This window comes from Ralstonia sp. SET104 (genome assembly GCF_003851545.1).
GTDB lineage: Bacteria > Pseudomonadota > Gammaproteobacteria > Burkholderiales > Burkholderiaceae > Ralstonia.
In genome coordinates this window covers 55,758-168,537 of the sequence record NZ_BHVX01000003.1, presented here as the reverse complement: position 1 = coordinate 168,537, position 112,780 = coordinate 55,758, and the positions used below count along the sequence as shown (strand labels likewise).

Here is a 112,780-nt window from a genome sequence, read left to right as displayed (position 1 = left end):
AGACGATTCGCCCATGCCGGGATGGCGTCCCGGTAGAACCCCTCCACATCCTTCGCGCGAATCTCGAGGCCCAGGTGCTGGGCCGCTTCAGTTAGCGCGACCAGCGGCTGGTTGCGATTGATGGCGCGCGCGCCGGTCTGTTTGCTGAGTTTTTCACCGTCGGCGTTGACCACCACGGGCACATGCAGGTAGCGCAGGGTAGGCAGCCCCAGCAATTGCTGCAGATAGATCTGGCGCGGCGTCGAGTCGAGCAGATCCGCCCCGCGCACGACGTCCGTGATGCCTTGCGTGGCATCGTCCACCACCACCGCAATCTGATACGCCCACATGCCGTCGGCGCGCTTGAGCACGAAGTCGCCCACGGCTTCGGCCAGATTCTGGCATTGCGTGCCTTGCCAGCGGTCATGGAAGCAAACCGTGGCGGCATCGGCGTCCGGCACACGCACGCGCCATGCGCGCGGCGGGCGGCCGTGCAGACCGTTGCGGCACGTACCGGGGTAGATCAAGGTCTGGTGGCGCAGGTTGCCGTTGGCATCGAGGCTGGTGATGGAGTCGGCGACCTCGCGGCGCGTGCAGCCACAAGGGTAGAGGCTGCCGATGGCCTGCAATTGCTCCAGTGCCTGCTCAAAGCGCGGCAGGTGCGTGCTTTGCCACTGCGGCGCTTCGTCGGGCACCAGCCCGAGCGTCTCCAGCGTGGCGAGGATGTCGCGATCCGCACCTGGCACGTTGCGCTGGAAATCAATGTCTTCGATGCGCACCAGCCACGTGCCGCCGTGCACACGTGCATCCAGCCAACTCGCCAGCGCGGTGACCAGTGAGCCGATGTGCAGCGGCCCCGTGGGCGAGGGGGCGAAGCGCCCACGGTACGGGCCATGCACGGGCGTGTCAGAAGTATTGGGAAAATCGAGACTGGCTTGGGACAACGTAACGCTCCAGGCGCGGGGATCGGGATCGATGCCGCTATTCTGAAGGATCGACGCAGCTACTGCATCATCAGCGCCTGCGCGAGGCGCGGGTCTTCCAGCTTGTCGACCCACCACTGCAGCGCCTTGCCGCGCATGTTGTTGCGCCAGGCCACCTGGAACGTGCCGGCGCGCTTGTCTTCGGTGGTTTCCTTGGCGATCAGCACGCCGGAATCCAGATAGGGCCGTGCCAGTGGCACCGGCAGCCAGCCGCAGCCGAGGCCGCGAATCTGTGCCTGCACCTTGTCGGCCATCGACGGCACCACCAGCGTGTCTTGGCCGGCCATGATGCCGATAGTGCGCGCCGGCAGATTGCGCGATGTATCCCCCACCGCAACGATGCGGTGGCGCGTGATGGCAGCGGCCGGCAACGGCTCTTCCATTTGCGCGAGCGGGTGATGTGCCGCGATCGCAAACACAAAAGGAATGCTCCCCACCGTACGCGTCTGGATGCCCTGCACCTGCATCGCCTGCGCTGGCCCGATCAGCAGATCAGCGCGGCCAGAGAGCAGCGCGTCCCACGTTCCGGCCAGCACTTCGCGGCAGAAGCGCAGACGTGTGGCGGTGTTTTCAGCATAGAAATCCTGGATGACCGGCATGAGTGCGCGAAAGTGCACGAGATCGTCCACCACGATGGTCAACGTGGCTTCCCAGCCAGTGGCGAGGCGTTTGACACGGCGGGCCAGTTCGTCGGCGGCCTGCAGCAGGTGCCGGCCTTCGTCCAGTAGCGCGCGGCCGGCGGGCGTAAGCTCCGCACGGTGGCGGCGGCGGTCAAACAGCAGCACATCGAGATCGTCTTCCAGCTTGCGCACCACATACGTGAGCGCCGACGGCACTTTGCCCAACTCGTGGGCGGCAGCGGCAAAGCTGCCCTTGCGTTCGATCGCGTCCAGCACTTCCAGAGATTCCAGTGATAGCGCCATGTTCAGAATTTTTGATGTATTGAATCAAAGCCGTACCGCGCAACTATAGCAAATCTGCGTAACATTCACACATTAATGCAGTGATTTGGATGGGAGATTCATCAAAATGATTGAAATTCGCCTCTCTCAAGACCGCGGTTACGCAGACCACGGCTGGCTCAAGTCGTATCACAGCTTCTCGTTCGCCGATTACATGGATTCGGAACATGTTCAATTCGGGCCGTTGCGTGTCATCAATGAAGACCGCGTCGCCGCTGGTATGGGTTTTGGCACCCACGGCCACCGCGACATGGAAATCATCAGCTATGTGCTAGACGGCGAACTGGCGCATAAAGACAGCATGGGCAACGGCAGTGTGCTGCGCCCCGGCGACGTGCAACGCATGACGGCTGGGACAGGCGTGCGTCACTCCGAGTTCAACCACGCGCAGGACCAGACCACGCACTTTCTGCAGATTTGGGTGCTGCCAGCGCAGTTGAATCTCACGCCCGGCTACGAAGAGCGTCACTTTGACGAGGCTGCCAAGCGAGGCAAGCTCGCCCTGATTGCCAGCAACGATGGCCGTAACGATTCGGTCCAAGTGCATCAGGACATGGCCTTGTACGCCGGCAAGTTCGATGGCGCGGAAACTGCGACGCATTCCATCGCCGAAGGCCGCCGCGCTTATGTACACGTGGTGCGCGGCAAGGTGAGCGTCAACGGTCGCACGCTGGCTGGCGGCGATGCTGCCAAGCTCACCCACGAAGCGGCGCTCACGCTTTCGGGCGGCGAAGACAGCGAAGTGCTGGTATTCGATCTGCCGTAATGTTCGCGGCGCACGCTGGGTGCGCCGTTTTTCTTGTCCGTTTTTTCCCCATCGTTACCCCAACCCCAAGAGGATTCCCATGGCACGAGTTGCAGTTGTCTATCACAGCGGTTATGGCCACACCAAGAAGCAGGCCGAGGCCGTGTTTGCGGGCGTGCAGAACGCTGGCGCTGAGGCGCACTTGATCTCGGTCACTGACGTCAACGATGCCACGTGGGAGCTGCTGGCCAGCGTCGACACGATCGTCTTCGGCGCGCCGACCTACATGGGCGGCGTTTCGGGCGACTTCAAGAAATTTGCCGATGCCTCGTCCAAAGCGTGGTTCACCGGCGCGTGGAAGGACAAGATTGCTGCTGGTTTCACGAATTCGGCATCGATGAACGGCGACAAGTACGCGTCGATCCAGTATCTGTGGACGCTGTCGCAGCAGCACGGAATGATCTGGGTCGGCACGGGCATGATGCCGGCCAACAGCAAAGCGGCCACGCGCAATGACGTGAACTACCTGGCTGGTTTTGGTGGCGCGCTGGCGCAATCGCCCTCGGATGCCAGCGCTGAAGAAGGCCCGCTGCCTGGTGATTTGGAAACGGCCAAACTGTTCGGCGAACGCATTGTTGCAATCACCAACCAGTTCGTGCGCGGCCGTCAGTAAAACAGATCGCTGAAAGAAAAACGCCGGAATGTCCGGCGTTTTTTTGTTGGCGTGCTACGGCAGGTCAAAACCGCGTGCCGGCCCCGCAGAACACGCCCCGGTTCGATCCGCCCGCGCAACTCGTTGAGCAGCCGCCCAATACCGCAAGGCCGAGCAGGCCGACAAGGATGGCGGCGGCAAGACGCTTCATGCGGCTGCGCGGGTCTGGTTGCTCGCGCAGTGCGGGCAGCGCTGGCCTGGGATGTAATCCGCCGATTGCTGCTCTTGCGGCGTGACGACGGCCCGGCAAGCAAAACATTGCTTCGGGCCGGCCGGTAACAGTTCGGGATTGAGCGCGGTGCGGTGGTCGAAGACGAAGCAATCGCCGTCGTAGTGGTCGCCGCCGACTTCTTCGAAGTATTTGAGGATGCCGCCTTCGAGCTGATATACCCGCTCAACGCCGATCTCCTGCATGTGGATCGCCGCTTTCTCGCAGCGGATGCCGCCAGTGCAAAACGACACGACGGTCTTGCCGGCAAAGTCGTCCTTGTGCGCGGCAATGGCGGGCGGGAATTCGGTGAACTTCTTGAGGTTGTATTCGACGACGTTCTTGAATGTGCCGACCGCTACTTCGTAGTCATTGCGCGTATCGAGCATCACCACCGGGCGGCCCTCGTCGTCGTGGCCCTGATCTAGCCAGCGCTTGAGATCCGGCGGAGCGACCGACGGCGCGCGGCCGTCTTCGGGGCGGATCAGCGGATGGCGCATGGTGATGATTTCTTTCTTCAGGCGCACCAGCAGGCGACGGAACGGCTGCTTGTCGGAGATGCTCTCCTTGGGGGCCAGATCAGCAAAGCGCGTATCGCTGCGCAGCCACGCGACGATGCCGTCAATGGCCTCGCGCGAGCCGGCCAGGAAGATGTTGATGCCCTCAGGCGCCAGCAGCACGGTACCCTTTAGCTCGCGCGCCTGGCACTCGGCCAGCAGGGCGGGGCGCAAGGTCTCGCGGTCATCGAGGGTGACGAATTTGTAAGCTGAAATATTGACGATTTGCATGTGCTGCGGCGCCGTGTGCGGGTGCGTTTTCTGGCGCTTTGGGTAACCTGTTGATTCGTAAGCCGAAATTATAGCCGCCCACGCTGCCGTGCGGGGTTGCTGATGGTCAATCGGGCAAGCCCGGAATGCTTTGCGCAAGGTGTCACCCGGTACAATGCGCGGATGAATTCGCCGCGCTTCGTCCACCTTCGTCTCCACTCCGAATATTCCGTCGTCGATGGCAACGTCCGTCTGGACGATGCCGTCAAGGCCGCCGCCAAAGATGGCATGGGCGCTCTGGCGCTCACCGACCTCGCCAATGCCTTCGGGCTGGTGCGTTTCTACAAGGAAGCGCGCGGCAAGGGCGTCAAGCCTATCGTCGGCGCCGACGTGTGGATCACCAATCACGACGAGCGCGACAAACCGTCACGCCTGCTGTTGCTGGTGCGTGACAAGCAGGGTTACCTGAATCTGTGCCAGTTGCTCGCGCGTGCCTGGCTCTCCAACCAGCATCGTGGCCGCGCAGAGATTGCCCCCGAATGGTTCGATGAGCCCGGCGTGGAAAACGCGCCGTTGGCCACGGGCCTGCTGGCGCTGTCCGGCGCCATGGGCGGCGATATCGGCATGGCGCTGGCCAACGGCAACGATGCGCTGGCGCGCAAGTTGGCGACAAATTGGTCGCGCGTGTTCCCGAATGCGTTCTACATCGAGCTGCAGCGCGCTGGTCATGCAGGCACGGAAGCCTACGTTCAGCAAGCCGTGAAGCTGGCCGCGGCGATGCACCTGCCGGTGGTCGCCACGCACCCGGTGCAGTTCATGACGCCGGACGACTTCACCGCGCACGAAGCGCGCACGTGCATCTCAGAGGGTGAGTTGCTCGCCAATCCGCGTCGCACGAAGCGTTTCACGACGGACCAGTACTTCAAGACGCAGGACGAGATGTGCGCGCTGTTTGCCGACATCCCGTCGGCGCTGGCCAACGCGGTGCAGATCGCGCAACGCTGCAACCTCAAGCTGGAACTGGGCAAGCCCAAGCTGCCGCTGTTCCCGACGCCCGACGGCATGTCGCTGGACGATTACCTCGTTCAGCTCGCCAAGGAAGGGTTGGAAAAGCGCATGGAGGTGCTGTTCCCCGATGAGGCCGTGCGTGAATCCAAGCGCGCTGAGTACTACGCCCGCCTGGAGTTCGAGACAGGCACCATCATCAAGATGGGCTTTCCGGGTTACTTCCTGATCGTGGCGGACTTCATCAACTGGGCCAAGAACAACGGTGTGCCAGTGGGACCAGGCCGGGGTTCGGGCGCGGGTTCGCTGGTGGCGTATGCGCTGGGGATTACCGATCTGGACCCGCTCAAATACAACCTGCTGTTCGAGCGCTTCCTGAACCCGGAACGCGTGTCGATGCCTGACTTCGACATCGACTTCTGCCAGCACGGCCGCGACCGCGTCATCCAGTACGTGAAAGAGAAGTACGGCAAGGATGCCGTCTCGCAGATCGCCACCTTCGGCACCATGGCCGCCAAGGCCGCGGTGCGCGATGTGGGCCGTGTGCTGGACCTCGGCTACAACTTCGTTGATGGCGTGGCCAAACTGATTCCGTTCAAGCCGGGCAAGCTCGTCACGCTGGAAGAGGCCAAGAAGGAAGAACCGCTGCTGGCCGAGCGCGAAGCCAACGAGGAAGAGGTCAAGCAGCTTCTGGAACTCGCGCAGCGCGTGGAAGGCATGACGCGGAACGTCGGCATGCACGCCGGCGGCGTGCTGATCGCGCCGGGCAAGCTGACCGATTTCTGCCCGCTCTACACACAGGGTGGAGAAGACGCCGGCGTCGTCAGCCAGTACGACAAGGACGACGTGGAGGCCGTCGGCTTGGTCAAGTTCGACTTCTTGGGCCTGACCACGCTCACGATCCTCGACTGGGCCGAGCGCTACATCCGCATGCTCGATCCGTCCAAGGCGGACTGGAACTGCAGCCACATCCCGCTGACGGACAAGAAGGCGTTCGACATCCTCAAGACGGCCAACACGGTGGCTGTGTTCCAGCTGGAAAGCCGCGGCATGCAGGGCATGCTGAAAGACGCCAAGCCTGACCGCTTCGAGGACATCATCGCTCTGGTGGCACTCTACCGCCCGGGCCCGATGGACCTGATTCCCAGCTTCTGCGCGCGTAAGCACGGCCGCGAGAAGGTGGAGTATCCCGACCCGCGCGTCGAGCCGGTGCTCAAGGAGACCTACGGCATCATGGTCTACCAGGAGCAGGTGATGCAGATGGCGCAGATCGTGGGCGGGTACTCGCTCGGCGGCGCCGACTTGCTGCGCCGCGCGATGGGCAAAAAGAAGGCCGAAGAGATGGCCGAGCACCGCGAGCTGTTCCGCAGCGGTGCGGCCAAGGACGGGCTCTCCACCGAAAAGGCCGACGAGATTTTCGACCTGATGGAGAAGTTCGCAGGCTACGGCTTCAACAAGTCGCATGCGGCCGCATATGCACTGCTGGCGTACTACACCGCGTGGCTCAAGGCGCATCACCCGGCCGAATTCATGGCAGCCAACATGTCGCTCGCCATGGACGACACCGACAAGGTGAAGATCCTCTACGACGATGCCCGGGGAAAGAATGGCCTCGTCGTGTTGCCGCCCGACATCAACGCGAGCCAGTACCGCTTTGCTCCGACCGACGCCAAGACCATCCGCTACGGCCTGGGTGGCGTGAAGGGCAGCGGGCAGGGCGCCATCGAAGACATCCTGCGCGCGCGCGAAGACGGCCCGTTCAAGGATCTGTTCGACTTCTGCGAACGCGTTGACCGGCGCCAGGTCAACCGCCGCACGATTGAAGCGCTGGTGCGAGCCGGAGCCTTCGACAGCCTCCATGACAACCGTGCACAGTTGCTCGCCTCGATCGGCCTGGCGATGGAAGCCGCCGAGCAGAAGGCCGCGGCTGCCAATCAGGTCTCGCTGTTCGACCTGATGAGCGGCGACGATGCCGAGCAGCACGGCCCCGAGCTCGTCGACGAGCCGGCCTGGACCACCAAGCGCAAGCTGCAGGAAGAAAAGCAGGCGCTGGGCTTCTACCTGTCGGGCCATCTTTTCGATGAATGCCGAGACGAGGTGCGCCGCTTTGCGCGCACGACGTTGGCCGACCTGGCCCGCGAGGTGACGGACAAAGGCAATGGTGGCGGTGGTTATGGCAACCGTGATGCGCGCAACAAGACCGTGGCCGGCGTGATCGTCGGCCAGCGTACACAGATGACTCAGCGCGGCAAGATGCTGATCGTCATGCTCGACGATGGCTCCGCCAGTGAAGCTACCGAAGTGACGGTCTTCAACGAAGTGTTTGAAGCCAACCGCGCGCTGTTCAAAGAAGACGAGGTACTGATCGTGCAGGGCAGCGCCCGCCACGACATGTTTACCGGTGGCGTGCGCGTGACGGCTGAGTCTGTCATGGACATGACACAGGCGCGCGGCAAGTTCGCGCGGGCGATCCGTCTATCGATGAACGGCGACTCAACGGCAGCCAAGCTGCGCGATCTGCTGACGCCGCATGTGGCGGCGGATGGCAACGGCGTTTCGGTTCGCATCAGCTATGTTTGCGAGCAGGCCCGCTGTGAAGCCGTGCTCGGCGACGCCTGGCGCATCGTTCCGAGCGAAGCGGCAATCACCGCGCTGCGTCAGGCGCTGGACGCCGAGAACGTGGCGACGGTCTACGAGTAGTTCGAAGATGGCGCAGGGCGCGCCATCGCCGGGCGCGGGCCCGGCACGACTGCAGTCTCAATACGACTATTACTAGAGCATCCATGAACGTCGGAATCTCGTGCAACGCGCTGGGCTACAGCGGCGGCAGCGAGCGCTATGCGATGGACCTGGTGCGCGGCCTGCATGAGCGCGCCATCCGTCCTGTGTTCTTCGCCAAGATGGTGGACAAAGCGCTTCCCGAATACCGCCAGGTCAAGGCCATTGCATTGCCCACGCGCAAACTGATGGGCAAGCTGAACGATCACGTTTTCGGCTGGCTGGTACGCCACCTGGCCAAGCACGAGCAGATCGACCTGATGATTGGCTGCAACCGCACGGGAGCGTCGGACATTGCCATCTGCGGTGGCACACATGTCGGTTACCTCAAGAGCTTCCCAAAGCCGGCCGGTTTCTGGGACCGCCAGCAGATCGCACTGGAGCGCCGTGACTACGTGCGCTCGCACGTGATCGTCGCGCATTCGAAATTGATGGCGCAGGAGGTGCTCGACTATTACGACATCCCCGAAGCCAAGGTGAAGACGGTCTACCCGCCGGTGAGCGAGGCGAAGTTTTCGCTGGTGGATGAGGCGCAGCGCCAGCGTCTGCGCGATGAGCTGGGCTTTGCCACGGATCGCGTCACGTTCGTGTTTCCGTCGTCGAGCCACAAGCGCAAGGGCTATCCGCTGCTGGAGGCGTTTTTTTCCAAGACGGATTTGCCGGTGCAACTGGTGGTGATCGGGCGGCCGGTATCGTCGTCCTCGCCCAACATCCGCTACCTGGGCTATCGCAAGGATGTCGAGAATGTCTATCGTGCAGCGGATTACACGATTCTCGCGTCGCACTATGAGCCCTTTGGCTTGATCGGGGTGGAGTCCGTGCTGTGCGGTACGCCCGCCGTGCTGGCCGGCAATATCGCCTGCACCGAGGTGATCTCGGATGCGGGCGCACCCACCTTCGACCTGAATGATCCGGCCACGCTGGCACGCACGATCGAGATGGCAGTGGCCCGTGCGCAGGCTGGTCAGGCGCGCCTGGCGAACCCGCACGAACACCTGCGCTACGACCCGAGTATCGCCGCGCACATCGACGCCTTGTTGGCGCTTGCACCCAGCGCGGGGACATTGCGATGAGTGGTTTGATGCAACGTGGCCGGGCGTTGGTGTCCAGCGCGCCGGCAGGGCTTGCCGTGCTCGGGATTGGGATTCTTCCGGCGTTCATGTTGTCGGTGAGCGGCGCAGCATTTCTGTCGTACTCACTGTTGCTGGTAGCGGGGCTTTGGGCGATGCTGGCCTCGCCCGGGGCGCTTGCGAGCAGGCTGCGCGCCATGTGGCGCGACCATCGCTGGCTGATCCTGACCATGGCCGCCCTGCCGACAGCGATGCTGATCAGCTCGCTTCTGAATCCGGCTGCGCCGCGTAACGTTCCGTTTGCCTATGGCCGTCTGTGGCTGCTTGGGTTTGTCTTGTTCGGGCTGCTGCAATTGCGGCCTGAACAGTTGCAGCGTGTTCAGTGGGGTTGCGTAGCGGGTGCGCTTGCCTCAATGGTATGGGCGTATCTGGAGCTGCGTTCCGGGCGTTCGGGAGAAGTAGGTGGGTTTGCCAACGCCATCCCGTTCGGCAATCTGTCGCTGCTGTTGGGATTGTTCTCGTTGATCTCCATTGGATGGGCGCACAACGATAGCCGGGTGCGCGTCGCGTTACGCATATTGGGTGGCGCGGCGGGACTTTACGCGTCTTATATGTCTCAGTCGCGGGGCGGCTGGGTGGCGATTCCCGTTCTGTTGTTGATTGCCGTGGCGACGCTGCGCCATGTGAGCTGGAAAAAGCGACTCACTGCATTGCTGGTGTTTTTTGCGCTGCTTGCGGCCGTCTGCGTGTCATCGAGTATTGTCCGCGCCCGCTTCGATCAGGCTGTGAGCGATATTCACGCTTACGAGGCCGGGCAACTCAATACTTCCGTTGGTATTCGCTTCCAGCTCTGGAAGGCTGCCACGCTGATGTTGACGCGCCATCCGTTGGCTGGCGTCGGCCGGGGCAAGTTCCACGATACGTTGCAGGTCATGCATGCCGAGGGCGTGATTACGCAAGAAGCCACCGCCTTCGAGCATGCCCATAACGAGTTTCTATACAATGGCGCCTCGCTTGGTGTGCTGGGCATCGCGGCGCTGCTTGCGCTGTATCTGGTGCCTGCCGCGTACTTCCTGCGCGCTGCACTGTGTGATGACCGGATCCTGCGCACTACCGGCGCGATGGGTCTCACGCTGTGTGTCGGTTTCATGCTGTTCGGGCTGACGGAGGTGATGCTCATCATCGCGCAGACGGTCGTGTTCTACAGCGTGATGGTGGCCGTGTTCACCGCGCATATTCATCGGCGCCGGCAGCAGCTTGGCGCCGTTCCTGTTCTCTGAGATCGTTTTCGCATGTCCGCATCCAACCGAGCCACGCTCGCCGTCATCATCGTCGCCAAGAATGAAGCCGCTGATATTGGCGACTGCATCCGCTCGGTGCGCGACTGGGCGAACGACGTCATCGTCTTCGATTCCGGCAGCACGGATGGCACACAGGATATCTGCCGGCAATTGGGCGCACGCGTGTTCGAGACCGATTGGCCCGGCTACGGCGAGCAATCCAACCGCGCCTTGCGCGAAGCCCGTACTGACTGGGTGCTTTCCCTGGATGCCGATGAGCGCGTCAGCCCCGAACTGCGCGCCGAGATGATTGCGGTGCTCGAATCGGGCAGCTCGCACACTGTGTATTCGATGCCGCGCAGCTCGAGCTTCTGCGGCCGTTTCATGAAGCACTCCGGTTGGTGGCCTGACCGTATCCGCCGCTTTTTCAAGCGCGAACAGGTGACGTTCTTCGATGCGCCGGTGCACTCGCATCTGGTTTTCGAGGGCACCGTGGGCGACTTCCACGCCCCGATCATCCATTACTCGATCCCAGACCTGAAGGCCGCACTCGACAAAGCGAACGATTACTCGACCGCCGGCGCGGCCGCAGCCTATGCAAAGGGCAAGCGCGCATCACTGGGCAGCGCGATCGGTCACGGGCTGTGGGCGTTCATCCGCACTTACGTCATCCAGCGCGGCTTCCTCGATGGCGCGGAGGGCTTCATGCTGGCCGTGTCGAATGCCGAGGGTACGTACTACCGCTACATCAAGCTGATGATGCTGCATCGTCATGGCAAGCGCTGAGCCGCCGCGTCGCATCGCCCTGATCGTTACGACGTATAACCGCCCCGACGCGCTCGCCCGCGTACTGGCCGGTTGTGGTGCTCAGACCGACGGTGCATTCGACGTCATCGTCGCCGACGATGGTTCGCGCGACGATACGCGCGTGGCGGTCGAAGCCGCTGCCAAGGCTGCGCCGTATCCATTGCGCCATGTCTGGCATCCTGACGACGGTTTCCGCGCGGGTGAAATCCGCAACCGCGGCGTGCTGGCCACCGACGCCGATTACCTCGTTTTTCTCGATGGCGATTGCGTACCGCGCCCGGATTTCGTCGCCCGGCACCGCGCGTTGGCTGAGCCGGGGCGCTTGCTGTCTGGTAGCCGCATCCTCCTGGATGAAGCGATGACGCGTGAAGTGGTTGCGCGGCAACTCGATATCCACCTGAAAGACCGCGCGTATTGGTTCAGTGCCTGGCGCGCCGGTCGCATCAACAAATTCCTGCCGCTATTGGTGCCGGGCTTGCCTGTGCCGCGTACGTTCAAGGACACCAGCCTGCGTGGCATCAAGAGCTGCAACCTTGGCGTGTGGCGCAGCGATTTCGAACACGTGAACGGCTTCGACCAGAGTTTCGTTGGCTGGGGCCATGAAGATGCTGATCTGGTCGTGCGACTGTACAACGCCGGCGTGCGGCGCAAACGCGGCTTTTGCGCGACTGAAGTTTTCCATCTGTGGCACCGCGAACAGTCACGCGAGCAGGAAAGCCCCAACTACCAACGCATGATGGTGCGCCGTAATACCGACTTCATCCGTGCGGAATCCGGGTTGGCGGAGTTACGCGGGCAGGGCGCCTGAGCTGGCGTCGCCGCGCTCACCAAGTCTTCTTCTGCTTGGCGATGCCGAGGAACGGCCGCACGAAAATCTGGTAAAGAAATTTGCGCACGAAGATCTGGCGCAAATGATGGCCGACCCCAAGCCGCTCATCGGCTTCACGGCTTTTGATGGCGCGATCAGCCTCCAGGTTGGAGCCGCTGTCGAAGTTCTGTACGCCAATCACATAAGGTACGACCGCGCGCATTTGTACGATGCCTTCGCGCTCAAACTTGTGCCAGTAGTCCGCGGCCAGCCACACTGGGTAAAGTTGCTTCACCATGCGCTGCGCTGCCGCGCGGGTGACGAAATAGCCGTGCGCAAGCCACTGGTAGTTGGCGAGCCTGACCGTGCTGTGGTCAGCCGTCAGTGGTTTTGCGCTGCGCTTGTAGTAGCGGTCGATGTGCGTGAGCAACGTGACCACGGGCTCGTCGGGTGACACCTGCTGTGTCAGCGCATCGAGCACCGCGGGCACGTGCGGCCCGAGTTTCGCGTCGTCTTCGAGGATGAGCGCATAGGGCAGATTCTGCTCGATCATCGCGCGGTAGACGCCCAGGTGGCTCAGCGCGCAGCCCACTTCGCCGACAGTCAGTTCGCGGCTTTGGCCGATAGCGCGGGCGTGGTCGTAGTGACGTGCAAGCGCCTCGGCTGAAAGTGCCTTGCCGTACACGCCCGGAAAGCGACTGTGCTGCAGGCCAAGCGCATCGAGCTGGCGTTCCAGCGCTGCGCGGCGCCCGGCGTCATGGTCGAGATTGATGAAAAACGTGGGAACGCGCGAACTCATTGGGAAGCGTCAGGTGATGCGCCGGCCGCGTTGGCCGGGGATTGCGCAGCAGGATGGGCCCGAGTGGTCGATTGCCGCTAAAATGCCGGGTCGCCCGTCTGTCGGATGACAGCCGCTGCAACACACTTTCTGTCGGCAGTGCCCGTCGTCATGCGATGCAGGCTGCCCACTCTTATTTGAAAACGCCGTGAGTATACAAGCAAAGTCCGACCATCCCGCGCCCGCCAAGCCGATGCTCAAGCGGTTGTGGAGCTACCTGCGCCCCGAGTTGACCGCCTTCATCCTGGCAATGGTCGCCATGGGCGTGGTGGCGGCCACGGAGGGGATCATCCCCAAGGTCGTGAAGGATCTGCTGGATCAGGGTTTCGGCGGTGAATACGCTGGCAAGCTATGGCAAGTGCCCGCCATGCTGGTGGGCATTGCCGTGGTGCGCGGCATCGCGCAGTTTGCATCGACGTACCTGCTGAGCCTCGTGTCGAACAAGGTGCTGCTGAATCTGCGGATGAAGATGTTCGAGCGTTTGCTGCAGGCACCCGCTTCGTACTATCAGCGCAATACGGCAGCGTCGATCATCAACGCGGTGATCTTTGAGGTGAACCAGGTGCTGCAGGTGCTGACCGGCGTGTTTATTACGCTGGTGCGCGACTCGATGACGGTGCTGGCGCTGCTGGTGTTCCTCTTCTATACCAACTGGCGGCTGACGCTGGTGGTGGCAGTGATCCTGCCGATCATTGGTCTGCTGATGTCGCGCATCAACCGCCGTCTGCGCTCGCTCAACCGCGAGAGCCAGAACCTGACCAACCAGGCCGCCTATGTGGTGGAAGAGGCCGTGGGCGGTTACAAGGTCGTCAAGCTGCACGGCGGCGAGGCGTATGAATCGCTGCGCTTCAACGCCATGACCAACCGCCTGCGCGGCTACGCCATGCGCGTGGCTGTGGCCGGCGGCTTGAACCAGCCCGTAACGCAGTTCCTGGCGGCGCTGGCGCTGTCGATCATCCTGGCGATCGCCATGATGCAGGCTCAGGCCAACCAGACCACGGTTGGTGGTTTTACCGGTTTTGTGATGGCGATGCTGCTGCTGATCTCGCCGCTCAAGCACCTGACTGACGTGAACCAGCCCTTGCAGCGTGGCCTGACCGCCGCCGAGTTCATCTTCGGGCTGATTGACACGCCAATCGAGCCGCAAGAGGGCGGCAAGCCGATGGACCGCGCCCGCGGCGATGTCCGTTTCGACAACGTCACCTTCCGCTATGGCGAAGATGGCCGTGCTGCGCTCGACAACGTCAACCTGCACGTCAAACCGGGTGAGGTCGTCGCGCTGGTTGGCCCATCGGGCAGCGGCAAGACCACGCTGGTGAACCTGCTGCCGCGCTTCTTTGATCCGACCTCAGGCACGATCTCGCTCGACGGCGATGCGCTGGGCGATCTATCGCTGCACGATCTGCGGCGCCAGATTGCCTTCGTGAGCCAGGACGTGGTGCTGTTCAACGACACCATCGCCGCCAACGTAGCGTATGGCGCCCGTGACGCCTCCGAGATCGACATGGCGCGCGTGCGTCGCGCGCTGGAAGCAGCCTACCTGACGGATGTGGTGGACAACCTGCCGGGGGGCATCGATACCAATGTCGGTGACAACGGTTCGAAGCTCTCGGGCGGCCAGCGCCAGCGCTTGGCAATTGCCCGCGCCATCTATAAGGATGCGCCGATCCTGATTCTCGACGAAGCCACCTCCGCGCTGGATTCGGAATCCGAGCGCCAAGTGCAAGCCGCGCTTGAACGGCTGATGGAGGGGCGCACGACGCTGGTGATCGCGCACCGCCTTTCGACCATCGAAAACGCCGACCGCATTGTCGTGCTGGAGCACGGCAAGATTGCCGAAGTCGGCACGCACCGCGAACTCATTGACCGCGATGGGTTGTATGCTGGACTGCATCGCATCCAGTTCGCCACTCAATAAGCCATTCCTCTCGGGCGGCGTGCTCAGATGCTCAACACAAGGAGACATCGTGACGATCACCACGCCGCCCATCAGCCGGTTTCCCGTTCCTGAACTGGCCGACATTCCCGAAGACATCCGCGCGCGCATTCTCGAGGTGCAGGAGAAGACCGGTTTTGTGCCGAACGTTTTCCTCGCGTTATCGCACCGGCCTGCCGAGTGCCGCGCGTTCTTCGCCTACCATGATGCGCTGATGCTGCGCGAAGGCAGCAGTCTGACCAAGGGCGAGCGCGAGATGATCGTGGTGGCGACTTCCGGCGCCAACCAATGCCTGTATTGCGTGGTCGCGCACGGTGCCATCCTGCGCATCTACGAGAAGAATCCGCTGGTGGCCGATCAGGTGGCGGTCAACTATCGCAAGGCCGACATCACCCCGCGCCAGCGCGCCATGCTCGACTTTGCGATGAAGGTCTGCACCGCCTCGCACACCGTCAATGAAGTCGATTACGACGCCCTGCGCGTGCACGGTTTCGACCATGAAGACATCTGGGATATCGCTGGCATCACGGCGTTCTTCGGCTTGTCGAACCGCATGGCGAACGTGATCTCGATGCGGCCGAACGATGAGTTCTTTCTGCTCGGCCGCTTGCCGCGCGAGAGGAAGTAACCGCTTGCTGGAGCAGGCCGGGTGCGACTACATCAGGATGATGTCGTACTGCTCCTGGCTGGCCGCAGAAGACTCCACCTGCAGCGAAATCGGCTTGCCGATGAAATCGCCCAGCATCGCCAGGTGCTGGCTTTCCTCTTCCAGGAACAAGTCGATCACCGATTGCGACGCCAGAATACGGAACTCGCGCGGATTGAACTGGCGTGATTCGCGCATGATCTCGCGCAGGATGTCGTAGCACACCGTGCGTGGCGTCTTCACCTGACCCTTGCCCTGGCACACCGGGCACTGCTCGCACAGCACGTGCGCGAGCGATTCCCGCGTACGTTTGCGCGTCATCTCCACCAGCCCCAACTGCGAGAAGCTGTTGACCGTGATGCGCGTGCGGTCGCGCGCCAGCGCCTTGCGCAGTTCGGCCAGCACCGCGTCGCGATGCTCGGCCGACTCCATGTCGATGAAGTCGATGATGATGATGCCGCCCAGGTTGCGCAGCCGCAGTTGCCGCGCGATGGTGTGTGCGGCTTCCAGGTTGGTCTTGAAGATCGTGTCGTCGAAGTTGCGCGCGCCCACGTAACCGCCGGTGTTGACGTCAATTGTCGTCATCGCCTCGGTCTGATCGATCATCAGATAGCCGCCCGATTTCAAGTCGACCCGGCGCGACAGCGCGCGCTCGACTTCCGCTTCGATGTTGTAGAGGTCGAAGATCGGGCGCTCGCCGGTGTAGTGCGTCAGGCGCTCGACCACGGCCGGCGTGTACTCCTGCGCAAATTCGACCAGCTTTTGATGGTTCTCACGCGAATCGACCTGGATGCTGCGCGTCTCGTCTGTCACGAAATCGCGCAGCACGCGCTGGGCGAGGTTCAAGTCTTGATACAGGATCGACGGCGCGGGCAACGTTGTGGCGTTGTGGCGGATGGTTGCCCAGATCTTGCGCAGATAAGCGACATCGTTGGCAAGCTCTTCGTCGGTCGATTCCTCGGCGATGGTGCGTACGATAAAGCCGCCGCGCTCGTCCGCCGGCACCATGCCCGTCACGCGTGCACGCAGTGCTTCACGCTCGGCCTCGTTACCGATCTTCTGCGAAATGCCGATGTGCGGGTCCTGCGGCAGATACACCAGCGTACGGCCGGCAATGCTGACCTGCGTGGACAGCCGCGCGCCCTTGGTGCCGATCGGGTCTTTGATGACCTGCACCATCAGCGCCTGGCCTTCGAAGAGCGTCTTCTCGATAGCGACCTGCGGCGTGGGCGGCGCGTCTTTGGCGTCGCGCGGGTGCCAGATGTCTGCCACATGCAGAAACGCTGCACGCTCCAGCCCGATATCGATAAAGGCCGATTGCATGCCCGGCAGCACGCGCACTACTTTGCCAAGGTAGATGTTGCCGACCAGTCCGCGCGTGAGCGTGCGCTCGATGTGGAGCTCCTGGACGGCGGCTTGCTGGACGATGGCCACGCGCGTTTCTTGCGGCGTGATATTGACGAGGATGTCTTCGGACATGGGGGATACCTGGAGAGCGGGTTTCAGCACCCGCCTCTGGGCTTGATCGTGCGCGCCCGAAGCGTGTCTTGAAACCGGCCCTCGCACGCTGTCCGGTGCGTGCGTCAGCGGCCGGTCAGGGGGCGCGAGTTACAGCGTGATTCACAGCATGATGCTCGCCTGTGCGAGCAGTGCGGCGGTCTCGAACAAGGGTAGGCCCATGATACCCGAATAGCTTCCCGAAATATGGGCAACAAAGGCGGCTGCGCGGCCCTGAATGCCGTACGCGCCGGCTTTGCCGAATGGCTCGCCGCTGGCGATGTAGCGGGCGATATCGTTGTCCGTCAGTACGGCAAAGCGCACGTCGGAAATGGACAACGCATGCATCGGTGTGCCGTCGGCTTTGACGACAGTAACGGCCGTCAGCACGCGATGTTCGCGGCCCGACATGCCGCGCAGCATGCGGTAGGCGTCGGCGGCGTCGGTGGGTTTGCCGAGAATCTCGCCGCCCAGACACACGGTGGTGTCAGACGTCAGGATCGGCAGGGCGGGAAGATTGCGTGCGATGCGGCGGCGCACGGCAGCCTGTGCCTTCAATGCGCAGACGCGCTGAACGTAGTCGTCGGGCGTCTCGCCGGGAAGCACGGCTTCCAGCGCTTCCGCATCTTCATCACCATCAGCCAGCAGCAACTCGAAGCGCGCGCCGATCTGGCGCAGCAACTCCTGCCGGCGCGGGCTTTGCGAGGCGAGATAAAGGTGTGGTGCGCCGGGTGCATCCATGGTCATACGCGGTGATACGGGTGGTTTTGCGTGATGCTCCACGCGCGATAGAGCTGCTCGGCCAGCAGCACGCGCACCATGCCGTGCGGCAGCGTCAGGCTTGACAGGCGGATCAGCGTGCGGGCGCGGGCCTTGAGCGCCGGATCCAGTCCATCCGCGCCGCCAATCACGAAAGCGATATCACCGCCTTCCTGTTGCCAACCCGTGAGGGATTCCGCCAGCGCGACGGTGGTGAGATCCTTGCCGCGCTCATCCAGCGCGATCATGCGGCAGCCCTTGGGCAGCGCGGCTTCAATGCGCGCGGCTTCGAGCTGCATGACGGTGGCGGCGGTGCGGCTGCCCGAGCGCTGCTCGGGCTTGATCTCGCGCAGTTCGATGCGCAGCTCCGGCGGCATGCGCTTGGCATATTCAGAGAAGCCGTCCTCAATCCAGGACGGCATCTTGTGCCCGACGGCAACGATCAACAACTGCATGGCGAAGCTGCCTGCGCGAGGTTACGCCGCGCGCTTTTTGGCCGGAGCGCGCTTGGCTGCCGTCTTGGTCGCCGTCTTGGTCGCCGTTTTCGCGGCGGTCTTCGTGGTGGGCTTGCCAGTGCCGGTGGCGCGCTTGGTGGCGGGCTTGTTGGCCGACTTCTTGGCAGCGGTCTTGGCGGGAGCCTTCCTGGCCGGTGCCGCCGCTTTGGTCGGGCGCTCACCCGCAAGCTTCGGCTTGGTCGTACGGCGCTTGGCCGGCGTCACTTCTTCGGCCTCGTCTTCCTCGTCGTCGTAACCTTCGCTGGCCTTGGGCAGGCCGCGACCGCCCGTACCGCCGAGCTGCACGCGCACCGGTTTGTCGCCCCAGATTTCTTCGAGGTTGTAGTACTGGCGCAGTTGCGGCTGCATGATGTGGACTACGGCGTCGCCGCAGTCGACCAGCACCCATTCACCCACGTCTTCGCCTTCCACGGCGATGACGTGGCCGCCGGCTTCCTTGACGGCATCACGCACGGAGGCGGCGAGCGCCTTGGTCTGGCGGTTGGACGTGCCGCTGGCGATGACCGTGCGGTCGAACAGTTCGGTCAGGTGGGTCGTGTTGAAGACCTTGATGTCTTGCGCCTTGACGTCTTCGAGCGCGTCGACGATCACGCGTTGTAGTTTGCGAATATCCATACTGAGTGAGAAGAACGTTTAAAGGGCGAGAAAAAAGGTCAGAAAAGCGCGCGAACGTGGCTGAACACCGAACACGCGGTCAAGCACTGACCGTGCCATTGGCACGGCGGTACAGCGAATGCGATTGGATCAGGTCGGCCACGCCGGCAGGCAGGTCTACGTCGCAGCGCGCGCCGGTGGCAAGCTGCTGGCGCAGGCGGGTGGAAGACAGGTCGACGGCCAGGGTCTGGTCGATCCACATATGGCCGGCGGGTGCGCATTGTACCAATGCCGTGTCGCCCCGGCGCACATCCAGCTCGCGTTGTACGGGCGCATGCAGCGCCTGCAGGTCGAAGCCGGGGCGTGTGGCCACGCACAGGTGGACGTATTCGAACAGGTCTTGCCAGCCGTGCCAGGTGTCCAGGCCGACGAGCTGGTCGGCGCCCATGAGCCACGCCATGGAGGTGTCCGGGCCATAGACGCCGCGCAATTCACGCACGGTGTCGATGGTGTAGCTGGGCCCGTGGCGGTCGACTTCCATTGAAGTCACCCGCACGCGGGCGCGGCCGCCTTGCACGGTTTTTGCCGCCAGTTCGGTCATCGCGAAACGCAGCGGCGCGGGCGTGATATCGGCGGCTTTCTGCCATGACACGCCGGTTGGAATCCACAGCAACTCATCCAGGTCGAGCCGGGCGATGCACAGTTCGGCCAGGGCGATGTGGCCGACGTGCGGCGGATCAAACGTACCGCCCAGCAGGCCGAGGCGGTAAGGGCGGTCAAGATCGGGGCGCAGGAAAGCGGGAAGCGTCATACCCAGTCGCGCGCCGGCAGGAAGTCGGTATAGAGCGCGGCTTCCGGTGATCCCGGTTCGGGCTGCCAGTCATAGCGCCAGTTGGCCACGGGCGGCATCGACATCAGGATCGATTCCGCGCGGCCGCCGCTTTGCAGGCCGAACAGCGTGCCACGGTCGAACACCAGGTTGAATTCGACATAACGGCCGCGGCGGTAGGCCTGGAAGTCGCGTTCGCTGTCACCGTAGGGCGTGGCGTGGCGTCGCTCGGCGATGGGCAGCCAGGCGGGCAGGAACGCGTCGCCAACGCCGCGCATCATCTCAAAGCTGCGCTCGAAGCCGAGTTCGGCAAAGTCATCGAAGAAGATGCCGCCGATGCCGCGCGCTTCCTTGCGGTGCTTCAGATAGAAGTAGTCGTCGCACCACTGCTTGAAGCGCGGGTACAGCTCATCGCCGTAGGGGGCGAGGGCGCTTTGGCAGGTGCGGTGGAAGTGCGTGGCGTCTTCGGTGAAGCCGTAATAGGGCGTGAGGTCCATGCCGCCCCCGAACCACCAGACGGGCTCGGCATCGGCGCGTACGGCGACGAAGCAGCGCACGTTCATGTGCACTGTCGGTACGTAAGGATTGCGCGGGTGGAAGACCAGCGACACGCCCATCGCCTCGAAGCCGCGCCCGGCCAGTTCGGGCCGGTTGGCGGTGGCGGACGGTGGCAAGGTGTCGCCCATGACGTGCGAGAAACCGACGCCGCCGCGCTCCAGTAGCGCGCCGCCTTCCAGAATGCGGGTGCGGCCGCTGCCGCGCAGGCGTTCGGTGGGCGGCTTGTCCCACGCGTCGGTGGCGAAGGTGCCGCCGTCGAGTGCGCCGACGGCGGTGGTGATGCGGTCCTGCAAAGCCAGCAGGTAGGCGCGGACGGCTTGGGTATCCATCAGATCGGGCGAGGCCGCGCGGGCGGCCGAGTCATGCGGTTGTCACCATTGTAGCGGGCGGGCCGCCGGGGCAAGTTGGGGATCACCCGGGTGACGAATACCGCGCTTGCCCCCTTTGGGGGCATGAGCGCGGCGGGGGATTCGCTTAATGGCGGATGGCGCGGTGGCCAATGTCCTTGCGGTACTGGGCGCCGTCAAACTGGATCTGTTCGATGGCGTTGTACGCGGCGCGCTGGGCGGCCTTGACGGTATCCGCCAGACCGACCACGCACAGCACGCGGCCGCCAGTGGTGGTCAGCACGCCGTCCTTGAGTGTGGTGCCGGCGTGGAAGGTGACGCTATCTTCGGTCTCCTTCGGGATGCCGGTGATGATGTCACCCTTGCGCGGCGTGTCCGGGTAGTTGTGCGCGGCCATCACAACGCCCAGCGCGGTGCGGCGGTCCCAGTCGAGCTCCATGCCGTCGAGCTTGCCGTCGATGGCGCGGTCGAGTACGTCATACAGGTCGGTCTTCATGCGTGCCATGATGGGCTGCGTTTCGGGGTCACCCATGCGGCAGTTGAATTCGAGCGTTTTCGGATTGCCTTCGGCGTCGATCATCAGGCCGGCGTACAGGAAACCGGTGTACGGGATGCCGTCGCGCTCCATGCCGCGGATGGTCGGCATGATGATCTCGCGCAGCGCGCGGGCGTGCAGCGTGGGTGTGACCACCGGCGCGGGCGAGTAGGCGCCCATGCCGCCGGTGTTGGGGCCGGCGTCGCCGTCGAGCAGGCGCTTGTGGTCCTGGCTGGTGGCCAGCGCCACGACGTGCTTGCCGTCGCACACGACGATGAAGCTGGCTTCTTCGCCAGCCAGGAATTCTTCGATGACCACGCGCGCACCGGCATCGCCCAGGCGGTTGTCGGCCAGCATCATGTCGATGGCGCCGTGTGCTTCTTCGGGCGTCATGGCCACGACCACGCCCTTGCCGGCGGCCAAGCCGTCGGCCTTGATGACGATGGGCGCGCCTTCCTGATCGATATAGGCATGCGCTTGCGCCGCGTCGCTGAAGGTCTGGTACTTGGCGGTCGGAATGCCGTGGCGATGCATGAACGCCTTGGCGAAGTCCTTCGACGATTCGAGCTGCGCAGCCGCCTTCGTCGGCCCGAAGATGCGCAGGCCCTTGGCGCGGAACAGGTCGACGATACCGGCGGCCAGCGGCGCTTCGGGCCCCACCACGGTGAAATGGATGCCTTCGCGCTCGGCAAACGCGGCCAGCACTTCCGGGTCCGTGATCGGCAGGTTCTGCAGGCGCTTGTCGAGCGCCGTGCCGCCGTTGCCCGGCGCCACGTACACCACCTGCACCTTGGGCGAACGAGCCAGCTTCCATGCCAGGGCGTGTTCCCGTCCGCCCGAACCGACCACCATCACTTTCATGCTGTACCTACCTGAAATTACAAAATCCGATTCGAAATCTGGAAAACAAAAACGGCGATCGTGAGGTCGATCGCCGTTGTGCGCGCGTCCGGAGCTTATTCTCCGATGACCGCGTTGGTGAAGACTTCCTGCACGTCGTCCAGGTTTTCCAGGACGTCGAGCAGTTTCTGCATCTTGGCCGCATCGTCGCCGGTGAACTCGACTTCGGTTTGCGGTTTCATGATGACTTCGGCCAATTCCGCCTTGAAGCCGGCGGCTTCCAGCGCAGTCTTGACCTTGGAGAAATCGTTGGGCGGGCAGATGACTTCGAGCGCGCCGTCTTCATGGGTGACAACATCGTCGGCGCCGGCTTCGAGCGCGGCGTCCATCAGCTTGTCCTCCGGCGTGCCTGGGGCAAAGATGAACTGGCCGACATGGTCGAACATGAAGGCCACCGAGCCCTGCGTGCCCATATTGCCACCGTACTTGTCGAACCCGTGGCGGACTTCGGCCACCGTGCGCGTACGGTTGTCGGTCAGGCAGTCGACGATGATGGCGGCGCCGTTGATGCCGTAGCCTTCGTAGCGGATTTCTTCGTAGTTTGCGCCTTCCAGGCCACCCACACCGCGCTGGATGGCGCGGTTGATGTTGTCTTTGGGCATGTTGGCGTCGGTGGCCTTATCCATGGCCAGGCGCAGGCGCGGGTTGGAATCGGCATCGCCGCCGCCCAGGCGGGCCGCTACGGTGATTTCCTTGATCAGTCGCGTCCAAATTTTGCCGCGCTTGGCGTCGGCAGCGGCTTTCTTATGCTTGATGTTGGCCCATTTGGAATGACCGGCCATGAAACTCTCCGAGCGAAATGCGGTGGAATCTGGCGCCCAGATGGCGGTCTGACGCCACCTGCACGCTCTATAATCGGTCGCAGATTTTAGCATGCTGGGCACGTCCGCCGCCCCGTCCATCCGGTCGAGCCGCGGGTGTGCCATCCCCCCGATTGATCCTCGTCAGAACCTCATGACCGATCCCATCCTGATTGCCAAGAACGCCAAAGCCGAACTGGTGCTGCTGCCCCAGCTCGCCAACCGGCATGGCCTGATCACCGGTGCCACCGGCACCGGCAAGACCGTCACCCTGCAGACGATTGCGCAAGGCCTGTCGAAGATCGGCGTGCCGGTCTTCCTGGCTGACGTCAAAGGTGACCTGACCGGCATCTCGCAACCCGGTCAGTCGAACGACAAACTCAAGACCCGCCTGCAGGAACGTGGTCTGGAAGAGCCGCAATGGGCCGGCTGCCCCGTCACCCTGTGGGATGTGTACGGCGAGCGCGGCCACCCCGTGCGTGCCACCGTGTCCGACATGGGCCCGCTGATGCTGTCTCGCATGCTGGAGCTGAACGATATCCAGACCGGCGTGCTGAACCTGGTCTTCAAGATTGCGGATGACGCCGGCCTCGCGCTGCTCGACATGAAGGACCTGCGCGCGATGCTGCAGCATGTGGGTGAGCACGCGTCGGACTACACGAACAAGTACGGCAATATCTCGTCGGCCAGCATTGGGGCCATCCAGCGCAACCTGATTGCGCTGGAAGAGCAGGGCGCCGACCAGTTCTTCGGCGAGCCGATGCTCGACGTCAACGACCTGATGCAGACCGTGCGTGGCCAGGGCGTGATCAACATCCTGGCGGCTGACAAGCTGCTCAATGCGCCCAAGCTGTACGCGACGTTCCTGCTGTGGATGCTCTCCGAGCTGTTCGAGCACCTGCCGGAAGTGGGCGACCTCGACAAGCCCAAGCTGGCGTTCTTCTTTGACGAGGCGCACCTGCTGTTCAACGACGCGCCGCCGTCGCTGCTTCAGAAGGTGGAGCAGGTGGTGCGACTGATCCGTTCGAAGGGCGTGGGCGTGTACTTCGTGACGCAGAACCCGTCCGACGTGCCCGACACCGTGCTCGGTCAGCTTGGCAATCGTGTGCAGCACGCGCTGCGGGCCTTTACGCCGCGTGACCAGAAGGCTGTGAAGGCCGCTGCCACCACGATGCGCGCGAACCCGGAATTCAGCATCGAAGCGGCCATCGGCGAGTTGGCCGTGGGCGAGGCGTTGATCTCTATGCTGGATGAGAGTGGCCGCCCGGAAATTACGCAGCGTGCGTTTGTCGTGCCGCCGGCGTCGCGCATCGGGCCGATCTCGGACGATGAGCGTCGTGCGCTTATTTCGAATTCGCTGGTGGCTGGTCGCTACGACACGGCAATTGACCGTGAATCGGCCTACGAAATTTTGACCGGACGTGTCGCGGGTGGTGGTGCGGCGGCCGCGCCGGCACCGGGTTCCATCGGCACGGATTTTGGCGCGTCACCGGGGGCAGCGCCTGCACCGGCACCTGCTCAGGTGCCTGCACAAGAGGGCGGCTGGCTCGGCGAGGTTGGCTCGATCCTGACCAAGGGCACTGGCCGCACTGGCCGCGGCGATTCGATTGTTGAAACGCTGGCCAAGTCGACTATGCGCACCATCGGCTCGACGGTTGGGCGCGAGATTGTGCGTGGCGTGCTGGGCAGTATCCTGGGTGGTGGCAAAAGGCGCTGAGCGTTTCCAGCGCACCAAAGACAACAGCCGGCAATGCCGGCTGTTTTTGTTTGCGCACAGAGGCGCGCGATCAGTTTTTCGTGCCAAACAGGCGGTCGCCGGCATCGCCCAGGCCGGGGATGATGTAGGCGTTCTCATCCAAGTGTGAATCGAGCGACGCCACGAACAGCTTCACGCCCGGATGCGCCTGCTGGAACACCTCCACGCCTTCCGGCGCGGCCACGAGGGCCAGGAAGAGGATGTTCTCATCCGGCACGCCACGCTTCTTCATCACGTCGACCGCGTGCACGGCTGAGTAACCCGTGGCGACCATCGGATCGCACAGGATGAAGGTACGGTCTTCCAGATCAGGCAGACGCACGAGGTATTCGACCGGGCGATGGTGCTCGTCGCGGTACACGCCGATGTGGCCGATGCGCGCTGACGGGATCAGCTCCACCAGCCCATCGCTCATGCCCACGCCCGCACGCAGCACCGGCACCACGGCCAGCTTGCGGCCGGCAATGACGGGCGCGTCCATCGGGCCCATCGGCGTGTCGATGTGGCGGGTGGTGAGCGGCAGGTTGCGCGTGATCTCGTAGCCCATGAGCAGCGTGATCTCGCGCAGCAGCTCGCGGAACGTGCGCGTGGACGTGTCTTTGTCGCGCATGTGCGTGAGCTTGTGCTGGATCAGCGGGTGATTGAGGATGAACAGGTTCGGAAAGCGCGGATCTTGTTTCATGGCGAGGAGGAACGCGGTAATGGAGCGCATTGTACGGCGCCCCCGGAGGGGGTTCCGGAATGCGTGCTCAGGAAGGTGCTGAAAACCGTAGCGAGCAGTTCGAGGCTGGTCCGAGAAGCACAGCCGTATACGTCTACGGCGAGCATCGCAGGGCCAGACTCGGGCTGCGCAGCAGCTTTGCGGCGCCTTTCTAGCGGCGGCCGCGCATCAGGATGATGTAGACGATGGCCGAAATCGCCAGCCCCACGAACCACGCATACGTGTACAGCGCCTCGAACACGCCCGGCACGCTGGCCACGAAACCGGCCTGCTTAAAGAAGCCCGGCAGGTTCGGCAGCACACCGATGATGAGCGCGACGATGGCGCGGCCGTTCCAGCCATTGCCGTAGCCGTAGGGGCCGTCCACACGGAACAGCTCGCCGGTCTTGAGCACCGTGCGGCGCACCAGGAAGTAGTCGACCATCATGATGCCGGCCACCGGGCCCAACAGCGCACCGTAGCCGACCAGCCACGTGAAGATGTAGCCCTTGGTGGTCTCCAGGATCTTCCACGGCATCATCGCCAGACCGATGCCTGCGGTGATGTAGCCACCGATGCGAAACGAGATGCGGTGCGGTGCGAGGTTTGAGAAGTCATACGCCGGCGACACCACGTTGGCGGCGATGTTCGTCATCAGCGTGGCGGTAATCAGGGCCAGCAGCGCGACGATGACCGAGGGCCCCGTCATCTTGCCGGCCAGCGTAACCGGGTCCCAGATGGCCTGGCCGTAAATGACCACCGTGGACGAGGTGACGAGCACGGCCACCAGCGCCAGCAGCCCCATCGGCAGCGGCAAGCCGATGGCCTGACCGACGAGCTGATCGCGCTGGCTGCGCGCGAAGCGGGTGAAGTCGGGAATGTTCAGCGCCAGCGTGGCCCAGTAGCCGACCATGGCCGTGAGCGACGGCCAGAAGAAGCCCCAGAACTCGCCGGCGCGCTTGCCGCCCGCGGCAAATGCCGACGGTGCCGACAGCATCGGGCCGAACCCGCCCGCATTCACATATGCCCACCAGACCAGGCCAAGCGCGGCCAGGACCAGCAGCGGCGTAGCCAGCGCTTGAAAGCGCTTGATCGATTCCAGCCCCTTGGTAATCAGCCAGATGTGCAGCGCCCAGAACAGCAGGAAACAGAACGCTTGCCCCGGGTTGATGCCCAGCCCCGGAATGTTGCTGCCCACCAGCATGTTGTCGGTGACGACATTCAGGATCGTGTAGATGGCCTGGCTGCCCAGCCACGTCTGGATACCAAACCAGCCGCATGCCACGATGGCCCGCAGGATGGCCGGCAACTGCGCGCCGCGCACACCAAACGATGCCCGCACCAACACCGGGAAAGGGATGCCGTATTTGGTGCCCGCGTGGCCTACCAACACCATCGGCACAAGCACGATGAGGTTGCCCAGGAACACCGTCAGCACGGCCTGCCACCAGTTCATGCCTTCGCTCATCAAGCCCGACGCCAGCATGTATGCCGGCACCGACACGACCATCGATACCCACAGCGCGGCGTAGTTGGCTGCTGTCCAGGTGCGGGCAGCGGGCGGGGTGGGGTTGAGGTCTTCGTTCCAGAGGGTCGGGTCGGGCACGTTGCCGACGCCGTCGGAGTAGGCGGGGGAGGTGGTTTGGCTCATGTCGATGTGGAATCCGTTGTCGTTCTAGATATTCGGAATGCAGGCGCGATTGTACGGCGGCCATGCTTGCGCCCAAGCGAAACCCATGCCACGTGCAGCGCACCCGTCGTCGGAACGTTTTGTTGAATTCCAATACAATCGACGGCGCTTTCTCATATGCCCTCCGCCTGCTCGCGTTCTGCTGTGACCACCGCATCTTCTGCGTCCTCCACCTCCATGCGCCACCCCGACACTGGTGGCTTGCTGCTCGCCTCCGTGGGCGCGGTGCTGTTTTCGGCCAAGGCCATCGTCGCCAAGCTGATGTACCGCTACCAGATTGATGCCGTGATGGTGATCACGTTGCGGATGCTGCTGGCCGCGCCGCTGTTCATGGCGATGGGCTGGTGGCAATCGCGCCGTGCGGTGCCGCTGACGCCATCAGACCGCTGGCGCATCGTCGGGCTCGGCATCATCGGTTATTACCTCTCCAGCTTCCTGGATTTTCTCGGCCTGCAATACATCACGGCGGGGTTGGAGCGGCTTATTTTGTTTCTCACGCCATCGTTCGTACTGTTGATCACGTCGACGGTGTTCAAGCGGCGCATCACCGGCTTGCAGTGGGTGTCGCTGGCATTGGCGTATGCCGGCATCGTGCTTGTGTTTGCGCATGACCTGAGCCTGAGCGGCAACAACGTGTGGTTGGGCGGCGGGTTGGTACTTGCCAGCGCCATCAGCTACGGTATCTATCTGCTGGCCAGCGGCGAGCTGGTGAAGCGTGTGGGTTCGATGCGGCTCGTGGCCTATGCCATGTGCGTGTCAACGGTGGCCTGCATCATTCAATTTCTGGTGCTGCGGCCGTTGTCTGCACTGATGTTGCCGTGGCAGGTGTATGGGCTGTCGGCCATCAACTCGGTGTTCTGCACGGTGGCGCCCGTCACGATGACGATGATGGCGGTCGCCCGGGTGGGCGCGCCGGTTGCGTCGCAGGCGGGGATGATCGGGCCGGTGTCGACGCTGCTGCTTGGCTGGTGGCTGCTCGGCGAGCCGATCACGCTGTGGCAGGTTGCCGGCAGTGCACTGGTGCTGGCCGGCATGGCGCTGCTGTCGCGGCGTCATGGTCAATCCAAATAAAACAAGGAGCCAGGATGGATCTGGGCTTGAAGGGCAAGCGCGCGCTGGTGTGCGGTGCGAGCAAAGGGCTGGGTTTCGCATGCGCCAACGCGCTGGCGGCCGAAGGCGTGGATGTGGTGATCGTTGCGCGCGGTGCTGAAGCACTGTCGGCCGCAGCCGAGCGCATCCGCGCGGCGTACGGTGTGCGCGTCGAGGCTGTCGCCACCGACATCACCACGCCGGAAGGCCGTGCCGAAGCACTGCTCGCCTGCGAACGCCTGGGCGGCTCGCCCGACATCCTCGTCAACAACGCCGGTGGCCCGCCGCCGGGCAACTTCCGCGACTGGGACCGCGACGCGTGGAATGCCGCGCTCAACGCCAACATGCTCACGCCCATCGACCTCATCAAGGCGACCGTCGACAAGATGATCGAGCGCCGCTGGGGCCGCATTGTCAACATCACCAGCAGTGCAGTAAAGGCGCCGATCGATGTGCTGGGTTTGTCCAACGGCGCACGCTCGGGCCTGACCGGCTTCGTGGCAGGCCTTGCACGCGAAGTCGCCAAGCACGGTGTGACCATCAACAACCTGCTGCCCGGCCAGTTTGAGACCGACCGCCTGACCAAGACGCTGGAAGCGGGCGCCAAAGCGTCTGGCATCAGCGTAGAAGAGAATCTCGACCGCAAGCGGCAGGGCCATCCGGCTCGACGCTTCGGTCAACCAGCCGAGTTTGGCGCCGTGTGTGCCTTCCTGTGCAGCCAGCACGCCGGTTACCTCAACGCGCAGAACATCCTGTTGGATGGCGGCGCTTTCCCTGGCACTTTCTAAGCCAACCACCATGACCACCATCACGCCCGAGAGCGCGGCAACGAAGCGCCGCCGCGTCGCCCTGATCGCGCACGATCACAAGAAAGACGACATGGTCGCTTTTGCACAAACGCACCAGGCATTCCTGTCGCAGTGCGATTTACTGGCCACCGGCACCACCGGCGGCCGGCTGGAGAAGGAGGTCGGCCTGACCGTGCAACGCATGCTCTCCGGCCCGTGGGGCGGCGACCTGCAGATTGGCGCGCAGCTTGCCGAAGGCCGCGTCGACGCTGTCATTTTTTTGCGCGACCCGATGACGCCGCAGCCGCACGAACCTGATATCAACGCGCTGGTTCGCGCCTGCGATGTCCACAACATTCCATGCGCTACCAACCTGGCAACCGCCGATCTGGTGATGTCCGCCCTGCAACGGGTGGCGCCCGACCCGAAGGAGATTCACGCATGACCCAAACGAAAGCCATCCGCATCTTTGAAACCGGCGGCCCGGAAGTGATGCAGTACGTCGATGTTGACGTGCCCGCGCCCGGCCCTGGCGAAGTCACGGTCAAGCAGCACGCCATCGGCCTGAACTACATTGACGTGTACTTCCGCACCGGGCTGTATCCGCAGCCGTTGCCGGCCGGCATCGGCATGGAAGCCTCCGGCGTGGTGGAAGCCGTAGGCCAGGGCGTAACGCACGTCAAACCTGGCGATCGCGTGGCCTACGCCGGCCGCCCGACCGGCGCCTACGCAGCAACGCGCACCATGCCCGCCGACATCCTGGTGCGTCTGCCGGACACCATCGACTTTGAAACCGGCGCCGCCATGATGCTGCAGGGTATGACCGCGCAGTACCTCATCCGCGACAGTTACCGCGTGCAGCCGGGCGATACGGTGCTGTTTCACGCAGCGGCTGGCGGCGTGGGCCTGATTGCCTGCCAGTGGCTCAAGGCGCTCGGCGCGACGGTGATCGGCACGGTGGGCAGCGATGCCAAGGCGGAACTCGCCCGCGCGCACGGCTGCGATCACACCATCGTCTACACGCGCGAGAACTTTACCGAGCGCGTGCGTGATATCACCGGCGGCAAGGGTGTGCCGGTGGTCTACGACGGTATCGGCAAGGATACGTTTACCGGTTCGCTGGACTGCCTGTCGCCGCGCGGCATGATGGTCAGCTACGGCAATGCGTCAGGCCCTGTGCCGCCGTTCGATATCAGCGTGCTGGGTGGCAAGGGCTCGCTCAAGCTCACACGCCCGACACTCATGACCTACACAGCGCGGCGCGACCTGCTGGAGCCGATGGCGGCGGACTTGTTCGACGTGGTGGCCAGCGGCAAGGTGAAGATCGAGATTCACCAGCGTTATGCGCTGGCGGATGCGGCGCAAGCGCACCGCGATCTGGAAGGGCGCAAGACGACCGGTTCGACGATCCTCTTGCCGTAAGAAGGGACGTTATCGCCCGCTCGACCCGGTTGGCGACACCCGCCGCCGGGCGGCGGCAAAGCGCGCGTCTTCACGCACGCGGTCGGGCAGGGCGCGCAGCAGCATGTGCAGCGCAAACGGTACCAGCACGATGTCGTCTACCCAACCGATCACCGGAATGACATCCGGAATCAGATCGATTGGCGAGACCACGTAGCCCACCAGCAACAGCGCGGCCGGGGCGAGCCACCACGGCGCGCCGGGATGGCGCAGCGCAAACCACAGCAGGCGCACGTCGTTGCGCACCACGCTCCACAGGCGCAAGAGTCGTCCGAACATTGCGGGCTCCTTGATGAAAAGCCGGCATCACATGATGTGGGTCAACCGGCGGACCATCGTATCAGCTTGGGGAAACGGCCCGGGTTTCAAGATTCGAGCGCCCATCGCCCATGAAAAAAGCCGGCCCTCTTGCGAGGTGCCGGCTTTTTGCTGCAGTGGATAGGACTTAGCCCGGAATCTTGCCTTCCACGCCTTCCACGTAGAACTTGATGCCGTGCAGGAAGCCGTCGTCGGCGACCTTGTCGGCGCTCAGGACTTCCTTGCCAGTGTTGTCCTTGAGCGGGCCCTTCCAGATCGGGGCCGAGCCGTCGATGATGCCCTTCTTGCGGGTCTCGACCAGTGCCTTCACGTCTTCCGGCACCACGGCGTTGTACGCGCCCAGATCGATCGCGCCTTCCTTCAGGCCCCACCACACGGTCTCAGGCTTCCACTTGTTTTCAAGCACGTCACCGATGACTTTGGTGTAGTACACGCCCCACTTGTTGATCGAGGCGGCCAGATGGGCTTTCTCGCCAAACTTGGTCATGTCGCTATCCCAGCCCAGTGCGTAGACGCCTTTCTCTTGCGCGGTCTGCACCACGGCGGCGGAGTCGGTGTTCTGCATCAGCACGTCAACGCCTTGGCCGATGAGCGTGGTAGCGGCTTCACGCTCCTTGCCCGGATCGAACCACTTGTTGACCCACACCACGCGGGTGGTGGCCTTGGGGTTGACGCTGCGCGCGCCCAGCGTGAACGAGTCGATATTGCGGATCACCTCGGGAATGGGCACCGAACCCACCACGCCCAGCTTGCCCGACTTGCTCATCTTGCCGGCCACCACGCCTGCCAGATACGCGCCTTCATAGGTGCGCACGTCGTACTGGCCGAGGTTGTCTGCGGTTTTGAAGCCCGTGGCGTGCTCGAACTTCACGTCCGGGAATTCCTTGGCGACCTTGAGCATCGATTCCATAAAACCGAAGCTGGTGCCGAAGATGACCTTGTTGCCTTGCGTGGCGAGGTCGCGGAACACGCGTTCGGCATCCGCGGCGCTTTCAGGCACGCTCTCAACGAAGCTGGTCTTTACCTTGTCGCCGAACTTGGCTTCGACTTCCTTGCGGCCGTCGTCGTGGGCGTGGGTCCAGCCCGCGTCGCCCACGGGGCCGACGTAGACGAAGGCGACCTTCAGCGGCTCGTTGGCCGGCGCCGGTGCGGTCGCAGCGGGGGCCGACGATGCTGCCGGTGCGGCATTGCCTGGCGCGTTGTCGTTGGACTTGCCGCAACCCCAGAGGGTGAGGGCAGCGCCGGCGGCCAGCGCTGCCAGCGTGATCCTGCGGGTAACGTTCATCGATTTCTCCTGTTGTGTGGCTCGTGACTGTGTTGAGGCGAAAAAAGGAATGCAGACAGCTTAGGCCGCAGTTTAGGCAGCCCCCGGGCGGAATGGCTTGCCGAGCGATGCGGGCATGTTCAGGCGGATCCAGTCCGGATTGCGCGAGATGATGACCAAGACGATGATCGTTGCGGCAAACGGCAGCATCGACAGAATCTGTGACGGCACCGACACGCCGATCCCCTGCAGGTGGAATTGCAGGATCGTCACGCCGCCGAACAGCAGCGCGCCGAGCAGGATGCGCAGCGGGCGCCAAGTGGCAAAGGTGGTCAGCGCCAGCGCGATCCAGCCGCGGCCGGCGACCATGTTTTCGACCCACATCGGCGTGTATACCAGCGACAGATATGCACCCGCCAGCCCGCAGCAGGCGCCCCCGAACAGCAGTGCGCCAAAGCGGATAGTGCGCACCGGATAGCCCAGCGCGTGTGCTGATTCCGGCGATTCACCAATTGCGCGCAGCGTCAGCCCCGCGCGTGTTTTGAACAGGAACCACGCAATCGCGCCGCACAGCAGCAGGCTGAAATAGACCATCCAGTGGTGCGCAAACAGCGCCGGGCCGATAAACGGGATCGACTGCAGCCCCGGAATGCCGTGCGCCTGCGCCGGCAGCGACATGCCAACAAAGCGCTGGCCCATGAAGGCCGACAGCCCGGTGCCGAAGATCGACAGCGCAAGGCCTGTAGCAACCTGATTCGTCACCAGTACCAGCGCCAGCCACGCAAACAGCGCGGCCATTACCATGCCGGCAATCGCGCCGGCGGCAAAACCCAGCAGCGGAATCTGCGTTTGGTAACCGACCATGAAGCCGGCCACGGCAGCTACCAGCATCATCCCTTCGGCGCCCAGGTTGAGCACGCCGGAGCGTTCATTCATCAGCAGGCCCAGGGCGGCCAGCAGCAGCGGGGTGCCGGCGTTGATCGACGCAGCGATCAGGGGAGCAAGACTTTCCATGTTTCTATTTTTCTCTCGGCCCGATCAGTGATGCGCGCGCCAGCGCAGGCGGTAGTCGATGAGCGTGTCGCAGGCCAGCAGGAAGAACAGCAGCATGCCCTGGAACACCCCGGTAATGGCCGATGGCAGGCCCAGGCGCGATTGTGCGAGTTCACCACCGATATAGAACAGCGACATCACGATCGCGCCCAGCACGGTGCCCACCGGATTCAGGCGCCCGACAAAGGCCACCACGATGGCGGCAAAGCCGTAGCCGGGGGAGATGGACGGCAGCAACTGCCCGATCGGGCCCGTCACCTCAAACGCACCGGCAATGCCTGCCAACCCGCCAGACACCAGCAGCGCCGTCCACAGCGCCGCCCGTGACGAGAAGCCCGCATAGCGCGCCGCCTGCGGCGCCAGCCCACCCACTTGCAGCCGATAGCCTGCAAAGCTGCGAAACACGAACAGCGTCATCGCTGCCGTCATCACCAGCATGAACAGGAAACCCACGTGCAGGCGCGTGCCAGCCACCAGCGTGGGCAATACGAACGCGCTATCGAACACGATCGATTGCGGGAAGTTCATGCCGTTCGGGTCCTTGAGCGGCCCGTTGACCATGTACAGCAGCAGCAACTGTGCAATGTACGTGAGCATCAGCGAGACGAGGATCTCGTTGGCGTGAAAGCGATCGCGCAGCAGGGCGGTGATCGCCGCCCACAACGCCCCGCCGACCAGCCCCGCGATGACGGCGAGCACCAGTGCAAAGCCGCCCGAAATGGCGGGCGTTGGCGTATCAAAGTAGATGACCGTGGCCGCCGCAAAGATGCCCCCAACGATGAGCTGCCCTTCGGCGCCGATGTTCCACACGTTGGCGCGGTAACACACCGACAAGCCCAGCGCGCACAACACAAGCGGCACGGTCTTGAGCAGCACCTCGCCAATCGCCCGCTTGGATGCAAGCGGCTCGACCAGGAACACGCGCAGGCCGGCCATGGGATCTTTGCCCAGCAGCGCGAACAGCAGCAAGCCGAACACCATCGTCAGCACGAGTGCGATCAGCGGCGAGGCATAGGCCATGGTGCGCGACGGAATCGCGCGCAGCTCCAAAGACACGGGCAGCGCCACGCGGCTGCCATGCATGACGTCAGCCATGGGTCACCTCCACGTTCGACTGATCCCACATGCCGCTCATCCAGAGGCCGATCTGTTCGCGGTCGGTGGCGTGCGTGGGGGTGGAGGGCGAGAGGCGCCCGTTGGCGATCACGTGCAGGCGATCGCACAGCGCAAAGAGTTCGTCGAGTTCTTCCGACACGATGAGGATGGCGCAGCCCGCGGCTTTGAGCGCGAGGATTTCGTTGTGGATCTGCGCCGCCGCACCCACGTCGACGCCCCAAGTGGGTTGTGCAACGATGAGCACGCGCGGCGCGCATTCGATTTCACGGCCGACGATGAATTTCTGCAGGTTGCCGCCCGACAGGCTCTTGGCCAGCGCATCCGGCCCACCGGCCTTTACCCCAAAGCGCTGGATGATCAAAGACGCCAGCTTGGCGGCAGCCTTCTTGTCGATGAGCCCGCCGCGCACTTGTGGTGCTCGCTGGTGCGTAAGCAGCGTATTGGCCGCCAGCGACAGCGACGGTACCGCACCGCGCCCCAGGCGTTCTTCCGGCACGAACGACAGCCCGCGCTTGCGGCGCGCACGCGGGTCCAGCCTGGCCACCGGCTCGCCGTCGATCTTCACCATGTGTGCAGACGCGCGCGTGTCTTCGCCGGAGAGCGCAGCCAGCAGCTCCTGCTGCCCGTTGCCCGAGACGCCCGCCATGCCGACGATCTCGCCGCTGCGCAACTGCAGGGCGATGTCGCGCAGTTCCGTCGCAAAGGCGTGCGACTTGGGCAGCGACAGGCCGGCCACTTCCATGCGCACCTCGCCGGGCGTGGTCTGCGGGCGCAGTTCGCGTGGGGGTTCACCGCCGATCATCATGCGCGACAGCGACGATGCCGTTTCCTGGCGCGGGTCGCACACGCCCGTGACCTTGCCCATGCGCATCACCGTGGCGGTGTGGCACAGCGCCTGGATCTCGTCGAGCTTGTGGCTGATGTAGAGGATGCTGGTGCCTTCGGCCGCGAGCTGGCGCAGCGTCACGAAGAGCTTCTCGACGGCCTGCGGCGTCAGCACCGAGGTTGGCTCGTCGAGAATCAGCAGGCGCGGCTTGGTGAGCAGCGCGCGCACAATCTCAACGCGCTGGCGCTCACCCACCGATAGCGTATGCACATGGCGATGCGGCTCCAGCGGCAGGCCGTACTTGTCGCCGGTGGTGCGCACCTGTTCGGCAACGTCGCGCAGATCGGTGCCGAAGGGCAGGCCGAGCAGGATGTTCTCTGCCACCGTGAGCGTGTCGAACAGCGAAAAGTGCTGGAACACCATGGCGATGCCTAGCGCGCGTGCCTGGTGCGGGTTGGCGATCTCGACGTGCTGGCCGTCGAGCAGCATCTCGCCGGCGTCGGGCTGCACCGCCCCGAAGATGATCTTCATCAGCGTCGATTTGCCGGCGCCGTTTTCGCCCAGCACGGCGTGGATCTCGCCCGGCGCGACGGTAAGGCTCACGCCGTCGTTGGCGACCACGCTCGGGTAGCGTTTGGTCATGCCTGTCAGAGACAGGCGCGGTGGGAGTGGTGTCACAACAGTTGGCTCGTGGTTTCCGTGCCGCTCACCGCGAGCGCAGGGCTGTGGCGGAGGCGGTCTCTTATGGGCGTTGACAACACTTCACAACAGGCGATGCCGACGCAGGTTCGCGCCGACGCATCGCAGCAATCATCACGGCGCGTTGATGGTGAACATTAACGTTGAATTATATCGTCCAGCACCGCCGCGGACGCCGATTTCGCCGGGTGTGCACTTGCCTTGCACGAGGGGTGGCCGAGTGCAAATCCCGTGCCGGGCCAAGCACGCCGATTTGCCGATGGCAACTTGTCATGCCGAGGTATGCAGGTGGCACGCACGGCCCCCGCATGGGGCGCGTGGGCAAGGCCAGACGCAACATGCACTTGACCTGTGCGTAGGCGAGGCGTTTCGCTTTGCGCTACAGTTCGCGGTTTGCCTCGGCACGGATGCTGCGTCCGCTGCTGCGTCTGGTTTTCTCACTCATGACTGCTCCCGCTCCTGCACGATCCCGCATGCCGGGCCTGATTCCCGGCTGGCTCCTGCTGCTTGGCGCGCTCACGGCCATCGGCCCGCTGTCGGTCGATATGTACCTGCCGAGCTTGCCCACCATCGCGCGCGATCTGAATACGTCGTCGGCCGCGGCGGGGCTTACGCTCACCGTGTTCCTGATCAGCCTGGCGGTCGGCCAGTTGATCTACGGCCCGGCCAGTGACCGCTTTGGCCGCAAGCCGCCGCTCTATATCGGCCTGGCGATGTACGTGGCGGCTTCCATTGGCTGTGCTTTCGCCAAGGACGCCACCATGCTGGCCGTATTGCGTGGCGTGCAGGGGTTTGGCGGCTGTGCGGGCATGGTCATCGCGCGCGCGGCCGTGCGCGATCGCATGGACGCGGCCGGCGCCGCGCAGGCGTATTCGACGCTGATGCTGGTGATGGGCGTAGCCCCCATCCTCGCGCCGATGATTGGCGGCGCGGTGCTGCAGTTTGCAACGTGGCGCGTCATCTTCGTCTTGCTGACGGCGTTCGGTGTGCTGTCGCTCGTGGCGGTGCACTACCTGATGCGTGAGTCGCTGGTACCCGAGCAGGCGCGCAAATTGGCGGCCAGTCACGTGCTGCGCGACTACTGGGAACTGCTGCGCGATCACCATTACGCCGCTTATATGTGGTGTGGCGCAGTGTTCCTGTCGGGCATGTTTGCGTACATCACCGTGTCGTCGTTCGTGCTGATCGAGGGGTATGGGCTGACGCCATCGCACTATGCCTGGGTGTTCGGCAGCAATGCGGCGGGGATGATCGCGGCCTCACGCGTGAATGTGCGGCTGGTGCGCAAGTATTCGCCCGCGCGTGTGTTGCGGCGGGCGCTGTGGGTGCCGGCCATCACCAGCGTGCTGGCGGCGGTGGCGGCCGCTGCTGGCTTTACGCCGCTGCCGCTCGTGCTCGCCGCGCTGTTCTGCTATATCGCGTCGATCGGCTGCATCTCGCCCAACACCGGGGCGCTGGCGATGGCGGGGCAGGGCGCCCGCGCGGGCACAGGTTCGGCGCTGATGGGCGCCATGCAATTCGGCCTCGGCATGGTGACCGGCACGGTGGTTGCCGCCATTGGCCAGACCGCGTTGCCGCTGCTGGGCATGATGGCCGTGTGCGCCGTCGCCGCGCTGGTTCTGGGCTTGCGCATCACGCGCGAAGAGCCCAGCACCTGATTCCCCACGATTCCCGCTATTTGTCTACGCCTCTTGTTCTAGAGGCGCCTTCATCCTTTCATATGACTTTGGCATAACATGCCTGTCACGTAGATCGTGTCCGGCGCCTATGATGAGGACAGCCAGAGTGCGTTCGGATGTGACCAGACCTAGTGCGACTAAGGGTTACTTCTTATACAGAATTTATCGACGTTTTATTAACGTATCGCTTTCGTTTTCATCCGCACGTCGCAATGCGCGTGCTTTTCGAGACCGGGGGTTAAGTTGCAGTGCACGATTCACCGGCTGGGCGAACTGGCGCTGTTGTGCGAAGTGCCGCCGCCGGCCACCCTGAACTGCCAGCAGCGCATCTGGGCCATGGCCTCGCGCGCGTCCAACTGGGCGGGCGTGATTGACGTGGTGCCCGGTATGAACAACCTCACGCTCGTGTTCGGCCCGCTGGCCGATGCGCAGCGATTGACCACGCAACTGCGCGAAGCCTGGGAAGAAAGCCAGGCCCTGGTGGCCGACGGCAAACTCGTCGACATCGAAGTTGCCTACGGCGGTGACGAAGGCCCTGACCTGCGCGATGTCGCCAAGCACACCGGCCTGAGCACGGCCGAAGTCGTACGCCGCCACACCGCGCCCGAATACATCGTCTATTTCCTCGGCTTTCAGCCGGGCTTTGCCTATATGGGCGGGCTCGATAAATCGCTCGCCACGCCGCGCCGCTCGGAGCCGCGCATGGCGGTGCCGGCAGGTTCAGTCGGCATTGGCGGGGAGCAGACCGGCATCTACCCCGCTGCATCCCCAGGCGGCTGGCAACTGCTGGGCCGCACAGACGCGCCGCTCTTCATGCCGCAGCGCAATCCCCCCACGCTGCTGGCCCCCGGAGACCGCATCCGCTTTGTCGCCTCGAAGGTGCGCGCATGAGTACCAAACTCCAACCCATGATCGAGATCGTGCGGGCCGGCGTGCTGGCGTCGGTGCAAGACCTGGGCCGCACCGGCTATCGCCGCTTTGGTGTGTGCACGTCTGGCGCGCTCGACCCGCTGTCGCTGTACGTGGGCAATCGCCTGGTCGGCAATCGCAGCGATGCGGCGGGCATTGAGTTCACGCTGGGCAACGCCACCCTGCGCTTCACGGCCAACGGCTTGATCGCGCTGACGGGCGCTGATTGTCGCGCCACGCTCGACGGCGCGCCGGTGCATGCCTGGCGCGCCACCCCTGTGCAGCGCGGCCAGACACTGACCTTGCGTGTAGCGCAGGGCGGCGTGCGAGCGTACTTGTGCGTGGCCGGCGGCATTGATGTGCCAGAGATGATGGGCTCGCGCAGCACGGATCTGAAAGCCGGCTTTGGCGGCTTCGAAGGGCGCCCGCTGAAGGACGGCGACAAGCTGCCCGTGCTGCCTGCCGATACAACGTACGCCCCCGACATCAGCGGCGATGCCGTCGCCGTGAAAGCCGCGTGCTGGACGTTCGATCGCGCGCAGGCAGACACCCCCGTCATGCGCGTGCTGCCCGGCCCCGAATACGACGATTTCGTCGCCGATGCGCAAGCCGCGTTCTGGGCATCCGACTGGACGCTCACGCCCAACAGCAACCGCATGGGCTTTCGTTTGCAAGGGCCGGAACTCAAGCGCAAGAAGCAGCGCAGCGGCGATCTGCTCTCGCACGGCGTGGTGCCGGGCGTGATCCAGGTGCCGCCGTCGGGGCAGCCGATTGTGTTGATGGCTGATGCGCAAACCACCGGCGGCTACCCGAAGATCGGCTCCGTCATTCTGGCCGACCAATGGCGCCTGGCGCAGATTCCTCTGGGCACGCGGGTGCGCTTCGAGCGCGTATCGCTGGAAGAGGCCGAGGCCGCCCGTGCCGACGTGGCACGCTATCTGCAGCAAATTGAAACCGCGCTGGATTGGCAGCGCCAGGGCATTCTGTCGACCGCGCGGCGCATGGCAAAGACGCGGCCGAACGTGCAACTGAATGCCTGAGCACCCGAAGAGAACACCATGACTGCAATTGATCTGAACGCCGACCTCGGCGAAGGCTGCGATACCGATGAAGCCCTGCTCGCGTTGGTGAGTTCGGCCAATATCGCTTGCGGCTGGCACGCCGGCGACGTCAGCACGATGCGCCAGACCACCGCGTGGGCGCTGCGCCAGGGCGTGTCGATCGGCGCGCATCCGAGCTTTCCCGACCGCGAAAACTTCGGCCGCACCGAGATGCACCTGCCGCCGGAAGACGTCTACGCCGGCGTGCTGTTCCAGATTGGCGGGCTGTCGGCCATCGTGCGTGCCCAGGGCGGCAAGCTGGCGCACGTGAAGGCGCACGGCGCGCTGTACAACCAGGCCTCGCGGGACCGCCCACTGGCCACGGCCATCGTGCGCGCCATCCGCGATTTCGATCCGTCGCTGGTGGTGTTTGGCCTGGCTGGTGGTGAGCTGGTCAAGGCCGCACGCGAGTTGGGCCTGCAGGCCAAGGAAGAGGTATTTGCCGATCGCGGGTATAACGCGGACGGTTCACTCGTCAAACGCGGCACCCCCGGTGCCCTGATCGACAGCGAGGAAGCCGCCTTGGACCAAACGCTGACGATGGTGCGCGAGCAGCGCGTGAAGGCCACCGATGGCACGTGGGTTCCGATCCGCGCGGAAACGGTTTGTCTGCACGGCGACGGCGCGCATGCGCTGGCGTTCGCGCGACGTATTCGGGAACGGCTTGGCAGCGAAGGCATCGCTGTCCGCGCCGGCGCCTGAGCCACGATGGCCCCGTCCTTCCAACGGGGCCTTTTTTGAACCTGTTCGGGCTCCGTAGCGAGTGGTCCGGGGTTGGCCTGAGAAGTGCAGCCGTAGAGGCATACGGCGCGCATCGCAGGGCGACGACCGGGCCGCGCAGCACGAGCACGGGCGGGTTCGTAACTTGGGGGGAAGCACCACATGGGTACGGCAGTGAATCTATGGCCGCTGATCGGGGTGGTCGTCATCATCGCGGGGTTCATCCTGCGATTCAATCCGATGCTGGTGGTGGCTGTGGCCGCCATCGCCACCGGCTTTGCGGCATCGATGTCCATCGACCAAATCCTGACGGCGATCGGGACGGGCATCATCAAAACGCGGACGTTGCCGCTGATCATCCTGCTGCCGCTGGCGGTGGTGGGCTTGCTCGAGCGCCATGGCCTGCGTGAACACGCGCAGAACTGGATCTCGCGCATTCAATCGGCCACGGTTGGCCGTCTGCTGATCGTCTACCTCGGCGTGCGCGAGCTGACGGCGGCCGCCGGTCTGACGAGCCTCGGCGGTCATCCGCAGATGGTGCGTCCGCTGCTGGCCCCGATGGCCGAAGGCGCCGCCGAGAACCGCTTCGGCAAGCTGCCCGAGCCGGTGCGCGAGCGCCTGCTGGCCTTTTGCGCTGCCACCGACAACGTCGGCCTGTTCTTTGGCGAAGACATCTTCGTGGCGTTCGGCGCCATCGCGCTGATGCACACGTTCCTGCTCGGCTCGGGCATCGACGTGGAGCCGCTGCACATTGCCGTATGGGGTATCCCGACCGCGGTCTGCGCGTTCCTGATCCACTCTGTGCGCCTCAAGCGCCTGGACGGCTGGCTCGCCCGAGAGATGGGCGCAGCAAGCAACAACAACGCCGTCACGGCCAAGCAGGGGTAAGCCATGATTCTGTCGATCAACTATCTGTACTGGCTGGCCGGGATCATCCTGACGATCACCGCGCTGATGACCTTTGCCGACAAGGATCACCCGCGTCGCTGGACCACGGGCCTGTTCTGGGCGATCTTCGCCGCCATCTTCCTCATTGGCGACAAGATCCCGCCGATCGTGGTGGGCGCCGGTGCCGTGCTGATGGCATTGCTGGCCGGCACGGGCGGCGTGACGCTGGGCAAGCATGGTGAACTGCCGGCAGAAGAGCGCCGCGCTTCGGCCAAGCGCCTGAGCAATCGGCTGTTTATCCCGGCGCTGACCATTCCGCTGGTCACCGTCATCGGCAGCGTGTTCCTGAAGGACATCAAGATCGGGGGTGACCTGCTGCTCGATCCGAAGAACCAGACCTTCGTCTCACTGGGCCTGGGCTGCATCATCTCGCTCGCGCTGGCGTGCTGGCTGATGCGCGACACGCCGGTGCAAGCCATGCGTGAATCGCGTCGCCTGACGGAATCGCTCGGCTGGGCACTGGTACTGCCGCAGATGCTGGCCATGCTGGGCCTGGTCTTCGCCGATGCGGGCGTAGGCAAGGCCGTGGCGCACCTGACCACTGCTTACATCAACATGGACTATCGCCTCGTCGCGGTGATCGTCTATTGCGTGGGCATGGCGCTGTTCACCGTCATCATGGGCAACGGCTTTGCGGCCTTCCCGGTCATGACAGGCGGGGTGGGGGTGCCGATCCTGGTGGGCGTATTCCACGGCAACCCGGCGGTCATGGCGGCCATCGGCATGTTCTCGGGCTACTGCGGCACGCTGCTGACCCCGATGGCGGCCAACTTCAACATCGTGCCGGCTGCGCTGCTGGAGTTGTCCGATAAGAACGCTGTGATCAAAGCGCAAGTCCCGACCGCGCTACTGTTGCTTGCAGCCAATATCGCGCTGCTGTACTTCCTGATGCTGCACTAATCATGTCTAATGCGTGACGTGCGGTGTGAGTCACGCTGGCGGGTCGCTTGCCAGCGTATGTCACCGCACGGGGATGCACTGGAAAGCGTAGCGAGCGGGGTCGAGGTCGGTTCGAGAAGCGCAGCCATACACGGGTGCGGCTAGCATCGCAGAGCCGAGATCAAGCTGCGCGGTCGCTTGACGGTGCATCCTTTCTCGCATCGTGCTCTTCTCCGGGGGGATTCATGAGCAGCCAGATGACGAGCGGCCGTTCCATGTCGGGACGCCGCTTTTTTTGTGTTCTCGCAGCCAGCGCCCTGTCGCTGATCTCGGTCGCGCAAGCCAGCGCCGAAACGCTCCGGGTGGCCACGCCGTACCCGGCCCTCAATTTCCATACGCAAAACCTGCAGGCCTTCGCCAGCGCGGTCAGCTCCGCCACCAACGGTGGGCTCAAGCTCGAGGTCTACCCGAACGGCACGCTCCTCAAGCCGGCCGCCATTTTTGATGGCGTCAAGGACGGCAAGGCCGAAGCGGGTGAAGTGATGCTTTCGACGCTGGCCCAGCGCGATCCGCTTTTTGGTGTGGATTCGATTCCCTTCGTGGTGTCGGGCTATAACGACGCGCGCCTGCTGTGGGACGCCTCGCGCAGCCACATCGAGGCGCTGATGAAGGCCAACGGCCTGCGCTTGCTGTATGCCGTGCCCTGGCCGCCGCAGAACCTGTATTCCGAAACGCCGATCGCCCGTTTGTCCGACCTGAAAGGACATCGTTTGCGCACGTACAACGCCGCGCAAAAGCGCATCGCCGAGATGTACGGCGCGCAGGCCGTGCAGGTGGAAGCCGCTGACCTGAGCGCCGCCATTGCCGGCGGGAAGATCGACACCATGGTTACCTCGCCGTCCACCGGCCTGGAAACCAAGGCCGGTCAGCGCATGGCCTACTACTACAAGGTCAACGCATGGATCCCGAAGAACGCCGTGTTCATCAACGAGGCGCGCTTTGCCAAGCTGCCGCCGGCAACTCAGCAGACTGTGCTCAAGCTTGCCAAGGATTATGAAACGCGCGGGTGGGATTCAAGCCGCCAGACCTATGAGCGCGACGAAGCCGAACTCGCCAAGACCGGCGTGCGCGTACTCAACCCCGACGTGACCCTGCAAGGTGACATGCGCCGCCTGGGCGAGCGCCTGACGCGCGAATGGCTGCACACGGCGGGCACAGAGGAAGTCGACATCCTGTTGAATTTCGAGAACAAGCGCAGCAAGGCCAACTAAGGCTGCAACGCGCTTGGGCATGATGTTCGACGGACGTTTATCATCGTTTTAGTCTTACGCAAGTCGCAGGAGAACATCATGCCTACCGTCCTCGTCACCGGTTTCGATCCGTTCGAGAACGAGCCCCTCAATCCGTCTTGGGAGGCCGTGCGCACGCTCGATGGCCAGGGAATCGCCGGCGCCGAGATCGTCGCGCGCCAGTTGCCGACTCTCTTTGGTGAATCCAACAAGGTGCTCGGCAAGTTGCTGCAGACGCTGCAGCCCGATGTGGTGATCGCCGTGGGGCAGGCCGGTGGCCGTGCCGAGATGGCCATCGAGCGCATCGCCATCAATGTGGACGACGCGCGCATTGCCGACAACGCCGGCAAGCAGCCCATCGACATTGCGATTGCGAGCGACGGGCCGGCGGCGTATTTCTCAACGCTGCCGATCAAGGCCATCGTGCGTGAATTGCGCACCGCCGGGGTGCCTGCTTCCGTATCGCAGACGGCGGGCACGTTCGTCTGCAATCACGTCTTCTATGGGCTGATGCACGCCATCGCTCGCCACAAGCTGCCTACGCGTGGCGGTTTCATCCATATTCCGTATCTGCCGTCGCAGGCGGCCCGGCATCCGGGGCAGCCGAGCATGGCGCACGACACCATCGTCAGCGGCCTGCGCATCGCTATCGAGACGACCTTGCGTACGCTGCACGATGTACGCGAAACGGGCGGCCAATTGCACTAGGCAACGGCCGCCCGCTTGGTTGGTGCGGTGAAATGCGCGCCGATCAGTCCGTCGGTTCTTCGGTCAGGCGAGTGTGGCGTAGCGGCTCGATATGCACCGAGGTGCCAGGCGCGACGTAGCTGGAGGCAACTGGCGCCGTGTCAGTCATTGCGCGATAGGCGTCGAGAGGCACCGGTTTATCGTAAATCGTCGTGGCCGGTTGAGCAGGCACAGCAGGCATCGCTGTGCGGCCGCTTGTGCGCGCAAGCGTACGCGGCTTCATGGGTTTGTCCGGCGATTTCATGAGAGCAGGCGCGATCCGGATTTTTTGCTCGTCATCGGCTGTCGCGATGATGTCGGACCGTGCCTCAGGCGCTTTTTCGATCTCGATCTTGGCCGGATCGGCCCCAGCCGGAGCAGGGTTGGTGCTGGCCGCATGCTGCATCGGGGCAATGTCGAGCGCGGGTTGCACGCGCTTGCCGGTATACGCGCCGATCAGCGCGGCAGCCGCTGTGCACGCCATTCCGACAGCGACGATCGTCAGGCATTGGCGCCATTGCGCACGCGCTGCCCGGCGTTCGGTTTCGGCCATGGCCGGCAGCTCATCGCCCTGTACGCGGGCGAGCGCGGCGCGGAGCGTCCATACGGCTGGACGCGGCGTGCCAAACGGCGGCGGCACGCGCACGAAGCCCGGTATGCCCAGCTGGCCGTCGATGGTGAAGTTGAGGGAATCCAAGACCGTCTCCGCAGGTGGCCGCGGAAGGCGCTCTGGCCGCCCGCGGTAACAGCTCCAATGCTAAGAGCCGGTTGGGAGGCGGTCGATCAGACAAACTCAAAAATTTGTGGAGAAGCCTGTCGCGCCGGGCCACCGGCAGCACGCCGCAGAGGCGCCCAGCCGCGAGGGCCAATACCGAGTCGAAAAAGACGGATTACGGCGCGGGCGACCAGTGCGGGTCGTTGAGCTGCTTTTCGAGCAGGCGAATCTGCTGCTGCAGGGTGTCGACCTGCGCCTGATAGGCGCGGCGTTCGATGTCCAGCGCCTTGGTTTCCTGGCGCATGGTCTGTTGCTCCGCCAGCATTTTCTGGCGCTGGGTCTGCATGATGCGCACTTCCTGACCGAGCGATGCGGCTCGCTGCTCGGCGGCCTGGGCCTCACGCTCAAGCTGGGCTTTCTGGCCGGCGACCACGGCACGGCGCAAGTCGTCTTCGGCCCAGGTGCGCGTCTGGCGGGCCAGCGTATCGTATGCGCCCTCGGCCGGCGCTACCGAAGCGAACTTGTACACGCGCCACAATTCTTTGCGATACGACAGCGCGACGTAGGCAGTGGTGTCTTCGTTGACGAGCAGGAGGCTGGTGCCGTAGTCGCCGTTGTAGGTTGTGCGCAACTCGGTCAGGCGTTTCTGCGCCAGCAACTGCTGCAGCTCGGCAACGGTGCCGCCCGACGCTGCCGTGGACACTGCCGGCGCTTGTGGCGCGCTGGCTTGCGCGTGGACGAAGCCGGCGCCTGCAACCGAGGCTGCGGCAACGAATGAGAGAGCGGTTCGGCGAAATACGAGAGACATCGCAAGGTTCAGAAATCGGAGCCGACGCGACTATATCAGCTTTGCGCTCCAGGCCCCGCAGCGAGCGGTCCGATGTGACGTTCCGCAGCTTTTGAATCGTGGCGGCGTCGCGCCTTGGCGACGATGCACTGCCATTCGTTGCGGGAAACGCGCTCGCGGAACATCTCGATCAGGAAGTCGCCCACGTTCTGACGTGGCCTGGCCATGCCGAGCGTGGCTTTCAAGCGTCTCAATTCGTTCTGCAGGCGCGTGACCCGTGCCCGCGCTTTGGCCTGTTGCAATGCGCCGACGGGGGAATGTTCTTACTGACGCTTCGGCCGCTGCCAGCGCTCGCACGAGATCGGTACGTTGCTGTTGAAGTGGCTCAGTCCCGTCGTTGTGATTACCGAGGGGAGATTGCGTGTCCTCTAGGCGAGCAAGGGTGTGGCGCATTTCGATGCTCCTGTATCGGGTCCAAGTACCCGAACCCCGACGCCAATCGGGGTGGCCGGGCGCAAGGCAAGGTTGGCGTACCGGCGATACAGGAAACCGGCGAGCGCGAGCGCTCCCTCACCAAGGCACGGCGACGGGGAGGGCGGTAGTGTCAGCGATTCTGCATCTCTTTGAGCCACAGGCTCATCAGGCCAGCGCGGCCGCGCACGCCGAATTTGCGATAAACGTTCGTGATGTAGGAGTGCGTGGTTGAAATGGCAAGGCCGAGTTGTTCCGCAATCTGCTTTTCTGCGGCCTCAGTCAGCAACAGGTGCAATACCCGGGATTCGTGAGGCGCCAGACGCTCTTGTAGTTGCGCCAGGGGGCTGCGCTCCGCCAGCATCCTCGCTTCGGTGACGTTACGCGCCACGCCGATGCGCAATCGATGTTCCGCATTCCACTGTGCCGACCATGACAAGTGGACATCGGTGCCAAGCTGGTGCCGATAGCGATTTTCGAATCCAGTGCGCTTTGCACCGGTCTGAACGCGACCGGCTTCCCTTTGCGTTCTGTCACGGTCGTCCGGCGCTACGAGCTCGAGCATGGATTGCCCGACCAGTTCCGATGGCCGATAACCAAGGATGTCTTCCCACGCTGCATTGGCGTGACGGATTCGACCACGCTCGTCGACCAGAAAGACGCCATCTGGAAGACTATTGGCCAAAGCGATCGCATTCACATCTTTGAGGACTTCCATGGTCTGCCGCTTTTGGTTGCAATACAAAAAACCGATTGCCAGGCGCCGATGCGCATTATCAACCTTGGACGAATCGCAGGCAGCGTCAAACGGTTGCACAAGGCTGTGATCATGACAGCGCTGCCAGTTACTTCCCGCGCTCTGGAATATGTCGATCCAAGCCTGCTGGACGAGAAAGCAGCCGGCATGAACGGCATTTGCTGGCAGGTTTTTACCCTCTAATTAGCAGGGTGCCAGTCAGAATAGCGTCTGCTATCGTTCTCGACAATATGTGGTGTCGGCATCGTGCCGAATAAAAAATTCAGCGCCCGTGCGGTTCCATGGAATCGACGCAGGGCGGGTAACGGGGAAAAACAGCAAGTCGCTTGGCCGTCACAGGCCAAATCTGACTCGTAGACATGGGGGAGCGGATTCTCCCAGGTCTTTTCGGGTTGGCGGCCCGGCGATATTGCTTCAGCGTTGAGGCACAGGCCATCATCAATACGATGATTGGTCGAAACAACATAAAAGATGGGCGGGGAGGAGTCTCACGCGCTTGATCACCCCAAGCCCCTATGGGCTTGGGGCGGCGCTTGCGTTCTTGGCTTCGGTAGCGAGGCGCAGCAGGGACTGTCAGGCTAATCCGAGAAAATATAATCAATCAGCCTGTCGTGGTTGGGTGCCCGAATAATATGGATTTGATTTGCAAGGTCCGGCTGTACGAGGAACGCGGGCGCTATTTTGCAGTGTTGGTTGCGCCAGACACAATGTGCTCCAGCACGGGGCGAAACGTAGCCGAAGCTCTGGAAAATTTAGGTCGGTCAATGGCTGAGGATCTTCCGCCTCAAACGGTGGATTTCTCGATAGAGCCGATAGAGCTGATAGAGCTGGAAGAGCCCAAGAGAAGAGGCCTCGCAACGGGGCCAATCCCCGATCCTCGTGGACTTCCCCGCGCCGCTCCTCTTGTAAAGCGCCTGCTGAATGAGCGTTTCGGCAAGGCAACCTTGCGCGAACTCTCGGAAAAGCTGGGCTTGGACGGCGTTACTCCGCAATTGCTGTCTTCTTCCCTCGCGGGCAACGGAGCGAGGCGCGTTCGTCTCGCAATTGCCAAGGCGCTTGAGGAAGATCCCGATGCGCTTTGGCCAATGGCGCGGCACTAACGGGAATGCGCTGTTGAGGATATCAATGGCTTGCTGATCGGCGACTATGCGGTGCCGGTCGATTGGAGTGGCTGCTGTTGATTGGCAACCGTTGCCGCGCGGCCATTTCTTGCCCTTGGCCCGGAGGCAGAAAAAAGAAATGCCCCAGAACGGCGTCGTTATTGGGGATGGCGGGGGAGTGCTGGAGAAATCCGGCGTGCCTTGGAACAAGGACTGGCGGAAGCGGTGAGATTCGAACTCACGGATGGGTCACCCCATCGGCAGTTTTCAAGACTGCTGCCTTAAACCACTCGGCCACGCTTCCTTTTTGTTGCTGGGCTGCTGGGCTGCTCGTTGCGAGCAAGGGCGCCATTGTAACGGCACCCGGCGCAACTTGGCACGGGGTAACTTCAGTTTTCGTCGTCGGCCAAGAACAATTCCTGCAGATCGTTGAGGAATCGCTGTCCCAGCTCGGTCGGGCGGATCGCCACATGGTCACGCGTGAGCAGCCCGCGCTGCTCGGCGGCATCGAGCTCCCGCTCAATCGTGCGTAAGGGCAGGCCTGTGCGTTCCTGGAACAGCGTGACGGGGAAGCCGTCTGTCAGGCGCAGGGCATTGAGCATGAATTCGAACGGCAGATCGGCTGCGTCGACCTCGCGCTGCTCTTGCACGAGCGCCGCGCCGCCGGCCACGTCCGCCTGGCGCAGATATGTATCCGGATGCTTGTGCCGCATCTCGCGGATGACCCGGTGCGGAAAGCTCAGCTTGCCGTGCGCGCCCGGCCCGATGCCGAGGTAATCGCCGAATTGCCAGTAGTTCAGGTTGTGCTTGCAGCGCTTGCCTGCCTTGGCATAGGCGGACACCTCGTAATGCTCGTAACCCGCCGCCGCCAGCCGGGCGTGAATCCAATCCTGCATCGCAAACGCTGCGTCGTCATCCGGCAGCGCGGGCGGGTACTTGGCGAAGTACGTGTTCGGTTCCAGCGTCAGGTGGTACAGCGACACGTGGTTGGTATCGAACGACAAAGCGGCCTCCACATCGGCCTCGCATTCGGCGAGTGTCTGGCCGGGCAGGGCGAACATCAGGTCGAGGTTGATGTTGTCGAAATGCGCGCGGGCGATATCGATGGCGGCGCGCGCTTCAGCGGCGCTGTGGATGCGGCCCAGCGCCTGCAGATGTGCATCGTTGAAGCTCTGGATCCCGATCGACAGGCGGTTCACGCCGCTGGCGCGATAGCTGCGGAAACGCTCCGCCTCGAATGTGCCGGGGTTCGCTTCCATGGTGATTTCGGCATCTGCATCCACGGGCAGCAGCATGCGGATGTCCGACAGCAGGAGGTCCAGCCCCCGCGCCGACAACAGGCTCGGCGTGCCGCCACCGATGAAGATCGTGTGCACGTGCCGCCCCCACACCATCGGCAGCGCGGCCTCCAGATCCTGCCGCACGGCGGCGAGAAAACGTTCTTCCTGGATGCCCTGTTCTGGCTCGGCATGCGAGTTGAAATCGCAGTACGGGCACTTGCGCACGCACCAAGGCACGTGCACGTATAACGACAACGGGGGCGAGGCCGGTAGGCTGATCTTGCCCGGTTGCAGGAAGACGGAGGTGACCTTGTCACCGGTCTCAGCGGCGGTCGCGGAAGGCATCTTGCTGGCGCCAGCCGGGTGAATCGGAATCATCGAAATTCAGGTGTTTTCAAAGGCGCGCAGCCGCTCGACCAGTTGCGCGAGGGCCTGTGCGCGATGGCTCACGCTGTTCTTTTCGGCCTTGGACAGCTCAGCGGCAGTCTTGCCGAGATCGGGCAGCAGGAAATGTGGGTCGTAGCCAAAGCCGCCGTCGCCGCGCGGCGTGTCGATTACCTCGCCAAACCAGTTGCCCTCGGCAATGATCGGCTGCGGATCGTCTGCGTGGCGCACGTAGACGAGCACGCAAACATAGTGCGCGCCGCGATCAGCCTTGCCGGCCAGTTCGCGCACCAGCCGGGCGTTGTTGGCGGCATCCGATTTCGGCCCGCCCGCCAGCTGCGCATAGCGCGCGGAATAAACACCCGGTGCGCCGCCCAGCGCATGCACGCAGATGCCGGAGTCGTCCGCCAGCGCGGGCAGGCCGGAAGCACGGCTCGCATGGCGGGCCTTGGTGAGCGCGTTTTCAACGAACGTCGCGTATGGCTCCTCCGCCTCGGGAATGCCGAGCGCGCCTTGCGGTGTAACGTCGAACCCGAGGGTGCCCAGCATCGCGTTGAATTCCGTCAGCTTGCCGGCGTTGTTGGAGGCCAGGACGATCTTGCGCATTTACAGCCCCAGTGCTTGCTTCTGCAGGCTGATCAGCTCACGGATGCCCTGGTCGGCCAGGCCGAGCAGCGCGTCCATTTCAGCGCGCGAGAAAGGCGTGCCTTCGGCGGTACCTTGCACTTCCACAAAGCCGCCGCTGCCGGTCATGACGACGTTCATGTCGGTATCGCAGGCGGAATCTTCGGGGTAGTCCAGATCGAGCACCGGCACGCCATCGACCACGCCCACCGACACGGCAGCAACGAAATCGCGGATCGGATTGCCCACCAATTGACCCTTCTCGCGCATCACCGAGATGGCGTCATATGCCGCGACGAACGCACCGGTAATGCTGGCCGTGCGCGTGCCGCCATCGGCTTGCAGCACGTCGCAGTCGAGATGCAGCGTGTGTTCGCCCAGCGCGCGCAGATCAAACACCGAGCGCATCGCGCGACCGATCAGGCGCTGGATTTCCTGCGTGCGGCCGGTTTGCTTGCCGCGCGCGGCTTCACGGTCGGAGCGCGTATGGGTGGAGCGCGGCAGCATGCCGTATTCGGCCGTCACCCAGCCTTCGCCGCTGCCTTTCTTGTGCGGTGGCACCTTGGGCAGCACGCTGGCCGTGCAGAGCACTTGGGTATCGCCAAAGCACACCAGTACCGAGCCTTCGGCGTGGCGCGTGAAGTGGCGGGTGAGGGTGACAGGGCGGAGTTGGTCGGGCTGACGGCCGCTAGGACGCATGTGGGGCTCGCTTGAGAAAACGGATAACCCGACATGATACCGGCCCGCGCTACGCTCGGCAGGGCGGGCCGTTGGATGCTGCTGAGCAACGCTCAGCGTGTCAGATTGCTGGTCTTGTCGATAGCGGCGCGGATCTCGGCGATGGAGCGCTCGATTTCCTCTTCCGACATCAGCCCCGATTCGCTTTGCGGTGCGTCCAGGATGGAAGTGGTGAAGGCATTCAGCGGCAGGGTGTCGGTCTGTACCGAGTCCTGTGTGGCGGTGACTGCATCCAGCTCCCACATCATGGAGATGGCGGTGGTGTTGTCGGCGCTGTCGCCGGCATTGCGCAGCGCGCGGGCAATCAGCTCTGGAATCGCCTGCGTGACCGAGAAGCTCGTGCAGGTATCGACCAGTTCGTCTTCCTGCACGCTGCCCCACAGGCCGTCGGAGCACAGCATGGCGACGTCACCCGGCTCCAGGTTGACCGGCCCGCCGATGTCGATCAGCGGCAGGTTGGGCGAGCCCAGACAGTTGTAGATCTTGTTGCGCTCGGGGTGGTTGGCCACCTGCATCGGCAGCACGCGGTCCTGTTGCAGCAAGTTCTCGATCTTGGAGTGATCGCGCGTGCGCGTCACCAGTTCGCCCTTGCGCATCAGGTACATGCGCGAATCGCCCGCGTGCGCCCAGTGCAGCGAACCCCGCTGGGCCAGCGCGCAGACGATCGTGGTGCGCGGCGCATCCGGCAGGCCGTTGGTCTCGGCATAGCGGTGGATGTCGCGGTGCGCGAGCATGATGCTTTCGTGCAGGAAATCGCGCGGATTGCGGATCGACGGACGTGCGTGACGCTGGAACTGGCGCGCCATGGTCTGCAGCGCTTGCTGGGCCGCAACTTCACCCAGCGAGTGCCCGCCTAGGCCGTCGCACAGCACCATCAGCATGGCATCGCGCGTGAAGCAGTAGCCCATGCGGTCCTGGTTGACGCGTCGCGCGCCTTTCTTGCTTTCTTGATAAACCGAGAATCGCATTGGGGCTAATGAGTATTTGGTAAGGGAATGCGGTGCAGCGGCAAGTCCTGCCTCGTTTTGCACCGTTTTGAAATCATACTCCGCCTGCCAGGGGAGACTTGGCAGTCAACTGTCCCGGCGGCGCAACAGGCGGCTCATGAAACGCGTCGTCAACGCCTCTTTTTCTTCTGGCACAGGGCCACCCTGGGTGACGGCGGTCAGGGCTTGCAGCTCGGTCAGCGCATTGCTTTCCTCGCGCAGCACCTTCTGCAGGCGGAATACGCTCTGCGGGCGCTCTTCCGGCTTCATCTTCAGGCACCAGCCAACCAGATCGATCAGGCTGGCCGTGTACACCTTGCGCAGGCGTTCCAGGCCTTCTTCCAGCTTGTCTTCCTTCTCGCGCTGCGTGGCTTCTTGCGGCGGCGTGCCGGCCATGCACGCGTAGACGGTCGCGCCAATGCTGTAGATGTCCGTCCACGGGCCCAGCTCGTTGTGCTTGCGGTACAGCTCGGGCGCGGCAAAGCCCGGCGTGTACATCGGCTGGAAGCGCGAGGCTTCCGCCGTGAGCGTCTGCCGTGCGGCGCCAAAATCGAGCAGGATCGGCGAATAGTCTTCGCGCAGGTAGATGTTGCCCGGCTTGATATCGAGGTGCAGCAGCTTGTGGATGTGGACTTCGCGCAGCCCGCTCATCAGGTCATGGAAGACCTGGCGGATGAAGCGCTCGCGCAGCATCTTCAGTTTGCCTTGCTGGCGCGCAGCGAGGATGTGTTCCTGCAGCGTTTTGCCCTGCTCGTACGTCATCACCATGTAGACGGTGCCGTTTTCCCGGAAGAAATTGAGCACGCGCACGATGGCAGGGTGCGAAATCTTGGCCAGCGACCGGCCTTCTTCAAAGAAGTATTTGAGCCCGAGGCGGAATGCGCTCGCGCTTTCCTCCGGTACGACAGGAATCAATTCGCCGGGCGCGCGACGGGCCAGCGAAGACGGCAGATATTCCTTCACGGCCACCGGCGTCCCATGTTCGTCGGTAGCTAGATAGACGAAGCTGAACCCCCCGCTGGCCAACTTCTTTACAATACGATAGTTGGACAGCAAGGTACCGACCGGCAACGGGGCACTGCGCGGCTGTCCTGAGCCTTTTGACTCTGTCATGGGTTTGTGTGGCGAAATGGCTGTCGGATTCTCCCTGACCAGTCCACACGTTGTAAAGCGACAAAAGGTGGGGGATTCCCTGCCAATTCCTGGCGCTAAATAACCGCCGCCGGATTTCCCGATTCCACCAAGAACAACACACCACGATTCCATGATCCACAGCATGACCGGCTACGGCGTTGCCACACGCCAGGCAGCCTTTACCGATGCCCATGGCGCACCCAGCGGGAGCGTCGCCACCGTCTCGGTCGAATTCCGCACCGTCAACTCGCGCTTCCTGGATCTGCTGTTCCGCGCCCCGGAAGAGTGCCGCGCCTTCGAGCCGGCACTGCGCGAAATGCTGATGAGCGCACTGTCGCGCGGCAAGCTGGAATGCCGGATCAACCTGCAGCGCCAGGAGGCCGCCAGCGATGTTGCGGCGCTCAATGTGGACCTGCTGCAACAACTGGCCAAGCTGGAGCAGGCGGTCACGCGCCACCTGCCGGCATCGGGTTCGCTGCGCATGGGCGAAATCCTGCGCTGGCCAGGCGTGCTGGCCGAGCCTCAGTTAACGCAGGATGCGCTGCGCGACGCTGTGATCGATGCTGCCAAAGAGGCGCTCAAGCAACTTCTGGAATCGCGCCGCCGCGAAGGCGACGCGCTCAAGACCGTGCTGCTCGACCGTGCTGACGCGATGCTCGCCATCGTCGACAAACTCACGCCGATGGTGCCCGTTCTGATCCAGCAGCATCAGGACAAGCTCACGGAGCGCCTGCGTGAAGCATTTGGCCTGGCTGCGCCCGAAGGCACACCCGCGCTCACGCGTGATGAGCTGTCCGAGCGCATCCGCCAGGAAGCCACGGTGTACGGCATCCGCATCGACATCGCAGAAGAGCTCTCGCGCCTCCAGGCGCACCTGCGCGAGACGCGCCACATCCTGGAGAAAGGCGGCCAGATCGGCAAGCGCCTGGATTTCATGATGCAGGAACTCAACCGCGAGGCGAACACGCTCGGCTCGAAGGCTGCCGCCAAGGAACTGGCCGATGCATCGATGGAACTCAAGCTGCTCATCGAGCAGATGCGCGAGCAGGTCCAGAACCTCGAATAACTCGAAACGATAGAACTAAAACATGCCATCCTCTCAAGCGCACTCTGCCGTCGATACGCCCATCGAGAATCATTTTCCTGGCAGCCTGTTCATGGTCGTGGCACCGTCCGGTGCAGGCAAGTCGACGCTAGTGAATGCGTTGCTGGCGCAGGATTCGTCGATTCGCCTGTCGGTCTCGGCCACCACGCGCAAGCCGCGTCCAGGCGAGCAGCACGGCCGCGAATACAACTTCATGACCGTCGAAGAGTTCAAGGCTTGCCGTGATCGCGGCGAGTTTCTCGAATGGGCCGAGGTGCATGGCAACTACTACGCCACCTCCCGTGTGTGGATCGAAGAGCAGATGCGCGCGGGCACCGATGTGCTGCTCGAGATCGACTGGCAGGGCGCACAGCAGGTGCACAAGCGCTTTGCCAATGCGGTTGAAATCTTCATCCTGCCGCCGTCGCTCACGGCACTGGAAGATCGCCTGAAGAAGCGCGGCCAGGACGAACCCAACGTGATCGTGCGTCGCCTGCTGGCAGCGGGCTCCGAGATGGCGCATGCGCCCGAGGCCGACTACGTGATCATCAATGAAGTGTTCGACACGGCATTGACTGAGCTGCGCACGGTGGTGCAGGCCACGCGCCTGCGCTTCGGCGCCCAGAAAGCGCGACACGGCGAGCTGTTCGTCGAGTTGGGCATTCACTGAGTCAGTAACGCGCAGTCGCGTTTTTCAGCGTGATTGCAAAAGTGTGGTAGCGCCCGCGCCCATGTGCTCTCCGAAGCGAGTGCCGCGCTGCTGCTAAAATATCGAGATCAACAAGATTTGCCACCAGGTGGAGTTTTCATGGCGCGTATTACCGTCGAAGATTGCTTGAAACAGATTCCGAACCGCTTCGAACTGGCGTTGGCCGCAACGTATCGCGCCCGTCAGTTGGTGCAGGGCCACACGCCCAAGGTTGATGCCAAGGACAAGCCGACCGTGACCGCATTGCGCGAAATCGCATCCGGCCAAGTCGGTATCGAGATGCTCAAGAAGGTTCCGTCCTGAGCTGACGCATTACCCGGCGTGGTACGCTGCCTCGGTCACTGATCGTTCTTGCGATCTTTCATGGATGTGAAAGCCGCGAACGCACAAGACCCCGGCATGCCTACCTCGCCCGCTTCTTCTTCGCCCAGGACCAAACCTTCCGCCACGCACGAGCACAACGTGCCGTCGGTGGAATCGTCTGCGAGGTCGTCTGATTCTGCGTCGGGCGCCTCCACGGTCCCTTCCGGGGCGTCCACCGCTTCCATCGTTTCCATGCCGTCATCTGCTTCCGGCTCCGGCCCTGCGTTGCCTCGCACGGGCGCGCCGAACTTGCCTGATCCGCGTGGTGCTGACCTGGTAGGGGAGCGGTCGGCGTTGCCGCCCAAATCGCACAAAGGTGCAGGCACCGAGGCGCCTGGGCAAACCTCCAGGCCGGTAGCTGGCGACACGCTCTTTATCGATGCGGTGCTGGAGCAGACCTACCGGCACCTCTTTGGCCCCACCTCGCAGCCCGCGGCACCGCCGCGCCAGCAGGTTGTCTCCATTTCTGGGCTGACTGAAAAGCTGTCGTATCTAAAGCCAGCAGACCTCAAGCTGGTGAAAGAAGCGTTCCACTTCTCTGACGAAGCACACCTCGGGCAGTATCGCCAGAGCGGCGAGCCGTATATCACGCACCCGGTGGCCGTGGCAGAGATCTGCGCGGGCTGGAAGCTCGATGTGCAATCGATCATGGCCGCGTTGCTGCACGACGTGATTGAAGATCAGGGCGTGACCAAGAGCGAGCTGGCCGAGAAGTTTGGCCCCAAGGTCGCTGAATTGGTCGACGGCCTGACCAAGTTGGACAAGCTTGAATTCCAGAGCCGCGAGCAGGCGCAGGCAGAGAGCTTCCGCAAGATGCTGCTGGCGATGGCGCGCGATGTGCGCGTGATTCTCGTCAAGCTGGCGGACCGTACGCACAACATGCGCACGCTCGACCACGTGCCGCCCGAAAAGCGCCGCCGCATCGCGGGCGAAACGATGGAGATCTACGCGCCGATCGCGCACCGTCTCGGCCTTAACACCACGTACCGCGAGCTGCAGGAGCTGAGCTTCCGCATTGGCTCGCCGTTCCGGTATGCAACGCTCGAGAAGGCGGTGAAGGCTGCGCGCGGCAATCGGCGCGAGGTGGTCAGCCGCATCCTCGAGACCGCGCAGCGTGCGCTGACGGATGCTGGCATTCCGGCCGAAATGACTGGCCGTGAAAAGACGCTCTACAGCATCTACCGCAAGATGCACGACAAGCAGTTGTCGTTCTCGCAGGTGCTGGACGTGTACGGTTTCCGCGTGGTGGTCGATACGCAGATGCAGTGCTACATGACGATGGGTGCGCTGCACAGTCTGTACAAGCCGATGCCCGGCAAGTTCAAGGACTACATCGCTATCCCCAAGATCAACGGTTATCAGTCGCTGCATACGACGCTGGTGGGACCGTTCGGCACGCCGGTCGAGTTCCAGATCCGCACGCGTGAGATGAACCAGATCGCCGAAGCGGGCGTGGCGGCGCACTGGATGTACAAGCAGCATCACGACGAGCCCGACCGCGCGCAGCAGCAGGCGCACCAGTGGCTGCAATCACTGCTCGATATCCAAAGCCAAACCGGTGATTCCCAGGAGTTTCTGGAGCACGTCAAGATCGACCTGTTTCCGGACGCCGTTTATGTGTTCACGCCCAAGGGTGAGATCCGCGCGCTGCCGCGCGGCGCTACGGCGCTGGACTTTGCCTATGCGGTGCACAGTGATCTGGGCAATCAGTGCGTGGCTGTCAAGATCAACAACGAGCTGCTGCCGCTGCGTACGGAGCTGAAGAACGGCGACATCGTCGAGGTGGTGACGGCGCCGTACTCGAAGCCGAACCCATCGTGGCTCACGTTCGTGCGCACCGGCAAGGCGCGTGCGGCGATCCGGCATTTCCTCAAGACGGCCAAGCTGGATGAGGCCATCCAGTTGGGCGAGCGCCTGCTTGAACAGGCGCTGCGCCAGTTGGGCATCGACATGAAAGCGGTGTCCGCGCAGGTGTGGGAGCGCATCGTGCAGTGGACGGGCAACAAGGCGCGCGAAGATGTCTTTGCGGACCTTGCGCTCGGCCGCCGTGTGGCTGCAGTCGTGGCGCGACGCATCGAAATTCTTCTACAAGAAGGTGGTCACGACGGCGACGAGGCGTTGATGGCGGCGGTGCACACCTTCGCTGGCGAGGAGGCGCCCGCCGTCACTGTCAGTGGCGACGAGGGTATGGCGATGGTGTTTTCGTCGTGCTGCCGCCCGATTCCAGGCGACCCGATCGTGGGCTACATCGGTAAGGGCGAGGGCCTGCAGATTCACGTGCAGGAATGTCGCGTGGCCAAGCGTCTGCACGGCAAGGATCCGGAGCACTGGATCGACGTCATGTGGGCCGAGCACACGACACGCGCATTCGACGTGTCGATCAAGGTGCTGGTGCGCAATACCAAGGGCATTCTCGCGCGCGTGGCGGCAGACCTCACGTCAGCTGATGCCAACGTGGCGCATGTGTCGATGGAGCAAGAGGGCGATCAGGAAGCGACGTATATGACGTTCCTGATTCAGGTGCATGACCGGGTGCACTTGGCCGATGTGATGCGCGCGCTGCGGCGTAACCCCGATGTGATTCGTATCGCGCGAGACCGAGGCGGAGACTGACGTTCAGCGCGAAAACAAAAAGGGCTTCCATTGCAGGAAGCCCTTCGTGTTCTTATCAGATTGGCGCGGCTGGCAGGATTCGAACCCACGACCCCTTGGTTCGTAGCCAAGTACTCTATCCAACTGAGCTACAGCCGCAATTAAGGAGCGCGATTATACATGTGATCTGCGCGAGGTTGTCGTTGCCAAATGCATGACGCTATGAAAAAAGAGGAGCCCTAGCCTGTTGGCCCGCTTCTCTTCTCTTGGTACGGGACAAACAAAAAGGGCTTCCATTTCTGGAAGCCCTTCGTGCTTTTATCAGGTTGGCGCGGCTGGCAGGATTCGAACCCACGACCCCTTGGTTCGTAGCCAAGTACTCTATCCAACTGAGCTACAGCCGCAACCGAGAAATGAGATTATACAGAGATTTTGGACCTTGTGAACCCCCTTCTTCACTTTTTCTTCCCCAGGGGCTGGCTTTCTATAATGGAGCGCTGAAACCTCATTCGCTAACGTTGCGCACATCATGAACAAAGCTTTCGTCCGGGAAGATGCCGGCGATGACGAAGACGATCTGCCCGAGGGCGCTGCGCCCTTGCCGCCAGGTTCCAAGAACTACATCACCCCGGCCGGTTATGAACGCTTGCGCACCGAGCTGATGCACTTGATCGACACCGAGCGGCCAGAAGTCGTGGGCATCGTGTCATGGGCGGCATCCAATGGGGATCGCTCTGAGAACGGCGACTACCTCTACGGCAAGAAACGCCTGCGCGAGATCGATCGTCGCATCCGCTTTCTCACGCGCCGCATTGAGAAGGCTGAAGTGGTCGACGCCAGCCTGCAGGGCGACAACGACCAGATCTTCTTCGGCGCGACGGTCACCTACGTCAACCAGGGTGGCGACGAGACCACCATCACCATCGTCGGCATGGACGAGGTCGATCTGGATATCGGGCACGTAAGCTGGATTTCGCCGATTGCGCGCGCACTCATCAAGGCGCGTGAGGGCGATACAGTACCGCTGCGCACGCCGACGGGTGTCGAGCAGATCGATATCCTCGAAGTCAGATATCCGCCGCGCGCAGCTTGAGTGTTGCGCTCAGGCCGGATGCCCGAGGCAGTAAGCGCCGAACGCGATGACTGAGCACGCCGACAGGCGCCGCGCAGTGAGCGACTCTTTCAGGAACAGCCGGCCAAGCAGCGCGGCAAACACGACGGAGGTCTCTCGCAGAGCCGACACCGGCCCCATTGGCGCGAGCGTCACGGCCCAGATGACGATGCCGTATGCGATGAGCGAGACCACGCCGCCACCGAAGGTTTTGAGCGTATTGGCGTCGCGCAGGTCGATGTTCAATGGGCCTTTCCATACACGATAGAGCAGTACCATCGGCAGGCCGTCGAGCATGAAGAGCCATGCTGAATACGCATTTGCATTGCCGCCCGCCCGTGCACCGATGCCGTCGCACACCGTGTAGCCCGCGATGAACACGCCCGTGGTGAGCGCCGCCAATGTTGAGCCGAGGTCAGCTTTGCGGCCGCGCGCCAAGCTCAGAATGCCGCCACTCACCAGCACCACGCCCGCAAGGGCGATGACGCCTGGCGTTTCGCCAGCAAACAGCGCGGCGCCCATCGTCACCAGCAGCGGTGATGACCCCCGCGCAATCGGGTACACCTGCCCGAACTCGCCAAACCGATACGCACGCGCAAGAAACACGTTGTAGCCGACGTGCAGCACCGCAGACAGCGCCACATACGGCCAAGCCGCCAGCGCAGGCAGTGGCAGTGCAATTGCCATTGGGGCCGCTGCAATGCCAGAAGCCAGCGTCATCAGCGTGATGGCGCGCAGGCGGTCGGAGCCGCTTTTCAGCAGTGCATTCCATGAGGCATGGAGCAGGGCGGCGCAGAGAACCAGGGCGATAACGGCGGGAGTCACGATGAGCGGCAGACGTAAGTCGGGTCGATTTTTCTCACTCGACGCTGGGCCAGCAAGCGCGAGAAGGCAACAGCGTAGCGCCGTAAATTGTGATCAACAATCGATATATACTGACTCGATCTGTGCAAAAAACTCACGCGATTATGCGCAAGCTGCCACCCCTCAATGCCGTGCGCGCTTTTGAATCGGCGGCGCGCCATTTGAGCTTTACGCGTGCAGGCGAAGAGCTCAGCGTCACACATGGAGCGATCAGTCGACAGATTCAGGCGCTGGAGACGTGGCTGGGTGTGCCGCTGTTTCGTCGGCTGAATCGGCGTGTGGAATTGACCGACGCGGGCCAGCGCTACTTGTCTGAGATCGGCGTGGCGCTTGATCGGATCAGCGCAACCAGCCAGACACTGCGCGACCGCGATGCGGTGCGCATTCTGCGCGTGAACAGCATCCCGACGTTCACGATGCGCTGGCTGATTCCCCGGCTCTCCACGTTTCAGATGCGGTTTCCGCGTGTGGAGGTGCGGCTGACCACGTCCATCGAAGAGATCGAGGATCTGCCGGATCATTTCGATGTGATCATCCGCGGTGGGCCGGAGATTCATGCCGGTTTTCAGTCAGGGCGCTTTCTGGATGAGAGCCGCTTTCCGGTGTGCAACCCGCTGTTGCTTGAGCGTTTGCCGCTGTCGGCGCCGCGGGAGTTGCGTCATCACACGCTGCTGCATTCGGATACGCTGCCCTCGGTGTGGCCGAGCTGGCTGGTGCTCGCAGGCGTGCCCAATCTACGGCCCGCGCACACGCTGACGTTCGAGCATTTCTATTTATCGATTCAGGCGGCCATCGATGGGCTGGGCGTGGCGATGGGGCCGTCGGCGCTTATCGCGGATGACCTGGAAGAGGGACGTCTGGTGGCGCCGTTCCCGGATCTCGCGCTGGCCGCGCGCAGCTACCACTGGTACAGTCCCGCGCGCAATCTGGGTGACGAAGTGGTGCAGGCGTTTTGCGCGTGGCTGGGAGAAGATCGCCCGCGACGTCACGCAAACGTGAACACATTCTCGATCTCCGGTAACGGAGGTAACGCTGCGTAACACCCTAGAGACAGTCGCGATACCAATGCTACGATCCACCCAAGCTCGATTGCATTGAAAGGAGATTCCACATGAAAAAGAACGCATGGATTCTCGCTGTAAGCATGGCCGCTGCCGGTGTGGCAGGTTCGATTGCCTTGCCTGCACAGGCACAGGTGTCGATCGGCGTGCAGATTGGCCCGGCGTACGCGCCGCCGCCCCCGCAATATGAGCCCGTGCCAGTCATACAGCCGGGCTACGTGTGGGTGCCAGGTTACTGGCAATGGCGCGATGGCCGCTATGTCTGGCGTCGCGGCTATCGTGAGCATGGCCGGCCGGGTTACCACTGGCGGGAGCCGCGCTGGGAGCAAGGCCCGCGCGGCTGGCAAATGTACGATGGTGGTTGGGACCGAGGTGACGATGACCGCTGGCGCGGCCGCGACGAGGATCACGATCGCAGAGGTCGCGACGAGCGTTACCACTGCCCTCCGGGTCACGCCAAGAAGGGCGAGTGCTGATGATGCAACGACAGGCCAGTCATGTACTGGCCTGTTTTTTGCGGACTTGTCTTGTGACGTCGCGGCCGCTGAGTGAGAGACCACGGCCCTTTCCGGGAGGCAACCTGACAATGGAATCGAACTGGCGCACCGAGCTGTACAAGGACTTCGATGTCTATGTGCTGGCCATTCCCCGCGCCGAGCGCAGATCCGACAGGGGGAGGCAGGGGGCCACGCAGTGGGATTTTGTTGTGCGCATCTGCGAGTCTGGCGCAGACCCGACGGCCGTTGAAACGCTCGTCGCCCATTCGCATGACGAGCGTCCGCTGTCCACGCGTGAAGCGGCCGAAGATGCTGGGCTCGCGCGCGGCTATGGCCTCATTGACGAATTGCTGGGGCGCAATGCCGTCCAGCAATCCATCGATCTCTGACGAAGGTCTACGCTGCCAGCGCGGCGGTACGCTCGTGCTTGCGTGCGAACTGCCACCACAACCAGGTCGCATCGGGCCCGGGTGCGTGGAAGGCGTAGCGGGGATCGCCGCCGCTCCAGGCGTGACCAGTTGCAGTGAACTGGCACAGGCTGACGACGCATTCACCGGCGCGCATGTCGTTGCGCAACACAAAGCCTTCACCGCGTGAGGTTTCGCGCGAGACGTTGCTCACATCGCCCAGATGATTCAGCGCGCGGAACTGCGCGGCCAGTTGTGCCTGGTTGGCCGGGTTGACGGCATCATCGCGCAGGCCGTGTAGAAGCATTGTCGGCATGCCGGGGTAGGCCGCCACGTTCACCAGGCTTGAAAGCGCATCAACGGCGTCAACGCGCGCCCCACGGCGCATCAGGTTCAATGCCGACGCGGGCGAGCGCGCCACTCCCAAGGCCGGGCCCGAGTGCAGTGCCAGCGCGGCAAACAAGTTCGGGTGACGCAGCGCCATCAGGCCGGCCAATCCCGCACCGGCCGAGAGCCCCGCCAGATAGACGCGGGAAGGGTCAGCGCCGGTTTGCGCCAACGTTTGTTCAATCAGTCGGGCAATGCTGTCAGCCTCACGCGCGCCGGCGTGCTCGGGATCGTACCAATGCCAGCAGCATTGCGGATGCGCGCGACGCGGTTGCTCCGGATACAGCACGATAAAACCCTCGCGGTCGGCCAGCGCATTCATGCGTGTGCCGTGCGCGAGCACTTCGGCCGACTGCTTGCAACCGTGGAGCATCACCATCAGCGCGGGTGGCTTGCTGCCACGTGTGGGCGGTGTGTACAGCCAGTATTCCGGCCGGCGCGCTACCACGGCGGGCGACTCGGGTTCGTAGATGAACTGTTCGCGTGCGAAGGTGCCCTGGGTGGGTGTGGGGCGCACCCGGCGTGGGCCGTCACGGCGAGCGGCGGGTTTGGGCGGTCTGACGGGCTTGGGCGGCCACGACCGGTGGCCAAAGCCGGGCGAGGTCAGCGCGTCGACCAACCGGGAGATGGATTTCATCCACGTACGGTTCATGGTGGCGGCGGTTGGCTCGGATGAGAACGATGGTGCCTGCTCTATCCAAGGGATCGCAAGTGGTTTTGATAGGAGTAGGACATTGTGCCAGCCGTTTTGTTGCAGCGCGGCATTTCGGGCCGGCACAAGCGCCCATGTGCGCTAGACGAGTGCGCAAAGTTTGCATTTGCGTCCGCCGCTGTCATGGAGACACCCCAGCCGACCGGCTACACTGCCGCGACGGGTGCGCCCCGGCTGTCACGCACCCGATGCAGTTCCATTCCGCGTTGTGTACTCAAGGAGGTTGTTATGGGTTTTTTCGACTTCATCAAAGAAGCTGGCGAGAAGCTCTTCCATGGCAGCGCTGCCGCTCCCGCCGATGCATCGGCTGATGCCGATGCGGCCAAGGCGGCCGACGATGCCAAGGGCCAAGCTATCCAGGACTACATCGCCCAGCAGGGCCTGAGTGCCACGGCGCTGTCGGTGCAGGTGGAAGGCGATGCTGCCAAGGTGTTTGGCGTAGCCCCCGATCAAGCCACGCGCGAGAAGATCATCCTGTGCTGTGGCAATGTCGAAGGCATCAAGGCGGTGGATGACCAGATGTCGGTCAACACCGAATCGGAAGAATCGCAATGGCACACGGTGGAGCGCGGCGATACGCTGTCGGCCATCGCTAAGAAGTTTTATGGCGATGCCAACAAGTACCCGACGATTTTCGAGGCCAACAAGCCGATGCTGTCTGACCCGGACAAAATCTATCCAGGACAGAAGCTGCGGATTCCGGTGGCCTGATCGCGGACGGCTTTCCTGAGGATGGGAGGGCAAAAAGCAAAAAGCCCAGTCGATGAAGACTGGGCTTTTTTGTTCTGGTGCCGCTGACCGGAATCGAACTGGTGACCTTCGCATTACGAATGCGCTGCTCTACCGACTGAGCTACAGCGGCGTCGGAAACAGCGATTCTAACAGAACTTTTTGGCGCTCCGCAACAATCGCTGGAAAAACGCTGTCAAGCGCCGTTACTTGGCCTCATGGTGGTACTGCGTGACGCGATCCACCTCGTTCTTCGAGCCCAGGATGACGGCCACACGCTGGTGCAGCTTTTCGGGCTGAATATCGAGGATGCGTTGCTCGCCATTGGTGGCCGCGCCGCCGGCCTGCTCCACCAGGAACGCCATCGGGTTGGCTTCATACATCAGGCGCAGCTTGCCGGCCTTGCCCGGTTCGCGCTTGTCCCACGGATACATGAAGATACCGCCGCGCGTGAGGATGCGGTGCACGTCGGTCACCATCGAGGCGATCCATCGCATGTTGAAATCCTTGCCGCGCGGGCCTTCGGTGCCGGCAAGGCATTCGTCGATGTAGCGGCGCACGGGTGGGGCCCAGTGGCGCATGTTCGACATGTTGATGGCGAATTCCTTGGTGTCAGCCGGAATCTTCACGTCGCGGCTGGTCAGGATGAAGCTGCCGACTTCGCGATCAAGCGTGAACATGTGCACGCCATTGCCGACGGTCAGCACCAGCGTGGTCTGCGGGCCGTATACGGCGTAGCCGGCCGCGACCTGCTTGGCGCCCGGCTGCATGAAATCGGCTTCGGTCACGGCCTCGCCGGCCTTGGGCATGTGCAGCACCGAGAAGATCGTGCCGATCGACACGTTCACGTCAATGTTGGACGAGCCATCGAGCGGATCGAACAGCAGCAGGTACTCGCCTTTCGGGTAGCGATGGGGAATCTCGTAAAACGATTCCATCTCTTCCGAGGCCATGGCGGCCAGGTTGCCACCGTATTCGTTGGCCTCGAGCAGGACTTCGTTGGCGATCACGTCCAGCTTCTGCTGGGTTTCGCCTTGCACGTTGCCGGTGCCGGCTGAGCCGAGCACGCCGGCAAGGGCGCCCTTGTTGACGCTGTGCGAGATCGCCTTGCAGGCGCGCGCCACGACTTCGAGCAACAGACGCAGCTCGGCCGGGATGGTGTTGTGCTCGCGCTGCTCTTCGATCAGGTAGCGGGTGAGGTTGATGCGCTTCATGGGTTCTCCTGAGACGGGCGCGATTTTACGACACACTGGGTGACAGATTGCATCACGCCAGTGCCTTGCCGACGATCTCACGCACATCGCGCGAGAGGCTCGGATGTGCGGCCACGCGCTTGAGTGCGTCCTGCATGGCGTCGCGCAGCGTGGGCACGTACTTGCGCCAGCGGTCCAGCGCGCGTGCAAGGCGTGCAGAGACTTGAGGGTTGATGGCGTCGAGTGCCAGCACCTGTTCGGCCCAGAAGGCATAGCCGGAGCCATCGGCAGCATGGAACTGTGCGGGGTTGCCCGAGCAGAAGCTGAAGATCAGCGAACGGGCGCGGTTCGGGTTGCGCAGCGTGAAGGCCGGATGCGCCATCAGCGCGCGCACGGTTTCCAGCGACGGCTTGCCGGCGCCGCCTGGCTGCACGGCCTGCAGCGAGAACCACTTGTCGATGACGAGCGCGTCGTTGGCAAAGCGCGTGTAGAAATCGGCCAGCGCGGCCTCGCGGCCCGGCGCGTAACTGTTGACCATCGCGGACAGCGCGCCCATGCGGTCGGTCATGTTGGTGGCCTGTGCATACTGCTTTTCGGCCAAGGCTAGCGCTTCGGGGGCTTCGGTTTCTACGAGATAGCCCAGCGCGATGTTCTTGAGTGCGCGCCTGCCGGCGGATACGGCGTCGGGCGTGTACTCGCCTTCCGTCAGGTTGCTTTGGTAGGTGAGCAGCAATTCGGCGTTGATCGCTTCGGCCAGCGTGCGGCGCAACATGCGGCGTGCGGTGTGAATGGCGGCCGGGTCGGCAACGTCCATGCGCTCGGCGAGGTAGCTTTCGGCGGGCAGGATCAGCATCTGCTCGCGGAAGGCAGGGTCTAGCGAGGCGTCGGCCACGACTGCACGCATGGCTTCCACCAGCGCAGGATCGACCCCGGGCGCACGGCCATGCTGGATGTCCGTCACCATGCGCAACAGCGTTTCCGTAGCCAGGCGCTGGCCGGCTTCCCAGCGGTTGAACGGGTCGGAATCGTGCGCGAGCTGGAACGTGAGCTGTTCGGTCGTGTAGCCGTATTCAACGATGACCGGCGCGGAAAAATTGCGCAGCAGCGAGGGCAACGGCGCCTCGGCCACGTCTTCGAAGACGAAGGTCTGTTTGGCCTCGGTGAAATCGAGTACACGTGTGGTCACGGGCGAGGGCGACGCGACTTCGCCACGCAAGCGCAACGGCAGGTCGCGGCCTTCCCGGTCGATCAAGCCCACCGCAAACGGAATGTGGAACGGCTGCTTTTGGATGCCGCTGTTCACCTCGATGCCGACTGGCTCGCAGCGCTGGCGCAGCGTGAGCGTATAGGTGCGGGTGGCCGCGTCGTGGTGGCCTTCCACGGCAATGACCGGGGTGCCGGCCTGGCTGTACCAGCGGCCGAATTGTGCGAGATCGCGGCCGTTGGCATCGGCCATGGCGGCGCGGAAATCATCGCAGGTGACCGCTTGGCCGTCGTGGCGCTGGAAGTAAAGGTCCATGCCCTTGCGGAAGCCATCGCGGCCGAGCAGGGTCTGATACATGCGCACGACTTCCGCGCCTTTTTCGTACACCGTGACGGTGTAGAAGTTGTTGATCTCCTCAAAGCTGTCAGGGCGTACCGGGTGGGCCATCGGGCCCGCATCTTCCGGAAACTGCGCCTGACGCAGCAGGCGAACATCTTCGATGCGCTTGACAGCGCGGGCGCTCGCGGCAGCGGCTTGGTTGCCGGCTTGCGCGGCCGCTTGTGCTGCCATATCGGCGGAAAACTCCTGATCGCGGAACACCGTCAGGCCTTCCTTCAGGCTCAGCTGGAACCAGTCGCGGCAGGTGACGCGGTTACCCGTCCAGTTGTGAAAGTACTCGTGGCCGACCACCGATTCGATGTTGGCGAAGTCCACATCGGTGGCAGTTTCCGCATTGGCTAGCACGTACTTCGTGTTGAAGATGTTCAGGCCCTTGTTCTCCATTGCGCCCATGTTGAAGTCGCCCACGGCGACGATCATGAAGCGGTCGAGATCCAGTTCCAGCCCGAAGCGGTGCTCGTCCCAATGGATTGAATGGATGAGCGAATCCATCGCGTGGCGTGTCTTGTCAAGATCTTGCGATTCGACCCATACCTGCAGCAGCTTCTCTTTTCCTGAGACGGTTTGGATGCGTTCTTCGATGCATTCCAGCTTGCCCGCCACCAGCGCGAACAGATATGACGGCTTCTTGAACGGGTCATGCCACACGGCTTCGTGGCGGCCGTCCGGCAGATTGCGCTCAGAAACAAGATTGCCGTTGGAGAGCAGCACTGGGTAATCGGCCTTCGACGCGCGCAGCGTGACCGTGTAGACCGTCATCACATCTGGGCGATCGAGGAAGTAGGTGATCTTGCGGAAGCCCTCAGCTTCGCACTGTGTGAAGAAGTTGCCGTTGGAAACATACAGCCCCATCAGCGACGAGTTGGCCGCCGGATTGCAGTAGGTGGTGATTTCCAGCGTAAAACGGGTGCCGATATCGGCCGGCACGGCTTCGATGGTGAGCGTGTCGCCGTTGGCCTGCAGGCCGGACACAGCCTGGCCGTCGACGGTTGCGCTTGCCAGCTCCAGCCCTTCGCCCACCAGTACGAGCGGCGTGCCTGTGTCCGTGCGCGTCATGCGCATTCGGCTGACGACGCGGGTGCGCTCGGGCACGAGATCGATCTCCAGGGCCACTTCATCGATGCGGAAGGCGGGCGCGGTGTAGTCCTTGCGGTAAATCGTGACGGCGGTATCGGTGCGCAACATCGGTAACATCCTCGTGGCGGCGTGCAAAAGACCATTGTACTCAGGCCCTTGGCGGGAATCTTCCGCGCGGGGCGTGACTCTGAGTAACAGGCCGTGGGCGGCGCTTTTGTGCGTGCACGGCCAACTGTCTGATTGAGAGTAGGGGGATTTTTTATGTGGAAGTGGATCAAAACATCCGGCATCTGGTCGATGGCCGGTGCGTTGATGGCGGCCAGCCTGCTGGCGGGCTGCGCAAGCACGGTCACCAGCCAAGTAACGGCATTCAGGCAGCCCGGCTGGAACGACACCCCGCCGCGCACCTATGCGTTTGAGCACACCGCGGCGCAGCAGAATGACCTGGAGCGCCAGACCTATGAGGCGTGGACGTCCGATCAACTGGCCGCCCACGGCTTTACCAGCGTGCCGCGCGCGAGTGCCCGCTATCTCGTTCGCCTGAATTATTCGACCGCCACGCGGCTCGTGCAGGTGCGCCAGCCCGTGTATCCCGACCCTTATTGGGGGCCAGGGCCGTGGGGCCCGTGGCGTAGTCCGTGGGGGCCCTGGGGCCCGTGGGGTCCGCAATATGTCGATACCAACGTGCAGGTGCCGTTCTATGCCTATCACGTGGAAATTGACGAGGCAGCCACCGGCAAGCGCGTTTATCAGGTGACGGCGCAGACCCAGGGCGGAGATGGTTCGCTTGCGGCCGTCATGCCATATCTGGTGCGCAGCGCGTTCGCCAATTTCCCGGCGCCGAATGCCCAGCCGATCCTCGTGGAGCTGCCGCTTGATCCATCGGTGAAACCGGCACCTAAATAGTGCGCCTGGTGCGCCCCGGTGGGTTTTGGCCGACGGTCTACGTTAGAATGTCGGACCTGATTTGTAGGCCGCCAGCCGTACCCCGCTTGAGCGTTGTCACTTCATCCCATCTCGCGCCGACCGCCACCCTTGGCCGGTGCTGTCTACGCCCCGTCGCTACCCTCCTGACGGTGCATCCTGGCGCTCGTGAGGCCTGCGGCCTCGCTCCCGGTTTCTCTCTGTTCCCACTGTTTTTTGCCACTTCGTCTCAGGGAGTTTCTGCCTGAGCGCATGTGCGCCTCATCTGCGGAACTCCCCCTCAGGATTCATTGCCATGAACGACAAGCTTCACGATGCCTCGCCGGATTCCCAAGACCAGGGTGCCGAGGCCGAACTGCGCCGCGCCGCGTTTGAATACCACCGTGCTCCGACACGCGGCAAGATCGAAGTGCGTCCGACCAAGGCGCTGATGAACCAGCGCGACCTGTCGCTGGCGTACTCGCCGGGCGTGGCGTATCCGTGTACCGCGATCGAGCAAGACCCGTCGCTGGCGGCTGAGTACACTTCGCGCGGCAACCTCGTGGGCGTGATCACCAACGGCACCGCCGTGTTGGGCCTGGGCGATATCGGCCCGCTGGCCAGCAAGCCGGTGATGGAAGGCAAGGGCTGCCTGTTCAAGAAGTTTGCGGGCATTGATGTGTTCGACATCGAACTGGCCGAGCGCGATCCGGACAAGCTCGTTGACATCATCGCCTCGCTGGAGCCGACGCTGGGCGGTATCAACCTGGAAGACATCAAGGCGCCGGAGTGTTTTTACATCGAGCAAAAGCTGCGTGACCGGCTGAACATCCCCGTCTTCCACGATGACCAGCACGGCACGGCGATCATCTCGTCGTCGGCGCTGCTCAACGGCCTGAAGGTCGTTGGCAAGGATATCGGCGCCGTGAAGGTGGCGGTGTCGGGCGCGGGTGCCGCGGCCATTGCCTGCCTGGACGTGATGGTGGGCCTGGGCGTGAAGCGCGAGAACGTCTATGTGGTCGACTCGAAGGGCGTGATCTACGTCGGCCGCGACGCCAAGATGGAGCCGAACAAGGCACGCTATGCGCAGGACACCTCGGCCCGTACGCTGGCCGATATCGTGCGCGATGCCGACGTGTTCCTCGGCTGCTCGGCCGCAGGCGTGCTGACCGCCGACATGGTCAAGACCATGGCCCCGAAACCGATCATTCTGGCGCTGGCCAACCCCGAGCCGGAGATCCGCCCGGAAGTGGCCAAGGCTGCGCGCCCGGACTGCATCATCGCAACGGGCCGTTCGGACTATCCGAACCAGGTCAACAACGTGCTGTGCTTCCCGTACATTTTCCGTGGCGCGCTCGATTGCGGCGCCACCAAGATCACGGAAGCGATGAAGCTGGCCTGCGTGAAAGCCATTGCTGAACTGGCTGAAGCCGAAACGAACGACGCCGTGGCCCAGGCTTACGCTGGCCAGGACCTGACCTTCGGCCCCGACTACATCATCCCGAAGCCGTTCGATTCACGCCTGATCGAGAAGATTGCGCCGGCTGTTGCCAAGGCTGCTGAAGAGTCCGGCGTAGCTACGCGCCCGATCAAGGATCTGGATGCCTATCGCGCCCAACTGAGCGACTTCGTGTATCACACGGGCCTGACCATGCGTCCGGTGTTCTCGGCTGCCAAGGCCAATCCGAAGCGTGTCGTCTACACCGAAGGCGAGGAAGAGCGCGTGCTGCGCGCCGTGCAGACGGTGGTGGACGAAGGTCTGGCCAAGCCGATCCTGATCGGCCGCCCGCACGTGATCGAAATGCGTATCCAGAAGGCCGGCCTGCGCCTGAAGGCCGGTGTGCATTTCGAACTGGTGAACCCGGAAGACGACGCGCGCTACCACCAGTACCACACCGCCTATCACGAACTGATGGGCCGCAACGGGGTGACGCCGGACATGGCCAAGTCGGCGCTGCGCCGCTCGAACACGCTGATCGGTGCGCTGCTGGTGCGCCTGGGCGATGCCGATGCAATGCTATGCGGCACGGTCGGCCGCTTCGATGCCCATCTGGAACACGTGCGCGACGTGATCGGTCTGGCGCCGAACGCCAAGGTGTTTGCGGCGATGAACGGCTTGATGCTCGAGAGGCACACGCTGTTCATCACGGATACGTTCGTCAATGAGACGCCGAGCGCCGAAGAGCTGGCCGACATCACCAAGCTGGCTGCGGAAGAAGTGCGCCGCTTTGGCCAGGAACCGAAGGTGGCGATGCTGTCGCACTCGATGTATGGCTCGTCGAAGAGCGCGTCGGCCCGCCGCATGCGCGCGGCGTACGACTTGCTGAAGACCGAAGCGCCTGAGCTGCAGGTGGAAGGCGAGATCCAGGGTGACGCGGCACTGTCGGAAGACATCCGCCATCACTTCCTGCCCAAGAGTGCATTCTCGGGCAGCGCGAACCTGCTGGTAATGCCATCGCTGGACGCTGCCAACATTGCGTTCAACCTGCTCAAGATCACGGGCGGGCAGGGCGTGACGGTGGGCCCGATCCTGCTGGGCGCTGCCAAGCCGGTGCACATCTTGAACCCGTCGGCCACGTCGCGCCGTATCGTCAACATGACGGCGCTGGCCGTGGCGGATGTGTCGGCTGTGCGTTGACGGGTTGTAGCATCACGCGGGCCGCTGTGGTTTGGCGGCCCCAAAAAAACGGCGCCTGGGGAAAGTCCAGGCGCCGTTCTCTTTGTTGCTGACCGTTTAGAACTTCGCGCGGATACCCACGCCGAAGGTGTCGGCCGAGCTGAGGTTCGTCACCTTGTCGCGGAAGTACGCGGCATACACGTCGGTGCGCTTGGACAGTGAGTAGTCGTAGCCGACTGCCCACGTGTTGCGCTTCACGTCGGCTGCGCCCGACGTCTTCGTGTAGGCGTACGAGGCGAGGATGTTGCCCGGGCCCACCGGCACCGACACGCCCAACTGGCCGCCGTTGCTCTTGGCGTCGCCCGTGTTGATGGCGTTCTTGATGTATTGGTACTGGCCGTACACCTTGACCACGCCAAAGTCGTACGTGGCGCCCAGTTGTGCGGCTGTCTGGCGCGAGAAGCCTGACACCAGTGCGTTCAGGTCACCCGGGGCGGAATTGAAGCGCACTTGCTGGAACGCTGCCGTGGCCGCGAAGTTGCCATGGAAGTACAGGAAGTTGCCGCCCCATTTGTTCTGGCCGTTGTGGCCAGCCTGCTCACCCGCACCGTAGATGAAGTTACCGGTCAGGCCGTTGAAGTCCGGCGTGGAGTACATGATCGAGTTGTTCCAGCCCGAATCACCCACCAGGCCCGAGATGCCGCCGGGGCCGCTCAGGCCGTTGCCCAGGTACGTGTGGAACACCATTGGCGAGAAGGTGTATGAATCGCCGAACGGGTTGAACAGGATCGTTGAGACAAAGTACGGCGGCGTGATGCGACCGAGTTTGATCGTGCCCCAGGCGTTGGACGAGAGGCCGACGTTGGCATTACGCGCGAAGAACGTGTCGCCGTCGAAGCGGCCGGCCTTGCCGGTGTCGGGGCGGAAGAAGGCTTCCAGCGAAAAGATCGCCTTCAGGCCGTTGCCCAGGTCTTCGCTACCCTTCATGCCCCAGTACGACGTCGACATGCCGCCGGAGTTGACGCCCCAGGCGCGATCCGAGGCGCCCAGGTTCTTGGTTGCGCCCGCCCAGGCATCGACCTGGCCGTACAGCGTGACGGACGATTGCGCTTGCGCGCCTGCGCTCACTGCCCCCAGCGCCGATGCCACTGCCAGCGCGGCCACGCCACGCTTGAATTTGGACTGCATTTGCTACCTCCTTTGTTGTTGAAGATCACTGTGGGTCGTGCCGCATTCTTTGAGGCGGTCACAGGCCGGCCGGTCAGGTTCCATGCCGTGCGGTGTCCATGCCCCATGACACCGCGCCCGCAGCGTTGTTGTGCTGATTACCCTGAAATCAAATCGGTCAGGCGAAAACCCGCAATGCGATGAATCTGCTCGAGCGACGTGCGCAGTTCGGTATCGCGGTCGTTCTCAACGCGCTTGCTGAAGTTGTCGATGATCCCGTGGCGGTCATAGCCGCGCACCGCCAGGATGAACGGGAAGCCGAACTTTTCGTTGTACTGGGCGTTCAGTGCCTGCAGGCGCGCGAATTCTTCCGCCGTGCATTGGTCGAGTCCGGCGCCGGCTTGCTCGCGTGTCGATTCGGCGGTCAGTTCGCCGCGCACGGCGGCCTTGCCAGCCAGCTCCGGGTGAGCGCGCACAAGCTTGAGTTGCGAATCAATGTCCGCGGTATCCACGGCGTGCCGCATGGCGGCGGTCAGTGCGTCGGCGGATGCAAACGGGCGTTGCGTGGCGGCCTGTTCGGCCACCCACGGCGAGTGCTCATAGATGCCGCCCAGGGCCTGCACGAACTGCGCAGCGTCCATGCCGTTGAGTTGCTGAATGGTGTAAGGAGCGGAATACGTAGGCTGGCTCATGCTGCGGTGCTCAAAACGGGTTGCTTGACGTAAGGGTGGTGCTGGATCCAGTGCTGCGCGATATCGATACGGCGGCAGATCCACACCTTGTCGTGCGATTGCACGTAATCCAGAAAGCGCTGCAGCGCGCGGAAGCGCCCCGGGCGGCCCAGCAGGCGGCAGTGCATGCCGATCGACAGCATCTTCGGCTGCGCCAGGCCGCTGGGATCGCCTTCCTCGTACAGCACGTCGAAGGCGTCCTTGAGGTACTGGTAGAAGTGGTCGGCCGTGTTGAAGCCCTGCGGGCTGGCGAAGCGCATGTCGTTGGTGTCGAGCGTGTACGGCACGACCAGGTGCGGCTTGCGCTCACCGGACGAGACTTCGACCTCGGTCCAGAAGGGCAGGTCGTCGCCGTAGTAGTCGGCGTCGTAGGCGAAGCCGCCGTGCTCAACCACCAGGCGGCGCGTGTTGGGGCTGTCGCGGCCGGTGTACCAACCCAACGGCGCGTTGCCGGTGAGCTCGCGGATGATCTCTACGCCGATGCGCATGTGCTCGCGCTCTGTGGCTTCGTCTACGTTCTGGTAGTGGATCCAGCGCCACCCGTGGCAAGCGATTTCGTGGCCGAGGTCGACAAAGGCCTGCGTCACGTCTGGATGGCGCTGCAAGGCCATCGACACACCAAAGATGGTCAGCGGCAGACCGCGCTTTTCAAACTCACGCAGGATGCGCCACACGCCCGCGCGCGAGCCGTATTCGTAGATGCCTTCCATGCTCATGTGGCGGTCGGGGTAGGCCGCAGCGCCGATGATTTCAGAAAGGAACTGCTCGGAGGCGGCGTCACCATGCAGGACGCAGTTCTCACCACCTTCTTCGTAGTTGAGGACGAACTGCAGGGCCACGCGAGCACCGCCCGGCCAATTGGCATTCGGCGGGTTCTTGCCGTAACCGATGAGATCGCGCGGGTAGTTATTGTTTGTCATGGTTTTTTCATGTCGAGGAGACTTCATACAACACCGGTCAGGCAGTGGAATGCGGTTTTCCAAATTCACGACATCATGGATGGGTCATGAACCGTGCAAGGCCGCATCACGTCAGGCCGGAACTGCCCGGGCAGCCTGCGCCAGTTCCAGCGCGAGCCTCCGGTGAACCGTGAGATGGGCGTCGAGTTCGAGCGTGGTCAGGCGGCCGCCTTCGACGACCACGCGCCCATTGATCACGCTGTGCGCCACGTTGGACGGCGCGCAGAACACCAGCGCGGCGACCGGGTCGTGGTCTGCGCCGGCAAAGCTGACTTGGTGTCGATCAAAGCTGACAAAGTCCGCCGACATGCCTGGCGCCAGCGCGCCGATGTCATCGCGGCTGAGCACGCGGGCGCCGCCAAGTGTGGCGATTTCCAGTGCCTCGCGCGCGCTCATCGCCGTCGGGCCAAAGCCGACGCGTGCGAGCAGCATCGCCTGGCGCGTTTCGCCGAGCATGTGTGCGCCGTCGTTCGACGCGCTGCCGTCCACGCCCAGGCCAACCGGCACGCCGGCATCGCGCATGGTGCGAACGGGGGCGATGCCCGATGCCAGGCGCATGTTTGAGCACGGACAGTGCGCCACGCCTGTTCCGGTGCGTGCAAACACGTCGATGCCATGCGCGTCGAGCTTCACGCAGTGCGCGTGCCACACGTCGCGGCCGACCCAGCCGAGGTCTTCTGCGTACTCGGCTGGTGTCATGCCGAACTTCTCACGCGAGTAGGCGATGTCGTTGTCGTTCTCGGCCAGGTGGGTGTGCATCGACACGCCATAGCTGCGTGCGAGTTTGGCGGATTCACGCATCAGGTCGCGCGAGACAGAGAAGGGCGAGCACGGCGCCACCACCATGCGCAGCATGGCGTGGCGGTCGGCGTTGTGCCAGGTTTCAATCAGGCGCTGCGTTTCTTTGAGGATGGCCTCTTCGCCTTCGACCACGCGGTCTGGTGGCAGGCCGCCCTGGCTGCGGCCGACGCTCATGCTGCCGCGCGCGGCGTGAAAGCGCATGCCGATCTGCTGCGCGGCTTCGATGGAGTCATCCAGCCGGCTGCCGTTCGGATACAGGTACAGGTGATCGCTGGAGGTCGTGCAGCCTGAGAGCAGCAGTTCCGCCATCGCCGTGAGCGTGGACACACGCACCATCTCGGGCGTGAGGCCGGCCCACACCGGATACAGGTTCGTGAGCCAGCCGAACAGCTCGGCGTCCTGCGCGGCAGGCAGGGCGCGCGTCAGGCTCTGATACATGTGATGGTGCGTGTTGACAAAACCGGGCGTGACCACGTGGTCGCGCAGCTCCATCACGCGCACATTGGGCTGGCGGGTTGTGTGATGGAGGGCATCGCGGTATTGCGCCGGCAGATCGGCCGTGGGGCCCACCCATTCGATCACGCCACCGCGCGCCACCAGGGCGCCATCGGGAATTTCGCGGCGTTGCGCATCCATGGTGACCAGCACGTCGGCATGACGGGCGATCAGGAGCGGGTCGGTGTGCGCGACGGTGGCGTTCATGCGGTTACTCCGTGCCGTGGGTGTTGGCGGCAGCGTCGCGCATTGCGTGCTCGGCCGACTGCATGCCGTTGTAGTAGAGGTTCAGGATGACGGCGACCAGCGTGCCCAGCACGATGCCGCTGTGCGTGACCGGCTCCAGCCAGTGGGGCAGGTACTGGAAGAAGGTTGGTGCCAGCGTCGGGATCATGCCGAAGCCGATCGAGATCGCCACGATGAACAGGTTGTGGCGGTACTTGTTGAAATCGATCGAGCCCAGGATGCGCACGCCCGTGGCCGCCACCATGCCGAACATCACGATGCCCGCGCCGCCCAGCACGAACGATGGCACCGAGGCAACGATGTGCGCCATCTTCGGAAACAGGCCCAGCAGGATCAGGATCAGGCCGCCCATGGCCGCCACATAGCGAGAACGCACGCCCGTGACCGTCACCAGCCCCACGTTCTGCGAGAACGACGTGTACGGGAACGTGTTGAACAGGCCACCGATCACGGTGCCCAGACCATCGGCACGCAGGCCGCGCGTGAGGTCATCGTTCGAGAGCTTCTTGCCGGTGATTTCTGCCAATGCCAAGAACATGCCGGTCGATTCCACCAGCGTGATCATCATCACGATGCACATCGAGGCGATGGCGCCAAAGTGGAAGGTCGGCATGCCAAAGTGCAGCGGCGTGATGACGGCCACCATATCTGCATCGGCAATGCCCGCAAAGCTCACCTTGCCGAACGCCATGGCGATGAACGTGCCGATCACGATGCCCAGCAGCACGGCGATATTGCTGATCAGGCCGCGGCCGTACTTCGTCAGCAGCAGGATGATGACCAGCACTGCCAGCGCAATGCCAAGGCCGCTCAAGTCGCCATACGCCGGGTTGGGCACGGTCTTGAGCACGCCGTCGACCATGGTCTTCATGGTCGGCTGGCCGCCTGCGGCCCAGTTGATGCCGACGCCCATCAGCGACATGCCGATCAGCGTGATGACTGTGCCCGTCACGACCGGCGGAAAGAGACCCAGCACGCGCCCCATGAGCGGCGCGACGATGATGCCGAACAAGCCTGCCGCAATTACCGCGCCGTAGATGCCCAGCAGGCCGATGGAGGGATCGGTGCCGATGGCGATCATCGGGCCGACCGAGGCGAAGGTCACGCCCATCATGACGGGCATGCGAATGCCGAACTTCCACACTCCGAAGGCCTGGATGAGTGTGGCCAGACCGGCGGCAAATAAATCGGCGTTGATGAGGAAAGCGAGCTGTTCCTTGGGCAGATGCAGTGCACCGCCCACAATCAGAGGCACTGCGACAGTGCCTGCATACATCACCAATACATGTTGCAGGCCCAATGCGAGCAGGCGTCCGTACGCCACGCGCTCATTGGTCAGGTCCGCCGTGGGGGCGGCGAGGGTGCTGCTTGCCATAAAGGTCTCCTTCAGGTGGTGAGCCGGACGGGCGTCCGGCTTGTGGCGGCCAGCCTCTGTCGTGCCAGCTCGCCCGATACAGCAAAACTGGTCCTAGACGTTGCCCTTCTCGCTGCCGCGCGGGCCTAATACCGAGCGCAGATCGAAATCAGCGGGCGCCTCGGGGCGCACGCGATCGGCGCAGCATTGCAAGTGCTGGGCCATGTGGGCTTGTGCGGCGCTCGCGTCGCCGCGCTCCAGTGCGTTGAGAATGTCGAGGTGCTCGTCGAACGAGCAGGCGTTGTGGCCGGGCGCTTCCACGCTGGCGATCATCAGCGTGGTGCGCGAGACCAGGCGGCGCATCATCTCGACCACCAGCGGGTTGCCGGCCTGCTCGGCCAGCGCGACGTGGAATTCCGCCGACAGGCGAATCCAGCGCGGGCGGTCGTGTGTAACGAAGGCTTGACGCTCTTCCTTGACGAGCTCCACCAGCGGCGCGATGGCTGCCTTCGGGTTGGCACTGTGGCCAACCTTGTCGAGCACCGCGCGCTCCAGGATCTGGCGCAGCTCGAACATGGCGTGAGCTTCGTCAATGGAGGGCGCGGCAATGAACGCGCCGCGATTCGGCTCCAGATCAACCAGGCCGTCAGCCGCCAACTGGGAGAAGACTTTGCGCACCGTATGGCGCGCGGTGGCATAGATTTCGCAAAGCGAGTGCTCCGTCAGCTTGGTGCGCGGGGGCAAGCGGTGCTCCATGATCGCGTCGTAGATCTCGTGGTACATCCGTTCTTCGACCGACATACGTGTTGCTCCCGATGCCTTGGCGCCCGACTTCGACGTCATTTCCGTGGAGACCAGCTTGAGATTCTTGGACATGGCAGACCCGTCTTTAAGCGATGCGATGCAGCATCAGCAACTGCGAAAACCTGTTGACAATTATTCGTGGGCGCCTTCAATATTGTCAACAAAATGCGTTCGGTAATCCGACAAACTAGGGAAATCCCTGTTTCAAGCCCAGTCTAGGGACACGGTGGAAACATGGAGTCGGACCCAGAACGAGCGACGGCTTTGCCGGTTTGGCATGTCGCCTCCCAACATGGGCGGCAGGCGTAAACCGGCTGGACGCGCGCCGGGATGCGTGCACAGCACGTACCGAGCGGGCCCCGGTGCCAGCCCTTATCCACACAAGGACGCAAGGGTTTGGCGCGAGGTGCAAGTGGAGGCAGCGGCGCTTCTGAAAATTCGAACTACAGAGGAAGACAAATGGGACGCTTGACCACCCATGTGCTCGACACCGCTGCAGGCACGCCGGGACAAAACCTGGCGATCGCTCTGTTCAAAATTGTCGACAATCAACGCCAACCGATCAAATCGGTTCGCACCAATCACGATGGCCGTTGCGATGCGCCGCTGCTTGAAGGCGACACACTGCAGACCGGCGTCTATGAGCTGGACTTCGCGGTGGGCGACTACTACCGCGCGGCCGGCGTCAAACTCCCCGAGCCCGCGTTCCTCGACGTGGTGACGCTGCGCTTTGGCGTGGCCGATACCGGCGCGCACTACCACGTGCCGCTGCTGGTGTCGCCGTGGTCGTATTCGACCTATCGCGGCAGCTAACAGGGCAGGGAGTCATCATGGAAGGCTATATCCTCGACTGGGCCAACTTGCTCTTGCGTTGGCTGCACGTGATCGTCGCGATTGCGTGGATCGGCTCATCGTTCTACTTCGTCTGGCTCGATAACAGCCTGACCAAGCCGACGGCACCCGACCTGAAGGACAAGGGTGTTGACGGCGAACTCTGGGCTGTGCACGGCGGCGGGTTCTACAACCCGCAGAAGTACCTGCTGGCGCCCAAGCAACTGCCGGATCATCTGCACTGGTTCTACTGGGAGTCGTACTCCACCTGGATGTCAGGCTTTGCGCTGTTGACGGTGGTGTACCTGTTCAACGCCAACGTCTACATGATCGACCGCAGCGTGTTCGACATGACGGCGACGACGGCGGTGCTGCTGGCGCTGGGCTTCCTGGTGGTCGGCTGGCTGGTGTACGACACCATCTGTCGCGTGTTCGGCAAGAACGACCGTGTGGTGGGCATTCTGGTGGCGGTCTACGTGGCACTGGCTGCGTTTGCGGCGTGCCACCTGTTCTCGGGCCGCGCGGCATTCCTGCTGATCGGCGCGATGATCGCAACCATCATGAGCGCCAACGTGTTCTTCTGGATTATTCCGGGCCAACGCAAGGTGGTGGCATCGCTCAAGGCGGGCGAGAAGCCGGACCCGATCCACGGCAAGCGCGGCAAGCAGCGCAGCGTGCACAACACGTATTTCACGTTGCCGGTGCTGTTCGCGATGCTGTCGAACCACTACAGCATGACGTACGCCTTCAAGTACAACTGGGCTGTGCTGGTGCTGATCATGCTGGCTGGCGTGCTGATCCGTCAGTTCTTCATCCTGAAGCACAAAGGCGTGGTGAACTGGGCGTATCCGGCAGCGGGCGTGGCTGTGCTGCTAGGTGTGGCGGTGTGGCTGGCGCCGGTATCGCGTCCGGCTGCTCCGGTGGCGGAGGCTCCGGCAGCAACGGCGCCTGCGGCACCGACAGAAGGCGGCGCCTCGGCACCCGCTGCAGCCACTCTGGCAGCCGCTGGCGGTTCGGACTTCGCCAAAGTACAGGCAGTCGTTACCGCACGGTGCTACCAATGTCACTCGGCGCATCCTACCCTGATGCCTTCGCCGGCTAAGGGCGTGTTGCTCGATACGCCGGAAGAATTGGGCAAGCATGCCCAGCTCGTCTACCAGCAGGTCGTGCAGCAAAAGCTGATGCCGCTGGGCAACGTGACGCAAATCACCGACGACGAACGCACGATCATCGCCAAGTGGTTTGAGGGCGGCGCCAAGACCAACTAAGGCGCACGTCAGAGCAAGAGCAGAAATACGGAAACGGTTTATCGGAGCATGTCATTCGTTCCCTAGCGGGTGACATGACCGGTGAGGGTTGAACGGGGCTACGGCCCCGTTTTTTTTGTCCTGAGAATTGCTTGGGCTGCCGTATGCAGCATGCTTTTCGGCGCTGTGGAGTTGGCGTGTCTACGGGCGCATAACGCTCGCTATCGATCATGGGTAGGCTCTGAAGCGAGCGCTCAGAGCCCTTGTCGATTACTTACCGACGCCCAGCAGTGCCAGCACACCCAGCACGAGGAAGATCAACGCAGCAATCCGATGCACCAGCTTGATCGGCATGCGCGCAGCGAACTTGTTGCCCATCAGCACCGCTGGCACATTGGCCAGCATCATGCCGAAGGTCGTACCTGCTACCACCCACGCGATGTCATGGAAACGCGCCGCGAGCGCTACGGTGGCGATCTGCGTCTTGTCGCCCATTTCTGCAAAGAAGAACGCCACGACAGTGGTACCGATGATGCCCAGGCCACGCGTGTCCTTGGGCGCTTCGTCGTCATCCAGCTTGTCCGGGATCAGCATCCACCCGGCCATCGCGATGAAGGCCGCGCCCAGAATCCAGCGCAGCACGTTTTCACCGAGCACGTGCGTAATCCAGCCGCCGACGGCGCCGGCCAGCGCATGGTTGACGAGCGTGGAGACGAAGATGCCGATGATGATCGGCACCGGCTTGCGAAAACGCGCGGCCAGCAGGATCGACAGCAGTTGGGTTTTGTCGCCGATTTCCGCGAGGGCGACGATGCCGGTTGAGACGAGGAAGGCTTCCATGTTGTAGTGGTGTCCGGGCCGTGTGCGAACCAATGACGCACCGCTGCCGGCCCTGTCCGCAGTGGTGTGTCATCGGTCTCGCCAGGCGCGTCACCCAGGTGCCACGCATCTTTCGATACTGTGCACCCGGAGTGGCTGCTGACCACGCCATAACCGTCTGCCATTGCAGCGACGGTCAAGTCTGTTGACGTGGCCCCCAGGGTATCGACCCCGGGCGGCTACTCCCCAATGGAAGCCGCGATTATACGAGGATCAGCTTGCCGCGCCAACCGCAAATTTGGCTGGCTCGCCCTGGATGTAAGTGGCGCTCACCGCACGATCCTCGCCCAGCAGCGCCAGCGAGAACAGCAGTTCCTCCAGCGTTTCCGAGCGTGCATTACGGCGTGCCAGCAGCGGCGTGGCGGCCGGGTCCAGCACGATGAAATCAGCTTCTGCGCCCGGCACGAAACTGCCGATGCGGTCTTCCCAGCCCAGCGCTTCAGCCGCGCCGCGCGTGGCCAGGTAGAACATGCGCAGCGCGGTCAGGTGATAGCCGCCCATGCGCGCAACCTTGTGTGCCGTGCCCATCGTGCGCAGCATCGAGAACGAGCTGCCGCCGCCCACGTCGGTGGCGAGCGTGAGCGCCAGGCGGTGTGCGTCATTCTTGTGGAAGTTGTACAGGCCGCTGCCCAGGAACAGGTTAGACGTGGGGCAGTGCGCCACGGCCGCACCGGATTCGGCCATGCGCTGGCGGTCGCTATCGTCCAGCCAGATGGCGTGGCCGTAGAAGGCGCCTTTGCGCAGCAGGCCGTAGCGGTCGTACACGTCCAGATAGCTGCGCGCGTTCGGGAACAGGTCGGCCACCCATTTCACCTCGTCCGGGTTTTCGGCGACGTGCGTCTGGATGAAGACGTCCTTGTACTGCTTGGCCAGTTCTGCGCAGGCTTGCAATTGTGCTTCGCTTGAGGTGGGCGCAAAGCGCGGCGTGATGGCGTAGCCCAGGCGGTCTTTGCCGTGCCAGCGCGAGATCAGGTCTGCCGTGTCGCGCGCGCCGGATTCGGCCGTGTCGCGCAGGTATTCCGGGCAGTTGCGATCCATCATCACCTTGCCGGTGATCAGGCGCATGCCGCGTTGCTGTGCCTGCTGGAAGAGCGTTTCTGCGGAGCCGCGATGCACGGTGCTCCACACCATCGCGCTGGTCGTGCCGTTGCGCAGCAGTTCATCGAGAAAGAAGGATGCAACGCCGGCGGCGTACTGCTCGCTCTCGAAGCGGCGCTCTTCCGGGAAGGTGTACGTCTCCAGCCAGTGCAACAGGCCCGGCGACGGCGACGCGATCATGTCCGTCTGCGGGAAGTGGATGTGCGTGTCGATGAAGCCGGGCACGATCAGCTTGCCGCTGGTGTCGTGTAGTTGCGTGCCGGCGGGCAGATCCTCGCGCAGCGTGGCGTAATCACCGGCCCGCACGACTTTGCCGCCCATGACCACGAGCAGGCCGTCTTCCCAATATTCATAGGCATCGTGCTCGCGATACTGCGGATCGTGCAGGAAATGCAGCACGCGGCCGCGGTAGGCGTGAACGGTGTTGGAAGTCGGAGGCATCGTGCTCATCGTCGTCTCGTGATGTTTTAGTGTGTGGCTTTCCAGTGGTCGTCGACCTTGGCCAGCCACAGGGCTTTGTCCTGCTCGGGCAGGAAGGACGCCTCGAAGCTGTTGCGCGCGAGCGTATGCGCGTCGGCGGCGGACAGGTTGAGGGCGTTGAAGGTGGCGAGCCAGTTGGTGTTCATGTAGCCACCGAAGTAGGCCGGATCATCGGAGTGCAGGGTCACTGCGCAGCCGGCGTCCAGCAGTTGCTTGAGCGAGTGATCGCGCAAATCGGGGTAGACCTTCAGTTTTTCGTTCGACAGCGGGCAAACCGTCAGCGCGACGCGCTCGGCGGCCAGGCGCTTGACGAGCGCTGCATCGTCGATAGCGCGCACGCCGTGGTCGATGCGCTCTACCTTCAGGATATCGAGGGCGTCGATCACGTATTGCGCCGGGCCTTCCTCGCCAGCGTGGGCGACCAGGCGCAGGCCGAGTTCCTTGCAGCGGGCGAACACGCGCGCGAACTTCTCCGGCGGATTGCCGCGCTCCGACGAATCCAGCCCCACACCGACGATGCGGTTCGCCGGATCCTGGATATAGGGCAGGGCAGCTTCCAGCGTGGCAAACGCATCTTCCTCGCTCAGATGGCGCAGGAAGCAGAGGATCAGCCGGCTGGAGAAACCGTGCTCGCGCTCGGCGTCATCCAGTGCGCGGACGATGCCGTGGATGACCACATGTATCGGCACGTTGCGTGTGGTGTGCGTTTGCGGGTCGAAGAAGATCTCTGCGTGATGGACGTTGTCTGCCAGCGCACGCGCCACATATGCGGCGGTCATATCGTAGAAATCCTGCTCGGTGAGCAGCACGCTGGCGCCCGCGTAGTACAGGTCGAGGAACGATTGCAGATCGTCGAAAGCGTATGCGGCGCGCAGGTCTTCAACCGATGCATATGGCAGCTTGACGCCGTTGCGCTTGGCCAGCGCAAACATCAGTTCGGGTTCGAGCGAGCCTTCAATGTGGATGTGCAGTTCGGCTTTCGGGCTGGTGGCGATGCGTTCTGCAAGGGCGGCGGAGATCGGCATGATCAGACAGGTGTGGGGACGCGGTAAGGAACCGCCGCCCCACCACTGGCTGTGGTGAGCGCATGCTGTTGAAGCTCACGCACTTGCAGGAGTTGGGCGACGACGGATACCGCAATGATATCTGGCGCCTTGTCCACGATGCCCGCAATGCCAATCGGGCACACCATTTCCGGCAAGCGTGCCGGGTCCACACCGTGCTCGACCATGCGGTGCTCAAAGCGTGCGCGCTTGGTCTTGGAGCCGATCAGGCCAAAGTAGGCAAAGTCCGTGCGGCGCATGATTCGCTCGCACAGCGCCAGGTCCAACGCATGGTTGTGCGTCATGACCAGGAAGTAGCTGCCGGCGGGCGCGTGGTCGATCACGGCTTCCGGCGTATCGGTGGATTCGATCACGACGTTTGGCGGCACCTTGGCGGGGAACGGGAACATCGCATCGCGTTCGTCCACCCATGTGACGCGGCAGGGCAGGTGGGCCAGCGCACGCACGATAGCGTGGCCGACATGGCCAGCGCCGCACAACACGATCGACATGTCGGGCGGCAGCACCGTTTGCGTGAAGCCTGCAGCGTCAAGCGTCACGCCTGCGGCGGCGGCATCGCCAATCGTTGCTTCAACGTTCACAGTCGCATCTGCGCAGACGATGCGGCGCAGGCTGCGGCGCTGGCGCATGGCGTCGTCGGCCTGGGCAATCCACTCTGCGTCACGTGCATCGAGTCGTTCCAGCGACAGGCGGACCACCCCGCCGCAGCATTGTCCAAGCGCTGGGCCCAGCGGAATGCGCACGAACTGGCGGCGGGCTTCTCCAATGGCTTCGGGCACGTCCATCATCGCTTGCGCGATTTCCATCGCGCGCCATTCCAGATGACCACCGCCGATGGTGCCGAAGAAGCCATCGTCACACACCAGCATCAACGTGCCGGGTTCACGCGGGGCGGAGCCCTGCACGTCCGTCACTGTGACCAGAACACACGGCCGCCCGGCTTGCACGGTGGCAAGCACGTCGGCAAAGCGAAATGGGCGCAGTTGTGTGTGGTCCATGACGTCGTCTCCGAACTCAAGCAGACAGCGGGGCGCTGCGGATGGCGTCCACGGCCTTGAGGATTTCTTCGCTGGTGGCGGGCGCGTTCAGCGGCGGGTTGGTGCGGCCGTCACCCACGGCGGCCACCGCATCGCGGATGGCGAAGAACACCGAGAACGGCAGCAGCAGTGGCGGTTCGCCCAGCGCCTTGGAGCGGTGGATGCTGTCTTCCACGTTGGCGTTGTTGAACAGATGCACGCGGAAGTCCGGCGGGCAGTCGTTGACGGTCGGGATCTTGTAGGTGGACGGCGCATGCGTCATCAGCTTGCCGTTCTTGTTCCACCACAGTTCTTCCGTAGTGAGCCAGCCCATGCCCTGGATGAACGCGCCTTCCACCTGGCCGATATCAATGGCCGGGTTGATCGAGCGGCCGGCGTCGTGCAGCACGTCGGCACGCAGCAGGCGCCATTCGCCGGTGAGGGTGTCGACCACCACTTCCGATACCGCAGCACCGTACGCGTAGTAGTAGAAGGGGCGGCCCTTGAGCTTGGACTGATCCCAGTGCAGCTTGGGCGTGGCATAGAAACCGTCGGACCACAATTGCACGCGTGCAACGTAGGCCTTGCCGATCAGCTCGTCAAACGGCACCTGGCGCGCACCGATTTCCAGGTGGTCGCCGATGAGGGTCACGGTCTCGATGGGCACTTCGTAGTGTTCGGTGGCAAACGCGATCAGGCGTTGGCGGATCTGGCGGGCGGCGTCCTGCGCTGCCTTGCCGTTCAGATCGCTGCCGGTGGATGCGGCTGTGGCAGACGTGTTGGCCACCTTGCTGGTGTCGGTTGCCGTTACGCGGATGCGCGTGAATGACACACCCAGTTCGTGCGCCACCACCTGCGCCACCTTGGTGTTCAGGCCCTGGCCCATTTCGGTGCCGCCGTGGTTCACAAGGATCGAACCATCGTTGTACACGTGCACCAGCGCGCCGGCCTGATTGAAGTGCTTGACGTTGAACGAGATGCCGAACTTCACGGGCGTGAGCGCCAGGCCGCGCTTGAGTACCGGGCTGGTCGCGTTGAACGCGCGGATCGCTTCGCGGCGGGCGCGGTAGTCAGACGACGCTTCCAGCTCATCCAGCAACTCGTGGATGACGTTGTCTTCCACGGTTTGGCCGTACGGCGTGATGTTGTTCTTGTCTTTGCCGTACAGATTGGCGCGGCGCACGTCGAGCGCATCCTTGCCGACCGAGCGCGCGATGTTGTCCATGATGTATTCGATGGCGAACGCGCCCTGCGGGCCGCCAAAGCCGCGGAAGGCGGTATTCGACTGCGTGTTGGTGCGTGCGCAGAAACCGTCGATCTCCACTTCCGGTAGCCAGTAGGCGTTGTCGAAATGACAGATGGCGCGCGTCATCACCGGGCCGGACAGGTCGGCCGAGAAACCGGCGCGCGAGGTCATGTCGCACTTGATGCCCTGGATGCGGCCGTTGTCGTCATAACCGGCTTCGTAGGCAAAGCGGAAATCGTGACGCTTGCCGGTGATCATCATGTCGTCGTCGCGGTCCGGACGGAGCTTGACAGGGCAGGCAAGCTTCCATGCCGCCAGCGATGCACAACACGCGAACAGGCCCGACTGCGATTCTTTGCCGCCGAAGCCACCGCCCATGCGCCGGCATTCCACCAGCACCTGGTTGGCGTGCCAGCCCAGCATGTGCGACACCATGTGCTGCATCTCGGTCGGGTGCTGGGTCGAGCACCACACGTGCATGCCGTTGTCTTCCTTGGGCACGGCGTACGAGATCTGGCTTTCCAGATAGAACTGTTCCTGGCCGCCCAGCGACATCTGGCCGGCCTCTGAATGCGGCGCCGCGGCGATGCGCTCGGACGGCTCGCCACGCTTGAGGTGCATCGGGGGCAGCACGGAGCGGCCAGCCGCGCGCGCTTCTTCCGGCGTCAGCAACGGGGGCAGGACTTCATAATCGATCTGCCCCAAGCGCGCTGCGCGACGCGCAGCATCGTGCGACGTGGCGACCACGATAAACATCGGCTGGCCGATAAAGTGCACCGTATCAGTGGCCAGGATCGGGTCGTCGTGGATGATCGGGCCGCAGTCATTGGTGCCCGGAATGTCGGCTGACGTGAACACAGCCACCACGCCCGGCGCGGCTTTCACGCGATCCAGGTCCATGTTGACGATGCGCGCATGGGCTTGCGTGCTCATGCCCAGCGCAGCGTGCAGCGTGCCGGCCAGTTCGGGAATGTCGTCTGTGTACGTAGCGGTGCCCGCAACGTGCAGATGCGCAGATTCGTGCGGGCGCGAAATGCCCACCACAGCACCGCGCTGGCCAGGCATGGCTGCAGCAATATCGGCTTCCGCCAGCAGGAAGGCTTCGGTTTGCTTGTTCATGTTCTTAGGCTGCTGTGAGGGTATTCAATTCGACCGCGCGCACATTGATCTGTTCGGGCGTGAGCGGCGCATCGGTGCGGGTCTCCAGCCAGAAGCGGTACACCGTGTTGGCCGCTGAGATGCGGCGGTAGTTGTCGGTGGCGCGCATGTCGGTCAGCGGGGTGTAGTCGCGCGACATGGCTGCCATGGCAGCACGCGCGGTCGCTTCGTTCCACGGCTGGCCGACGATGGCGGCTTCGGTTTCAGCGGCGCGCTTGGACGTTGCCGCCATGCCGCCGTAGGCGATGCGTGCGCTGCGCACAATATCGCCGTCCAGCTCGATGGCGAGTGCTGCGCACACGGCGGAGATGTCTTCGTCAAAGCGCTTGGACAACTTGTACGTGCGCAAGCGCATGGCGTCGCGGCCTTCGCGCGCGGGAATGCGCAGGCCGGCCACGAATTCGCCTTCTTCCATCGCGTTCTTCTGATAGGCGATGTAGAGGTCTTCGAGCGGCAGTTCGCGGCGCCGCATTTCGTCACCCCCGCCACGCTGCAGCACGACGCGCGTGCCGATGGCGATAAGTGCCGGGGCAGAGTCACCGATCGGCGAGCCGTTGGCGACGTTGCCGCCCAGCGTGCCGGCATTGCGGATCGGCAGCGAGGCAAAGCGCTTCCACAGCTCGGTCAGCTCGGGGTAGTCCACGGCGAGGAATTCGTAGGCCTTTTCCAGCGAGACAGCGGCGCCGATCTCGATCCAGCCGTCGCGCTTTTCCAGTGCGTACAGGTCGGCCACTTGGCCGATGTAAAGGATGTCGCCCAGATCGCGGAACTGCTTGGTGACCCACAGGCCGACGTCGGTGCTGCCGGCCAGGATGCGGATAGTCGGGTGCGCAGCCTTGATGGCGGCAAACGCCGAGGCAGTGCGCGGTGCGTAGAAGCGCGGTGCCTTTTCGGTTCCGACGGGTGCGTAGCTGAAGGTGTCGCTGCGTTGCAGGCTGCGCAGCGTCTGCGCCAGTTGCGTGCGGTCAAGGCCGGTATTCGCAGCCGGCGAGGGCAGCTCGAACATGCGCTCGCCCGCGTCGATGATGGGGCGGTAGCCGGTGCAGCGGCACAGGTTGCCGGTCAGCGAATCGCAGATGGTCTGGCGCGAGGGGATCGGCGCCTCGGTGCCGGTGTTCTCGTACAGCGCGTAAAGCGACATCACGAAGCCCGGCGTGCAGAAGCCGCATTGCGAGCCGTGGCACTCGACCATCGCCTGTTGCACCGGGTGCAGCGTGCCATCCTTGCCGCGCACGTCTTCCACGGTGAACAGCGCCTTGCCGTCGAGCGTGGGCAGGAACTGGATACACGCGTTGACGGCCTTCAGGCCGACGCTGCCGTCTTCCTGCAGCTCGCCCAGCACGACGGTACATGCACCGCAATCGCCCTCAGCGCACCCTTCCTTGGTGCCGGTGCAGTGCGCGTCTTCACGCAGGTATTGAAGCACCGTACGGGTAATCGGGGCATCCGTGACGGTGCGCACCTGGCCGCGGTGAAAGAAGCGGATGGGCTGAGTCTCCATGGGGTTCTACGCCTGTTTGTGTGTATGACGGAACCATAGCACCGGGTCGGGAAGGCAATATTTGGCCCATGTGATAACCCGCATCGGAAAGCCAAAATCCGGGGTATACCCGCCAGTAGCGGTCTGGCGGCGCGGCGTGCAAGTGACATACACTGACAGCGTCCCCCAGCACGTTTTTTAGACCGCACGGCGTTGCCCGTGCTCGCCCTCAGATGCACGGCAAAGATCACCTCGATACCTACCTCCTGCGCGTTCTCTACACGCTGCTCACCGAGCAGAGCGTGACGCGCACGGCGGTCAAGCTCGGCCAGTCACAGCCGGCCATCAGCAACACGCTCAAGCGCCTGCGCGAGATCACGGGCGACGCCATCCTCGTGCGCGGCAAGAACGGCATGGTGCCGACCGAGCGCGGCCACGACCTGCTGGCCCTCGCGCAGCAAAGCCTGGAGGCCATGGAGCGCATCGCGCGCCCGTCGCAGGAGTTTGACCCCGGCAACACCACGCGCACCTTCCACCTGGGCGCACCGGATTACCTCGACGCGTTCTTCCTGCCGAACATCGTCGAGCGTCTGCGCAAACAGGCGCCGCAGGCCAAGCTGGTCGTGCATCCGCTCAATGCCGGGGTCGATTACCTGGCCGCGCTGGAGCAGGGCGGCATGGATCTGGTGATCGGCAACTGGCTCTCGCCGCCCGAGCATCTGCATATTTCGCCGCTGTTTGACGATGAAGTCGTCTGCATGCTGGGTGCGCAGCACCCGCTGGCGCGCAAGGGCATCTCGCTCAAGCATTACGTAGAGATGCCGCACCTGGCGCCCGCGCCCTATGCCGTCATGCAGCGCAGCATGATCGATCAGGCGCTTGCAGAGCAGGGGCTCAAGCGCCAGATCCAGGTGTCGCTGCCGTATTTCGGGCTGGTGCCTTATGTGCTGATGCGCACCGATCTGGTGTTTACCACCGGCCGCCAGTTTGCTGCGCATTGCGCGCAGTATCTGCCGATCCGCATCCTGCCGACGCCCATGGCGTTCCCGAAGATGCGTTTCTACCAGCTCTGGCATGAGCGCAGCCACGCGGCGCCCGATGTGATGTGGCTGCGCCGCATGATCGGCGAGGTGGCGGGCGAGCTGCCGCAACACCCGCAACTGGAAACGGCAGTGGCCTGAACCTGGGCCACCACCGTTCTGTTCTGTCATGCACCGGGGCGGAGCTTACTTTCCGCTTGCGGTCGCCTTCCCGTAGTCCGGGAAAAACACCTGCTCCCCGTTGACCTTGAAGTCGGCAATCACCTGCTGGCCGGCGGCAGACGTGATCCATTCAATCAGCCTGGTTGCATCGGTGTAGTTGATGCTCGGGTATTTCTTCGGGTTGACGGCGATGATGCCGTACGGGTTGAACATGCGCGGGTCACCGGCCAGCACGATGTCGAGGCCCGTCTTGGCGCGGTAAGCGCCGTAGGTTGCGCGGTCCGACAGCGTGTAGGCGTTCATCTGCGCTGCCATGTTCAGGACTTCGCCCATCCCGAGGCCCGCGCTGACATACCAGGGTTTGCCCTTGGGGTCGATGTTGGCCGCTTTCCAGTACGCCTTTTCCATGACGTCGGTGCCGGAATTGTCACCACGCGAGACGAACTTGGCGCTGGTTTTCTCGCCCGCCGCGGCAATGGTTTCTATCCCCTGAATGACGTTTTTCTGACCGCGCACGTGGGCCGGGTCGGCTTCCGGGCCGACGAGGATGAAATCGTTGTACATCACGTCGCGGCGGTCGATGCCGCCGCCCGACGCCACGAAGGCGTCTTCCAGTTGGCGGGCGTGCACGAGCACGACATCCACGTCGCCCGATTCCCCCAGTTTGATGGCCTTGCCGGTGCCAACGGCAATCACGTGCACATGGACGCCGGTGGCCGCTTCAAATTTGGGCAGCAAGACTTTGAGCAGGCCGGAATTTTCGGTGCTGGTGGTGGTTGCCATGCGGAGATCACCAGCATATGCGGCCGTGGAGACCACGAGTGTCATGCAGATGAGAGCTGACAGCCGAAGGGTTCGGGAGAATCGGAGCATGTTGTGGAGCGCAGAGATAAGGCGTGGACGCTTTATGTCGGATGCTGCATGATGGCGGCAACGTCGGGGGCAGTCAGCGGCCACGAGATGCCCGCCCCGGAATGAGCGGAATTGTTCTCCTGGGCCATGGCTGAAGTAAATAGGAAACTAAAAACATAATGACATTCCAGTTCGAAGTATTTCCGGTGGTGGGGCCGGACGATAATCCGCGCGCCAATAGCAAGGTGTTTCAGTTGCTGCGGGCGGTGCGCGAGACGGGGTCGCTGCACCGGGCGGCAAAGCAGGTGGGACTGTCATACCGGCACGCCTGGGGGGTGATGCGGTCGTGGGAAGAGATGCTCGGCCGCTCGCTGCTCGACATGGAGCGCGGCCGCGGCGCCTCGCTCACGCTCTTTGGCGAGCGCATGTTGCGTGCTGAGATGCGCCTGCGCGAGCAGCTTGATCCGGTGCTGCACCAGGCCATGGGGCAGTTTTTGTCGGAGCTGGAGGACGCTTCCCAGTCGCAGTCGCGCATCCGGTTTTCGGGCAGCCATGACCCGGCTGTGGAGGTGCTGGCCGAAACCTTTGCCCGGCAAAGCCACGGAGCGCACATCGACACCGTGTTCTGCAGCGCTGTTGAAGGGCTGATCTGCCTGCAGGAAAAGCAATGCGAGGTGGCTGGCTTCTATGTGGCGCCGCAGCAGGGAGCGGGTTCGATCGCGCACCAGACCTTGCGCAAGTGGTTGCGCCCGACCGCCGTGCGCCTGATCGCCCTGGCCGATCGTGAGCAGGGGCTGATGATGTCGGCTGAGTGGGCGGGGCGGGTGCAGTCGTTGGGGGATCTGGCGCGCACGCAGGCGCGCTTCATCAACCGGCAGCGCAGCTCGGGCACGCGTTTGCTGTTCGACCAGTTGCTGGTGGGTGCGGGGCTGTATCCCGACCAGATTCACGGCTACGACGAGCAGGAGTTCTCCAGCGACAAGATCGCCGTGGCCGTGCAGGAAGGGCGGGCCGACATCGGTTTCGGCCTGCGCCCGGGTGCCGAAGCCCATGGCTTGCATTTCGTACCGCTGACGCGCGAAACGTACTACCTTGCGGTGCGCCGCAATGATGCGCTCTCCCCCTGGGTGCGCGAGCTGATCGAGCGCATCGGTCAGCCCGCCTTCCGTGAAGGCCTGAGCCATCTCGCCGGCTACCGGCCGGCCGAACATGTGTCGCTGCTTACCGCAGACCAGGCGCTGCCCTGGCACGCTGACGAGGCCCGCGCGCTGGTCCGCTGAAGTCGTGCGAACATGGCGGGGTTGCCTAATTGACGTCGAGGCGTGAGCGCCCCGTCCATGTTCCGCCCATGTCACGTTTTTCCGTCTGGACCCAAGCCCTGCGCATGCTGCGCCGCGACTGGCGCGCCGGTGAGCTGAACCTGCTGCTCATTGCGCTGGTGCTGGCCGTGGCCGCGCTGGCGTCCGTCAGTTTCCTGGCCGATCGCATGCATGCCGGCCTGGAGCGCGATGCGCGTCAACTGATTGGCGCGGACGTTCTGGTGGTGTCTGATCAGCCGCTGCCGCCCGACATCGAGGCGCATGCGCGCGCCGGTGGCTTGCAGGTCACACATACCGCCACCTTCCCCAGCATGGCGAGTACGTTGGCGAACGGTGCATCGGGCGAGCCCCGAGGTGAGCCCCGAGTTGAGCCCATTGCACAACTGGCTGCCATCAAGGCTGTTGATGTGGGTTACCCACTGCGCGGCAGCCTCAAGGTGAGCGATGACGGGCGCGATACCGTTGGCGCGCCGATTCAGGGGACGCCCGCTGCGGGCACGGTCTGGGTAGATGCACCGCTGCTCGAAGCGCTCGGTATTCACGTGGGCGATGCCATCCGGCTCGGTACGCGCACCTTCAAGATCGCTCACGTCATCACACAGGAACTGGATCGTGGCGCGGGCTTTATGAACTTCGCACCGCGCGTGATGTTGCCGATGACGGATCTGGCCTCAACCGGCCTCGTTGCCTATGGCAGCCGCGTGACATACCGCTTGCTGGTGGCCGGCCCCGATGCGGCTGCCAGCGCGTTCCACACCTGGGCCGAGACCGAACTGAAGACGCGCCAGTTGCGTGGCGTACGCATTGAATCGCTCCAAAACGGCCAGCCGCAGATGCGCGAAACGCTGGACCGCGCCGAGCGCTTTCTCTCGCTCGTCGCGCTGCTGGCCGCGATGATTGCCGCTGTAGCCATCACCATGGCCGCACGCCGCTATACCGCGCGGCACACCGATGCGGTGGCCGTCATCAAGTGCCTGGGGCTGAAGCAAGGGCAGATTCTGGGCACGTTCGCGCTGGAGTTTCTGTGGATCGGCGTGCTGGGTTCGGCGGCGGGCGTGGCGCTGGGTTACGGCGCGCACTGGGCGCTGCTGGCGTCCCTTGGCGATCTGGTCACGGTGACCTTGCCTGCGCCATCTGTCTGGCCGGCAGCGGTGGGCGTGGCCGCAGGGCTGGTGCTGCTGATTGGGTTTGCTGTGCCGCCGCTGCTGAGTCTTGTGCGCGTGGCGCCGCTGCGCGTGCTGCGGCGGGATGTTGCCGAGCGCCCCATGGCGGCGTGGATCGGCTATGCACTGGGCGCGGCGGCGTTCTTCGCGCTGCTCGTGGTGTCCGCGCGCGACGTGAAGCTGGGTGCGCTGACGGCGGCGGGGTTTGCCGGCGCCATCGTCGTGTTTGCGCTATTGGCGGCGGGTGGCTTGCGCGCGATGGCGGTGTCGCTGGGACGCGGCCGTGCATTGAGCGTGGGCTGGCGCTTTGCGCTGGCCGTGCTGGAGCGCCGTCGCGGTGTGAGCGTGCTGCAAACCGTGGCGCTTGCAGTTGGGCTGATGGCGCTGCTGCTGCTCGCCATGACGCGCAATGACCTGATCCGCTCGTGGCACAACGCCACACCGGCGGATGCGCCCAACCGTTTCATCATCAACATCCAGCCCGATCAGATGGCACCCGTGAAGCAGGCGCTGGCCCAGGCTGGCGTGGCAGACCCGAAGCTCTATCCGATGGTGCGCGGGCGCCTGACACAAGTGAATGGCCAGGTCATCGACCGCCAAACCTACGCTGAATCGCGCGCCCGCAATTTGGTCGAGCGCGAATTCAACCTGTCCTACGCGACTGAACAGCCGCCGGAGAACCGTGTCGTTTCCGGCCAATGGTTCAGCGGGCAGAAACCCGAAGCCTCGGTGGAAGAGGGCATCGCAAAGACGCTCAACCTGCACCTGGGCGACGTACTGCGTTTCGACGTCGCCGGGCAGACGGTCGATGCGCCCATCACGTCATTGCGCAAGCTCGACTGGAGCTCGATGCGCGTGAACTTCTTCGTGATCCTGCCGCCTGTGGCGCTGCACGACATGCCGCAGACGTACGTAACCGCGTTCCGTATTCCTGCAGGCCAAGCCGATCTGCCGGCCAGGCTCGTGCGCGCGTTTCCGAATCTGACGGTGGTCGATACCGAGCTGATCCTGCAGCAGGTGCAAGGCGTGCTGGATCAGGTGACGGCGGCGGTGGAATTCCTCTTCGTCTTTACGTTGGCGGCGGGGGTGCTGGTGCTCTATGCCGCGCTCTCCGGCTCGCGCGACGAGCGGCTGCGCGATGCCGGCGTGCTGCGCGCGCTTGGCGCGGGCTCCGGCGTGGTGCGCCAGACGCAGTACGCCGAGGTGTTGATCGTTGGCGGCCTGGCCGGGTTGATGGCCGGCGTGGGCGCGATTGCCATCGGCTGGGCGTTGTCGGCGTATGTGTTCGATTTTCCGTATCGTTTCAACCCGGCGATCCTGCCGGTGGGCATCGTGAGCGGCATGGTCTGCGCTTTCGCTGGCGGCTGGCTGGGCTTGCGCGACGTGCTGCGCCGCCCGGCCATGGCGACCCTCAGAGATGCCTGAATCTTTTGATGTGACTGACGCTGTATGACTGACGCAACTTCTGGCCAGGAAACCCTGGCCTTCGACCTGATCGGCGGCGAAGCGCGCGTGCGCGAACTCGTTGACCGCTTCTATGACCTGATGGATCTGGAACCCGAATTTGCCGTGCTGCGTGCGCTGCATCCGCAAAGCCTGGATGGCTCGCGCGACAAGCTGTTCTGGTTCCTGTGCGGGTGGCTTGGCGGCCCGAACCATTTCATTGAGCGGTTTGGCCATCCGCGCCTGAGGGCGCGCCATCTGCCGTTCGAGATCGGCACGCAGGAGCGCGACCAATGGATGCGCTGCATGGCGCTTGCCATGCAAGACATCGGCCTGGACGAAGCGCTGCAGATGCGTTTGATGCAGGCGTTTTGGCAGACCGCAGATTGGATGCGCAATGTGCAGCGCTAACGTGCCGCGCTAAAGCGCACCTCACAAGAACATATTGGAGGAGGCCGCCATGATCGGTTTGCCCACCGCCGACGACGTGCTGGCGTTCTGGTTCGGCAACGCGCCGCTGGTCGATGCACGGCCGGAATGGTTCACCAAATCCGATGCGTTCGATGCGCAGATCCGCGCGCGCTTTCTGCCGCTGTGGGAGGCGCTGTCGGCGGGCGATGCCGACACCTGGATGGACACGCCGCTGGAAGCCATCGCGCGCATCGTCGTGCTAGATCAGTTCTCGCGAAACATGTTTCGCGGCAGCGCTCGTGCGTTTGCCAGTGATGCAGCGGCGCTGCACACCGCACAGATCGTCGTGGCTGCCGGCTGGGATACCCAATTGCCAACGCGCCATCACCGGTCGTTCTGCTACCTGCCGTTTGAGCACAGCGAGGCGCTGGCCATGCAGGATGAAGCGATCCGCCTGTACACCCGCCTGCGTGATGAAGAGGGCGATGTGGATTCACTCGTCTGGGCGGAAAAGCACCGCGAGATCATTGCCCGCTTCGGGCGTTTTCCGCATCGGAATGCGGCACTCGGGCGGTCATCGACACCCGCGGAGGTCGAGTTTTTGACGCAGCCCGGGTCGTCGTTTTAGAGGCTGGAGGGTGGCGGCTTACGTGCGCTCGCGGCGCTCCGACCACTTGTCGACTGTCTCGCGGGGCGCGCGTGCCAGCATGTCGATCAACGCGGCGGGGTCGTCGCTCACGTGCAGCAGATCAGCGTGGTGGCGCTTGAGGAAGCCTTCTTGCACGGCGTGGTCGATGAACGCGAGCAGTTTGTCGTAGAAACCTGCCACGTTCAGCAGACCGATCGGCTTGTTGTGATAGCCGAGCTGCAGCCATGTGAAGGTTTCGAACAGTTCTTCATACGTGCCCACGCCGCCGGGCATGGCAATGAACGCATCCGCACGGTCGGCCATCATCTGCTTGCGCTGGTGCATGCTCTCAACGATGTGCAGCTCGGTCAGCTCTTTATGGCCGACTTCCTTGCGCACCAGCGATTTCGGGATGATGCCGATGACCGGGCTGCCGCCGTGCAGCACCGCATCGGCCACCACGCCCATCAGGCCGACGTTGCCGCCACCGTAGACGAGTGTGAGGCCGCGCCTGACCATCTCGTTGCCCAGCGCGATGGCGCCGGTTTTGTATTCCGGGCGTTCGCCCGGGCTGGAACCGCAGTAGACGCAGATCGAGTTCATTTGGCGGGAGTGATGGGGCTGGTGTCGGCTGCTGTGCCGGCCGGCGGATCGTTGCTGCGGCTCACCGCCAGCAGATCGAACGCCCGCCGCGGCTTGCCGCGCAGGTAAGGCGCAAGGATCGACAGAATGTGGTAGCTCGCGCCGTGCAAGTGATCACGGATCGCGTTGGGATCGTTGTACTGGCGCGGATGCTGCACGAACTGGAACGACAGCCAGTAGGTGGCGATGACCACGATGTTGGTGCACATGGCGTCAACTTGTTCAGCCGTGGCCTCCATCTCGCCGTCTTCAATGAACTGGTGGCAGATGTCCATGGCGAAGTGGCGCTTCTGCTCGACGATGCGCTTGAAGTTCAGTTCAAGCATGCGGTTGCGCGCGAGCAGATCGTTGATGTCGCGGTACAGAAAGCGGTAGTTCCACAGGAACTCCGACATGTACTGCAGGTAGCCCCAGGTTTCGTCCAGCGTAGCTTTGTGGTCGTCCGGCAGCTTCAGGCGGCGCGCGATCTCCTGCTCGAACTGCACGAAGATCGAGTTGATGATGTCGTCTTTGTTGCGGAAGTGGTAGTACAGGTTGCCCGGGCTGATCTCCAGCTCTTCGGCGATCGTCGTGGTGGTGACGTTGGGCTCGCCCAGGTCGTTGAACAGGCGCAGCGACACTTCAAGAATGCGATCGCGCGTGCGGCGTGGGCCGGTGGAATGCTGCTTGGTTTCCATTGAACTGCCAAGGCCGGTGGCCCTGTCTCCGTGGCGTGTTGGTGCCCGGATTATAAGAGATCGTGCTTGCGCAACGACCCCCTACATGCTGTGGGGCAGACGTTGCCAAACGTTGTCGCGGGCTTTTTCGCAGGTGTTCTCAGTGCAGCAGCGACGCCACCCAAGGCCAGGCGATCGCCACCCATGTCCCCACACATAGCAGCAACGCCAGCATGACGGCCGCGCTGCCGAAATCCTTCGCGCGCTTGGATAGCCCATGCTGCTCCAGCGAGATGCGATCGACCGCCGCTTCCACGCTCGAATTGAGCAGCTCGACAATCAGCACCAGCACCAGCGTGCCGAGCATAAGAATGCGTTCAACCACCGTAGCGGGAATGATGAACGCGCACGGCAGCAGGATCGCGCAGAGCGTCAGCTCCTGGCGGAACGCGCTTTCCTCGTCGATGGCGAAGCGGATACCGCTGATGGAGTTCTTGAGCGCAAACCACGCCCGCGTGATCCCGCGATTGCCCTTGTGCGGGTTGTCGGCTGGCGAGTAGGCGCTGGCCGCCGGTGGCGCGGGCGGATGCTCCGGCGGGGTCGTGGGCTTCATGGAACGCAAGGCTCAGGCACCCGCGGCAGTGGACGGCTCGGCGGCTTTGGCCTCGGCAGCTTGCGCGGCAGGCAGCGGGCGCAGGTGTGCGAGAAACTGCTCCGAAGCTGCGCGCCACGAGAACTTCTCGGCATGCGTGCGCGCTGTAATGCGATCAATGCGCAGCGCCTCCAGGCAAGCCTCGCGCAAATCTTCGCGCAGCGCACCGGCCGGCGAGTCGCCCAGCACGTCGATCGGGCCCGTCACCGGATACGCGGCGACCGGCAGGCCGCTGGCAAGTGCTTCCAGCAGTACCAGGCCAAACGTATCGGTGCGGCTCGGGAAGACGAACACGTCCGCCGAGGCGTACACCTTGGCCAGTTCCGGCTGTTTGAGCACGCCCAGGTAGCTGGCGTTCGGATACTTCGCCTTCAGGCCAGCCAGTGCCGGGCCTTCGCCCACGACCCACTTGGACCCGGGCAGGTCCAGCTCCAGGAAGGCTTCGACGTTCTTCTCCACGGCCACGCGGCCGACGTACAGGAAGATCGGGTGCGCCGTGTTCAGCACGTTGCCGCGCTGGGCGGTGAAGACATCCAGATCGACGCCGCGCGTCCACAGCACGCCATTGGTGATGTCGTAGTCGGCAAGGTCCTTCAGCACCACGGGCGTCGGTGCCATCACGGCTTGGGCGGGGCTGTGGAACCAGCGCAGGAACCGATACGTCCACGCCAGCGGAATGCCGAAACGCGCCTGCACGTACTCCGGAAAGCGCGTGTGGTACGCCGTCGTGTAGGGCAGCTTGTTGCGCAACGCGTAGGCCCGTGCGGCCAGGCCCAGCGGGCCTTCGGTGGCGATATGCAGGGCCTGCGGGGCAAACTTCTCGATGCGATTGCGCACGCGCGTTGCCGGCAGGATCGACAGGCGGATTTCCGGATACGTCGGGCACGGCACCGTCTTGAATTCCAGCGGCGTGATCATGTCGACGATGTGCCCCATGGCTTCCAGCTCGCGTCGCGTCTGGGTGAGGGTGCGGACGACGCCATTGACCTGCGGTTCCCAGGCATCGGTGACGATCATGACTTTCACGGGCTCTCCTTGGCTGGTAGGTTGGGTGGCGTCGGGCTGCACGAGGTCGATGCTGGTGTTGGTCATGTGGGTTTCCATCAGGCCGCGGCGGCGGCGCGGCGTGCGCGGCGGGAGGTGCGCGCCGCACGGGGGCCATCGAGCAGATGCGTCCAGTAGATGATCTGCAGTTCGCCTTCCATGGTTTCGACCAGGGCAGAGAGGCTCTCCACCCAGTCGCCGTCGTTGCAGTAAAGCTGTCCGTCGATCTCGCGAATCTCGGCCTTGTGGATGTGCCCGCAGACCACGCCGTCGCAACCGCGTCGGCGCGCCTCGTCGGTCATCACACGCTCAAACGAGTTGATGAAGTTGACCGCGTTCTTGACCTGATGCTTGAGGTATTGCGACAGCGACCAGTACGGAAATCCAAGCCGCACACGGATGCTGTTGAAGTGCCGGTTCATCGCCAGGATGAAGGTATAGAGCGAGTCGCCCACATAGGCGAGCCAGCGCGCATGCTGCATCACGCCGTCGAAGAGGTCGCCGTGCACGACCCACAGGCGCTTACCGGTGGCGGTCACGTGGATCGCGTCTTCTGCGACTTCGATATCACCGAAGTTCAGGCCGTGGAACTGGCGCGCCATCTCATCGTGGTTGCCAGGAATGAACACCACGCGGGTGCCCTTGCGCGCGCGGCGCAACACCTTCTGCACCACATCGTTGTGTGCCTGCGGCCAGTACCAGCCCTTGCGCAGTTGCCAGCCGTCAACGATGTCACCGACGAGGTACAGCGTGTCGGATTCGTGGTGCTTGAGGAAGTCGAGCAGGTAGTCGGCCTGGCAGCCGGGCGTGCCGAGATGGATGTCCGACAACCAGATCGTGCGGTAGCGCTGGATTTTCTCGGCGGGCGGGTCGGTGTCTGTGTCGGCCGACCGGTCGGGCGCCAGTGTAGAAGCCGGCGTGGCGACGGGGGCTTCGTGCTCACGCACATCGCCGCGGCCCGCAGGCACAGCCGAGCCCAGTGCGCCGGCGGCGGCAAATCCGGCGGCCATTTGCATCAGGGGCTGTGGAGCGTTCCAGTCGGAACCGGTGAAGGGAGCGGCGCGAAAGCGTTGCGCGAAGCGGCGGAGAAAACCAGGGCGCGATGGCAGATTTGGCAGGACCATGTCGGCAACAGAGGCTGCGTTAGACGGATTTCGCCACCGCCGCGTGAAAAAGTCGTGTCAGAAACATGACCGTCACATGACGTAGTTGCCGCAAAAGGAAGGGGGCATGCGCCCAAGACCCGCGCCGGGCGCTTGTTTCAGGCCGATAGGACTGGCGAGATGCCTTCGATGCGTGCGAGTTCCGCCAGCACGGCATCGCGCACGCGTGCGTCGCATAGCAACGACACATGGCCGATGCCCGCGAACGGGATGTGCCGCGCGCCTTCCAACCACGACGCACCAGCCGGCCCGACGATGGAGTCGTGCCACGAGAAAATCGACGTGATGTGTGCCCGCACGGCCTGCGTTTCGGACGCCGCAAGCTGGCGCAGCCATGGGCTTGCCCAAGCCATCTGGCGCACGTTGTGGCCGCGTCCTGTGCGCGCCATCGCCGTACCCCGATGCGGCGTGCCGAGCGTGATCGCATGCACAACGGGGCAGGGCTCCGATTGCCGCAGCAACGCGCGAGCGGCAAGCCCGCCCATGCTGTGGCAGAGCAGAACGGGCGCGCGTCCATGCGTGCGTGTCAGGCGCGCGACGGCGGCAGCGATGTCGCGACCGTAGTCGTCAATGTCGCCCAGAAGCGGCATGAGATCGATGGCGTCGGTCGGGTGCCCGGCGGCGGCCAGATGTTGCTGCATTGGCAGCCACACGGCGCGATTGCAGCCATAGCCGTGGATCATCAGCACCGGCACGCGTTTGCCCTCGCCCGCTGGCGCATCGAACGCGGCATGCGCGCGGAAGGGCTGCAGCACGTTGAACATCCACGCGACCGATATGCATTCGCGCAGCCAGCACGCAATGAAACCTGTGATGCCGATGCGCTGTTCGTGCGGTATGGGCATGCGGTCCCAAACCGGGTCATCGGGTATGGCGGTTCCCAGGCTCTTGAGCGAAACCAGAAACGCCCAACCGACCGAAACGAGATAGCCCAGCACCAGCGCCGCGCCAGCGAGCGCACCAGCAGTGGGCCAACTCCATCCGCCCCAGCGATGCGCCGCCCAGCCAACCGCCGCTGTCGCTGCGCACTCCAGCGCCACGGCAATGCGGCGCGCAGTGGCCGCCGTCAGAAAGGCCAGTGGAGCGGGGGAGGCGGGCAGATCGGCGCGCGTCATGGTGGAGGTCGCCGCCGAGAATGAAACCGGATCAGTCGCGCACCAGCCGCGTGCCGGCCAGGCGATCGTGCAGGAACTGGCGCTGCGGGTCGAACCACGCCAGCGCGCCCCAAACCAGCAGGCATGCGAGCGCAACACCTGCGCCGGCCCAGCGGGAGGCTCCGGTCAGGTGGATCATGCCCACCGCTACGGCCACCCATGTCCACGCCAGCGCATAGCGCGCAACAGCGCGGCCCAGTGAAATGCGCGATCCATCGGCGTTGACCACGCGCATGCGCCACGTCTGCATCGCCAAGGTCTGGCCGCGCTTGCGCCAGAACCACACAAAGTACAGACCCAGCGCCAGAAAGCCCCAGACCTGCAGCCCTACATCACCGGTGCGCGCCAGCGGCGGCACGATCATGCGCAGCAGCAGAAAGACAGCCGTGGCGCCAAACATCACGCCAAACAGCAGCAAGCCTTCATAGAGCATCGCCGCAAGACGGCGGCGCAGCGTGGGCGCCGCGAGCGGATCAGGTGCCGCAGCCGGCGAAGACGGAGAAACAGAGGTGGCCATCGAACAAGGGGTGAGCGCAGCAAGCGCAATCCATCATGCACCGGCGAGGTTCGCGCGGCGCGTGTTCGGATTATGCCAAAGGGTTTGCTCGGCTTAACCGCCCAGCACAGTGGACGGCGGCGGGTTGCCCGATTCTCCGCCCGTGTTCGCGGGCGGGGCAACCGGGTGCACCGGTGTGAGCGGCGCGCTTGCCGGTGCCGGAACGGCAGCAGCGGGTGCCGACGCAGGCGTGCCCGCCGGTGCGGACGCCGCAGCGGTTACTTTGTTTGCCGGTGCTGATTTGGTGGTGCCCGGCTTGGTGCGCGCACCATGATGGATCGACTTGGCGGCGTCCTTCGCCAGACCCGCGCCGCCCGGCAGCGCCGTCACCGCAGACGGGTGCTTTTGCGCTTTGGCAGCGGCAGCCAGCGCTTTCTTCTGCTCATCCGTCAGTTGCTGGTAGCTCTGCCACGCCTCGCTCTTTTTCTGTACCGGGAGCGACTTGGTGGTCTGGAAATTCTCGCGCGCGCGATGGCGTTGTTCCGGCGTGAGCTTGATCCAATCCGCCATGCGCGTTTGCAGGCGCTGCTGTTGAGCCGGCGTGTACTTCGGATACGCTTGGGCGATCTGCAGCCACTTCTTGCGGGCCAGTTCCGGCAGGCCGTTCCATTCCGGCGCCAGTGGCGCGAAGATGCGCTGCTGCACGATGGTCAGCTCGGCCCAGTTCGGATGGACGGACGGCCGCGGATTGGTCGCAGGCGGCGTCGGTAGATCAACCGGCGCGTTCACGGTCACGCCCGGCGCCACAGCGGGCGCCGAAGCCGCGGGAGCCTGCGCGATCGCAAGTCCCGCCATCAGGCCGACCGCACCGATCAGCGCAACGATGCCAGCGCGCAGACGCACGATTTTGGCGCCTCGCGGTGGTTGGCCGTGGGTGTGCTGGAAGTCGCTCATCGATCAGCCTTTCACTGATCGTGCTTGAGGTACTGATGGAAGCCTTGATCGGCGTAAGCGGCCAACGGCAGATCGTCGAGCAGCATTGCGGCATCGACCTCGGCGAGTTCGTCCACGCGTTGCTGCTGTTGCCACTGATAGATGCCCGCGAGGCCGGCAACCAGTGCGATGGTCGGCCACAGCAGGCCGAGACGGCGCAGGAAGGCGGCCGCACGTTGCAGCGGCGACGGCGCTTCGCCTTCCATTTCAAACGACACCGAGCCGACGCCCGGCATCGCCAAGGCAGGCGAGCGCACCGTGCTTGGCACTTCCGCTTTCTTGTGCGCAAGCGCCGTCCGGCGCGCCGCTGCGAGGCGGTCGCGCACGTCGGGCGGCAACTGTCCGGCCGACTCATTCAGAGCGGTACGGACGGCATGCACGAAGCGGCGTTCTCGGAGTTCTACCTTGTTCATAATCGGATCCCTCGCGCCCGCAGCGCTTGGGCCAGGGCGTGTGTTGCCCGCGAGCAGTGCGTCTTTACGCTCCCCTCGGAACAGCCCATTGCCTGGGCTGTCTCGGCAACATCCATGTCCTCCCAGTAACGCATCAGGAAGGCCTCCCGTTGACGTGTGGGCAGCTTCTCGATTTCGCGCTCCAGGATTTCCAGCATCTGCGAGCGTTCGACCTTGTCGGCGCTGCTTTCCGCCGCTGTGGTGCCGGCTTCGCTTTCGATCAGTTCAAGCGGGTCGGTGTCGTCGCCCTCGGTGTCCGTGCGGAAGCTGGAGAACAGGCTCACCCACGTGTTGCGCACCTTGGTGCGGCGGAACCAGTCGTGAATCGTGTTCTGCAGAATGCGCTGGAACAGCAGAGGTAGCTCGGCCCCCGGCTTGTCGCCGTATTTCTCGGCCAGCTTGATCATGGCGTCCTGCACGATATCGAGCGCGGCATCGTCGTCGCGCACCGCGAAGACCGCCTGCTTGAAGGCGCGTTTCTCGACGCTTAGGAGAAAGGCCGACAGTTCCTGTTCAGAGGCCATACAACGGCGGGAGCGAATCCTGTGAGGCAGCCGCGCGAAAATTCACATTCTCAAGATGTGATGATCACGCCGCGTGGCGTCAACGGCCATGGCCGTGAAAAATGTTGCGATGCTAGCAAAAATGCGGGTCCACGGACAGCCCGACTGTCTGGCGGACAGCCGGGAGCAGAGAATCGCGGCGGCGCTGGACCGCCATGCGGCATTGCAGTATTATCCCCGGTTCACAACATCTGTGGTTTGTCTCATCTGGCCGCCCATCAGGCGGACCATTCATGCAGACGCGCACCGCTCAAATCCGCGCCACAAGCCCGGTAGAGAGCATCCAAACAATTTTTTGCCGAAAATTGCAAAGGACTGACATGAATATGCCAAGCGCGGAATTTTCCCACGCCAATAGCGGTTCATCTGCCGACATGATGGGGTCTGACATCCTCGTCAATGCGCTCGCGGCAGAGGGCGTCGAGTTCGTCTGGGGTTACCCCGGCGGCGCGGTGCTCTATATCTACGACGCGTTCTACAAGCAAAACAAGATCGAGCACATCCTGGTGCGCCATGAACAGGCGGCGGTCCATGCGGCCGACGGCTATGCGCGCGCCACGGGCAAGGTCGGTGTCGCCCTGGTGACGTCCGGCCCTGGCGTGACCAATGCCGTGACCGGCATCGCCACCGCCTACCTGGATTCGATCCCGATGGTGATCATCACCGGCAACGTGCCGACGCACGCCATCGGTCAGGACGCTTTCCAGGAATGTGACACCGTCGGCATTACCCGCCCGATCGTCAAGCACAACTTCCTGGTCAAGGACGTGCGCAATCTCGCCTCGACCATCAAGAAGGCGTTCTTCATCGCATCAACTGGTCGTCCGGGCCCGGTGGTTGTGGACATCCCTAAGGATGTCTCGCGCGAGATGTGCAAGTACGAGTATCCGAAAACCATCGAGATGCGCTCGTACAACCCGGTCAACAAGGGTCATTCGGGTCAGATCCGCAAGGCGGTCAGCCTGCTGCTGCAGGCCGAGCGTCCGTACATCTACTCCGGTGGCGGCGTGGTGCTTGCCGAGGCCAGCGAAGAGTTGCGCCAACTGGCTGCGCTGACGGGCTACCCGGTCACGAACACGCTGATGGGCCTGGGCGCATTCCCTGGCACCAGCAAGCAGTTCGTGGGCATGCTGGGCATGCACGGCACGTACGAAGCCAACATGGCGATGCAGAACTGCGATGTGCTGATCGCCATCGGCGCGCGCTTTGATGATCGTGTGATCGGCAGCCCGGCGCACTTCACGTCGCAGCCGCGCAAGATCATCCACATCGACATCGATCCGTCGTCCATCTCCAAGCGGGTGAAGGTCGACATCCCTATCGTCGGCAACGTCAAAGACGTGCTGCAGGAGATGATCGCCCAGATCAAGTCGGGCGAAGCCAAGCCGAACAAGACGGCGCTGGCCAAGTGGTGGGAACAGATCGAACAGTGGCGCAGCGTCGATTGCCTGAAGTACGACCGCACTTCTGAAATCATCAAGCCGCAGTACGTGGTCGAGAAGATCTGGGAACTCACCAATGGCGACGCCTTCGTCTGCTCTGACGTCGGTCAGCATCAGATGTGGGCTGCGCAGTTCTACAAGTTCAACGAGCCGCGCCGCTGGATCAATTCCGGTGGCCTGGGCACGATGGGTGTGGGTCTGCCATATGCCATGGGCATCAAGAAGGCGTTTCCGGACAAGGAAGTCGTCACCATCACCGGTGAAGGCTCGATCCAGATGTGCATCCAGGAGCTGTCGACCTGCCTGCAGTACGACACGCCGGTGAAGATCTGCTCGCTCAACAACGGTTATTTGGGCATGGTGCGTCAGTGGCAGGAAATCGAGTACGACAACCGTTACTCGCATTCCTACATGCAAGCGCTGCCTGATTTCGTGAAGCTGGCCGAATCGTATGGCCACGTGGGCATGCGCATCGAAAAAACCGCCGACGTCGAGCCCGCGCTGCGCGAGGCTTTCAGACTGAAGGATCGCACCGTGTTCCTCGACTTCCAGACCGACCCGACCGAAAACGTCTGGCCGATGGTCCAGGCAGGCAAGGGCATCTCTGAAATGCTGCTCGGCGCGGAGGACCTGTAATGCGTCACATCATTTCCGTCCTGCTGGAAAACGAAGCCGGCGCGCTGTCGCGCGTTGTGGGCCTGTTCTCGGCGCGCGGCTACAACATCGAGACGCTGACGGTTGCTCCGACCGAAGACGCCTCGCTGTCGCGCATGACGATCGTCACGACCGGTTCGGACGACATCATCGAGCAGATCACCAAGCACCTGAATCGCCTGGTGGAAGTCGTCAAGGTCGTCGACCTGACCGAAGGTGCGCACATCGAGCGCGAGCTGATGCTCGTGAAGGTGCGTGCGGTCGGCAAGGAGCGCGAGGAGATGAAGCGTACGGCGGACATCTTCCGCGGCCGCGTCATCGACGTGACCGAGAAGACCTACACGATCGAGCTGACCGGCAACGGCAGCAAGCTTGATGCGTTTCTCGATGCCATCGATCGCACTGCCATTCTTGAGACCGTCCGCACGGGCGGCTCGGGCATCGGCCGCGGCGAGCGCATTCTGAAGGTTTGAACCGGCGCGTGTACGAGCGTGTAACTGCGGCCGGACCCCATAGATCAGCAATATTTGAACATTAGGACATCACCATGAAAGTGTTTTACGACAAGGACGCCGACCTCTCCCTGATCAAGGGCAAGAATGTCACCATCATCGGCTACGGCTCGCAAGGCCACGCCCACGCTCTGAACCTGAACGACTCGGGCGTGAAGGTGACGGTCGGCCTGCGCAAGAACGGCGCGTCGTGGAACAAGGCTGTCAACGCCGGCCTGCAGGTCAAGGAAGTGGCCGAGGCTGTGAAGAGCGCCGACGTCGTCATGATCCTGCTGCCGGACGAGCAGATTGCCGATGTGTACAAGAACGAAGTGCACAACAACATCAAGGAAGGCGCTGCGCTGGCATTCGCGCACGGCTTCAACGTGCACTACGGTGCCGTGATCCCGCGCGCTGACCTGGACGTCATCATGATCGCCCCGAAGGCTCCGGGCCACACCGTGCGCGGTACGTACGCGCAAGGTGGCGGCGTGCCGCACCTGATTGCCGTGCACCAGGACAAGTCGGGCGCTGCGCGTGACATCGCGCTGTCGTACGCCACCGCCAACGGCGGCGGCCGCGCCGGCATCATCGAAACGAACTTCCGCGAAGAAACCGAAACCGACCTGTTCGGCGAACAAGCCGTGCTGTGCGGCGGTACGGTCGAGCTGATCAAGGCTGGCTTCGAGACGCTGGTGGAAGCCGGCTACGCTCCGGAAATGGCGTACTTCGAATGCCTGCACGAGCTGAAGCTGATCGTCGACCTGATCTACGAGGGCGGCATCGCCAACATGAACTACTCGATCTCGAACAACGCCGAGTACGGCGAGTACGTCACCGGCCCGCGCGTCGTGACGGAAGAGACCAAGAAGGCCATGAAGCAGTGCCTGAAGGACATCCAGACCGGTGAATACGCCAAGAGCTTCCTGCTGGAGAACAAGGCTGGCGCTCCGACGCTGATTTCGCGCCGCCGCCTGACCGAAGAGCACCAGATCGAGCAAGTCGGCGCCAAGCTGCGCGCGATGATGCCGTGGATCGCCAAGAACAAGCTGGTCGACCAGTCGAAGAACTGATTGATCACGCCTTGTGCGAGAAAGCCAGCCTTCGGGCTGGCTTTTTTACTTTTGGCTACGTTAGCGATATCGCCTAAGAATCCGTCGACCGGCTACTAGGCCAAGCCAAGTTAGTAGCGAAACGAGAATGCCGAAGTGGATGACGCCAAACAAGAACTCACCATCCCGGCCTTCTTCTCCGTTAGTGGGGCCATAGAGATCAACGAACCAGCTCACAAGAGCCATTGGCGGCCACCAAGGGAATTCGTACCAGTATTCAAGCCAAAGCTGCGTTAGCCATAGCGTGGAGCTTAAGACCCACGTAGCCAGCATGATGGCAAACAGTGCGCGTTTCATCGCACCGTGACCTTGCCGTAGGCGCTGAGATTTGAGTTGGGAATCGGCTGTGGTCGGTGGCAACTCAGCAGCGCACGCAACCGATGGAAATCTACGGGGTCGTCAATAACAATACAGCCCTCGCTTCTGCCTGCGGGCCCCTTGGGGTGCAAGCGAAACTGACCTCGCGTGATTTGATCGCAAAAGGTCTCATCATCAACGCGGCCATCGTCGGCGTAGAGTGCAAACCAACCTTGTCGTCGATAGATCTGATCCCAGATTGCTCCGAGGCGACCACCGGTTTGTCGATCCAAAATGTAATAGGAGCCAGGCGGGATCGGGCCAAGAGCGGCTAAACATGCCGATTGACGCTTGTTGACGTGATTGCGCAGGCCCGAAAACGCGGGAAACGAAACTGCCCCAACCTTGAACGCGCTCATCGGTTGATTATTCAATTCAAAGGTGCAGTCGAACATGCGCTTCGCCTCCTGTGCGGTGAGTTTAGGTGGCAAATATGGTGGCAGTCCGGATGCCCAAGGTCTGTTGAGAATAGTTGCGGTCATTGGCGTGATCCGCCGTCGGATGGGTCCCGTGTCGGCTAGAATGCCGCATTTCCTTCAAGACGCTGCCGAGGTCTGATTTGAACAACACGTATCCGCACCCCATCATCGCCCGAGAGGGCTGGCCGTACCTGGGCGGGATCTTCATCATCACGCTCATCGTGCAGGCTGCCGCCGGCTTCGGCTGGGCTTGGCCGTTCTGGGTGCTGACGCTGTTCGTGCTGCAGTTTTTCCGTGATCCGGCGCGTGCCGTGCCGACGCAGGCCAATGCGATCCTGTCGCCGGCTGACGGCCGCATCGTTGCCGTCGAGCAAGTGCGCGACCCGTACGCCGATCGCGACTCGCTGAAGATCAGCGTGTTCATGAACGTGTTCAATGTGCACTCGAACCGGGCGCCGGTCGATGGTACGGTGCAGCAGGTGCAGTACTTCCCGGGCAAATTCGTCAACGCCGATTTGGACAAGGCGTCGCTCGAGAACGAGCGCAACGCCATTGTGCTGCGCCGCGCTGATGGTCAGCTCGTCACTTCGGTGCAGGTGGCCGGCCTGATTGCGCGGCGTATCCTTTGCTATACCAAGGCAGGGGAGGCACTCGCGCGTGGCCAGCGCTATGGCTTCATCCGCTTCGGCTCACGCGTCGACGTGTACCTGCCGCTGACGGCACGCCCGCGCGTGACCATCGGCGAGAAGGTGTCCGCCACGCTCACGGTGCTTGCTGAGCTGGACTGATCCGGAGGCCGCCATGCCCGCGTTCAACCGACGCAAGAAGCGCTTTACCGCCGGCAACGTGACGCACCTGCGTCCGCTGCGGCACAACCAGCCGCGTTCGGATGACGACGATCTTGAGATCGTGCGTCCGCGCCGTCGCGGCATCTATTTGCTGCCTAACGCGTTCACGACGGCCGCGCTGTTCGCTGGCTTCTTCGCCATCGTGCAGGCGATGAATTTGAACTTCGAGACGGCCGCCATCGCCATCTTTGCGGCAATGGTGCTCGACGGCATGGATGGACGCGTCGCGCGCATCACCAACACGCAAAGCGCATTCGGCGAGCAGTACGACTCGTTGTCGGACATGGTGTCGTTTGGCGTTGCTCCCGCGCTGGTGATGTACGAATGGATCCTGCGTGACCTCGGCAAGTGGGGCTGGCTGGCGGCATTCGTTTACTGCGCGGGTGCTGCGCTGCGCCTGGCGCGTTTCAATACGAACATCGGCGTGGTCGACAAGCGTTTCTTCCAGGGCATGCCAAGCCCGGCTGCCGCAGCATTGATCGCGGGTTTCGTATGGTTGGCGATCGACAACAAGCTGCCCGTCAAAGAGCTGTGGATGCCGTGGGTTGCGTTCGGGCTGACGCTGTATGCCGGCCTATCGATGGTGTCGAATGCGCCTTTCTACAGCGGCAAGGCGCTCGACGTGCGGCATCGCGTGCCGTTTGGCGTAATGGTGCTCGTGCTCGTGTTGTTCGTCGTCGTGTCCAGCGATCCGCCGGTGGCGTTGTTTGGCCTGTTCGTCGGCTATGCGGTGTCGGGTTATCTGCTGTGGGGCTGGCGCACGTTGCAAGGGCAGCAGGGCAGTCCGAAACTACCGAAGCAGGCGCCGGATGACGCGCATGAGTGACCGATGCGCTGCGCCATTGTGCGCTTGCGTCAATTTTTGAATTCGTCTATAGTCATTCGCATGCTTTCGCGCCCGATTTCCATTCTGATTACGCTAGTCTCGATTGATGGCCTACTAGGTCGTCAGGTCGGGACACGCGGATAGGAAATCGCAAGACAAGGCAAGCAAAACCGCCAAGTTTTCGCGAACCAGAATTCACAGCGCCCCGGCCTGCAACCATGCACGCCGGGGCGTTTTGCATTCTGCGCCGCAGAAAATCATCCGAGACACCACGAAGACCGACGTCAAAAACGTCACCCCACCAAGGAGCCGCCATGAGCGACAAACTCATTATTTTCGACACCACATTGCGCGACGGCGAGCAGTCCCCGGGTGCGTCGATGACGAAGGAAGAGAAGATTCGCATCGCCAAGCAGCTCGAGCGGCTCAAGGTGGATGTGATTGAAGCCGGCTTCGCGGCCAGCTCCAACGGAGACTTCGAGGCGATCCGTGCGATTGCCCAGTCGGTCAAGGATTCGCGCATTTGCTCGCTGGCGCGTGCGAATGATCGTGACATCTCCCGCGCTGCCGAGGCGCTTAAGCCCGCCGGCCAGTTTCGTATCCACACGTTCATTGCCACGTCGGCGCTGCACATGGAGAAGAAGCTGCGCATGACGCCGGATCAGGTGTACGAACAAGCGCGCCTGGCCGTGCGATTCGCTCGCCAGTTCACGGATGACATCGAGTTCTCGCCGGAAGACGGCAGCCGCTCCGACATGGATTTCCTCTGCCGCGTGCTTGAAGGTGTGATCGAAGAAGGTGCGACCACCATCAACCTGCCGGACACGGTGGGCTATGCGGTGCCGGAAGGCTACGCCGCGCTGATCCGCTCGGTGCGCGAGCGCATTCCGAATTCTGACAAGGCGATCTGGTCGGTGCACTGCCACAACGATTTGGGCATGGCGGTTGCCAACTCGTTGGCGGCGGTCAAGCTGGGCGGTGCGCGCCAGATCGAGTGCACGATCAATGGTCTGGGCGAACGCGCCGGCAACACCAGCCTCGAAGAGGTGGTGATGGCCGTGAAGACGCGCCGTGACTACTTCAACCTCGACGTCGGTGTCGATACCACGCAGATCGTGCCGGCTTCCAAGCTGGTCTCGCAGATCACCGGTTTCGTCGTGCAGCCGAACAAGGCGGTGGTGGGCGCTAACGCCTTCGCGCACGCTTCGGGCATCCACCAGGACGGCGTGCTCAAGGCGCGCGATACCTACGAAATCATGCGCGCCGAAGACGTGGGCTGGACGGCCAACAAAATCGTTCTGGGCAAGCTGTCGGGTCGCAACGCATTCAAGCAGCGCCTGCAGGAACTCGGCATCGAACTGGACTCCGAAGCTGAACTGAATGCCGCATTCACGCGCTTCAAGGAACTTGCTGACCAGAAGGCCGAGATCTTCGACGAAGACATCGTTGCCATTGTCTCCAACGAGGCGCAGCACAGCGAGGGCGAGCACTTCCGTTTCGTGTCGCTGGCGCAGCGCTCGGAAACCGGAGAGCGTCCGCATGCACGCATCGTATTCGTGGCCGACGGCAAGGAAGTGACGGGCGAAGCGGAAGGCAACGGCCCGGTCGATGCCACGCTCAATGCGATTGAGAGCAAGGTCGCCAGCGGCGCTGAGCAATTGCTGTATTCGGTCAACGCCATCACGACGGGTACGCAGGCGCAGGGCGAAGTGACGGTGCGTCTGTCCAAATCGGGCCGCATCGTCAACGGTGTCGGTACCGACCCGGACATCGTTGCCGCCTCAGCCAAGGCGTATCTGGCCGCGCTGAACAAGCTGCAGGACAAGAGCAGTGAAAAACTCAACCCGCAGATCTGATCGCGGGTTTTACCAACACACGCAGGAGTCAGCCTAGACCCCAAACACGATCACCACTGAGCGCGCACCCGGTTACCCACCGGAACGCGAAGCGGGTGCGGAGGCACCGGGCACGTCAGGAGCGTGCACCGTGCCGGCCGTCTTTGAGTGCGATGTTCGTGTGATCCACGACATGGCCGACCCGAACATCCACGCCAGGCGATGTGCCTCGCGTGGATGTTGCCGTTGTGACGATGCCCATGCGTCAAGTCAGCGGCTGCGCGTGCCTTGTGTTGGCGTGCCCAGCCGCTTTACCATCCGCGCTTCACGGAGATTTGCCATGGCGTTTCGTTGGTTCGTGGCCGCGCTGGCGGCTGTGGGGTTATGTGGTGGAGCAAGCGCGCAACCCGAAGCTGCGCCGATCCGGCTGGCATTGATTGAAGGCCTCTCGGGCCCGTTTGCCAACGCGGGTGAGGCGGTGGATCGGAATTTGCGCATCGCCATTGAAGGCGTGAACGCGCGCGGCGGCGTGAAGCTGCCCGATGGGCGCCATCCGCTTGCGCTCGTGCGTTTCGATAGCAAGAACACCGTCGACGAATCGTTGCTGCAATTGCAGGCGGCTACGGATGCGGGCATTCGCTTCGTCCTGCAGGGCAACAGTTCGGCGGCCGCGGCGGCGTTGTCGACGTCGATTTCGCGCTACAACGAACGTCACCCGGATGCGCGTGTGCTGTTCCTCAATTACGCCGCCGTCGATCCGGCCTTAACCAACGAGGCATGCAGCTTCTGGCATTTCCGCTTTGATGCGTCGGCCGATATGCGCATGCATGCGCTCACGGAAGTGATTCGCGCGGACAAGACCATCAAGAAGGTCTACCTGATCGGACAGGATTACACGTTCGGGCGGCAGGTGGCGCAATCGGCGCGGCAGCAGTTGGGCGAGAAACGGCCCGATGTGGCGATTGTTGGCGAGGTGCTGCACCCGATCGGCAAGGTGAAAGATTTTGCGCCATATGTGGCGCGGATCGCTTCGTCGGGCGCGGATACGGTCATCACCGGCAACTGGGGCAATGACCTGACGCTGCTGGTCAAGGCTGCCCGTGATGCGGGCCTCAAGGCGCGTTTCTTCACGTTCTACGGCAATTCGCTGGGGGCACCGGGCGCAATGGGCGAGGCGGGTGTCGACCGCGTAGTGGCGGTGGCGGAGTGGCACCCGAACCTGGGCGGTGGCAAATCCGATGCGTTCTATAAGGCCTTCCGCGCCCGCTATCCGGCGCCCGCTGACGATTACCCGTTGCTGCGCGATCAGATGATGATCGACATGCTGGCCGCCGCCATCGAGCGCGCCGGTACGACGGAAGCTGCGCCTGTCGCACGTGCACTGGAAGGCGCATCAGCCGACATCGGTTTTCATCGCATTACGCTACGTGCTGATGACCATCAAGCCATTCAGCCGCTGATCGTCACGCAGATGGAGCGAGCCGCGACGCCCGGCGCTCCGTTCGATATCGAAGGCTCGGGCTATGGTTTTCGCACCCTGAAAGTGATTCCGGCAGCGCAAACGGCCTTGCCGACGACCTGCAAAATGGTGCGCTATTGAGCGCGGGTGACACAGAACTGTCGTCAGGGCGGGGTTCTGGGCTATAATCGCGGTCTTGCTGTCCAAACCTGTTTCGGGAGGGGCGGCGAGATCATTGTTCAACACGGCACCAACGGCGGCCATTCAGGCGCTGCAGTGTCCGCAAGTCAAAGGAATCAACATGTCCGTCGCTGACATCAAGAAACAAGACATCGTCAAAGATAACGGCCGTAGCGCCAACGACACGGGTAGCCCGGAAGTGCAAGTTGCGCTGCTGACCGCTCGCATCAACGAACTGCAGCCGCACTTCAAGGCGCACATGAAGGATCACCACAGCCGTCGCGGCCTGCTCCGCATGGTGAGCCGTCGTCGTCGTCTGCTGGACTACCTCAAGAGCAAGGACGCTGACCGTTACACCGCCCTGGTTGCGAAGCTGGGTCTGCGTAAGTAATGGTGGGTATCACGCACTGCGCGTGATGAAAAGTGCCTGCGTCAGCGTGCTGATGCAGGCATTTTGTTTTTGGCGGCCGAGTTTGTGGCCGCAGCCGGGTAACCGGCAAGCGATGGCAGCCGGC

At 63.4% G+C, this 112,780-nt stretch carries 107 protein-coding genes, 4 tRNA genes and 1 pseudogene (1 of these 112 running past the window's edge); 50 read left to right on the top strand and 62 right to left on the bottom strand.

All coding sequences use genetic code 11. From position 1 onward, the window contains the following. Together gluQRS and PSUB009319_RS05440 are read right to left on the bottom strand one after the other, a co-directional pair. Positions 1–923, bottom strand: partial view of a tRNA glutamyl-Q(34) synthetase GluQRS gene (gene gluQRS / locus PSUB009319_RS05445; protein ID WP_124381226.1) — the 5' portion only. Its footprint begins 25 nt before the window's first position; only the first 923 of its 948 coding nucleotides appear in the window; it begins with the start codon at positions 921–923; its stop codon lies off the left edge, out of view. 59 nt (positions 924–982) lie between these two features. After that, positions 983–1,885 carry a LysR family transcriptional regulator gene (locus tag PSUB009319_RS05440; protein WP_124381225.1) on the bottom strand — a complete coding sequence of 301 codons (903 nt, stop codon included), beginning with the start codon at positions 1,883–1,885 and terminating at the stop codon, positions 983–985. A gap of 106 nt (positions 1,886–1,991) precedes the next feature. Between PSUB009319_RS05440 and PSUB009319_RS05435 the strand changes: the two genes are divergently transcribed. Next, positions 1,992–2,690 (top strand): pirin family protein, encoded by a 699-nt coding sequence (locus tag PSUB009319_RS05435; RefSeq protein ID WP_124381224.1) that lies wholly within the window; start codon positions 1,992–1,994, stop codon positions 2,688–2,690. A 79-nt stretch (positions 2,691–2,769) separates the two neighbouring features. Beyond that, positions 2,770–3,342, top strand: coding sequence for a flavodoxin family protein (locus PSUB009319_RS05430; RefSeq protein ID WP_124381223.1), 573 nt, complete (start codon positions 2,770–2,772; stop codon positions 3,340–3,342). Between the two features lie 186 nt (positions 3,343–3,528). Here the strand turns inward: PSUB009319_RS05430 and PSUB009319_RS05425 are convergent, their stop codons facing one another. Next, positions 3,529–4,377 (bottom strand): sulfurtransferase, encoded by an 849-nt coding sequence (locus tag PSUB009319_RS05425; protein ID WP_124381222.1) that lies wholly within the window; start codon positions 4,375–4,377, stop codon positions 3,529–3,531. Between the two features lie 162 nt (positions 4,378–4,539). Between PSUB009319_RS05425 and dnaE the strand changes: the two genes are divergently transcribed. The 5 genes from dnaE to PSUB009319_RS05400 all read left to right on the top strand — a co-directional run bounded on the left by dnaE (position 4,540) and on the right by PSUB009319_RS05400 (position 12,104). After that, complete coding sequence (gene dnaE / locus PSUB009319_RS05420; RefSeq protein ID WP_124381221.1) at positions 4,540–8,061, top strand: DNA polymerase III subunit alpha; 3,522 nt, start codon at positions 4,540–4,542, stop codon at positions 8,059–8,061. Positions 8,062–8,144: 83 nt separating this feature from the next. Beyond that, complete coding sequence (locus tag PSUB009319_RS05415; protein WP_124381220.1) at positions 8,145–9,212, top strand: glycosyltransferase; 1,068 nt, start codon at positions 8,145–8,147, stop codon at positions 9,210–9,212. Then, on the top strand, positions 9,209–10,489 hold the full coding sequence (locus PSUB009319_RS05410; protein ID WP_124381219.1) for an O-antigen ligase: 1,281 nt from the start codon (positions 9,209–9,211) through the stop codon (positions 10,487–10,489). The genes PSUB009319_RS05415 and PSUB009319_RS05410 overlap by 4 nt, the downstream gene beginning before the upstream one ends. Positions 10,490–10,501: 12 nt before the next feature. Further along, positions 10,502–11,275: a glycosyltransferase family 2 protein gene (locus PSUB009319_RS05405; RefSeq protein ID WP_124381218.1), complete on the top strand. Its 774-nt coding sequence runs from the start codon at positions 10,502–10,504 to the stop codon at positions 11,273–11,275. Further along, positions 11,262–12,104 carry a glycosyltransferase family 2 protein gene (locus tag PSUB009319_RS05400; RefSeq protein ID WP_124381217.1) on the top strand — a complete coding sequence of 281 codons (843 nt, stop codon included), beginning with the start codon at positions 11,262–11,264 and terminating at the stop codon, positions 12,102–12,104. The genes PSUB009319_RS05405 and PSUB009319_RS05400 overlap by 14 nt, the downstream gene beginning before the upstream one ends. Positions 12,105–12,120: 16 nt before the next feature. Here the strand turns inward: PSUB009319_RS05400 and PSUB009319_RS05395 are convergent, their stop codons facing one another. Further along, positions 12,121–12,903, bottom strand: a complete 783-nt coding sequence (locus PSUB009319_RS05395; RefSeq protein WP_124381216.1) for a glycosyltransferase family 25 protein — start codon at positions 12,901–12,903, stop codon at positions 12,121–12,123. A 232-nt stretch (positions 12,904–13,135) separates the two neighbouring features. Here PSUB009319_RS05395 and msbA point away from each other — a divergent pair, with 232 nt between their 5' ends. Together msbA and PSUB009319_RS05385 are read left to right on the top strand one after the other, a co-directional pair. Beyond that, entirely contained in the window at positions 13,136–14,860 is a 1,725-nt protein-coding gene (gene msbA, locus PSUB009319_RS05390; RefSeq protein ID WP_124381386.1) for a lipid A export permease/ATP-binding protein MsbA, read from the top strand. Positions 14,861–14,909: 49 nt separating this feature from the next. Next, positions 14,910–15,506 (top strand): peroxidase-related enzyme, encoded by a 597-nt coding sequence (locus tag PSUB009319_RS05385; RefSeq protein ID WP_124381215.1) that lies wholly within the window; start codon positions 14,910–14,912, stop codon positions 15,504–15,506. A gap of 27 nt (positions 15,507–15,533) precedes the next feature. Here PSUB009319_RS05385 and rng read toward each other — a convergent pair whose 3' ends face one another. From rng to PSUB009319_RS05345, 8 genes are all read right to left on the bottom strand, one after another. After that, positions 15,534–17,003 (bottom strand): ribonuclease G, encoded by a 1,470-nt coding sequence (gene rng, locus PSUB009319_RS05380; protein ID WP_124381214.1) that lies wholly within the window; start codon positions 17,001–17,003, stop codon positions 15,534–15,536. A 141-nt stretch (positions 17,004–17,144) separates the two neighbouring features. Then, positions 17,145–17,768, bottom strand: a complete 624-nt coding sequence (locus tag PSUB009319_RS05375) for a nucleoside triphosphate pyrophosphatase (protein WP_124381213.1) — start codon at positions 17,766–17,768, stop codon at positions 17,145–17,147. Further along, positions 17,765–18,235 carry a 23S rRNA (pseudouridine(1915)-N(3))-methyltransferase RlmH gene (gene rlmH / locus PSUB009319_RS05370; protein ID WP_124381212.1) on the bottom strand — a complete coding sequence of 157 codons (471 nt, stop codon included), beginning with the start codon at positions 18,233–18,235 and terminating at the stop codon, positions 17,765–17,767. The genes PSUB009319_RS05375 and rlmH overlap by 4 nt, the downstream gene beginning before the upstream one ends. Positions 18,236–18,256: 21 nt before the next feature. After that, the gene (gene rsfS / locus PSUB009319_RS05365; RefSeq protein ID WP_124381211.1) at positions 18,257–18,910 is read right to left on the bottom strand and encodes a ribosome silencing factor; all 654 of its coding nucleotides are present in this window, start codon (positions 18,908–18,910) and stop codon (positions 18,257–18,259) included. A 79-nt stretch (positions 18,911–18,989) separates the two neighbouring features. Next, positions 18,990–19,700, bottom strand: a complete 711-nt coding sequence (locus PSUB009319_RS05360) for a nicotinate-nucleotide adenylyltransferase (protein ID WP_124381210.1) — start codon at positions 19,698–19,700, stop codon at positions 18,990–18,992. Then, positions 19,697–20,605 (bottom strand): oxygen-dependent coproporphyrinogen oxidase, encoded by a 909-nt coding sequence (gene hemF, locus PSUB009319_RS05355; protein WP_124381209.1) that lies wholly within the window; start codon positions 20,603–20,605, stop codon positions 19,697–19,699. Before hemF ends, PSUB009319_RS05360 begins: the two co-directional genes overlap by 4 nt. A 145-nt stretch (positions 20,606–20,750) precedes the next feature. After that, positions 20,751–22,019, bottom strand: coding sequence for a phosphoribosylamine--glycine ligase (gene purD / locus PSUB009319_RS05350; RefSeq protein ID WP_124381208.1), 1,269 nt, complete (start codon positions 22,017–22,019; stop codon positions 20,751–20,753). A gap of 95 nt (positions 22,020–22,114) precedes the next feature. Further along, a complete protein-coding gene (locus PSUB009319_RS05345) occupies positions 22,115–22,840 on the bottom strand; it encodes a YebC/PmpR family DNA-binding transcriptional regulator (protein ID WP_124381207.1) in 726 nt (241 codons plus the stop codon). Between the two features lie 172 nt (positions 22,841–23,012). Here PSUB009319_RS05345 and PSUB009319_RS05340 point away from each other — a divergent pair, with 172 nt between their 5' ends. After that, a complete protein-coding gene (locus tag PSUB009319_RS05340) occupies positions 23,013–24,575 on the top strand; it encodes a helicase HerA-like C-terminal domain-containing protein (RefSeq protein ID WP_124381206.1) in 1,563 nt (520 codons plus the stop codon). 70 nt (positions 24,576–24,645) lie between these two features. On the opposite strand, the gene upp is transcribed toward PSUB009319_RS05340, so the two are convergent. Next, a complete protein-coding gene (upp, locus tag PSUB009319_RS05335) occupies positions 24,646–25,296 on the bottom strand; it encodes a uracil phosphoribosyltransferase (RefSeq protein ID WP_124381205.1) in 651 nt (216 codons plus the stop codon). Between the two features lie 190 nt (positions 25,297–25,486). After that, positions 25,487–26,965, bottom strand: coding sequence for an NCS1 family nucleobase:cation symporter-1 (locus tag PSUB009319_RS05330; protein WP_124381204.1), 1,479 nt, complete (start codon positions 26,963–26,965; stop codon positions 25,487–25,489). Positions 26,966–27,148: 183 nt separating this feature from the next. Between PSUB009319_RS05330 and PSUB009319_RS05325 the strand changes: the two genes are divergently transcribed. The 4 genes from PSUB009319_RS05325 to PSUB009319_RS05310 are packed head-to-tail and all read left to right on the top strand — an operon-like array spanning position 27,149 to position 30,303. Further along, positions 27,149–28,075 carry a DMT family transporter gene (locus tag PSUB009319_RS05325; RefSeq protein ID WP_124381203.1) on the top strand — a complete coding sequence of 309 codons (927 nt, stop codon included), beginning with the start codon at positions 27,149–27,151 and terminating at the stop codon, positions 28,073–28,075. 14 nt (positions 28,076–28,089) lie between these two features. Next, complete coding sequence (locus PSUB009319_RS05320; RefSeq protein ID WP_124381202.1) at positions 28,090–28,881, top strand: SDR family oxidoreductase; 792 nt, start codon at positions 28,090–28,092, stop codon at positions 28,879–28,881. A gap of 10 nt (positions 28,882–28,891) precedes the next feature. Further along, positions 28,892–29,326 carry a methylglyoxal synthase gene (locus PSUB009319_RS05315; protein ID WP_124381201.1) on the top strand — a complete coding sequence of 145 codons (435 nt, stop codon included), beginning with the start codon at positions 28,892–28,894 and terminating at the stop codon, positions 29,324–29,326. After that, positions 29,323–30,303: a quinone oxidoreductase gene (locus PSUB009319_RS05310; protein ID WP_124381200.1), complete on the top strand. Its 981-nt coding sequence runs from the start codon at positions 29,323–29,325 to the stop codon at positions 30,301–30,303. The genes PSUB009319_RS05315 and PSUB009319_RS05310 overlap by 4 nt, the downstream gene beginning before the upstream one ends. Positions 30,304–30,312: 9 nt before the next feature. Here PSUB009319_RS05310 and PSUB009319_RS05305 read toward each other — a convergent pair whose 3' ends face one another. From PSUB009319_RS05305 to PSUB009319_RS05285, 5 genes are all read right to left on the bottom strand, one after another. Next, on the bottom strand, positions 30,313–30,621 hold the full coding sequence (locus tag PSUB009319_RS05305) for a YkvA family protein (protein ID WP_124381199.1): 309 nt from the start codon (positions 30,619–30,621) through the stop codon (positions 30,313–30,315). Positions 30,622–30,787: 166 nt separating this feature from the next. Continuing rightward, positions 30,788–31,945 (bottom strand): BMP family ABC transporter substrate-binding protein, encoded by a 1,158-nt coding sequence (locus PSUB009319_RS05300; RefSeq protein WP_124381198.1) that lies wholly within the window; start codon positions 31,943–31,945, stop codon positions 30,788–30,790. 72 nt (positions 31,946–32,017) lie between these two features. Next, positions 32,018–32,938: an ABC transporter permease gene (locus PSUB009319_RS05295; protein ID WP_124381197.1), complete on the bottom strand. Its 921-nt coding sequence runs from the start codon at positions 32,936–32,938 to the stop codon at positions 32,018–32,020. Between the two features lie 24 nt (positions 32,939–32,962). After that, positions 32,963–34,072 (bottom strand): ABC transporter permease, encoded by a 1,110-nt coding sequence (locus tag PSUB009319_RS05290; RefSeq protein WP_124381196.1) that lies wholly within the window; start codon positions 34,070–34,072, stop codon positions 32,963–32,965. Next, positions 34,065–35,561 carry an ABC transporter ATP-binding protein gene (locus PSUB009319_RS05285; RefSeq protein ID WP_124381195.1) on the bottom strand — a complete coding sequence of 499 codons (1,497 nt, stop codon included), beginning with the start codon at positions 35,559–35,561 and terminating at the stop codon, positions 34,065–34,067. The genes PSUB009319_RS05290 and PSUB009319_RS05285 overlap by 8 nt, the downstream gene beginning before the upstream one ends. 500 nt (positions 35,562–36,061) lie before the next feature. On the opposite strand from PSUB009319_RS05285, the gene PSUB009319_RS05280 reads away from it, so the two are divergent. The 8 genes from PSUB009319_RS05280 (at position 36,062) to pcp (ending at position 43,850) form a co-directional block, all read left to right on the top strand. Beyond that, positions 36,062–37,276, top strand: coding sequence for a multidrug effflux MFS transporter (locus PSUB009319_RS05280; protein WP_185453418.1), 1,215 nt, complete (start codon positions 36,062–36,064; stop codon positions 37,274–37,276). 264 nt (positions 37,277–37,540) lie between these two features. Beyond that, positions 37,541–38,188, top strand: coding sequence for a 5-oxoprolinase subunit PxpB (gene pxpB, locus PSUB009319_RS05275; protein ID WP_124381193.1), 648 nt, complete (start codon positions 37,541–37,543; stop codon positions 38,186–38,188). Next, positions 38,185–39,246 carry a biotin-dependent carboxyltransferase family protein gene (locus tag PSUB009319_RS05270; protein ID WP_124381192.1) on the top strand — a complete coding sequence of 354 codons (1,062 nt, stop codon included), beginning with the start codon at positions 38,185–38,187 and terminating at the stop codon, positions 39,244–39,246. Before pxpB ends, PSUB009319_RS05270 begins: the two co-directional genes overlap by 4 nt. A gap of 18 nt (positions 39,247–39,264) precedes the next feature. After that, on the top strand, positions 39,265–40,008 hold the full coding sequence (gene pxpA / locus PSUB009319_RS05265; RefSeq protein WP_124381191.1) for a 5-oxoprolinase subunit PxpA: 744 nt from the start codon (positions 39,265–39,267) through the stop codon (positions 40,006–40,008). Positions 40,009–40,188: 180 nt separating this feature from the next. After that, entirely contained in the window at positions 40,189–40,914 is a 726-nt protein-coding gene (locus PSUB009319_RS05260) for a DUF969 domain-containing protein (RefSeq protein ID WP_124381190.1), read from the top strand. Positions 40,915–40,917: 3 nt separating this feature from the next. After that, on the top strand, positions 40,918–41,874 hold the full coding sequence (locus PSUB009319_RS05255; RefSeq protein WP_124381189.1) for a DUF979 domain-containing protein: 957 nt from the start codon (positions 40,918–40,920) through the stop codon (positions 41,872–41,874). A gap of 224 nt (positions 41,875–42,098) precedes the next feature. Beyond that, positions 42,099–43,124, top strand: coding sequence for a TRAP transporter substrate-binding protein (locus tag PSUB009319_RS05250; protein ID WP_124381188.1), 1,026 nt, complete (start codon positions 42,099–42,101; stop codon positions 43,122–43,124). A gap of 78 nt (positions 43,125–43,202) precedes the next feature. Further along, positions 43,203–43,850 (top strand): pyroglutamyl-peptidase I, encoded by a 648-nt coding sequence (gene pcp / locus PSUB009319_RS05245; RefSeq protein ID WP_124381187.1) that lies wholly within the window; start codon positions 43,203–43,205, stop codon positions 43,848–43,850. A 43-nt stretch (positions 43,851–43,893) separates the two neighbouring features. Here pcp and PSUB009319_RS05240 read toward each other — a convergent pair whose 3' ends face one another. From PSUB009319_RS05240 to PSUB009319_RS23140, 5 genes and pseudogenes are all read right to left on the bottom strand, one after another. Then, a complete protein-coding gene (locus PSUB009319_RS05240) occupies positions 43,894–44,565 on the bottom strand; it encodes a hypothetical protein (RefSeq protein ID WP_124381186.1) in 672 nt (223 codons plus the stop codon). A gap of 193 nt (positions 44,566–44,758) precedes the next feature. Next, positions 44,759–45,391, bottom strand: a complete 633-nt coding sequence (locus tag PSUB009319_RS05235) for a DUF2968 domain-containing protein (protein ID WP_124381185.1) — start codon at positions 45,389–45,391, stop codon at positions 44,759–44,761. A 35-nt stretch (positions 45,392–45,426) separates the two neighbouring features. Next, entirely contained in the window at positions 45,427–45,615 is a 189-nt protein-coding gene (locus tag PSUB009319_RS23150; RefSeq protein ID WP_260392883.1) for a hypothetical protein, read from the bottom strand. Positions 45,616–45,974: 359 nt separating this feature from the next. Continuing rightward, positions 45,975–46,244: a LuxR C-terminal-related transcriptional regulator gene (locus PSUB009319_RS23145; protein WP_260392891.1), complete on the bottom strand. Its 270-nt coding sequence runs from the start codon at positions 46,242–46,244 to the stop codon at positions 45,975–45,977. Positions 46,245–46,250: 6 nt separating this feature from the next. Then, positions 46,251–46,559: pseudogene (locus tag PSUB009319_RS23140) on the bottom strand (PAS domain-containing protein); the annotation flags it as partial. A gap of 48 nt (positions 46,560–46,607) precedes the next feature. Between PSUB009319_RS23140 and PSUB009319_RS22865 the strand changes: the two are divergent. Further along, positions 46,608–46,781: a hypothetical protein gene (locus PSUB009319_RS22865; RefSeq protein ID WP_185453417.1), complete on the top strand. Its 174-nt coding sequence runs from the start codon at positions 46,608–46,610 to the stop codon at positions 46,779–46,781. A gap of 581 nt (positions 46,782–47,362) precedes the next feature. Next, complete coding sequence (locus PSUB009319_RS05220; RefSeq protein ID WP_124381183.1) at positions 47,363–47,698, top strand: hypothetical protein; 336 nt, start codon at positions 47,363–47,365, stop codon at positions 47,696–47,698. A gap of 214 nt (positions 47,699–47,912) precedes the next feature. Here the strand turns inward: PSUB009319_RS05220 and PSUB009319_RS05215 are convergent. The 6 genes from PSUB009319_RS05215 to PSUB009319_RS05190 form a co-directional block, all read right to left on the bottom strand. Next, positions 47,913–48,002 (bottom strand) — tRNA-Ser (locus tag PSUB009319_RS05215). A gap of 85 nt (positions 48,003–48,087) precedes the next feature. After that, on the bottom strand, positions 48,088–49,356 hold the full coding sequence (gene hemW / locus PSUB009319_RS05210) for a radical SAM family heme chaperone HemW (RefSeq protein WP_124381182.1): 1,269 nt from the start codon (positions 49,354–49,356) through the stop codon (positions 48,088–48,090). 6 nt (positions 49,357–49,362) lie between these two features. Further along, positions 49,363–49,968 carry an RdgB/HAM1 family non-canonical purine NTP pyrophosphatase gene (gene rdgB / locus PSUB009319_RS05205; RefSeq protein ID WP_124381181.1) on the bottom strand — a complete coding sequence of 202 codons (606 nt, stop codon included), beginning with the start codon at positions 49,966–49,968 and terminating at the stop codon, positions 49,363–49,365. Continuing rightward, positions 49,969–50,685, bottom strand: coding sequence for a ribonuclease PH (gene rph / locus PSUB009319_RS05200; protein WP_124381180.1), 717 nt, complete (start codon positions 50,683–50,685; stop codon positions 49,969–49,971). A gap of 92 nt (positions 50,686–50,777) precedes the next feature. Then, positions 50,778–51,692, bottom strand: a complete 915-nt coding sequence (locus PSUB009319_RS05195; RefSeq protein ID WP_124381179.1) for a PP2C family serine/threonine-protein phosphatase — start codon at positions 51,690–51,692, stop codon at positions 50,778–50,780. 105 nt (positions 51,693–51,797) lie between these two features. Next, positions 51,798–52,823: a serine/threonine-protein kinase gene (locus PSUB009319_RS05190; protein ID WP_124381178.1), complete on the bottom strand. Its 1,026-nt coding sequence runs from the start codon at positions 52,821–52,823 to the stop codon at positions 51,798–51,800. A 151-nt stretch (positions 52,824–52,974) separates the two neighbouring features. On the opposite strand from PSUB009319_RS05190, the gene PSUB009319_RS05185 reads away from it, so the two are divergent. The 3 genes from PSUB009319_RS05185 (at position 52,975) to rpoZ (ending at position 54,940) form a co-directional block, all read left to right on the top strand. Continuing rightward, complete coding sequence (locus PSUB009319_RS05185; protein WP_124381177.1) at positions 52,975–53,910, top strand: YicC/YloC family endoribonuclease; 936 nt, start codon at positions 52,975–52,977, stop codon at positions 53,908–53,910. A 22-nt stretch (positions 53,911–53,932) separates the two neighbouring features. Then, positions 53,933–54,598: a guanylate kinase gene (gmk, locus tag PSUB009319_RS05180; protein ID WP_124381176.1), complete on the top strand. Its 666-nt coding sequence runs from the start codon at positions 53,933–53,935 to the stop codon at positions 54,596–54,598. Between the two features lie 138 nt (positions 54,599–54,736). Next, entirely contained in the window at positions 54,737–54,940 is a 204-nt protein-coding gene (rpoZ, locus tag PSUB009319_RS05175; protein ID WP_004630929.1) for a DNA-directed RNA polymerase subunit omega, read from the top strand. 35 nt (positions 54,941–54,975) lie between these two features. Here the strand turns inward: rpoZ and PSUB009319_RS05170 are convergent, their stop codons facing one another. Next, a complete protein-coding gene (locus PSUB009319_RS05170; protein WP_185453416.1) occupies positions 54,976–55,194 on the bottom strand; it encodes a hypothetical protein in 219 nt (72 codons plus the stop codon). Here PSUB009319_RS05170 and PSUB009319_RS05165 point away from each other — a divergent pair. Continuing rightward, a complete protein-coding gene (locus PSUB009319_RS05165; RefSeq protein WP_124381175.1) occupies positions 55,193–57,613 on the top strand; it encodes a bifunctional (p)ppGpp synthetase/guanosine-3',5'-bis(diphosphate) 3'-pyrophosphohydrolase in 2,421 nt (806 codons plus the stop codon). The genes PSUB009319_RS05170 and PSUB009319_RS05165 overlap by 2 nt on opposite strands. Before the next feature lie 61 nt (positions 57,614–57,674). Here the strand turns inward: PSUB009319_RS05165 and PSUB009319_RS05160 are convergent. Beyond that, a tRNA-Arg gene (locus tag PSUB009319_RS05160) sits at positions 57,675–57,751 on the bottom strand. Between the two features lie 168 nt (positions 57,752–57,919). Beyond that, positions 57,920–57,996: transfer RNA gene (locus PSUB009319_RS05155), tRNA-Arg, on the bottom strand. 125 nt (positions 57,997–58,121) lie between these two features. Between PSUB009319_RS05155 and greB the strand changes: the two genes are divergently transcribed. After that, positions 58,122–58,685: a transcription elongation factor GreB gene (gene greB, locus PSUB009319_RS05150; RefSeq protein ID WP_124381174.1), complete on the top strand. Its 564-nt coding sequence runs from the start codon at positions 58,122–58,124 to the stop codon at positions 58,683–58,685. 9 nt (positions 58,686–58,694) lie between these two features. Here the strand turns inward: greB and PSUB009319_RS05145 are convergent, their stop codons facing one another. Beyond that, the gene (locus PSUB009319_RS05145) at positions 58,695–59,528 is read right to left on the bottom strand and encodes a DMT family transporter (protein WP_124381173.1); all 834 of its coding nucleotides are present in this window, start codon (positions 59,526–59,528) and stop codon (positions 58,695–58,697) included. Positions 59,529–59,671: 143 nt separating this feature from the next. On the opposite strand from PSUB009319_RS05145, the gene gcvA reads away from it, so the two are divergent. The 3 genes from gcvA to PSUB009319_RS05130 all read left to right on the top strand — a co-directional run bounded on the left by gcvA (position 59,672) and on the right by PSUB009319_RS05130 (position 61,514). Continuing rightward, the gene (gene gcvA, locus PSUB009319_RS05140; RefSeq protein ID WP_124381172.1) at positions 59,672–60,607 is read left to right on the top strand and encodes a transcriptional regulator GcvA; all 936 of its coding nucleotides are present in this window, start codon (positions 59,672–59,674) and stop codon (positions 60,605–60,607) included. Positions 60,608–60,678: 71 nt separating this feature from the next. Continuing rightward, a complete protein-coding gene (locus PSUB009319_RS05135) occupies positions 60,679–61,104 on the top strand; it encodes a YXWGXW repeat-containing protein (RefSeq protein ID WP_124381171.1) in 426 nt (141 codons plus the stop codon). 104 nt (positions 61,105–61,208) lie between these two features. Beyond that, on the top strand, positions 61,209–61,514 hold the full coding sequence (locus tag PSUB009319_RS05130; protein ID WP_124381384.1) for a hypothetical protein: 306 nt from the start codon (positions 61,209–61,211) through the stop codon (positions 61,512–61,514). A gap of 7 nt (positions 61,515–61,521) precedes the next feature. Here PSUB009319_RS05130 and PSUB009319_RS05125 read toward each other — a convergent pair whose 3' ends face one another. Then, positions 61,522–62,556, bottom strand: a complete 1,035-nt coding sequence (locus PSUB009319_RS05125) for a PHB depolymerase family esterase (protein WP_124381170.1) — start codon at positions 62,554–62,556, stop codon at positions 61,522–61,524. Positions 62,557–62,859: 303 nt separating this feature from the next. Here PSUB009319_RS05125 and lysM point away from each other — a divergent pair, with 303 nt between their 5' ends. After that, positions 62,860–63,342, top strand: coding sequence for a peptidoglycan-binding protein LysM (gene lysM / locus PSUB009319_RS05120; RefSeq protein WP_124381169.1), 483 nt, complete (start codon positions 62,860–62,862; stop codon positions 63,340–63,342). Between the two features lie 75 nt (positions 63,343–63,417). On the opposite strand, the gene PSUB009319_RS05115 is transcribed toward lysM, so the two are convergent. The 3 genes from PSUB009319_RS05115 to pepN all read right to left on the bottom strand — a co-directional run bounded on the left by PSUB009319_RS05115 (position 63,418) and on the right by pepN (position 67,341). After that, positions 63,418–63,493 (bottom strand) — tRNA-Thr (locus PSUB009319_RS05115). 73 nt (positions 63,494–63,566) lie between these two features. Next, a complete protein-coding gene (locus PSUB009319_RS05110; RefSeq protein ID WP_124381168.1) occupies positions 63,567–64,574 on the bottom strand; it encodes a class 1 fructose-bisphosphatase in 1,008 nt (335 codons plus the stop codon). 52 nt (positions 64,575–64,626) lie between these two features. Further along, positions 64,627–67,341 carry an aminopeptidase N gene (gene pepN / locus PSUB009319_RS05105; RefSeq protein WP_124381167.1) on the bottom strand — a complete coding sequence of 905 codons (2,715 nt, stop codon included), beginning with the start codon at positions 67,339–67,341 and terminating at the stop codon, positions 64,627–64,629. 153 nt (positions 67,342–67,494) lie between these two features. Here pepN and PSUB009319_RS05100 point away from each other — a divergent pair, with 153 nt between their 5' ends. Both PSUB009319_RS05100 and PSUB009319_RS05095 read left to right on the top strand, forming a co-directional pair. After that, the gene (locus PSUB009319_RS05100) at positions 67,495–68,139 is read left to right on the top strand and encodes a DUF4136 domain-containing protein (RefSeq protein WP_124381166.1); all 645 of its coding nucleotides are present in this window, start codon (positions 67,495–67,497) and stop codon (positions 68,137–68,139) included. 313 nt (positions 68,140–68,452) lie between these two features. Further along, positions 68,453–70,774, top strand: a complete 2,322-nt coding sequence (locus tag PSUB009319_RS05095; protein ID WP_124381165.1) for an NADP-dependent malic enzyme — start codon at positions 68,453–68,455, stop codon at positions 70,772–70,774. A gap of 96 nt (positions 70,775–70,870) precedes the next feature. Here PSUB009319_RS05095 and PSUB009319_RS05090 read toward each other — a convergent pair whose 3' ends face one another. The 6 genes from PSUB009319_RS05090 to PSUB009319_RS05065 form a co-directional block, all read right to left on the bottom strand. Further along, positions 70,871–71,941, bottom strand: coding sequence for a porin (locus tag PSUB009319_RS05090; protein ID WP_124381164.1), 1,071 nt, complete (start codon positions 71,939–71,941; stop codon positions 70,871–70,873). A gap of 137 nt (positions 71,942–72,078) precedes the next feature. Continuing rightward, complete coding sequence (uraD, locus tag PSUB009319_RS05085) at positions 72,079–72,612, bottom strand: 2-oxo-4-hydroxy-4-carboxy-5-ureidoimidazoline decarboxylase (protein ID WP_124381163.1); 534 nt, start codon at positions 72,610–72,612, stop codon at positions 72,079–72,081. Beyond that, a complete protein-coding gene (puuE, locus tag PSUB009319_RS05080) occupies positions 72,609–73,571 on the bottom strand; it encodes an allantoinase PuuE (protein WP_124381162.1) in 963 nt (320 codons plus the stop codon). The genes uraD and puuE overlap by 4 nt, the downstream gene beginning before the upstream one ends. A 111-nt stretch (positions 73,572–73,682) precedes the next feature. Beyond that, the gene (locus PSUB009319_RS05075) at positions 73,683–75,113 is read right to left on the bottom strand and encodes an 8-oxoguanine deaminase (protein WP_124381161.1); all 1,431 of its coding nucleotides are present in this window, start codon (positions 75,111–75,113) and stop codon (positions 73,683–73,685) included. 4 nt (positions 75,114–75,117) lie between these two features. Further along, complete coding sequence (locus PSUB009319_RS05070; protein WP_124381160.1) at positions 75,118–76,527, bottom strand: nucleobase:cation symporter-2 family protein; 1,410 nt, start codon at positions 76,525–76,527, stop codon at positions 75,118–75,120. A gap of 93 nt (positions 76,528–76,620) precedes the next feature. Then, positions 76,621–77,382: a GntR family transcriptional regulator gene (locus PSUB009319_RS05065; protein WP_124381159.1), complete on the bottom strand. Its 762-nt coding sequence runs from the start codon at positions 77,380–77,382 to the stop codon at positions 76,621–76,623. A 387-nt stretch (positions 77,383–77,769) separates the two neighbouring features. Between PSUB009319_RS05065 and uraH the strand changes: the two genes are divergently transcribed. Together uraH and PSUB009319_RS05055 are read left to right on the top strand one after the other, a co-directional pair. Further along, positions 77,770–78,123, top strand: a complete 354-nt coding sequence (gene uraH, locus PSUB009319_RS05060) for a hydroxyisourate hydrolase (protein WP_124381158.1) — start codon at positions 77,770–77,772, stop codon at positions 78,121–78,123. A 17-nt stretch (positions 78,124–78,140) separates the two neighbouring features. Then, positions 78,141–79,409 carry a urate hydroxylase PuuD gene (locus PSUB009319_RS05055; RefSeq protein WP_124381157.1) on the top strand — a complete coding sequence of 423 codons (1,269 nt, stop codon included), beginning with the start codon at positions 78,141–78,143 and terminating at the stop codon, positions 79,407–79,409. Positions 79,410–79,658: 249 nt separating this feature from the next. Here PSUB009319_RS05055 and PSUB009319_RS05050 read toward each other — a convergent pair whose 3' ends face one another. The 6 genes from PSUB009319_RS05050 to xdhA all read right to left on the bottom strand — a co-directional run bounded on the left by PSUB009319_RS05050 (position 79,659) and on the right by xdhA (position 87,830). Next, complete coding sequence (locus PSUB009319_RS05050; RefSeq protein ID WP_124381156.1) at positions 79,659–80,228, bottom strand: TMEM165/GDT1 family protein; 570 nt, start codon at positions 80,226–80,228, stop codon at positions 79,659–79,661. A 252-nt stretch (positions 80,229–80,480) separates the two neighbouring features. Continuing rightward, positions 80,481–81,815, bottom strand: a complete 1,335-nt coding sequence (gene guaD / locus PSUB009319_RS05045; RefSeq protein ID WP_124381155.1) for a guanine deaminase — start codon at positions 81,813–81,815, stop codon at positions 80,481–80,483. 17 nt (positions 81,816–81,832) lie between these two features. Beyond that, entirely contained in the window at positions 81,833–82,870 is a 1,038-nt protein-coding gene (locus PSUB009319_RS05040) for an adenosine deaminase (RefSeq protein WP_124381154.1), read from the bottom strand. A gap of 2 nt (positions 82,871–82,872) precedes the next feature. Then, positions 82,873–83,907, bottom strand: coding sequence for a xanthine dehydrogenase accessory protein XdhC (xdhC, locus tag PSUB009319_RS05035; RefSeq protein ID WP_124381153.1), 1,035 nt, complete (start codon positions 83,905–83,907; stop codon positions 82,873–82,875). 16 nt (positions 83,908–83,923) lie between these two features. Next, a complete protein-coding gene (gene xdhB / locus PSUB009319_RS05030; RefSeq protein ID WP_124381152.1) occupies positions 83,924–86,290 on the bottom strand; it encodes a xanthine dehydrogenase molybdopterin binding subunit in 2,367 nt (788 codons plus the stop codon). A 4-nt stretch (positions 86,291–86,294) separates the two neighbouring features. Further along, entirely contained in the window at positions 86,295–87,830 is a 1,536-nt protein-coding gene (gene xdhA / locus PSUB009319_RS05025; protein WP_124381151.1) for a xanthine dehydrogenase small subunit, read from the bottom strand. A 212-nt stretch (positions 87,831–88,042) separates the two neighbouring features. Here xdhA and PSUB009319_RS05020 point away from each other — a divergent pair, with 212 nt between their 5' ends. Continuing rightward, positions 88,043–88,990 (top strand): LysR substrate-binding domain-containing protein, encoded by a 948-nt coding sequence (locus tag PSUB009319_RS05020; RefSeq protein ID WP_124381150.1) that lies wholly within the window; start codon positions 88,043–88,045, stop codon positions 88,988–88,990. Between the two features lie 45 nt (positions 88,991–89,035). Here the strand turns inward: PSUB009319_RS05020 and PSUB009319_RS05015 are convergent, their stop codons facing one another. Continuing rightward, positions 89,036–89,884 (bottom strand): substrate-binding domain-containing protein, encoded by an 849-nt coding sequence (locus PSUB009319_RS05015; RefSeq protein WP_124381149.1) that lies wholly within the window; start codon positions 89,882–89,884, stop codon positions 89,036–89,038. 158 nt (positions 89,885–90,042) lie between these two features. Here PSUB009319_RS05015 and PSUB009319_RS05010 point away from each other — a divergent pair, with 158 nt between their 5' ends. The 4 genes from PSUB009319_RS05010 to PSUB009319_RS04995 all read left to right on the top strand — a co-directional run bounded on the left by PSUB009319_RS05010 (position 90,043) and on the right by PSUB009319_RS04995 (position 94,827). Continuing rightward, positions 90,043–91,143: a substrate-binding domain-containing protein gene (locus PSUB009319_RS05010; RefSeq protein ID WP_124381148.1), complete on the top strand. Its 1,101-nt coding sequence runs from the start codon at positions 90,043–90,045 to the stop codon at positions 91,141–91,143. 68 nt (positions 91,144–91,211) lie between these two features. Next, positions 91,212–93,770, top strand: coding sequence for an ABC transporter permease (locus tag PSUB009319_RS05005; RefSeq protein ID WP_124381147.1), 2,559 nt, complete (start codon positions 91,212–91,214; stop codon positions 93,768–93,770). Positions 93,771–93,794: 24 nt separating this feature from the next. Beyond that, positions 93,795–94,199, top strand: coding sequence for a group II truncated hemoglobin (locus tag PSUB009319_RS05000; RefSeq protein ID WP_024975268.1), 405 nt, complete (start codon positions 93,795–93,797; stop codon positions 94,197–94,199). Positions 94,200–94,248: 49 nt separating this feature from the next. Continuing rightward, positions 94,249–94,827 carry a DUF924 family protein gene (locus tag PSUB009319_RS04995; RefSeq protein WP_124381146.1) on the top strand — a complete coding sequence of 193 codons (579 nt, stop codon included), beginning with the start codon at positions 94,249–94,251 and terminating at the stop codon, positions 94,825–94,827. Between the two features lie 18 nt (positions 94,828–94,845). Here PSUB009319_RS04995 and PSUB009319_RS04990 read toward each other — a convergent pair whose 3' ends face one another. From PSUB009319_RS04990 to PSUB009319_RS04945, 10 genes are all read right to left on the bottom strand, one after another. Continuing rightward, entirely contained in the window at positions 94,846–95,430 is a 585-nt protein-coding gene (locus tag PSUB009319_RS04990; RefSeq protein WP_124381145.1) for a TIGR00730 family Rossman fold protein, read from the bottom strand. Next, positions 95,427–96,146 (bottom strand): TetR/AcrR family transcriptional regulator, encoded by a 720-nt coding sequence (locus tag PSUB009319_RS04985; RefSeq protein ID WP_124381144.1) that lies wholly within the window; start codon positions 96,144–96,146, stop codon positions 95,427–95,429. The genes PSUB009319_RS04990 and PSUB009319_RS04985 overlap by 4 nt, the downstream gene beginning before the upstream one ends. A gap of 139 nt (positions 96,147–96,285) precedes the next feature. Beyond that, complete coding sequence (locus PSUB009319_RS04980; protein ID WP_124381143.1) at positions 96,286–96,738, bottom strand: diacylglycerol kinase; 453 nt, start codon at positions 96,736–96,738, stop codon at positions 96,286–96,288. 12 nt (positions 96,739–96,750) lie between these two features. Then, a complete protein-coding gene (locus PSUB009319_RS04975; protein WP_185453421.1) occupies positions 96,751–97,794 on the bottom strand; it encodes a glycosyltransferase family 1 protein in 1,044 nt (347 codons plus the stop codon). An 86-nt stretch (positions 97,795–97,880) separates the two neighbouring features. After that, positions 97,881–98,837, bottom strand: coding sequence for a UDP-2,3-diacylglucosamine diphosphatase (locus tag PSUB009319_RS04970; protein ID WP_124381142.1), 957 nt, complete (start codon positions 98,835–98,837; stop codon positions 97,881–97,883). 245 nt (positions 98,838–99,082) lie between these two features. Then, positions 99,083–100,099: an alpha/beta fold hydrolase gene (locus PSUB009319_RS04965; protein WP_124381141.1), complete on the bottom strand. Its 1,017-nt coding sequence runs from the start codon at positions 100,097–100,099 to the stop codon at positions 99,083–99,085. A 31-nt stretch (positions 100,100–100,130) separates the two neighbouring features. Continuing rightward, the gene (locus tag PSUB009319_RS04960; RefSeq protein WP_124381140.1) at positions 100,131–100,655 is read right to left on the bottom strand and encodes an RDD family protein; all 525 of its coding nucleotides are present in this window, start codon (positions 100,653–100,655) and stop codon (positions 100,131–100,133) included. Between the two features lie 93 nt (positions 100,656–100,748). Beyond that, positions 100,749–101,588, bottom strand: coding sequence for a DUF3106 domain-containing protein (locus PSUB009319_RS04955; RefSeq protein WP_124381139.1), 840 nt, complete (start codon positions 101,586–101,588; stop codon positions 100,749–100,751). Positions 101,589–101,599: 11 nt separating this feature from the next. Next, the gene (locus tag PSUB009319_RS04950) at positions 101,600–102,040 is read right to left on the bottom strand and encodes a DUF3619 family protein (protein WP_124381138.1); all 441 of its coding nucleotides are present in this window, start codon (positions 102,038–102,040) and stop codon (positions 101,600–101,602) included. Then, on the bottom strand, positions 102,037–102,603 hold the full coding sequence (locus PSUB009319_RS04945) for an RNA polymerase sigma factor (protein ID WP_124381137.1): 567 nt from the start codon (positions 102,601–102,603) through the stop codon (positions 102,037–102,039). Before PSUB009319_RS04945 ends, PSUB009319_RS04950 begins: the two co-directional genes overlap by 4 nt. A 359-nt stretch (positions 102,604–102,962) precedes the next feature. Here PSUB009319_RS04945 and PSUB009319_RS04940 point away from each other — a divergent pair, with 359 nt between their 5' ends. The 3 genes from PSUB009319_RS04940 to ilvC all read left to right on the top strand — a co-directional run bounded on the left by PSUB009319_RS04940 (position 102,963) and on the right by ilvC (position 106,302). Then, complete coding sequence (locus tag PSUB009319_RS04940) at positions 102,963–104,720, top strand: acetolactate synthase 3 catalytic subunit (RefSeq protein ID WP_124381136.1); 1,758 nt, start codon at positions 102,963–102,965, stop codon at positions 104,718–104,720. Next, entirely contained in the window at positions 104,720–105,211 is a 492-nt protein-coding gene (gene ilvN / locus PSUB009319_RS04935) for an acetolactate synthase small subunit (protein ID WP_021195003.1), read from the top strand. The genes PSUB009319_RS04940 and ilvN overlap by 1 nt, the downstream gene beginning before the upstream one ends. Before the next feature lie 74 nt (positions 105,212–105,285). Beyond that, positions 105,286–106,302, top strand: coding sequence for a ketol-acid reductoisomerase (gene ilvC, locus PSUB009319_RS04930; protein ID WP_124381135.1), 1,017 nt, complete (start codon positions 105,286–105,288; stop codon positions 106,300–106,302). Positions 106,303–106,634: 332 nt separating this feature from the next. On the opposite strand, the gene PSUB009319_RS04925 is transcribed toward ilvC, so the two are convergent. Further along, positions 106,635–107,093 (bottom strand): DUF2778 domain-containing protein, encoded by a 459-nt coding sequence (locus PSUB009319_RS04925; RefSeq protein WP_124381134.1) that lies wholly within the window; start codon positions 107,091–107,093, stop codon positions 106,635–106,637. 164 nt (positions 107,094–107,257) lie between these two features. On the opposite strand from PSUB009319_RS04925, the gene PSUB009319_RS04920 reads away from it, so the two are divergent. From PSUB009319_RS04920 to rpsO, 5 genes are all read left to right on the top strand, one after another. Continuing rightward, positions 107,258–107,905 carry a phosphatidylserine decarboxylase gene (locus tag PSUB009319_RS04920; RefSeq protein WP_124381133.1) on the top strand — a complete coding sequence of 216 codons (648 nt, stop codon included), beginning with the start codon at positions 107,258–107,260 and terminating at the stop codon, positions 107,903–107,905. A 13-nt stretch (positions 107,906–107,918) separates the two neighbouring features. After that, positions 107,919–108,791, top strand: a complete 873-nt coding sequence (gene pssA / locus PSUB009319_RS04915; protein ID WP_124381132.1) for a CDP-diacylglycerol--serine O-phosphatidyltransferase — start codon at positions 107,919–107,921, stop codon at positions 108,789–108,791. A gap of 314 nt (positions 108,792–109,105) precedes the next feature. Next, complete coding sequence (locus tag PSUB009319_RS04910) at positions 109,106–110,647, top strand: 2-isopropylmalate synthase (RefSeq protein ID WP_124381131.1); 1,542 nt, start codon at positions 109,106–109,108, stop codon at positions 110,645–110,647. A 319-nt stretch (positions 110,648–110,966) separates the two neighbouring features. Then, the gene (locus PSUB009319_RS04905; protein WP_124381130.1) at positions 110,967–112,226 is read left to right on the top strand and encodes a branched-chain amino acid ABC transporter substrate-binding protein; all 1,260 of its coding nucleotides are present in this window, start codon (positions 110,967–110,969) and stop codon (positions 112,224–112,226) included. Between the two features lie 160 nt (positions 112,227–112,386). After that, complete coding sequence (gene rpsO, locus PSUB009319_RS04900; RefSeq protein WP_012436069.1) at positions 112,387–112,656, top strand: 30S ribosomal protein S15; 270 nt, start codon at positions 112,387–112,389, stop codon at positions 112,654–112,656. The last annotated feature ends 124 nt before the right edge of the window (positions 112,657–112,780 follow it).

Coding starts and splice junctions, on each gene's coding strand:
- PSUB009319_RS05440 (WP_124381225.1), bottom strand. CDS start 1,885: ATGGCGCTATCACTGGAATCTCTGGAAGTGCTGGACGCGATCGAACGC.
- PSUB009319_RS05435 (WP_124381224.1), top strand. CDS start 1,992: ATGATTGAAATTCGCCTCTCTCAAGACCGCGGTTACGCAGACCACGGC.
- PSUB009319_RS05430 (WP_124381223.1), top strand. CDS start 2,770: ATGGCACGAGTTGCAGTTGTCTATCACAGCGGTTATGGCCACACCAAG.
- PSUB009319_RS05425 (WP_124381222.1), bottom strand. CDS start 4,377: ATGCAAATCGTCAATATTTCAGCTTACAAATTCGTCACCCTCGATGAC.
- dnaE (WP_124381221.1), top strand. CDS start 4,540: ATGAATTCGCCGCGCTTCGTCCACCTTCGTCTCCACTCCGAATATTCC.
- PSUB009319_RS05415 (WP_124381220.1), top strand. CDS start 8,145: ATGAACGTCGGAATCTCGTGCAACGCGCTGGGCTACAGCGGCGGCAGC.
- PSUB009319_RS05410 (WP_124381219.1), top strand. CDS start 9,209: ATGAGTGGTTTGATGCAACGTGGCCGGGCGTTGGTGTCCAGCGCGCCG.
- PSUB009319_RS05405 (WP_124381218.1), top strand. CDS start 10,502: ATGTCCGCATCCAACCGAGCCACGCTCGCCGTCATCATCGTCGCCAAG.
- PSUB009319_RS05400 (WP_124381217.1), top strand. CDS start 11,262: ATGGCAAGCGCTGAGCCGCCGCGTCGCATCGCCCTGATCGTTACGACG.
- PSUB009319_RS05395 (WP_124381216.1), bottom strand. CDS start 12,903: ATGAGTTCGCGCGTTCCCACGTTTTTCATCAATCTCGACCATGACGCC.
- msbA (WP_124381386.1), top strand. CDS start 13,136: ATGCTCAAGCGGTTGTGGAGCTACCTGCGCCCCGAGTTGACCGCCTTC.
- rng (WP_124381214.1), bottom strand. CDS start 17,003: ATGTCCGAAGACATCCTCGTCAATATCACGCCGCAAGAAACGCGCGTG.
- PSUB009319_RS05375 (WP_124381213.1), bottom strand. CDS start 17,768: ATGACCATGGATGCACCCGGCGCACCACACCTTTATCTCGCCTCGCAA.
- rlmH (WP_124381212.1), bottom strand. CDS start 18,235: ATGCAGTTGTTGATCGTTGCCGTCGGGCACAAGATGCCGTCCTGGATT.
- rsfS (WP_124381211.1), bottom strand. CDS start 18,910: ATGGATATTCGCAAACTACAACGCGTGATCGTCGACGCGCTCGAAGAC.
- PSUB009319_RS05360 (WP_124381210.1), bottom strand. CDS start 19,700: ATGACGCTTCCCGCTTTCCTGCGCCCCGATCTTGACCGCCCTTACCGC.
- hemF (WP_124381209.1), bottom strand. CDS start 20,605: ATGGATACCCAAGCCGTCCGCGCCTACCTGCTGGCTTTGCAGGACCGC.
- purD (WP_124381208.1), bottom strand. CDS start 22,019: ATGAAAGTGATGGTGGTCGGTTCGGGCGGACGGGAACACGCCCTGGCA.
- PSUB009319_RS05345 (WP_124381207.1), bottom strand. CDS start 22,840: ATGGCCGGTCATTCCAAATGGGCCAACATCAAGCATAAGAAAGCCGCT.
- PSUB009319_RS05340 (WP_124381206.1), top strand. CDS start 23,013: ATGACCGATCCCATCCTGATTGCCAAGAACGCCAAAGCCGAACTGGTG.
- upp (WP_124381205.1), bottom strand. CDS start 25,296: ATGAAACAAGATCCGCGCTTTCCGAACCTGTTCATCCTCAATCACCCG.
- PSUB009319_RS05330 (WP_124381204.1), bottom strand. CDS start 26,965: ATGAGCCAAACCACCTCCCCCGCCTACTCCGACGGCGTCGGCAACGTG.
- PSUB009319_RS05320 (WP_124381202.1), top strand. CDS start 28,090: ATGGATCTGGGCTTGAAGGGCAAGCGCGCGCTGGTGTGCGGTGCGAGC.
- PSUB009319_RS05315 (WP_124381201.1), top strand. CDS start 28,892: ATGACCACCATCACGCCCGAGAGCGCGGCAACGAAGCGCCGCCGCGTC.
- PSUB009319_RS05310 (WP_124381200.1), top strand. CDS start 29,323: ATGACCCAAACGAAAGCCATCCGCATCTTTGAAACCGGCGGCCCGGAA.
- PSUB009319_RS05305 (WP_124381199.1), bottom strand. CDS start 30,621: ATGTTCGGACGACTCTTGCGCCTGTGGAGCGTGGTGCGCAACGACGTG.
- PSUB009319_RS05300 (WP_124381198.1), bottom strand. CDS start 31,945: ATGAACGTTACCCGCAGGATCACGCTGGCAGCGCTGGCCGCCGGCGCT.
- PSUB009319_RS05295 (WP_124381197.1), bottom strand. CDS start 32,938: ATGGAAAGTCTTGCTCCCCTGATCGCTGCGTCGATCAACGCCGGCACC.
- PSUB009319_RS05290 (WP_124381196.1), bottom strand. CDS start 34,072: ATGGCTGACGTCATGCATGGCAGCCGCGTGGCGCTGCCCGTGTCTTTG.
- PSUB009319_RS05285 (WP_124381195.1), bottom strand. CDS start 35,561: ATGACCAAACGCTACCCGAGCGTGGTCGCCAACGACGGCGTGAGCCTT.
- PSUB009319_RS05280 (WP_185453418.1), top strand. CDS start 36,062: ATGACTGCTCCCGCTCCTGCACGATCCCGCATGCCGGGCCTGATTCCC.
- PSUB009319_RS05270 (WP_124381192.1), top strand. CDS start 38,185: ATGAGTACCAAACTCCAACCCATGATCGAGATCGTGCGGGCCGGCGTG.
- pxpA (WP_124381191.1), top strand. CDS start 39,265: ATGACTGCAATTGATCTGAACGCCGACCTCGGCGAAGGCTGCGATACC.
- PSUB009319_RS05260 (WP_124381190.1), top strand. CDS start 40,189: ATGGGTACGGCAGTGAATCTATGGCCGCTGATCGGGGTGGTCGTCATC.
- PSUB009319_RS05255 (WP_124381189.1), top strand. CDS start 40,918: ATGATTCTGTCGATCAACTATCTGTACTGGCTGGCCGGGATCATCCTG.
- PSUB009319_RS05250 (WP_124381188.1), top strand. CDS start 42,099: ATGAGCAGCCAGATGACGAGCGGCCGTTCCATGTCGGGACGCCGCTTT.
- pcp (WP_124381187.1), top strand. CDS start 43,203: ATGCCTACCGTCCTCGTCACCGGTTTCGATCCGTTCGAGAACGAGCCC.
- PSUB009319_RS05235 (WP_124381185.1), bottom strand. CDS start 45,391: ATGTCTCTCGTATTTCGCCGAACCGCTCTCTCATTCGTTGCCGCAGCC.
- PSUB009319_RS22865 (WP_185453417.1), top strand. CDS start 46,608: ATGCGCATTATCAACCTTGGACGAATCGCAGGCAGCGTCAAACGGTTG.
- PSUB009319_RS05220 (WP_124381183.1), top strand. CDS start 47,363: ATGGCTGAGGATCTTCCGCCTCAAACGGTGGATTTCTCGATAGAGCCG.
- hemW (WP_124381182.1), bottom strand. CDS start 49,356: ATGATTCCGATTCACCCGGCTGGCGCCAGCAAGATGCCTTCCGCGACC.
- rdgB (WP_124381181.1), bottom strand. CDS start 49,968: ATGCGCAAGATCGTCCTGGCCTCCAACAACGCCGGCAAGCTGACGGAA.
- rph (WP_124381180.1), bottom strand. CDS start 50,685: ATGCGTCCTAGCGGCCGTCAGCCCGACCAACTCCGCCCTGTCACCCTC.
- PSUB009319_RS05195 (WP_124381179.1), bottom strand. CDS start 51,692: ATGCGATTCTCGGTTTATCAAGAAAGCAAGAAAGGCGCGCGACGCGTC.
- PSUB009319_RS05190 (WP_124381178.1), bottom strand. CDS start 52,823: ATGACAGAGTCAAAAGGCTCAGGACAGCCGCGCAGTGCCCCGTTGCCG.
- PSUB009319_RS05185 (WP_124381177.1), top strand. CDS start 52,975: ATGATCCACAGCATGACCGGCTACGGCGTTGCCACACGCCAGGCAGCC.
- gmk (WP_124381176.1), top strand. CDS start 53,933: ATGCCATCCTCTCAAGCGCACTCTGCCGTCGATACGCCCATCGAGAAT.
- rpoZ (WP_004630929.1), top strand. CDS start 54,737: ATGGCGCGTATTACCGTCGAAGATTGCTTGAAACAGATTCCGAACCGC.
- PSUB009319_RS05165 (WP_124381175.1), top strand. CDS start 55,193: ATGCCGTCATCTGCTTCCGGCTCCGGCCCTGCGTTGCCTCGCACGGGC.
- PSUB009319_RS05170 (WP_185453416.1), bottom strand. CDS start 55,194: ATGGAAACGATGGAAGCGGTGGACGCCCCGGAAGGGACCGTGGAGGCG.
- greB (WP_124381174.1), top strand. CDS start 58,122: ATGAACAAAGCTTTCGTCCGGGAAGATGCCGGCGATGACGAAGACGAT.
- gcvA (WP_124381172.1), top strand. CDS start 59,672: ATGCGCAAGCTGCCACCCCTCAATGCCGTGCGCGCTTTTGAATCGGCG.
- PSUB009319_RS05135 (WP_124381171.1), top strand. CDS start 60,679: ATGAAAAAGAACGCATGGATTCTCGCTGTAAGCATGGCCGCTGCCGGT.
- PSUB009319_RS05125 (WP_124381170.1), bottom strand. CDS start 62,556: ATGAAATCCATCTCCCGGTTGGTCGACGCGCTGACCTCGCCCGGCTTT.
- lysM (WP_124381169.1), top strand. CDS start 62,860: ATGGGTTTTTTCGACTTCATCAAAGAAGCTGGCGAGAAGCTCTTCCAT.
- PSUB009319_RS05110 (WP_124381168.1), bottom strand. CDS start 64,574: ATGAAGCGCATCAACCTCACCCGCTACCTGATCGAAGAGCAGCGCGAG.
- pepN (WP_124381167.1), bottom strand. CDS start 67,341: ATGTTGCGCACCGATACCGCCGTCACGATTTACCGCAAGGACTACACC.
- PSUB009319_RS05100 (WP_124381166.1), top strand. CDS start 67,495: ATGTGGAAGTGGATCAAAACATCCGGCATCTGGTCGATGGCCGGTGCG.
- PSUB009319_RS05095 (WP_124381165.1), top strand. CDS start 68,453: ATGAACGACAAGCTTCACGATGCCTCGCCGGATTCCCAAGACCAGGGT.
- PSUB009319_RS05090 (WP_124381164.1), bottom strand. CDS start 71,941: ATGCAGTCCAAATTCAAGCGTGGCGTGGCCGCGCTGGCAGTGGCATCG.
- uraD (WP_124381163.1), bottom strand. CDS start 72,612: ATGAGCCAGCCTACGTATTCCGCTCCTTACACCATTCAGCAACTCAAC.
- puuE (WP_124381162.1), bottom strand. CDS start 73,571: ATGACAAACAATAACTACCCGCGCGATCTCATCGGTTACGGCAAGAAC.
- PSUB009319_RS05075 (WP_124381161.1), bottom strand. CDS start 75,113: ATGAACGCCACCGTCGCGCACACCGACCCGCTCCTGATCGCCCGTCAT.
- PSUB009319_RS05070 (WP_124381160.1), bottom strand. CDS start 76,527: ATGGCAAGCAGCACCCTCGCCGCCCCCACGGCGGACCTGACCAATGAG.
- PSUB009319_RS05065 (WP_124381159.1), bottom strand. CDS start 77,382: ATGTCCAAGAATCTCAAGCTGGTCTCCACGGAAATGACGTCGAAGTCG.
- uraH (WP_124381158.1), top strand. CDS start 77,770: ATGGGACGCTTGACCACCCATGTGCTCGACACCGCTGCAGGCACGCCG.
- PSUB009319_RS05055 (WP_124381157.1), top strand. CDS start 78,141: ATGGAAGGCTATATCCTCGACTGGGCCAACTTGCTCTTGCGTTGGCTG.
- PSUB009319_RS05050 (WP_124381156.1), bottom strand. CDS start 80,228: ATGGAAGCCTTCCTCGTCTCAACCGGCATCGTCGCCCTCGCGGAAATC.
- guaD (WP_124381155.1), bottom strand. CDS start 81,815: ATGAGCACGATGCCTCCGACTTCCAACACCGTTCACGCCTACCGCGGC.
- PSUB009319_RS05040 (WP_124381154.1), bottom strand. CDS start 82,870: ATGCCGATCTCCGCCGCCCTTGCAGAACGCATCGCCACCAGCCCGAAA.
- xdhC (WP_124381153.1), bottom strand. CDS start 83,907: ATGGACCACACACAACTGCGCCCATTTCGCTTTGCCGACGTGCTTGCC.
- xdhB (WP_124381152.1), bottom strand. CDS start 86,290: ATGAACAAGCAAACCGAAGCCTTCCTGCTGGCGGAAGCCGATATTGCT.
- xdhA (WP_124381151.1), bottom strand. CDS start 87,830: ATGGAGACTCAGCCCATCCGCTTCTTTCACCGCGGCCAGGTGCGCACC.
- PSUB009319_RS05020 (WP_124381150.1), top strand. CDS start 88,043: ATGCACGGCAAAGATCACCTCGATACCTACCTCCTGCGCGTTCTCTAC.
- PSUB009319_RS05015 (WP_124381149.1), bottom strand. CDS start 89,884: ATGCTCCGATTCTCCCGAACCCTTCGGCTGTCAGCTCTCATCTGCATG.
- PSUB009319_RS05010 (WP_124381148.1), top strand. CDS start 90,043: ATGACATTCCAGTTCGAAGTATTTCCGGTGGTGGGGCCGGACGATAAT.
- PSUB009319_RS05005 (WP_124381147.1), top strand. CDS start 91,212: ATGTCACGTTTTTCCGTCTGGACCCAAGCCCTGCGCATGCTGCGCCGC.
- PSUB009319_RS05000 (WP_024975268.1), top strand. CDS start 93,795: ATGACTGACGCAACTTCTGGCCAGGAAACCCTGGCCTTCGACCTGATC.
- PSUB009319_RS04995 (WP_124381146.1), top strand. CDS start 94,249: ATGATCGGTTTGCCCACCGCCGACGACGTGCTGGCGTTCTGGTTCGGC.
- PSUB009319_RS04990 (WP_124381145.1), bottom strand. CDS start 95,430: ATGAACTCGATCTGCGTCTACTGCGGTTCCAGCCCGGGCGAACGCCCG.
- PSUB009319_RS04985 (WP_124381144.1), bottom strand. CDS start 96,146: ATGGAAACCAAGCAGCATTCCACCGGCCCACGCCGCACGCGCGATCGC.
- PSUB009319_RS04980 (WP_124381143.1), bottom strand. CDS start 96,738: ATGAAGCCCACGACCCCGCCGGAGCATCCGCCCGCGCCACCGGCGGCC.
- PSUB009319_RS04975 (WP_185453421.1), bottom strand. CDS start 97,794: ATGATCGTCACCGATGCCTGGGAACCGCAGGTCAATGGCGTCGTCCGC.
- PSUB009319_RS04970 (WP_124381142.1), bottom strand. CDS start 98,837: ATGCAAATGGCCGCCGGATTTGCCGCCGCCGGCGCACTGGGCTCGGCT.
- PSUB009319_RS04965 (WP_124381141.1), bottom strand. CDS start 100,099: ATGACGCGCGCCGATCTGCCCGCCTCCCCCGCTCCACTGGCCTTTCTG.
- PSUB009319_RS04960 (WP_124381140.1), bottom strand. CDS start 100,655: ATGGCCACCTCTGTTTCTCCGTCTTCGCCGGCTGCGGCACCTGATCCG.
- PSUB009319_RS04955 (WP_124381139.1), bottom strand. CDS start 101,588: ATGAGCGACTTCCAGCACACCCACGGCCAACCACCGCGAGGCGCCAAA.
- PSUB009319_RS04950 (WP_124381138.1), bottom strand. CDS start 102,040: ATGAACAAGGTAGAACTCCGAGAACGCCGCTTCGTGCATGCCGTCCGT.
- PSUB009319_RS04945 (WP_124381137.1), bottom strand. CDS start 102,603: ATGGCCTCTGAACAGGAACTGTCGGCCTTTCTCCTAAGCGTCGAGAAA.
- PSUB009319_RS04940 (WP_124381136.1), top strand. CDS start 102,963: ATGAATATGCCAAGCGCGGAATTTTCCCACGCCAATAGCGGTTCATCT.
- ilvN (WP_021195003.1), top strand. CDS start 104,720: ATGCGTCACATCATTTCCGTCCTGCTGGAAAACGAAGCCGGCGCGCTG.
- ilvC (WP_124381135.1), top strand. CDS start 105,286: ATGAAAGTGTTTTACGACAAGGACGCCGACCTCTCCCTGATCAAGGGC.
- PSUB009319_RS04925 (WP_124381134.1), bottom strand. CDS start 107,093: ATGTTCGACTGCACCTTTGAATTGAATAATCAACCGATGAGCGCGTTC.
- pssA (WP_124381132.1), top strand. CDS start 107,919: ATGCCCGCGTTCAACCGACGCAAGAAGCGCTTTACCGCCGGCAACGTG.
- PSUB009319_RS04910 (WP_124381131.1), top strand. CDS start 109,106: ATGAGCGACAAACTCATTATTTTCGACACCACATTGCGCGACGGCGAG.
- PSUB009319_RS04905 (WP_124381130.1), top strand. CDS start 110,967: ATGGCGTTTCGTTGGTTCGTGGCCGCGCTGGCGGCTGTGGGGTTATGT.
- rpsO (WP_012436069.1), top strand. CDS start 112,387: ATGTCCGTCGCTGACATCAAGAAACAAGACATCGTCAAAGATAACGGC.